At 74.4% G+C, this 104,249-nt stretch carries 73 protein-coding genes and 1 pseudogene (1 of these 74 cut by a window edge); 44 read left to right on the plus strand and 30 right to left on the minus strand.

The features are described from left to right. Both AC07D6_RS24060 and AC07D6_RS24065 read left to right on the plus strand, forming a co-directional pair. Positions 1-35, plus strand: partial view of a hypothetical protein gene (locus tag AC07D6_RS24060; RefSeq protein ID WP_479047536.1) — the 3' end only. 211 nt of this gene lie to the left of the window's left edge; 35 of the gene's 246 nt are visible here — the last part of the coding sequence; the start codon falls outside the window, past its left edge; the stop codon is at positions 33-35. A gap of 96 nt (positions 36-131) precedes the next feature. Beyond that, on the plus strand, positions 132-3,041 hold the full coding sequence (locus AC07D6_RS24065) for a helix-turn-helix transcriptional regulator (RefSeq protein WP_479047538.1): 2,910 nt from the start codon (positions 132-134) through the stop codon (positions 3,039-3,041). 57 nt (positions 3,042-3,098) lie between these two features. Here the strand turns inward: AC07D6_RS24065 and AC07D6_RS24070 are convergent, their stop codons facing one another. The 9 genes from AC07D6_RS24070 to AC07D6_RS24110 form a co-directional block, all read right to left on the minus strand. Next, positions 3,099-4,355, minus strand: coding sequence for an MFS transporter (locus AC07D6_RS24070; RefSeq protein ID WP_315881018.1), 1,257 nt, complete (start codon positions 4,353-4,355; stop codon positions 3,099-3,101). Between the two features lie 40 nt (positions 4,356-4,395). Next, complete coding sequence (locus AC07D6_RS24075) at positions 4,396-5,619, minus strand: cytochrome P450 (protein WP_479047541.1); 1,224 nt, start codon at positions 5,617-5,619, stop codon at positions 4,396-4,398. A gap of 152 nt (positions 5,620-5,771) precedes the next feature. Beyond that, entirely contained in the window at positions 5,772-13,073 is a 7,302-nt protein-coding gene (locus tag AC07D6_RS24080) for an amino acid adenylation domain-containing protein (protein WP_479047543.1), read from the minus strand. Between the two features lie 206 nt (positions 13,074-13,279). Then, positions 13,280-19,600 (minus strand): amino acid adenylation domain-containing protein, encoded by a 6,321-nt coding sequence (locus tag AC07D6_RS24085; RefSeq protein ID WP_479047545.1) that lies wholly within the window; start codon positions 19,598-19,600, stop codon positions 13,280-13,282. 243 nt (positions 19,601-19,843) lie between these two features. Then, on the minus strand, positions 19,844-22,219 hold the full coding sequence (locus tag AC07D6_RS24090; protein WP_479047548.1) for a lantibiotic dehydratase: 2,376 nt from the start codon (positions 22,217-22,219) through the stop codon (positions 19,844-19,846). Positions 22,220-22,224: 5 nt separating this feature from the next. Further along, positions 22,225-22,494: an acyl carrier protein gene (locus tag AC07D6_RS24095; RefSeq protein ID WP_479047550.1), complete on the minus strand. Its 270-nt coding sequence runs from the start codon at positions 22,492-22,494 to the stop codon at positions 22,225-22,227. Next, positions 22,491-23,519, minus strand: coding sequence for a threonine ammonia-lyase (locus AC07D6_RS24100; RefSeq protein ID WP_479047552.1), 1,029 nt, complete (start codon positions 23,517-23,519; stop codon positions 22,491-22,493). Before AC07D6_RS24100 ends, AC07D6_RS24095 begins: the two co-directional genes overlap by 4 nt. A 20-nt stretch (positions 23,520-23,539) precedes the next feature. Beyond that, a complete protein-coding gene (locus AC07D6_RS24105; RefSeq protein ID WP_479047554.1) occupies positions 23,540-25,042 on the minus strand; it encodes an amino acid adenylation domain-containing protein in 1,503 nt (500 codons plus the stop codon). After that, entirely contained in the window at positions 25,042-27,426 is a 2,385-nt protein-coding gene (locus AC07D6_RS24110) for a lantibiotic dehydratase (RefSeq protein WP_479047655.1), read from the minus strand. Before AC07D6_RS24110 ends, AC07D6_RS24105 begins: the two co-directional genes overlap by 1 nt. Before the next feature lie 209 nt (positions 27,427-27,635). Here AC07D6_RS24110 and AC07D6_RS24115 point away from each other — a divergent pair, with 209 nt between their 5' ends. Continuing rightward, positions 27,636-27,839, plus strand: coding sequence for an MbtH family protein (locus tag AC07D6_RS24115; protein ID WP_479047556.1), 204 nt, complete (start codon positions 27,636-27,638; stop codon positions 27,837-27,839). Between the two features lie 138 nt (positions 27,840-27,977). On the opposite strand, the gene AC07D6_RS24120 is transcribed toward AC07D6_RS24115, so the two are convergent. The 4 genes from AC07D6_RS24120 to AC07D6_RS24135 all read right to left on the minus strand — a co-directional run bounded on the left by AC07D6_RS24120 (position 27,978) and on the right by AC07D6_RS24135 (position 29,939). Beyond that, positions 27,978-28,358, minus strand: a complete 381-nt coding sequence (locus tag AC07D6_RS24120) for a VOC family protein (RefSeq protein ID WP_479047558.1) — start codon at positions 28,356-28,358, stop codon at positions 27,978-27,980. Between the two features lie 183 nt (positions 28,359-28,541). Continuing rightward, a complete protein-coding gene (locus AC07D6_RS24125) occupies positions 28,542-28,691 on the minus strand; it encodes a hypothetical protein (protein WP_315880273.1) in 150 nt (49 codons plus the stop codon). Positions 28,692-28,725: 34 nt separating this feature from the next. Next, positions 28,726-29,076 carry a PRC-barrel domain containing protein gene (locus AC07D6_RS24130; protein WP_315880274.1) on the minus strand — a complete coding sequence of 117 codons (351 nt, stop codon included), beginning with the start codon at positions 29,074-29,076 and terminating at the stop codon, positions 28,726-28,728. 218 nt (positions 29,077-29,294) lie between these two features. After that, the gene (locus tag AC07D6_RS24135; RefSeq protein ID WP_479047561.1) at positions 29,295-29,939 is read right to left on the minus strand and encodes a tryptophan 2,3-dioxygenase family protein; all 645 of its coding nucleotides are present in this window, start codon (positions 29,937-29,939) and stop codon (positions 29,295-29,297) included. Between the two features lie 522 nt (positions 29,940-30,461). Here AC07D6_RS24135 and AC07D6_RS24140 point away from each other — a divergent pair. The 4 genes from AC07D6_RS24140 to AC07D6_RS24155 are packed head-to-tail and all read left to right on the plus strand — an operon-like array spanning position 30,462 to position 35,155. Next, a complete protein-coding gene (locus AC07D6_RS24140) occupies positions 30,462-31,613 on the plus strand; it encodes a polyprenyl synthetase family protein (protein ID WP_479047564.1) in 1,152 nt (383 codons plus the stop codon). Beyond that, the gene (gene crtI, locus AC07D6_RS24145) at positions 31,610-33,178 is read left to right on the plus strand and encodes a phytoene desaturase family protein (protein ID WP_315880277.1); all 1,569 of its coding nucleotides are present in this window, start codon (positions 31,610-31,612) and stop codon (positions 33,176-33,178) included. The genes AC07D6_RS24140 and crtI overlap by 4 nt, the downstream gene beginning before the upstream one ends. Further along, complete coding sequence (locus AC07D6_RS24150; protein WP_479047567.1) at positions 33,165-34,154, plus strand: phytoene/squalene synthase family protein; 990 nt, start codon at positions 33,165-33,167, stop codon at positions 34,152-34,154. Before crtI ends, AC07D6_RS24150 begins: the two co-directional genes overlap by 14 nt. Continuing rightward, positions 34,151-35,155 carry a DUF5914 domain-containing protein gene (locus AC07D6_RS24155; RefSeq protein ID WP_479047570.1) on the plus strand — a complete coding sequence of 335 codons (1,005 nt, stop codon included), beginning with the start codon at positions 34,151-34,153 and terminating at the stop codon, positions 35,153-35,155. The genes AC07D6_RS24150 and AC07D6_RS24155 overlap by 4 nt, the downstream gene beginning before the upstream one ends. A gap of 115 nt (positions 35,156-35,270) precedes the next feature. Here AC07D6_RS24155 and AC07D6_RS24160 read toward each other — a convergent pair whose 3' ends face one another. The 3 genes from AC07D6_RS24160 to AC07D6_RS24170 are packed head-to-tail and all read right to left on the minus strand — an operon-like array spanning position 35,271 to position 38,778. Continuing rightward, positions 35,271-36,830, minus strand: coding sequence for an FAD-dependent oxidoreductase (locus AC07D6_RS24160; protein ID WP_479047572.1), 1,560 nt, complete (start codon positions 36,828-36,830; stop codon positions 35,271-35,273). Then, on the minus strand, positions 36,827-37,561 hold the full coding sequence (locus AC07D6_RS24165; RefSeq protein ID WP_479047575.1) for a class I SAM-dependent methyltransferase: 735 nt from the start codon (positions 37,559-37,561) through the stop codon (positions 36,827-36,829). Before AC07D6_RS24165 ends, AC07D6_RS24160 begins: the two co-directional genes overlap by 4 nt. Continuing rightward, positions 37,558-38,778 carry an FAD-dependent oxidoreductase gene (locus tag AC07D6_RS24170; protein ID WP_479047578.1) on the minus strand — a complete coding sequence of 407 codons (1,221 nt, stop codon included), beginning with the start codon at positions 38,776-38,778 and terminating at the stop codon, positions 37,558-37,560. Before AC07D6_RS24170 ends, AC07D6_RS24165 begins: the two co-directional genes overlap by 4 nt. A gap of 419 nt (positions 38,779-39,197) precedes the next feature. On the opposite strand from AC07D6_RS24170, the gene AC07D6_RS24175 reads away from it, so the two are divergent. Together AC07D6_RS24175 and AC07D6_RS24180 are read left to right on the plus strand one after the other, a co-directional pair. Beyond that, complete coding sequence (locus AC07D6_RS24175; protein WP_479047581.1) at positions 39,198-41,612, plus strand: ATP-binding cassette domain-containing protein; 2,415 nt, start codon at positions 39,198-39,200, stop codon at positions 41,610-41,612. Between the two features lie 119 nt (positions 41,613-41,731). Then, the gene (locus tag AC07D6_RS24180) at positions 41,732-41,902 is read left to right on the plus strand and encodes a hydrophobic protein (protein WP_315880284.1); all 171 of its coding nucleotides are present in this window, start codon (positions 41,732-41,734) and stop codon (positions 41,900-41,902) included. Between the two features lie 267 nt (positions 41,903-42,169). On the opposite strand, the gene AC07D6_RS24185 is transcribed toward AC07D6_RS24180, so the two are convergent. Genes AC07D6_RS24185 through AC07D6_RS24195 form a run of 3 tightly spaced genes read right to left on the minus strand, consistent with a single transcriptional unit; the run spans position 42,170 to position 44,069 of the window. Continuing rightward, positions 42,170-43,183, minus strand: a complete 1,014-nt coding sequence (locus AC07D6_RS24185) for an iron-containing redox enzyme family protein (RefSeq protein WP_315880285.1) — start codon at positions 43,181-43,183, stop codon at positions 42,170-42,172. A 3-nt stretch (positions 43,184-43,186) separates the two neighbouring features. Further along, complete coding sequence (locus AC07D6_RS24190; RefSeq protein ID WP_315880286.1) at positions 43,187-43,402, minus strand: CDGSH iron-sulfur domain-containing protein; 216 nt, start codon at positions 43,400-43,402, stop codon at positions 43,187-43,189. Further along, positions 43,386-44,069, minus strand: coding sequence for a HemK2/MTQ2 family protein methyltransferase (locus tag AC07D6_RS24195; protein ID WP_479047583.1), 684 nt, complete (start codon positions 44,067-44,069; stop codon positions 43,386-43,388). The genes AC07D6_RS24190 and AC07D6_RS24195 overlap by 17 nt, the downstream gene beginning before the upstream one ends. Positions 44,070-44,272: 203 nt before the next feature. On the opposite strand from AC07D6_RS24195, the gene AC07D6_RS24200 reads away from it, so the two are divergent. The 5 genes from AC07D6_RS24200 to AC07D6_RS24220 all read left to right on the plus strand — a co-directional run bounded on the left by AC07D6_RS24200 (position 44,273) and on the right by AC07D6_RS24220 (position 49,126). Continuing rightward, entirely contained in the window at positions 44,273-44,668 is a 396-nt protein-coding gene (locus AC07D6_RS24200; RefSeq protein ID WP_315880288.1) for a VOC family protein, read from the plus strand. 235 nt (positions 44,669-44,903) lie between these two features. Further along, positions 44,904-45,188, plus strand: coding sequence for a hypothetical protein (locus AC07D6_RS24205; RefSeq protein WP_479047585.1), 285 nt, complete (start codon positions 44,904-44,906; stop codon positions 45,186-45,188). After that, positions 45,185-46,105 carry a hypothetical protein gene (locus AC07D6_RS24210; RefSeq protein ID WP_479047587.1) on the plus strand — a complete coding sequence of 307 codons (921 nt, stop codon included), beginning with the start codon at positions 45,185-45,187 and terminating at the stop codon, positions 46,103-46,105. Before AC07D6_RS24205 ends, AC07D6_RS24210 begins: the two co-directional genes overlap by 4 nt. A 634-nt stretch (positions 46,106-46,739) precedes the next feature. Continuing rightward, positions 46,740-48,104, plus strand: coding sequence for a hemolysin family protein (locus AC07D6_RS24215; protein WP_479047589.1), 1,365 nt, complete (start codon positions 46,740-46,742; stop codon positions 48,102-48,104). Further along, on the plus strand, positions 48,101-49,126 hold the full coding sequence (locus tag AC07D6_RS24220) for a hemolysin family protein (protein ID WP_315880292.1): 1,026 nt from the start codon (positions 48,101-48,103) through the stop codon (positions 49,124-49,126). Before AC07D6_RS24215 ends, AC07D6_RS24220 begins: the two co-directional genes overlap by 4 nt. Positions 49,127-49,216: 90 nt before the next feature. Here the strand turns inward: AC07D6_RS24220 and AC07D6_RS24225 are convergent, their stop codons facing one another. Further along, complete coding sequence (locus tag AC07D6_RS24225) at positions 49,217-49,741, minus strand: hypothetical protein (RefSeq protein ID WP_315880293.1); 525 nt, start codon at positions 49,739-49,741, stop codon at positions 49,217-49,219. 577 nt (positions 49,742-50,318) lie between these two features. On the opposite strand from AC07D6_RS24225, the gene AC07D6_RS24230 reads away from it, so the two are divergent. Further along, entirely contained in the window at positions 50,319-56,420 is a 6,102-nt protein-coding gene (locus tag AC07D6_RS24230; RefSeq protein WP_479047593.1) for a DNRLRE domain-containing protein, read from the plus strand. Beyond that, positions 56,417-56,899 (plus strand): hypothetical protein, encoded by a 483-nt coding sequence (locus tag AC07D6_RS24235; protein ID WP_315880295.1) that lies wholly within the window; start codon positions 56,417-56,419, stop codon positions 56,897-56,899. The genes AC07D6_RS24230 and AC07D6_RS24235 overlap by 4 nt, the downstream gene beginning before the upstream one ends. Before the next feature lie 153 nt (positions 56,900-57,052). Here the strand turns inward: AC07D6_RS24235 and AC07D6_RS24240 are convergent, their stop codons facing one another. Both AC07D6_RS24240 and AC07D6_RS24245 read right to left on the minus strand, forming a co-directional pair. Then, complete coding sequence (locus tag AC07D6_RS24240; RefSeq protein ID WP_315880296.1) at positions 57,053-57,808, minus strand: AfsR/SARP family transcriptional regulator; 756 nt, start codon at positions 57,806-57,808, stop codon at positions 57,053-57,055. A 146-nt stretch (positions 57,809-57,954) separates the two neighbouring features. Then, positions 57,955-58,152 carry a hypothetical protein gene (locus AC07D6_RS24245; RefSeq protein ID WP_315880297.1) on the minus strand — a complete coding sequence of 66 codons (198 nt, stop codon included), beginning with the start codon at positions 58,150-58,152 and terminating at the stop codon, positions 57,955-57,957. 186 nt (positions 58,153-58,338) lie between these two features. Here AC07D6_RS24245 and AC07D6_RS24250 point away from each other — a divergent pair, with 186 nt between their 5' ends. From AC07D6_RS24250 to AC07D6_RS24350, 21 genes are read left to right on the plus strand one after another with little or no spacing between them, the layout of a single operon-like run. Continuing rightward, positions 58,339-58,917, plus strand: coding sequence for a Pvc16 family protein (locus AC07D6_RS24250; protein WP_479047597.1), 579 nt, complete (start codon positions 58,339-58,341; stop codon positions 58,915-58,917). Further along, positions 58,914-59,645 (plus strand): peptidase associated/transthyretin-like domain-containing protein, encoded by a 732-nt coding sequence (locus AC07D6_RS24255; protein ID WP_479047599.1) that lies wholly within the window; start codon positions 58,914-58,916, stop codon positions 59,643-59,645. The genes AC07D6_RS24250 and AC07D6_RS24255 overlap by 4 nt, the downstream gene beginning before the upstream one ends. Before the next feature lie 11 nt (positions 59,646-59,656). Next, positions 59,657-61,921: a phage tail sheath C-terminal domain-containing protein gene (locus AC07D6_RS24260; RefSeq protein WP_479047600.1), complete on the plus strand. Its 2,265-nt coding sequence runs from the start codon at positions 59,657-59,659 to the stop codon at positions 61,919-61,921. A 31-nt stretch (positions 61,922-61,952) separates the two neighbouring features. Continuing rightward, entirely contained in the window at positions 61,953-62,408 is a 456-nt protein-coding gene (locus AC07D6_RS24265) for a phage tail protein (protein ID WP_225830072.1), read from the plus strand. Between the two features lies 1 nt (position 62,409). Continuing rightward, a complete protein-coding gene (locus AC07D6_RS24270; RefSeq protein ID WP_479047604.1) occupies positions 62,410-63,933 on the plus strand; it encodes a phage tail sheath family protein in 1,524 nt (507 codons plus the stop codon). Further along, positions 63,930-64,448 carry a phage tail protein gene (locus tag AC07D6_RS24275; protein ID WP_315880302.1) on the plus strand — a complete coding sequence of 173 codons (519 nt, stop codon included), beginning with the start codon at positions 63,930-63,932 and terminating at the stop codon, positions 64,446-64,448. The genes AC07D6_RS24270 and AC07D6_RS24275 overlap by 4 nt, the downstream gene beginning before the upstream one ends. A gap of 5 nt (positions 64,449-64,453) precedes the next feature. Beyond that, entirely contained in the window at positions 64,454-64,639 is a 186-nt protein-coding gene (locus tag AC07D6_RS24280) for a putative phage tail protein (protein WP_403487362.1), read from the plus strand. Continuing rightward, the gene (locus tag AC07D6_RS24285; RefSeq protein ID WP_315880304.1) at positions 64,636-65,307 is read left to right on the plus strand and encodes a CIS tube protein; all 672 of its coding nucleotides are present in this window, start codon (positions 64,636-64,638) and stop codon (positions 65,305-65,307) included. Before AC07D6_RS24280 ends, AC07D6_RS24285 begins: the two co-directional genes overlap by 4 nt. 10 nt (positions 65,308-65,317) lie before the next feature. Further along, entirely contained in the window at positions 65,318-66,499 is a 1,182-nt protein-coding gene (locus tag AC07D6_RS24290) for a phage late control D family protein (protein ID WP_315880305.1), read from the plus strand. Continuing rightward, positions 66,496-67,197 carry a phage baseplate assembly protein V gene (locus AC07D6_RS24295; protein WP_315880306.1) on the plus strand — a complete coding sequence of 234 codons (702 nt, stop codon included), beginning with the start codon at positions 66,496-66,498 and terminating at the stop codon, positions 67,195-67,197. The genes AC07D6_RS24290 and AC07D6_RS24295 overlap by 4 nt, the downstream gene beginning before the upstream one ends. Continuing rightward, a complete protein-coding gene (locus tag AC07D6_RS24300; RefSeq protein ID WP_315880307.1) occupies positions 67,194-67,616 on the plus strand; it encodes a GPW/gp25 family protein in 423 nt (140 codons plus the stop codon). The genes AC07D6_RS24295 and AC07D6_RS24300 overlap by 4 nt, the downstream gene beginning before the upstream one ends. Further along, positions 67,613-69,553: a putative baseplate assembly protein gene (locus AC07D6_RS24305; RefSeq protein ID WP_479047610.1), complete on the plus strand. Its 1,941-nt coding sequence runs from the start codon at positions 67,613-67,615 to the stop codon at positions 69,551-69,553. The genes AC07D6_RS24300 and AC07D6_RS24305 overlap by 4 nt, the downstream gene beginning before the upstream one ends. Beyond that, entirely contained in the window at positions 69,550-71,589 is a 2,040-nt protein-coding gene (locus tag AC07D6_RS24310; protein ID WP_479047612.1) for a putative baseplate assembly protein, read from the plus strand. The genes AC07D6_RS24305 and AC07D6_RS24310 overlap by 4 nt, the downstream gene beginning before the upstream one ends. Then, positions 71,586-73,562 (plus strand): phage tail protein, encoded by a 1,977-nt coding sequence (locus AC07D6_RS24315; protein WP_479047614.1) that lies wholly within the window; start codon positions 71,586-71,588, stop codon positions 73,560-73,562. Before AC07D6_RS24310 ends, AC07D6_RS24315 begins: the two co-directional genes overlap by 4 nt. A 12-nt stretch (positions 73,563-73,574) precedes the next feature. Further along, positions 73,575-74,840, plus strand: a complete 1,266-nt coding sequence (locus tag AC07D6_RS24320) for a hypothetical protein (protein ID WP_479047616.1) — start codon at positions 73,575-73,577, stop codon at positions 74,838-74,840. 2 nt (positions 74,841-74,842) lie between these two features. Further along, on the plus strand, positions 74,843-76,831 hold the full coding sequence (locus AC07D6_RS24325) for a hypothetical protein (protein WP_479047618.1): 1,989 nt from the start codon (positions 74,843-74,845) through the stop codon (positions 76,829-76,831). Then, positions 76,828-77,967, plus strand: a complete 1,140-nt coding sequence (locus tag AC07D6_RS24330) for a hypothetical protein (RefSeq protein WP_479047620.1) — start codon at positions 76,828-76,830, stop codon at positions 77,965-77,967. Before AC07D6_RS24325 ends, AC07D6_RS24330 begins: the two co-directional genes overlap by 4 nt. Before the next feature lie 2 nt (positions 77,968-77,969). Further along, positions 77,970-78,506, plus strand: a complete 537-nt coding sequence (locus tag AC07D6_RS24335) for a hypothetical protein (RefSeq protein ID WP_479047622.1) — start codon at positions 77,970-77,972, stop codon at positions 78,504-78,506. Then, a complete protein-coding gene (locus AC07D6_RS24340; protein WP_479047624.1) occupies positions 78,503-80,218 on the plus strand; it encodes a hypothetical protein in 1,716 nt (571 codons plus the stop codon). Before AC07D6_RS24335 ends, AC07D6_RS24340 begins: the two co-directional genes overlap by 4 nt. Before the next feature lie 5 nt (positions 80,219-80,223). After that, a complete protein-coding gene (locus tag AC07D6_RS24345; protein ID WP_479047626.1) occupies positions 80,224-82,437 on the plus strand; it encodes an ATP-binding protein in 2,214 nt (737 codons plus the stop codon). A 5-nt stretch (positions 82,438-82,442) separates the two neighbouring features. Next, the gene (locus AC07D6_RS24350; RefSeq protein WP_479047628.1) at positions 82,443-82,721 is read left to right on the plus strand and encodes a hypothetical protein; all 279 of its coding nucleotides are present in this window, start codon (positions 82,443-82,445) and stop codon (positions 82,719-82,721) included. 212 nt (positions 82,722-82,933) lie between these two features. Here AC07D6_RS24350 and AC07D6_RS24355 read toward each other — a convergent pair whose 3' ends face one another. The 3 genes from AC07D6_RS24355 to AC07D6_RS24365 all read right to left on the minus strand — a co-directional run bounded on the left by AC07D6_RS24355 (position 82,934) and on the right by AC07D6_RS24365 (position 89,108). After that, positions 82,934-83,626: a hypothetical protein gene (locus AC07D6_RS24355; protein WP_479047630.1), complete on the minus strand. Its 693-nt coding sequence runs from the start codon at positions 83,624-83,626 to the stop codon at positions 82,934-82,936. 3 nt (positions 83,627-83,629) lie between these two features. After that, positions 83,630-87,385, minus strand: a complete 3,756-nt coding sequence (locus AC07D6_RS24360) for an HPC2 multi-domain protein (protein ID WP_479047632.1) — start codon at positions 87,383-87,385, stop codon at positions 83,630-83,632. A gap of 298 nt (positions 87,386-87,683) precedes the next feature. Continuing rightward, positions 87,684-89,108: a family 43 glycosylhydrolase gene (locus AC07D6_RS24365; RefSeq protein ID WP_479047657.1), complete on the minus strand. Its 1,425-nt coding sequence runs from the start codon at positions 89,106-89,108 to the stop codon at positions 87,684-87,686. Positions 89,109-89,468: 360 nt separating this feature from the next. On the opposite strand from AC07D6_RS24365, the gene AC07D6_RS24370 reads away from it, so the two are divergent. The 6 genes from AC07D6_RS24370 (at position 89,469) to AC07D6_RS24395 (ending at position 97,226) form a co-directional block, all read left to right on the plus strand. Next, positions 89,469-90,539, plus strand: a complete 1,071-nt coding sequence (locus AC07D6_RS24370; protein ID WP_479047634.1) for a LacI family DNA-binding transcriptional regulator — start codon at positions 89,469-89,471, stop codon at positions 90,537-90,539. Between the two features lie 115 nt (positions 90,540-90,654). Next, positions 90,655-91,983: an extracellular solute-binding protein gene (locus tag AC07D6_RS24375; RefSeq protein WP_479047636.1), complete on the plus strand. Its 1,329-nt coding sequence runs from the start codon at positions 90,655-90,657 to the stop codon at positions 91,981-91,983. 5 nt (positions 91,984-91,988) lie between these two features. Beyond that, a complete protein-coding gene (locus AC07D6_RS24380) occupies positions 91,989-92,978 on the plus strand; it encodes a carbohydrate ABC transporter permease (RefSeq protein ID WP_315880322.1) in 990 nt (329 codons plus the stop codon). After that, complete coding sequence (locus AC07D6_RS24385) at positions 92,975-93,811, plus strand: carbohydrate ABC transporter permease (RefSeq protein WP_315880323.1); 837 nt, start codon at positions 92,975-92,977, stop codon at positions 93,809-93,811. Before AC07D6_RS24380 ends, AC07D6_RS24385 begins: the two co-directional genes overlap by 4 nt. Positions 93,812-93,859: 48 nt before the next feature. Then, a complete protein-coding gene (locus AC07D6_RS24390; protein ID WP_315880324.1) occupies positions 93,860-96,082 on the plus strand; it encodes a beta-xylosidase/alpha-l-arabinosidase in 2,223 nt (740 codons plus the stop codon). A gap of 64 nt (positions 96,083-96,146) precedes the next feature. After that, positions 96,147-97,226: an endo-1,4-beta-xylanase gene (locus AC07D6_RS24395; RefSeq protein WP_479047640.1), complete on the plus strand. Its 1,080-nt coding sequence runs from the start codon at positions 96,147-96,149 to the stop codon at positions 97,224-97,226. A gap of 657 nt (positions 97,227-97,883) precedes the next feature. On the opposite strand, the gene AC07D6_RS24400 is transcribed toward AC07D6_RS24395, so the two are convergent. After that, the gene (locus tag AC07D6_RS24400; RefSeq protein WP_479047642.1) at positions 97,884-100,232 is read right to left on the minus strand and encodes a glycoside hydrolase family 9 protein; all 2,349 of its coding nucleotides are present in this window, start codon (positions 100,230-100,232) and stop codon (positions 97,884-97,886) included. 329 nt (positions 100,233-100,561) lie between these two features. Here AC07D6_RS24400 and AC07D6_RS24405 point away from each other — a divergent pair. Beyond that, a pseudogene (locus tag AC07D6_RS24405) lies at positions 100,562-100,930 on the plus strand (transposase); the annotation flags it as partial. Between the two features lie 310 nt (positions 100,931-101,240). Here AC07D6_RS24405 and AC07D6_RS24410 read toward each other — a convergent pair. The 4 genes from AC07D6_RS24410 to AC07D6_RS24425 all read right to left on the minus strand — a co-directional run. Then, positions 101,241-102,425 carry a zinc-dependent alcohol dehydrogenase gene (locus AC07D6_RS24410; protein ID WP_479047644.1) on the minus strand — a complete coding sequence of 395 codons (1,185 nt, stop codon included), beginning with the start codon at positions 102,423-102,425 and terminating at the stop codon, positions 101,241-101,243. Further along, on the minus strand, positions 102,422-102,892 hold the full coding sequence (locus tag AC07D6_RS24415) for an SRPBCC family protein (protein WP_315880329.1): 471 nt from the start codon (positions 102,890-102,892) through the stop codon (positions 102,422-102,424). Before AC07D6_RS24415 ends, AC07D6_RS24410 begins: the two co-directional genes overlap by 4 nt. 300 nt (positions 102,893-103,192) lie before the next feature. Then, positions 103,193-103,546, minus strand: a complete 354-nt coding sequence (locus AC07D6_RS24420; RefSeq protein WP_479047647.1) for a hypothetical protein — start codon at positions 103,544-103,546, stop codon at positions 103,193-103,195. Next, the coding region (locus AC07D6_RS24425) for a cytochrome c oxidase subunit I (protein ID WP_479047650.1) at positions 103,546-104,249 on the minus strand (704 nt) is incomplete at its 5' end. The genes AC07D6_RS24420 and AC07D6_RS24425, both read right to left, overlap by 1 nt.

The following is a 104,249-nucleotide window of genomic DNA, read 5'->3' on the forward strand; positions in this document are numbered from 1 at the left end:
ACACGAGCGTCTCCCTGCCCAACGTGCACGGCTGACCCGGGCGCCGCCCCGCCGCCGGGACGGTGCGGCGGGGATCGGGCGGCTTCCGTACCCGTTGACCGGTTCGCAGTGGTGAGCACTAGCATGCGTTCATGCGTTCACATGTTCCGCACATCGTCGGGCGTGACCCCCAATTACGGGAACTCGCGCGTACGTTGGGCGACGCGTGCGCACAGCGCGGGCGGGGCGTGTTCCTGGTCGGCGAGGCGGGCATCGGCAAGACCCGGCTCGCCGCCGAAGCGGTCGGCATGGCCGTCGACAACGGGATGCGCGTCCTGCGGGGCCGGAGCACCACCACCGGCCCCGCCGTCCCGTTCCGGCCGCTCACCGAGGCCCTGATGTCGCTGTTCCGCGGCGGCGAACCCCTGGACGACCTGCCGCTGGGGCCCTACCGGCCGGTCCTCGGGCGGCTCATCCCCGACTGGGGAGGCGAGGTCCAGGCCGGCAGCTCCATGATCGTCCTCGGGGAGGCGGTGCTCCGCCTGCTCATCGCCACCGGCAGGGACCGCGGCACCCTGCTCCTCCTGGAGGACCTGCACGACGCGGACCCCGAGACGCTGGCCGTGGTCGAGTACCTGGTGGACAACCTCGACCAGGCCCCCGTCGTCCTGCTGGCCACCATCCGCACCGAGCCCTGCGACGCCCTCGACCTGGCCGAGTCGGCCCGCTGGCGGCGCGTGGGCACCGTCCTCGACCTGGCCTCCCTCACCCGCGCCGAGGTGTCCGCCCTCGCCGCCTCCCAGCTCGGCACCGACGTCGGACGGGTCCCGGAGGCCGCCCTGGAGCGGCTGTGGGAGGACAGCGCGGGCAGCCCCCTCCTCGTCGAGGAACGGCTCCAGTCCATGATCACCAGCGGGTCCCTGGTCAACGGGGACGACGGCTGGAAAGTGGTGGGCGACCTCCGCGGCGACGTCTCCACCTCCCTGGCCAAGGGCCTCCTCCAGCGGATCGACCGGCTCGGCCCCCAGGGGAGGAACCTGTTCTCCGCGGCCGCCGTGATCGGCCGCCGCTTCCCCCTCACCGTGCTCCAGGACGTGACCGGCGTCGACGACCGGGAGCTCCTCAGCCACCTCCACGCCGGGGTCGCCTCCCGGCTCGTCGTCCCCGACGAACCCGCCCCCGACTGGTACGCCTTCCGCCACCCGCTCACCGTCGAGGCGCTGTTCACCCAGCTCACCCCGGGCCGGCGCGCGGAACTCGCGGGCCGGGCGGCCACCGCGGTGCAGGCGCTCCACCCGGAGCTGGAGGGCGACTGGTGCCAGTTGGCCGCCGGGCTGCGCTGTGAGGAGGGCGACGTCACCGAGGCCGGGCGCCTCTTCGGGGAGGCCGGCCGGCGCGCCCTGACGGCCGGCGCGATCAGCTCCGCCGTCACCCTGCTGTCCCGCGCCGAGCGGCTGCTGGCCGACAGCGGTGACGCCACCCGCCGCGCCGAGGTGCTGGAGACGCTGCTGCCGGCGCTCGCCGAGACCGGCGACTTCGACCGGGCCTTCAGTCTCGCCCGCGAGCTGAACGCCCTCGCCGGGACCGACCTGACCGTCCACCGCCTCGCCGCCCTGCACACCCGCCTCGCCAAGGTCGCCCACACCGCCGGCCGCTGGGAGGACGGCAACCGCGCCATCACCCACGCCCGCGCGCTGCTGCGGCGCAGCCCCGACGAGCGGGTCACCGCCCTCGTCGACGTCGCCGCCGCCTACCTGGCCCTCGACACCCCCGGCCCCGACTGCACCCAGAAGGCGGAGAAACTGGCCCGCTCCGCCCTCCAGGCCGCCGAACGCCACGCGCTGCCCTCCGCCGTCTGCCAGGCGTGGGAACTGCTCGCCACCCTCGCCCGGGAGCGGGACTTCGACGAGTCGACCGCCCTGCTGGAGGCCGCCCTGCTCACCGCCGAGCAGCACCGCCTGCCGCTCCAGAGGATGTACGCGCTCACCCGGATCGGCGGCAACAACTGGCTCACCGACGGCAGTACGGGCCCCCTCCTCGCCGCCCGCGAGGAGGCGCTGCGGGTCGGCTCGGCCACCATCGTTCACACGATCGACGGTATCCTCGTCCTCGACGCCGTCCTGCGCGGCGACTTCGACACCGCCCGGCGCGCCGGCGACGAGTGCCTCGCCGTCGTCCAGCGGCTCCGCCTCGCCCCGGCCAGCCGGTACGTGCTGATGGCCCAGGCCACCCTGGCCGCCCACCGGGGCGACCGGCCCGCCATGGAGCGGGCGCTGGTCGCGTTCGCCGAGTGGGAGGGCGCCGGCTCGCAGGAGGAGCCGCTGACCCTCGGGCTCGCCCGGGCCTTCTGCGCCCTCATGGAGGAGGACCGCCCCGGCGCCGTGCGGGCGCTGCGCGAGGTGGCCGAGCTGGAGCACGCCAACCCCAGCACGTACTACCTGAGCGGCCGGTACGGCGTCGGCGTCCTCCTCGACGTGCTGTCCGGGGACGCCGGGCGGCCCGACCAGGAGGAGATCGCCGCGACCGCCCCCGGCCGCATGCGGTGGAACCGGCAGTTCGTGCTGTTCGCCGACGCCGTGCTGCTCGGCCGGGAGGGTCGGCCCGCCGAGGCCGGCGAGGCCGCCGCCGAGGCGCTGCGCGCCGCGGAGCCGTACCCGACCGCCCTCCACCTCGCGCTGCGGCTGCTGTCCGAGGAGGCCCACGCCAACGGCTGGGGCGAACCCGTCGCCTGGCTCCGCCGCGCCGAGCACCACTTCCACCAGACCTCCGTCCCCGCCGTCACCAACGCCTGCCGCGCCGCCCTGCGCCGCCTGGGCGCCCCCGTCCACCAGCACCGCACCGGCAGCAGCCGCATCCCCGAGGAGCTGCGCGCCCTCGGTGTCACGGTCCGCGAGTACGAGGTGTTCCAACTGCTCCCGGAGCGGCTGGGCAACAAGGAGATCGCGGACCGCCTGTACATCTCGCCCCGCACGGTCGAGAAGCACATCGCCAGCCTGGGCACGAAGACCGGCCGGACCAACCGGGCGGCGCTGTGCGAGTTCTCCGTCTCCTTCGCATCCTGACCGAGCGGCCCGCACGGCCCCCGCGGGGCTCGTACGGGCCGCCCGGCCGCGGCGCCGTCAGCGCATCTCCCGCACCGTCCGCGAGGTGAGCACCCCCAGCGCCGTCACGGTCAGGACCACCGCCGCCAGCGCGAACATCGGCCCCGTACCGGACCGGGCCAGCGCCCCGCAGACGACCAGTGACAGGGGGGCGACGGCGTAGCCGAGGACCATGTCCACGGAGATCACCCGACTCAGCACCGAGCCGTCGATGTTCCGCTGGATCCAACTGGCGCCGAACACGCCCTGGAAGCCGATGCCGAACCCCATCATCAGGACCGTGCCGAGCGCCGCCGCCGTGTTCCCGACCGTTCCGAGCAGACCCATGCCCAGGGCGAGCCAGCCGGCCAGGGCCGCGATCAGCAGCCCGACCCGCGGCCGGCCGCCCACCATCCCGCCGGCCAGGGCGCCCAGCACGGCCCCGCCCGCCAGGGCCCCGTTGAGGAGCCCCAGCGTCGTCGAACCGCCCGCGAGGTCGATCTTGGCGAGCGACGCGAAGCCCACCGTGAACGGTCCGGAGTGGCAGAACGTCACCGCCATGTCGACGACCAGCACGGTACGGATGCGGGGGTCCTCCCAGGCGTAGCGCAGCCCCTCCCTGATGCGGGCCGCCAGCGGGACGGCGGGAGCGGCCGTCCCCGCCGCGGGCCCCCCGCCCCCCGGGGCCGCGGGCAGCGTCCTGATGCTCGCCACGCACAGCCCGCACAGCGCGAAGCACACGCCGTCCACGAGGAACGCGACCGGGGCGTCCGCCACCGCTACCACCAGGCCGCCCACGGCGGGGCCGAGCACGGCCGACACCTTGGCGCCCGCTCCCAGCAGGGCGTTGGCGGGCGCCAGCGCCTCCTTCCCGACCACCGTCGGCAGGATGGACGCCCTGGCCGGCTGGAAGAACGCGTCCACCGCGCCGAACAGCGCGGCGGCCACGCACAGCATCCACACCGTCAGCGTGCCTGCCAGTCCCAGGATCCCCACCGTCACCATCAGGACGGCCCGCGCCCAGCTGGAGAACGCCATCAGCCTCCGGCTCGACCACATGTCGCTCAGCGACCCGCCGACCAGCGTCAGCACCGCGCGCGGCACCGCCTGGAACGCCAGCACGTAGCCGAGGCTCAGCGTCGAACCGGTGAGGCTCAGGGTGATCCACGAGAACGCGATGTAGCTGAAGCCGTCACCGAGCAGGGACAGGGACTGACCCGCCCAGAGCAGCCGGAACGACCGCTGCCGGGCCGGGGACCACAGCCGGGCCCCCGCGCTCGTCAGAGTGTTCGCCATGTCGAACCCTTCGTCGCGCCGCCGCTCGGGCGGCGGGTGGTCAGTAGCGGACGGGCAGGGCCGTCAGCGCGCGGTTGAGCAGCGACGGCTGCCAGGACAGGGGCTCGTCGACCAGCTCCAGGCCGGGGCGTTCCCGTACGAGCACGTCGACCGCGCTCACGGCGACCATCCGGGCGAGCGCCGCGCCGATGCAGAAGTGCGCGCCGAACCCGAAGCCCAGGTGCATCGGCCCGCCGCCGCCGCGCCGGACGTCGAACCGGTCCGGGTCGGGGAAGCGGTCCGGGTCCCGGTTGGCGGCGGCCGTGACCAGGAACAGCCGGTCCCCGGCCCGTACCGCCCGGCCGTCGAGGTCGAGGTCGTCCGCCGCGATGCGGATCGACATCTTCGACGGCCCGTCGAAGCGCATCGTCTCCTCCACCGCCGCCGGCACGAGCGCCGCGGGGTCCTCGCGGACCGCCGCGAGCTGGTCGGGCCGGCTCAGCAGCGCCAGCAACGTGTTCGCGATGAGGTTGCTCGTCGTCTCGCCGCCGGCGAACGCCATCTGCGTCAGCATCCCGACGAACTCCTCCTCGCTGACGGACGTCCCGATGCGCCCACCCGCCAGCACGGCGCTGATCAGGTCGTCCTTCGGCTCCGCCCGGCGCTGCCGCACCAGGTCGGCGAGGTAGTCCTCCAGGTTGACCAGCGACTGGAGGGACGTGCGGTACTCGCGTTCCTCCTGGGCGGCGCCCAGGACCAGGTCGCCGACCCGGGCGTTCCAGTACCAGAAGGACGGGGCCTGTGCCTGCGGCACGCCCAGCCAACGGGCGAACACCAGGGCCGGCAGCGGCCGGGCGAGGTCCGCGACCAGGTCCCCGACCCGGCCGGGCGCGGCCCGCCGGCCGGCCATCGCCCGCGTGGCGCGCTCGACGAGCCCCCGGTACCGGTTGACCGCCCGGGCGGCGAACTGGTCCTGGAACACCTGGCGCAGGCGCCGGTGCTCCGGCGGGTCGTTGAACACCATCCAGCGGGACAGGATCCCGAACGCCCGCTCCGCGTCGTCGCGGGCGCCCTCCGGCACGGCGTCCATCAGCGGGCGCACCCGGTCCGCCGAGACGGCGGGGTCGCGCAGGCAGTGCATCAGGTGCTCGTGGCCGGTGACCAGCCACGCCCGGTGCATCGCGCTCCAGTACACGGGGTCGTGGTCGCGCAGCGCGTTGAGGTAGCCGTACGGGTCGGCGTTCACCGCCGGGGAGAGCAGGTAGCGCTCGGTGAAGCCCGGCACCCGCGTTCCGGCGGGGCCCGACACCGCGGGGGTCGTCACGGCGGTGGCGGCGGCCGTCGTCGGAGTCGGAACCGTCGTCGGAGTCGGAGTCGGAGTCGGAGTCGGAGCCGTCGTCGGAGTCGGCGTCGTGGCCGGTGCCGTGGTGGTCGTGGTCATCGGACGACCCCCGTCCCGATCTTCGCCAGTACCGCGGCGGTGGCGGGCATCAGCCGCTCGGACATCATCGACATGTGGTCCCCCTCCGTGACGTGGACGGTCACTCCGCCCAGGGCGAGTTCGCGCCACCGCGCGACGTAGGTCCGGTATCCGACGTCCAGGCCGGGCATCGGCTCGTCCTCGGGCAGCCCGGCCGCCGTGCTGCCCACGACCAGGTGGACGTGGCCCGGGTACGGGCGCACCCGGTAGCCGGCCAGCGCGACCAGCAGCGAGTGCCACACCTCGATCGGCGCGTTCTCCACCAGCTCCGCCTCGCTCGGGCTCATCCCCGCGCCCAGCAGCAGCGCCGTCAGCTCCGCGACGGCGGCCTCCCGCTCCGGGGACGGCGCGAGCGCGCGGATCCGGTCGCGCATGCCCAGCGCCGCCACCATGTCGCGGCCCACGCCGGCGAGCCGCTCGGCCGCCACCGGGTTGGGCAGGTACGGCTCGATCAGCACCAGCGGCTCCACCGTGTGCCCGGCCTCGTGCAACTGCGTCGCCATCTCCAGGGCCAGGTTGGCGCCCATGGACCAGCCCAGCAGGTCGTGCGGGCCCCGCCCGCCGTGCGCGGTGATCTCGGCGACGTAGTTGGCGGCGATCCCGGCCACCGTCGTCGGGTCCACCCCGCCCAGCAGGCCGCGCGCCTGGAACGCCCGCACGGGCCGCCCCGGCGGCAGTTCGCGGGCGAGCGGCACGTACCACGCGGCGCTGCCGCCCGTCGGGTGCACGCACCACAGGGGCGCGCCCTCCCCGTCGCGCAGCCGCACCTCCGACCGGACCTCCGCCGTGGCCGCCGCCCCGGCGCGGGACGCCAGTTGGGCGATCGTCGGCGCCTCGATGAGGTCCCGCACGGTCACCCGCAGCCCCCGGGCCGCCGCCTGCGCCGCCACGCGGACGGTCGACAGGGAGCTGCCGCCCAGCCGGAAGAAGTCGTCGTGCACCCCGACCTCGTCGACGCCGAGGACCCCGCGCCACACCTCGGCGAGCACCAGCTCGGCGGGGGTGCGGGGGGCGGCGTACGGGGCGCCGCCCCGCCCCCGTCCGGCGGGCGGCAGCGGGAGCGCCCGCTTGTCGATCTTGCCGCTGGTGTTGACCGGCAGGGAGTCGAGGACGACGAAGAACGACGGCACCATGTACGCGGGCATCCGCGCCCGCAGCCCCCGCCGCAGCTCCTCCTCGCCCGCCCCGGTGCCCTCGCGGGGCACCACGTAGGCGACCAGGGCCGGCTCGCCGCCCGGCAGGTCGCGGCGGAGCAGGACCACCGCCTGCCGCACCTCGGGCAGCTCCCGCAGGGCGTGCTCCACCTCGCCCAGCTCGATCCGGAACCCGCGCAGCTTGACCTGGCCGTCCCGCCGGCCCAGCCACTCCACGCTGCCGTCCGGCCGCTGGACGCCGATGTCACCGGTGCGGCACAGCCGGTCGCCGGGGGCGCCGTACGGGTCGGGGACGAACGTCGCCGCGGTCAGCTCCGGGCGGTTGAGGTAGCCCCGGCCGACGGCGTGCCCGCCCAGGTGGATCTCGCCGGGCACCCCGACCGGCACCGGCTGGAAGTCGTCGTCCAGGACGTAGATCTGTGTGTTGCGGATCGGCCGGCCGACGGGCGCGCGCCGGCAGTCGGGGGTGAGGCGGGCGGCGACCGACCACGACGAGGTCTCGGTCAGCCCGTACACGTTGTAGAACCGCCGACCGCGCGACCACGTCCTGGCCAGCTCGGCCGGGCACGCCTCACCGGCGACCTGGAGCACCTCCAGGGCGGGGAAGCGGTCTTCGCCGAGCACCGCCAGCGCACTCGGCGGCAGCATCGTGCCGGTGATCCCGTGCTCCCGCAGCGTCGCCGCCAGGTCGGGGCCGGGCCGCAGCGCCTCCTTCGGGGCGGTGCACAGGCGCCCGCCGTTCGCCAGGGCCCAGGTCATCTCCAGGATCGACGCGTCGAAGCTGAACGAGGCGAACTGCAGCACCCGGTCGGCCGGCGTCGGGTCCACCAGGTCGCGCTGGCCCTCCAGCATGTTGGTCAGCCCCCGGTGTGGGACCGCCGCGCCCTTGGGGGTGCCCGTCGAGCCGGACGTGTAGATGACGTACGCCGTGTTGTCGGGGCGCAGCGCTGGTGCCGGGGCCTGCGCCCGGGCCGCGGGCGCCGCCCACGTCGCCGGGTCGTCCAGGCGCAGCACCGGGCCGTCGAACGGCACCGCGCCCAGGAGCGGCGACTGGGTGAGCAGCACCCGCATGCCGCTGTCCCGCGCCGTGAAGCCGAGCCGCTCGGTGGGGTGCTGCGGGTCCAGCGGCAGGAACGCCCCGCCCGCCTTGAGGACGCCCAGCACCGCCCGCAGCATGTCCGGACCGCGGTCCACGCAGATGCCGACCACCGTCTCCGGGCCCACCCCGAGCGCCCGCAGCCGCGCCGCCAGTCGCCCGGCCGCGCCGTCCAGTTCGGCGTACGTCACCTCCTGCCCGCCGTGCGCGACGGCGACCGCGTCCGGTGTCCGCGCCGCGTGCCCCGCCACGCACTCGTGGAACATCAGCCCCTCACCGGGCAGGGCGGGGCCGCGCGCCCACTCGCCCAGCGCCCGCTCGCGCGCCGCACCGCGCAGCGCGGGCCGCGACACGGGGGCGTCGGGCGCGGCCACCATGGTCTCCAGCACCCCGCACAGCAGGTCCGCGAGCTGGTCCGCGGTCGCCGGGGAGACGTACTGCGGGTCCGCGTCGAGCTGGAAGCCGTCCACGCTCGCGTTGACCAGCAGCGGGAACATGGTCCGGGCGATCTCCGCCGACTCGTCCCACGTGTCGCCGGACAGCCGGTGGAAGTTGACGAAGTTGAAGACCGCCTGCACGGGGCTCGGCTCACCCGGCCGCATCCGCCCCAGCCGCACCAGCGGCACCCTGCGGTGCGGCAGCATCTCCTGCTCCGCCGCGAACACCGCCCGCACGTACTCCAGCCAGCTGCCCCGCGGGCGCCGCACCCCGAACGGCACGGTGTTGAGGAACAGCCCGCGCATGCGGTCCGCGCCGGGCAGCTCCGGCCGGCCGTTGGTGACCAGGCCGATCGCGTGCCCGTCCGTGCCGTCCCGCTCGGCGAACAGGCCCATCAGGTGGTGGAAGGCGGTCAGGAGGACGGTGCGCCGGGGCACCCCCGCCTGCCGGGCGAGCCGCCCGACGGGCCCGGCGAGCCTCGCGTACGAGCGCTTCGTCTCGTACACGCTCTGCGCGCCCCCGCCCTCGGCGGGCTCCGCGCCGCGCCGCGTGAACCGGACCGGGTCCAGCGCGTCCAGCGCCGTACGCCAGTACTCCAGGCTCTCCTCGTCCCGCGCCGCCGCCCGCTCCAGCGCCACGTACTCGGCGAACCGGGGCGCGGCGGGCAGCTCCGGCGCGCGGCCGTGCGCCACCGCCCGGCGGTGCAGGTCGAGCAGGTCGGCGATGAGGGACGTGAGGCTCCAGCCGTCCAGGACGACGTGGCAGTCCGTCAGGGTCAGCCGCAGCTCGTGGTCGGTGAGGCGGTGCAGGTGGATCCGTACCAGCGGCGCCGCCGCCAGGTCGAACCGCCGGCCGAACTCCTCGTCCACGTACCGCCGCAGGGCCGCGCGCTGCTCCTCGCGGGACAGGCCCCGCAGGTCCGTGCAGCCGACCGGGAGCGCCGCCTCGCGGTGCACCAACTGCAGCGGCTCGGAGTACGACACGAGGTCGACGGAGGTCCGCAGGATGCCGTGCTCGCGCACCACCGCGTCCACCGCGGCCTGGAACGCCGCCGGGTCGAACCCCTCCGGCATCGTGACCTTCAGGTCGGTCACGTTGTGGTACGCGCCGCGCCGTTCGTCGGCGAGCATCTCGTGCAGCATGCCCGCCTGGAGCATCGTCAGCGGGTACGCGTCCTCCAGCCCCTCCGGGAGCCGGGCCCGGTCCGCCGGGTCGAGCTGCGAGAACGGCTCCACCGCCGGGGGCGCCGCCCCGTCGGCCGCGGTCGCCCGCTGCGCCAGGTCGCCCAGCGTGGGCGCCCGGAACAGGTCCGGCACGGTCAGCGCCAGCCCGGCCGACCGGGCCAGGCCGATCACCCGCAGCGCCAGGATCGAGTCGCCGCCCAGGTCGAAGAAGTTCGCCGTGCGGCCGACCCGCTCCACGCCCAGCACCTCCGCCCAGACCCGGGCGAGCGCCTCCTCCGTACCGCCCCGCGGCGGCACGTGGCCCGCGGGCGCGGCGGCCGCGTCCCCCGCCACCGCCCGCAGCGCGGCCCGGTCGACCTTGCCGTTCGCGGTGAGCGGCAGCCGGTCGTGCTTCACGAACAGCGCGGGCACCATGTACGACGGCAGGGTCAGGCGCAGCCGGTCCCGCAGGTCGGGGGCGTCCAGCGGCCGGCCCTCGGTCAGGACCACGTGGGCGACGAGCCGGGCGCCGCCCTGCGGGTCGGGGCGGGCCACCACGGCGGCGTCCGCCACGCCGGGCAGGGCGCGCAGGGCCGTCTCGATCTCGCCCGGCTCGATGCGGAAGCCCCGCACCTTCACCTGGTGGTCGGCCCGTCCCACGTACGCGAGCTGCCCGTCGGGCAGCACCCGCACCAGGTCGCCCGTGCGGTACATGCGGGTCCCGCCGGGGCCGAACGGGTCGGCGGGGAAGCGTTCGGCGGACAGCTCCGGGCGGTTGCGGTAGCCGCGCGCCACCCCGCCGCCGGCCACGTACAGCTCGCCGACCGTGCCGCGAGGCACCAGCCGCCGGAACTGGTCGAGCACGTAGCCGTGCTGCCCGGCCAGCGGACGCCCGATCGGCGACGTGACCGGCGACCCGGTGTCCGCCTCGGTGATCAGCCGGTACGTGACGTGCACGGTCGTCTCGGTGATGCCGTACATGTTGACCAGCGCGGGCCGCTCGTCCTCCGGGACGGCGAACCAGTCGCGGTAGTCACGCGCGTCGAAGGCGTCACCGCCGAAGACCACCGTGCGCAGCGCGAGATCGCCGAAGGCCGCGCCGCACTGCGCCATGTGGGCCCGCAGCCCCTTGAACGCGGCGGGCGTCTGGTTCAGCACCGTCACCCGCTCCTCGCGCAGCACCCGCAGCACCGCCGCCGGGTCGCGGACCTCGTCGTCGGTGAGCACCACCACCCGCCCGCCGGACGTCAGCGGCCCCCACAGCTCCCAGACGGAGAAGTCGAACGCGGGGGAGTGCACCAGCGTCCACACGTCGTCCGCGCCGAAGGAGAAGTGCCGGTCGGCGGCGTCCAGCAACCAGGCGAGGTTGCCGTGGGTGAGCTCCACGCCCTTGGGCCGGCCCGTCGAGCCGGAGGTGTAGATGACGTACGCGAGGCGGTCCGCGCCCGGCACGGCCTCCGCCCCGGCGCCCTCCCCGGTCTCCCCGGCCTCTCCGGCCGCCACGGCGTCCTCCAGCGCCACCACCTCCACCGGCAGGCCCTCCGCGGCCGCCCGCCCCGCGCCGTCCGCGACCACCAGGGACACGCCCGCGTCGGTGACGGTGAACTCCCGCCGCGCCCGCGGGTGCGACGGGTCCAGCGGCAGGTACGCCGCCCCCGCCCGCCACACGCCGAGCAGCGCCACGGCCAGGCCGGGCCCGCGCCCGGCGCAGACCCCGACCAGTTGCTCGGGCCCCGCGCCCGCCTCCTGCAGCCGCCGGGCCAGCGCCCGCGACGCGGCGTCCAGTTCCGCGTACGTCAGGCTGCGCCCGCCCCCCGAGACGGCGACCGCGCCGGGGGAGCGGCGCACGTGCTCGGCGAACCGCTCCAGGGCGGTGCGCGGCGCGGCGGCGTCCCGTACGCCCGGCTCCGGCAGCGCGGGCCGGTTCGCGGGCCCGTCCGGGCCCAGCAGCTCGCCGATCTCCTCGTCCGTGAGCAGCGCCATCTCGCTGAGCGGCACGCTGGGCACCCGGACGAAGGCCCGCAGGACCGCCACGGTGTGCGCCGCGAACCGGGACACCGACTCCTCGGTGAACAGGTCGGGGCGGTACACGAACCGCAGGGTGATCCGGCCGTCGCCCTCCAGGACGTCCAGGGTCAGGTCGAACTTCGCGGTGGTCAGGTCGATCGGGAACGCCGCACCCGGGACGTCTCCCAGCCGGAACGCACCGGACGGGGCCCGGGTGTGCGTGAACAGCACCTGGAACAGCGGGTTGCGGCCCAGGTCCCGCTCGGGGCTCAGCTCGTCCACGACCTTCTCGAAGGGCAGGCCCTGGTGCGACAGCGCCCCCAGCACGCTCTCCCGCGTGCGGCCCAGCAGCTCGTCGGAGGTCGGGTCGCCCGACAGGTCGGTGCGCACCACCAGGGTGTTCACGAAGAACCCGGCCAGTTGTTCCGTCTCCGGCCGCTCCCGGTTGGCCACGACGGTGCCGATCGCGATGTCGTCCTGCCCGCTGTGGAACGCCAGCGTCGCCTGGAACGCCGACATCAGCGTCATGTACGGGGTCGTGTCGGTGCGTTCGCCGAGCGCGCGCAGCCGGGCCGTCAGCTCCTCGGGGAGCTCCACGGAGTGCAGGGCCCCGGCGTAGGACCGCTCGGCGGGCCGGGGGTGGTCGGTGGGCAGCTCCAGCGGGGTCAGCCCGGCGAGCGCGGTCCGCCAGTAGGCGAGGTCGGCGCCGTGGTCGGCGCCGCGCTGCCACACCGCGTAGTCCGTGTAGTCGATGGGCAGGGCGGGCAGGCCGGCGTCCGTGCCCTCGGTCCTGGCCCGGTAGAACGCGGCGAGGTCGCGCAGCAGGACGTCGAGGGACCAGCCGTCCACCACGATGTGGTGCAGGGCGAGCACCAGGACGTGGTCGTCGTCCGCGACCTTCAGCAGCACGGCCCGGAAGCCGGGCTCGGAGGCGAGGTCGAAGGGGTGCGCCGCCACGTCCCGGACGGCGGCGGCGAGCGCGTCGGCGCCCCCGTCCCGTACCCGCGCGGGCAGCTCCACCACGTCCAGGCCGGCGGGCTCCGCGCCGAGGACGCGCTGCGCGGGGACGCCCTCCTCCTCGGTGAAGACGACCCGCAGCTGCTCGTGGCGTCCGACCAGGTCGCGGACGGCCCCGTCGAGCGCGGCCGTGTCCAGCGGGCCGGTGAACCGCCAGGCCGTGGGCATCAGGTACTCGACGCCGTCCGGGTCGAGCCGGTGCAGGAAGTACAGGCGCTGCTGCGCCGCCGACAGTGGGACGCGCTCCGGGCGCGGGTCGAGGCGGGGGATCCCGGCCGGCGCGGCACCGGCGCGGCCACGGAGCCGGCGCTCCAGCAGGCGGCGCGCGGCGGGGGAGAGGCCGGCGGCGGGCGCGGTGGCGGGTTCGGTCTGCACGGTGGTCATGAGGGGTTCCGTCCCATCGGAGAGTCAGTGGTCAGCGATCAGGGGGCAGCGCCCGGGGCGCGTGCGGGAGCGCTCGGCGCCCGGGGGCGCGGTGCGCGGGGAGGGCGCGGTGCCCGGCGGGGCGAACCCGCGCGGCGCGCGGCGGGGCGGGGCCGCCGCCGGGCCCGGCGCCCCGGCGGCGGGTGGGCCGCCGCCGGGGAGGGGCGTCAGAGGTCCGCCGTCAGCGACAGGTCGATCTCGTCCTCGCTCATCGCCGAGATCTGCTCGACGAGCCGCCGTTCCACCTCGACGGCCAGCCGCTCGACCGTCGGGTGCTCGAACAGGTCGCGCACCTGGACCGGGCAGTCGAACGCCGCCCGCAGCCGGGACGCCACGGCGACGGCGCGCAGCGAGTGCCCGCCCAGCACGAAGAAGTCGTCGTGCACCCCGATCCGGGAGAGGCCCAGCACCTCGGCCCAGACCTGGGCCGTCACCACCTCGGTCGGTGTGCGCGGGGCCACCGCCCCGGCCGTCGCGGGCGGCTCGGGGTCGGGCAGGGCGGCGGTGTCGAGCTTGCCCTGCACCGTGCGCGGCAACGCGTCCAGCAGGACGAACGCGGCCGGCACCATGTAGCCGGGCAACTGGGCGCGGCACCACTCGGCGAGCCTCCCGGCGTCCAGGCCGTCCCCGGCCGCGTACCCGACGAGGGCCCGGTCGCCGCGCAGTTCGCGGACGAGGACGGCGGCGGCGTGCACCCCGGGGTGCGCTTCGAGCACCGCCTCGACCTCGCCCAGCTCGATGCGGAAGCCCCGGATCTTCACCTGGTGGTCGGTCCGGCCGAGGAAGTCCAGCTCCCCGTCCGGCAGGCGCCGCACGATGTCGCCGGTCCGGTAGAGCCGGCCGCCCGTGCCCCCGAAGGGGTCCGGTACGAACCGCTCCGCGGTGAGCGCGGGCTGGCCGAGGTAGCCGCGCGCCAGCTCGGGCCCGCCGACGAGGAGTTCGCCCGGCACGCCCACCGGCGCCAGCTCGCCCCGCTGGTCCACCACGTACGTGCGGCGCGCCCCCCAGGCCGTGCCGATCGGCACGCGCCCCTCGACCGGTCCGGTGACCAGCCGGGACGTCGCGGAGATGACCGACTCGGTCGGACCGTACGTGTTCTGGATCGGCACGTGCGGCAGGTGCGCGAACCACCGGGCCAGCGGCGCCGACGGCAGCGTCTCCCCGCCCGTCACGACCAGCCGCAGCCCCTTCAGGTCGTCGGCGACCGCGTCGAGCCGGGCGGCGATCTCCTCCCAGTACGACGGCGTCACCTCCATCACGGTGACCCGTTCGGCGCGGACCCGCTCGGCCAGCTCCTCCACCGTCCACACCTCGTCCGGGCGGATCACCACCGCCGCGCCGGCGCCCAGGGCGGGCAGGACCTGCTCCAGCGACGCGTCGAAGGAGAACGACGCGAAGTTCATCACCCGGTCCCCGGCGGTGATCCCGAACCGCTCCCGCGCGGCCAGCGCGTGCGCCGCCAGGGCGTGGTGCTCGACACCGACCGCCTTGGGCCGGCCCGTGGACCCCGAGGTGAAGATGACGCACGCCAGTTCGCGGGGCGAGGGCACGTGCCGCGGCCCGTCCGGGTCCGGGCGGACCGACTCCACGGCCAGGACCGGCGCGCCCAGCCCGGCGGCCAGCGGGGCCGTGGCGCCGTCGGTGACGACGTACCGCACCCCGGCGCGGTCGACCATGTACCGCAGGCGCTCCTCGGGCAGCCGGGGATCGAGCGGTACGTACACCCCGCCCGCCCGCCAGATCGCGGCCATGGCGACGACGGACCACAGCCCCCGGCCCAGGCACACGCCCACCGCCGTCTCCGGTCCGGCCCCGGCTGCGGCGAGCGCCCCCGCCAGGCCGCCGGCCAGGGAGTCCAGCCCGCCGTACGTCAGGCTCTCCTCCCCGCACACCAGGGCGACCGCCTCCGGCGCGCCCGCCACCGCGTACGGCGCCACCCGCGCCACCGTCCCGGAGGCCGGGTCCACGGGGCCGACCAGCTCCACGTACTCCTCGTCGGACAGCATCTCCAGCCGCCCCACCGGCCGGTCCGGATCGGCGAGCACCGACTCCAGCACCCGCCCCACGTGCCCGGCGAAACGGGTGACCGTCGCCGCGTCGAAGAGGTCCGTCGCGTACTCGACGTTCAGCGCGAACCGGTCGGGGTACAGCAGGAACGTCGCCGTCAGGTCGAACTTCGCCGACCGCCACGGCAGCGCGAACGGCTCCACCTCCAGGCCCTCGGCGCGCGGCCCGCCGACCGGGCTCTCCTGCACGTCGAACATCACCTGGAACAGCGGGTTGCGGGACGCGTCGCGCTCCGGCCGCAGCCGCTCCACCAGCCGCTCGAACGGCACGTCCTGGTGGTCGAACGCGCCCAGCACGGTCTCGCGGACCCGGCCGAGGAACTCCCCGAAGTCCGGGTCGCCCGACAGGTCGCCCCTGAGCACCACCGTGTTGACGAACAGCCCGACCAGCCGCTCCAGTTCGAGCTGGCAGCGCCCCGCCACCGGCGTGCCCACCGCCACGTCGAGCTGCCCCGACCAGCGGGACAGCACGATCTGCACCACGGCCAGCAGCACCACGAACCGGGTCACCCCGTGCCGGCGGGCCAGCTCGTCCAGCCCCGCCGCCAGGGACGGCGCCAGATCCACCTCGACCGCCGCCCCCCGCCCCGACCAGACGGCGGGCCGGGGCCGGTCCGTCGGCAGCTCCAGCGGGGCCAGCCCGGACAGCGCCGACTCCCAGTACTCCAGCCGCCCGTCCAGCGCGCCGCCCTCCGCGGCGTCGCGCTGCCACACCGCGAAGTCGCCGTACTGGAGCGCGAGTTCCGGCAGCCGCGCCCGCTGCCCGGCGAGACGGGCCGTGTAGCAGGCGGTCAACTCCCCGACCAGGACGTCCTTGGACCAGCCGTCCGTGGCCGCGTGGTGGAAGGCGATGACCGCGACGTGGTCGTCGGGTGCCAACTCCCACACGGCCGAGCGCAGCAGCGGCGGCGCGGCGAGGTCGAACCGGCGGGTCGCGAAGGCCGCGGCACGCTCCCGCACCAGCTCCGGCAGCCCGGCACCGTCGTCGTCGGCCGCGACCGCGTGCCACTCCAGCGGCACCGCCACCGTGCCGCGCACCCGCTGCGCGGGCCGCCCGTCCACCTCGACCAGGGCCGTCCGCAGCACCTCGTGCCGCGCCACCACGTCGTCGAGGGCGCCCTGCCAGGCCGTGCGGTCGAGCCCGCCGCGCACCCGCCAGGAGTACCACAACACGTACTCCTCGCCCCGCTCCGACATCCGGTCCAGGAACCACATGCGTTCCTGCGCGAACGACATCGGCAGCGGCCCCGACCGGTCCACCGGCACCACCCCGCCGCCCGCGGACGCCCGCCGCGCCGCGCCGACCAGCGGGCCGAACTCCCGTATCCGGGGGTTCTCGAACAGCGTGCGCAGCTCCACCTCGCGGCCCAGCCGCTCCGCGATCCGGGACACCGCCATCGTCGCGAGCAGCGAGTGCCCGCCCAGGTCGAAGAACCCGTCGTCGATGCCGACGCGCTCCACGCCCAGCACCTCGGCCCAGATCTCCGCGACCACCCGCTCGGTCGTGTCGCGCGGCGCCGCGTAGGCCGTGCCGCCCGCCGAGCGGTCCGTCTCCACGGCGGGCAGGGCCGACCGGTCGAGCTTGCCGGAGGCGTTCACCGGCAGCGCGTCCAGCACCGCGAAGTCCGACGGCACCGCGTAGTGCGGCAGCCGGTCGGCGCACCACGCCCGCAGCGCCGCCGTCCCGACCCCGCCCTCCGGGCCCGCCACCACGTAGCCGACCAGGCCCAGGGCACCGCTCGCGTCGGGCCGGGCCGCCGCGGCGGCCGCCGCCACCCCCGGGCACTCCCGCAGCACGGCCTCGACCTCGCCCAGCTCCACCCGGAAGCCCCGCACCTTCACCTGGTCGTCGACGCGCCCCAGGAACTCCAGCTCCCCGTCCGGGCGCAGCCGCACCAGGTCACCGGTCCGGTAGAGCCGCCCGCCCGCGCCGCCGTACGGATCCGGTACGAACCGCTCCGCAGTCAGCGCGGGCCGCCCCAGGTAGCCGCGCGCCAGTTCGGGCCCGCCCACGAGGAGCTCGCCCGTCTCGCCGACGGCCGCGAGCCCGCCCCGGGCGTCCACCACGTACGCCCGGCGCGCCCCGAGGGGCCTGCCGATCGGAACCCGGTCCGGGTCCTTCGCACCGGGCGGCACGTCGTACGCGGTGGCCGTGACGGTCGTCTCCGTCGGCCCGTACGCGTTGCACACCCGCGCGTGCGGGACGCGGGCCCGCCACGCGGCGAGCGGGCCGGGCGGAACGGCCTCGCCGCCGAGGATCAGCAGCCGCAGCGACGCCAGGGCGGCTGCCGCGTCCCCGGTGAGCGACCGCGCCAGCTCCGCCCAGTAGGTGGGCGGCAGGTTGACCACGGTGATCCCGTGCCGGCGGACCTCCTCGACGAGCCGCGCCGGGTGCCACTGCTCGTCGGGGCGGATCACCACCGCCGCGCCCCGGGACAGGGCGGGCAGGAGCTGGTCGAGGGAGGCGTCGAAGGAGAAGGACGAGAAGGCCAGCACCCGGTCGCCGGCGGTGACGCCGAACGCCTCGCGGGCGGCGGCCACGTGCGCGGACAGCGCCCGGTGCTCGACGCCCACGGCCTTGGGCCGGCCCGTGGAACCCGAGGTGAAGATCACGTACGCCAGCTCCCGGGGGTCCGGGACGTGGCGCGGCGCGCCGGCGGCGGGCCGCACGGACTCCACGGGCCGTACCGGCACGCCCAGCGTGGCCGCCGTCCCGGCGGTCGACGCGTCGCCCACGACGCACCGCACCCCGGCCTCGGCCACCATGAACCGCAGTCGCTCCTCGGGCAGTCGGGGATCGAGCGGTACGTACACCCCGCCCGCCCGCCAGATCCCGGCCATCGCGACGACCGCCCCGGTGCCGCGCCGCACCAGCACCCCGACGCGGTCGCCGGGCCGCACCCCGTCCTCGGCGAGCGCGGCGGCCATCCCGCCCGTGAGGGCGTCCAGTTCGCCGTACCGGACCGTTTCGTCCCCGCACACCAGGGCCACCGCCCCGGCGTCACCCGCCACCGCGAACGGCGCCGCGTCGGCCGGTGCCGCCCGCCCGGCCGCCACCGCGACCGCGGGCTCCGCCGCCGCGGACCGCTCGGGGGCGGGGCCCGCGGGGGCCGCCCGCCCGGGGCCGGTCAACGGCTCCAACCGGTCCAGCGCCCCGCTCAGCGGCGCGTCCGGCGCCGCCACCACGGCGCGCAGCAGCTCCGTGTAGCCGTCGCGGAAGCGGTGCATCGTCCCGGCGTCGAACAGGGCCGTGGAGTACTGGAGCCGCGCCGCGACCGTCCCGTCCGGCCGCGCCCCCAGGTCCAGGAAGACGTCCAGCGGCGTGCCCCGCAGCGGCGGGGCCACCAGCTCCACCTCCAGCCCGTCCAGCACGGGCGGGCGCTGCGTGTTGAGCAGCGTGAACGACGCCTGGGCCAGCGGGTGGCGCGACAGGTCGCGCGCCCCGCCCACGGCCTGCACGACCCGGTCGAACGGCGCCTCGGCGTGCGAGAAGTCCCGCAGCGCCCCCGCGCGGACCCGGTCCAGCAGCGCCGCGAACGACGGGTCGCCGGCCAGGTCGGTACGCAGCACGATCGTGTTGACGAACGGCCCGATCACGTCCGCCACCCGGGGGTCGCCCCGGTCGGCGAGGGTGGTGCACACGGCGATGTCCGACCGGCCGGAGTACCGCCCCAGCAGCGCCTGGTACGCGGCGAGCAGCACCATGTACCGCGTCGCCCGCCGGGCGCGCGCCAGCCGGTCCGCCCCGGCCACCAGGTCGGCCGGCAGGTCGAAGCGGACCACGTCGCCCGCACCGTCCCAGAAGCGGGGGCGGGGGCGGTCCGTGGGCAGCTCCAGCGGGGCGGTCCCGGCCAGCCGCTCGCGCCAGTACCCCAGCAGGCGCTCCGTGCGCGGCCCGTCCAGCCGCTCCGACCGGATCCGCGCGAAGTCCGCGTACTGCAGCGGCGGCGGCGCCACCTCCTCGCCCCGGTACCCGGCGGACAGCTCGCGCAGCAGGACGTCCCAGGACCAGCCGTCCACCGCGATGTGGTGGACCACGACCAGCAGCACGTGCTCGTCCGGGCCGGTCCGGGCGAGCACGGCCCGCAGCGGCGGCTCCTCCGCCAGATCGAGCGGACGGGTCAGTTCCGTGGCGAACAGCTCGTCGGCGCCGCCCGCCTCGACCCGTTCGACGGTGAGGCCGCCGGGCGGGTCGACCTGCGGGACGGGCTCCCCGTCCACGGTGGCGAACCGGGTCCGCAGCACCTCGTGGCGGGCCACGACGCCCGCCAGCGCCCGTTCCAGGGCGGGTACGTCGAGGGCGCCGCGGATCCGGAGCGCCAGGGGGAGCAGGGAGTCGGCGGAACCTCGGGTGAGCTGGTCCAGGAACCACAGCCTCCGCTGTGCGGACGATACGGTGCGAACAGCTGCGCCAACCTTCACTGCGGGCCTCCAAGCGGTGGTTTTCCTCCACCCTCCCGGCTGCGGCACGGGCCCAGTAGGGAAGAAGACGCAGCCGCACGCGCAGAAGCCCCCCGTCCCGCGCGGCCCGCCCCGCCGGCACGCGTCCCGCGCGGCCCGCCCCGCCGGCACGCGCCCCGCGCCGCCGCCCGGACGCGCGCGGCGGCGCGCCCCGCCGGGACCCGGCCGGACGCGCCGCCGTGCGCGCAACCGCGCGGAACCTCCTCAGCCCTCCTGGCCCTCCCGGCTCTCCCGGCCTTCCCGGGTCTCGTCGACCGCCACGAACCGCAGCTCGGAGGTGTACGCCCGCCCCTGGTCGTCGACCAGCCACGCCTGTTCGGGCGTCGGCAGCATCTCCGTCACGACCACCCGCCCGTCCGGCTCCCGGCGGGCCATCCTGCGCACCGCCTTCGCGAGGATGTTGACGTAGACGGGACTGTCGAAGTCCACGTAGAACGGCCTCGGTTCGGTCGGCAGCACCACGAAGACGAACCGGGGCAGCCCGTGTCGCGCGCGCCACCGGCGGGCCCGTACGAACCGCCGCGCCTCGTCCTTCTCCTCCGCGAAGTCCAGGTCGGGCCCCGGCAGCCGCCACGTCTCCCGCGCCACGACGAGGCGGTCCACCGTCACGCGCGGCGTGTGGTCCTCCTCCGGCAGGATCTGGAACAGGTCCATCGCCAGCGTGGTCAGCACGTGGGCGAACACGTCCACGGCGGCGAACACGGCGCCGTCCGGCAGGACCACCACCAGCTCCCCGTCCCGCTCGGTCACCGCCACGTCCGCGCTGAGGACCGTACGGGGCCGGCCGGCCCCGCTCGTGAGGTCCACCAGCGCCACGTGGTAGTCGTCCGGGCGGACCAGGGCGTGCCGGGTGCGGGCGGACAGCCGCGACCGGTGCTCCTTCGGCAGCAGGGGCATCAGCCGGGGCCGGGGGTGGTCGCGGTCGGTGAGCCGTACCAGCTCCCCGGGGTCGGGGTGCTGGTGGACGAAGAGGGAGGCGCCCAGCGTGTTGGCCGCCAGGTGCAGCTCTCCCAGCACCAGGTGGAAGTCGCCCCGCGCGACGGCGTCGGCGCCGGTCGCGGCGACCATGACGTCCGGGCTGGCGTAGCGGGCCGCCGTCCAGCCCGCGCCCGTGCCCGGCGCGGTGCCGAACCGTTCCTCCACCGGCCCCGCGATGTCCTCCAGCGACCTGTGGACGCGGCGGGCGCCGGGCGGCACGGCCAGGACGGAGGCCCACCGGTCGCGGAACTCCCGCTGGAGCGCGTCCGCCCGCGCCCGCGCCGTACCGTGCAGGACCGGCATGCAGGCGAACCAGAACGACGCCAGGTCCACCGGCCCTTCGGCCGCCAGTCGTGCGTACACCGTCCGCGCCTCGGCCATCACCGCCCCGGCGAGGTGCGAGGTGAGCCACCGCGCGCCGGTGAGCAGCGGCTCCAGCGGTGCCAGCGCCTCCCGTACGGCCCGTCCCGCGCGGACCGTGGCCGCCCGCCGGCAGTCGGCGTACACCACGGCCCGGCACGGCGCCGTCCCGGCCGCCTTCTCCCGCACGGCGGCCGTCCGGGTGAGCGCGGCGAACTCCCCTTCCAGTTCGGTCAGGGCGGCCACCACCCGGTCGGCGCCGACGGCGGCCCGCACCCGGTCGCGGCCGTGCTCCAGCGCGTCGAGCGCGGCCGTCCAGCGCCGCCGCGCCGGCGCGTCCCCGACCCGTTCGAGCCAGGCCCGCAGTGCCCGCTCCGGGTGCGCGCCGGCCGGGACCTCCAGCCGCCACACGACCCAGCGGCGGGCCACCAGGTCCGCGAGGACGGCCGGTACGTCCACGCCGGGCAGCGCGGCGCGGATGTCCCGCACGGACCGCACCCCGTCGCACAGGCCGAGCACCGCCGCCGCCTCCGGGGCGAGGGTCCGCGCGGGGCGGCCCGGCACGGTCACCTCGGTGCCCGAGACCCGTACGAACGGCACCCGGCGGGGCGCCACCCACTCCCGCAGCGCCGGGTCGGCGTCGATCCGCGCGGCGAGGGCGTCGATCGCCCACCCGGCGAAGTACACCTCCGACGAGGCGGTCAGGCCCTTCCCGGGGTCGACCTCGACACCGGCCTCACCGAGGTCCCAGCGGCCCCAGCCGACGGGGCCGAAGAAGCCGATCGTGTCGTTCTTCACGCAGAACCGCTGCCAGTAGTGGGCGACCAGTTCCTCGCGCTGCCGGGGCATGCTGGTGCGTCCGGCCGCCGTCGGCGTCCACGCCAGGAACGGCGCCACCCCGGAGGCGAGGACCGGGCGGTTCTGCCACGCCACGGCCTCCCGGAACGCCGGTGTCCGCGCGATGTCCTGGAGCGCGTGCGCGGTCTCCACGGCCGCCTCGGCGAACAGCCCGGCGAACCCGGCCCACTCCCGGCCGTCCGGCTCCCTGTCAAGCCCCCCGCCCGGCTCCCCGTCCGGTGCGTCCCCCAGCGCGAACTTGTCGGCTGCCTCCGCCAGCCCCCGCGGGGCCAGCCGCAGCACGCCCCCGGCCGGGAAGCCGGGCCCGCGCAGGGCGAACTGCTCCCACAGCCGCCAGCGCCCGCCGGGCAGCCGCACGCCGCCCCCGCCGTCCGCCTCCTCCACGGCCCTCACCCCTGGAGGAGGTCGGTGCGGACGACGTCGGCGAGGTCCGCCGGCGTGGGGTACGCGAAGACCAGCGACACCGGCACCTCGACGTCCAGGGCGTCCTGCAGCCGGGCGGTCACCTGGAACGCGGACAGCGAGTCCCCGCCGTTCTCGTAGAAGTCGCTCTGCTCGTCCAGGTCGGGCACGCCCAGGGCGTCCCGGTAGATGCCGACGAGCAGCTCGGTGACGGCGGCGGTCGTCGGGGCGGCGGTCAGGGTGGTGGTCTCGCTCATCGGGTCTCCTCCAGTTCGGGACGGGTACGGGGCGGTGCGGTCCGGTGAGCCGGACGGTCCGCGGCGTTCGGGTTGTTCGGGTTGTTCGGGTTGTTCGGGTCGTTCGGGGCGGCCCGGGCGGTGAGGGCCGCCAGGGTGTTGCCGCCGGAGACGACGGCGACGGCCCGCTCGCGGCGGGTCCCCGCGCGAAGGGCCCCCGCGAAGGCGACGGCGCCGCTGGGCTCCGCCTCGACGCCCAGGCGGCGCAGCCGGTCGGTGGCGGTGAGGATCTCGGCGTCGGACACGGCGACCAGGTCGTCGACCCGGCCTTGGACCACGGCGAACGGCACCTCCCCGGGCGCCTGCGCCCGCAGCCCGTCCGCGACGGTGTCGCAGGGCGGCAGCCGCAGCGGCCGGCCCACGGCCAGGGACCGGGCGTAGCGGGGCGTCCCCGCCGGTTCGACGCCCACGATCCGCACCGGGTGGTCGCGGGCGGCCAGGCACACCCCGGCCAGCAGCCCGCCGCCGCCGACCGGCACGTACAGGGTCCGCACGTCGGGGACGTCGGCGAGGATCTCGCGGGCGACCGTGCCCTGTCCCGCGACGACGAGTTCGTGGTCCGACGACGGCACGAGGACCGCGCCGGTCTCCTCGGCCAGCGCCCGGGCCCGCTCCTCGCGCTCCGCGACGCCGCCCCGCACGCTCACCGTCCGCCCGCCCAGGGCGCGGATACGGGCGGCCTTGGCCGGACTCGTCCCGGCGGCCAGCACCACGGTCACCCGCACCCCCATCGGCGCGGCCAGCCGCGCCAGGGCGATCCCGTGGTTGCCCGACGAACCGGTGACGATGCCGCGCGCCCCCAGCGCCAGCACCGCGTTGGCGGCCCCGCGCAGCTTGAACGACCCGCTGCGCTGGAGGTGCTCGGCCTTCAGCAGCAGCCCCCAGCCGCTCCGCCGCCGCCCCTGGGCCGGCAGCCCCGGAAGCAGCGGGGTGCGCCGGGCGTACGGGGCGATGCGGCGGGCCGCGCGTTCCACGTCGGCGGGCACCGGCCCGCCTCCGGCCGCCCTCATGACCGGCCCGCCGCGTCCGCGAGGGCCCGCCGGTCGGCCTTGCCGCTCCGCGTCGTGGGCAGTTCGGCCAACCGGACGAACCGGCGCGGCATCAGGTGCGGCGGCAGGGTCGCCGCGAGGTGCGCGCGCAGCGCCCCGTCACCGGTGCCCTCCAGCTCGCCGGTGACGTGCGCGACGAGGAACACCCGTCCCAGGTCGTCCTCGGCGGGGGTGACGACCGCCCCGGTGACGCCGGGGTGCGCCAGCAGCGCGCCCTCGACCTCGGCGGGGTCGACCCGGTGGCCGCGGATCTTCACCTGCCGGTCGCGCCGCCCCAGCAGGTGCAACCCGCCGGGACCGCTCCTGGCCAGGTCGCCGGTCCGGTACAGCCGCGCCCCCGGCGGCCCCGACGGGTCCGGTACGAAGCACTCCGCCGTACGGGCGGGAAGGCCCCGGTACCCGCGGGCGACCCCGGCCCCGCCGATGCACACCTCGCCCGTCCCGCCCTCCGGCACGGGCCGCAGGTCCTCGTCGAGGAGCCGGACCACCACCCCGTCGATCGGCGTCCCGACGACGTCGGCGTCGGTCACCGGATCGGCCGGCACGTCGTACCGGGTCGAGGTCATCGTGCACTCCGTCGGCCCGTACTGGTTGACGAGACGGCCCCCGACCAGCGACCGGCCGCCCGCGGCCAGGAACGGGCGCAGCGACTCCCCGCTGCTCACCACCAGCTCCACCCCCTCCGTCAGCCGCGCCCCCTCCGGCCGGCCCGCCAGGAACGCCAGGAACGACGGCGTCACGCTCAGCAGCGCGTTCACCCCGTACTTGCGCACGACCGCGCCGAACTCCTCGGGCCGCAGCACCGCGGACCGGTCCACCACGACCAGCCGCCCGCCCGCGAGCAGCGGCGCGAACGTGTCCCGCACCGACGCGTCGTACCCGAGCGGCGCCACCTGGAGCGCCACCGTCCCGGGGCCCAGGCCGAAGTCCCGCACGACGAACCGCAGGTAGGAGTCGAGTCCGCGGTGCTCCACCAGCACCGGGCTCGGCTCGCCGGTCGAGCCGGACGTGTGGCTGACGTACGCCAGGGCCCGCCCGTCCGGCGGCCCCGCCGGCGGCGTCCCGCCCGCACCGGCCTCCGGGCGGTCCAGGAGCACGGGCCGACCGGGCACCGGCAGTTGGAGGCGGTCGGCGAGGGCCGCGGTGGTGACCAGCAGGTCCGCGCCGCCGCTGCGGACGAGCGCGGCCAGCCGCCGGGGCGGCTGCTCCACGTCGAGGGTCAGGAAGGCCGCCCCGCACCGCACGGCCGCGGCCACGGCGACCACCGCGTCCACGCCGCGCGCCACGGCCACCGCGCACACGGTCTCGGCGCGGGCGCCGCGGGCGGCGAGCACCCCGGCCAGGGCGTCGACGCGGGCGATCAGTTCGGCGTAGGTCAGCTCACCGCCCGGGGTCGTCACCGCGACCCGGCCCGGCTCGCGCGCGGCGTGCGCGGCGATCTCGTCGACGAAGGTCCGCATCACACGTCCCCTTCCGTGCGACCGTCCGCCGCCCGGTCGTCCGCCGCCGGGTCGTCCGCCGCCCGGTCGTCCGCCGCCCGGCCGGCGGCCGTCTGGTCGACCGCGACGAACCGCAGCTCGGAGGTGTACGTACGGCCCTCGTCGTCCGTCAGCCACGCCTGCTCGGGGGTGGGCAGCATCTCGCTGACCACCAGCCGCGCCCCGGCGTCCTGCCGGGCGAGCCTGCGCGCGGCCTTGGCGAGGATGTTGACGTAGACGGGACTGTCGAAGTCCACGTAGAACGGCCTCGGCTCGGTCGGCGACACGACGAACACGAACCGCGGGAGGTCCCGCTCCCGCGCCCACGCGCGGGCCCGCACGAACCGCTTCGCCTCCGACTTCTCCTCGCGGAAGCCCATGTCCGCCACCGGCAGCGTCCACGTCTCGCGCGCCACGACCATCCGGTCGAGGGTGATGCGCGGCGTGTGGTCGCCCTCGGGCCGCAGCGTGAAGCGGTCCATCACCCGCTGCGTGAGGGTGTTGGCGTACACGTCGAGCAGGTCGAACACGGCACCGTCCGGCAGGACCGCGACCAGCTCGCCGCCCCGGTCCTCCACCGCCACGTCCGCGGCGAGCACCGTGCGCTGCCGAAGCGGGTCGCCGGTGTGGTCCACGAGCGCCACGTGGTAGTCCTCCGGCCGCTCCAGGGAGGGCCTGCTGCGGGTGGACCACTTGAGCGGCAGCTCCTTGGGCAGCACGGGCAGCAGCCGGGGCCCGGGGAAGTCGCGGGACGTCTCGGCCACGAGGGCGTCCCGGTCGGGGTGCTGGTGGACGAAGAGCGACGCGCCCATCGTGTTCAGCGCGCAGTGCATCTCGCCCAGCAGCAGCTCGAAGTCGCCGCGGGCCACCGCGTCCGCGTCCTCGGCGAGGACGAGCACGTCCGGGCTGAAGTACCGGGCCAGCGACCAGCCCGAGCCCGGCTCGTCGAACGCGGCCATGACCCGCCCGGCGAGGGCGTCCGACGACAGCCGCACCCGGCGCGCCCCCTCCGGCACGTCGAGGATCCGCGCCCACTTCGCCCGCAGCTCCGCCTGTACGGCGGCGATGTCCTCCTCCGCCTTCGGGTGCGGCGACGGCAGGCACGCCAGCCACAGGGCCGCCAGGTCCACCCGGCCCCCGTCCGCCTCCGCGGCGAGCCGTTCGTACAGCGGGCGGAGACGGCCCCGGATCCGCTCGGCGACCCTGTTCGTCATCCACCGGGCCGCCGTCAGGCACAGGGCGAGCGGGGTGAGTTCGCCGAGCAGGGACCTGCCGAGCACGGCCGTCGCCGACCGCCGGCAGTCGGAGTACACCAGCCCCCGGCACGGCGCCGTCCTCGCGCCCTTCGCGCGCTGCGCCTCCGTGGCGGTGAGCGCCGCGAAGTCCGCCTCCAGCTCGCCGAGCGCCCAGGTCAGGGCCTCGGCGTCGGTCCCGGCCGCCCGGACCGCGTCGCGGCCCCGCTCCAGCACGGCCAGCCGCTCCAGGGCCGGTTCGCGGACCGCCGGGTCACCGATCCGTTCGAGGATCGACCGCAGTTCCCGCTCCGGGTACGTGCTGGAGGGGACCTCCAGCCTCCAGTGCACCCACCGCGCGGCCACCAGCGCCCGTACGGACCGTTCCGCTTCCTCCGCGGCCAGTCCCGCCGCCGCGGCGATCTCCGCGACCGTCCGCGTCCCGTCGCACAGCCCCAGCACCACCCGGTCGGGCTCCGCCACCGGCTGCGGCCGACGGCCCGGCACGCGCACCGCGCCGTCCTCGACCCGTACGAACGGGACGCGGCGCGGCGGTATCCACGCCCGCAGCGCCGGGTCGGCGTCGAGCGTGCGGGCGAGGGCGTCGATCGCCCAACTGGAGAAGTACACCCGCGAGTCGGCGAGGAACCCGGTACCGGGGTCGACGGCCACGTCGTCGCGGGCGAGGTCCCAGCGGCCCCAGCCGACGGGGCCGAAGAAGCCGATCGTGTCGTTCTTCACGCAGAACCGCTGCCAGTAGTGGGCGACCAGTTCCTCGCGCTGCCGGGGCATGCTGGTGCGTCCGGCCACCGTCGGCGTCCACGCCAGGAACGGCGCCACTCCGGTGCGCAGCACGGCCGGGTTCTGCCACGCGACCGCCGCCCGGAAGCGGGGGCTCGCGGCGATCTCCTGGAGCAGCCGCGCCGTGCGTACGGCGCCCTCGTCGAAGTCCTCCGTGAACGCCTGCCACTCGGGGCCGGCCGGCTGGCCGCCCGCCGCGAACTTGTCCGCCGCCTCGGCGAGGCCCGGCGGCGCCAGCCGCAGCACGCCCTCGGCCGGGAAGCCGGGCCCCCGCAGTGCGAAGTGCTCCCACAGGCGCCACCCCCCGACGGGCAGGTGAACGGTCTCCGGCATGTCCGGCATGGCGGAACTCCTTCCGAGGGAGGGACGGCTGGGCCTGACTCGTGGCCCCGCAGACACTGCCGCGCCACCGCACGCGCCCACCAGGGAAGGAGCCGCACGGCACACCGCCGGAGCTGCTGCGCGTTTGTCCCTGTCGGCCGGCCGCCGCCGGCACCACGCTGGGGTCCGTCGACCGACCGAGCCGAGGAGGACCGAGCGAGATGAGCGACAGCGAGGAGTACCGGGTCGTGCTCAACGACGAGGAGCAGTACTCCATCTGGAGGGCGGACCGCCCGCTGCCCGCCGGCTGGCACGCCGAGGGCACGACCGGATCGCGTCAGGAGTGCCTGGACCACATCGGCCGCGTCTGGACGGACATGCGCCCGCTGAGCCTCCGCCGCCACCTGGCGTCCGCGGGCGCCTGACCCCGCAGGCGGCCGGCGTCCACGCCCGCGACAGCGCCCCCGTACCCGGCCGGGTACGGGGGCGCTGTCGCGGGTCCGCGCGCGGCGGGCCCGCCCGCGGGGCGCACCGGACGGCTCGGCCGGCCGCCGCGCGGCCCCTCAGTCGGTGACGTACGTGTGCGTGAGGAACTCGATCGAGTGGCCGTCGGGGTCCTCGACGTACACGCCGCGGCCTTGGTGTTCGTGGTTGATCCGCTGGGGCTGCCGGTGGTGCGGGTCGGCCCAGTACGGCAGGTTCCGCTCCTTGACGCGGGCGAGGATCTCGTCGAACTCGTCCTCGGAGACGAGGAAGGCCAGGTGCTGGGGGACGATCGCGCCGGAGTCGTCGAGGTAGTCGAGGGTGACTCCGCCGTCGAGCGGAACACTGGCGAAGGGACCGAACGGCTCGGGGTCCGGTGCGGCCAGCAGCCCGGTCAGGAAGCGGGCGCCGGCGAAGCGGTCCCGGCTGCGGACGATGGTGTGGTCGAGACGTGCGGGCACGGTGTTCCCTCCTTGACCTCGTCGGGTGCCTCCACGCTATGCCGGGGGGCCGGCACGGGGGATCGGGCACGAGGACCAGATCGGGGGTCCCGAAAGACGTAGGGAAACCGTCGGGGGCCCGAAGACGGGATCACCCGCACGGACGCCGCCGTCCGTGCGGGTGAGGGCCGTGGGCCGTCGCTCTCAGTGGCGGCCGCCGCGCAGCTTGCCGAGCAGCCGGCGGGCCTGCTCCCGCTTGCGCGGGTCGGCGGCGGCCCGCCGCGCCTGGTCCGTCAGCTTCCGCCCCTGCGGGCTGCGGCCGAACTCCTTGAGCCGATTCATCAGACCGGACATGACCTCTCCTCTTCGTACGGACGGGAACGGACGCTCAGCGGAAGAACGCCAGGTAGTAGTCGGCGAACTCCATGCGGTGTCCACCGTCGTGGTCGTGCTTGTCCGGAACGTACTCCGGAGCGTTCTTGATCTCCTCCTTGGCGCGGGAGACGTGGACCAGCCGCTGCTCGCTGTCCACGGAGGTGATGATCCCGGCGGGGAGGAGGACCTGCTTGCCGAAGATCCACGGCCCCGTGTCCACGACGAGGTAGCACGCGCCGACCTCGGCCGAGTGCTTGTCGACCTTGCCGACGGTGCCGTCCGTCGCCTCGACCTTGTACCCGGTCAGGTCGGTGCCGGGCACGTAGTTCGCCGCCTCGGGGCAGGCCCAGATGTCCGTGTGCACGTCACACTCCTCCTCACACCCCGCTGAGGGGTCGATGTGTGAAACCCGTCTGCCCCGCGGACCGGTGTCCATACCTGCCCGGCACGGCCACCGGCAACCCCTCCGCCAAGCCGTTCCACCGCGGTGGCGGCTCCGCACGCGGGTTTGCGCTTCCGCTCCGCCCTCCCCTTCCCGCACCCGGTCCTGACCCCTCGTCAGCGCCGTGGGCAAAGGCCGGGTCAGGGCGAGGGGGAGGACCGGGGCAGATCCGGGAGGGCGGGACGCTGCCGTCCCCGCAACCAGGCCACACCGGTTGTTCCACCGGTCCCGGGCGCGTCCGCGATGAACCGCTCCGCGACGCGGATGTGCCCGCGCTGCCACTCCTCCACGGTCGACGCCAACGCGCCCAGGCTCCGCACGACACGCTCGGAGCCGTCCGAGGCGGCCCCCTCCCGCCGCACGGCGGAGCGCAGGGCCGCGGTGAGCGGACTGGGACGTCCGTCGATCCCCATCAGGGAGAGGAAGGAGGAGAACTGGTGCGACTGGGCGGCGCTGGCGCCTCCCAGCCCCGGACGGAAAGCCGCGAACTCCTCCACGGGAAGGTGGTCGAACAGCCGGAGGAGGTCCCTCAACGCCGCCACCAGGGCGTCGGCGCGTTCCAGGTCCTCGTGGACCCGCGGCCAGTCGACCCGCGGACTCCGCAGCCCCTCGATCGCGGCGTGGGTGTCCGCCAGGAGCTGCTTCAGGAGCAGTTCGGAAGCCTGGTGCACCACGATGAAGAAGTGCTCGCTGCTGCGCCTGCGGGCGAACTCGGGGCCGGTCACCGGCTGCTGCAGTTCCAGCAGCCGGTCGAGCCGCAGGTAGCGACCGTATTCAGTGCCCATGTGCCTTCCGCTCCCGTAGGCGCTGGGTGCGGGCCGGCGCGGTGCGCCTTCCCCGGCCCGGCGTCCGGGCCGCTCGGCGGCCCTCCTGCGGAACCGTCCGGCGGGCGTCCCCCGCAGGGGCCGGGCCGTGGCCCGGGCGCCTCGTCGTCCGGAGGGGAGGAGACCCGGACGGCGGCACGCGGAGCCGCTTCCCATGCTAGGCGCGGCTCCGGCCGGCGGCGACTCGGTCCCGACGGCGACCGGGTCCCGGAAGCCGGCCGCCCTCCCCCGGCCGGGCGGGGCGCCGAGGCGGTCCCGTCGGAGTGCGGGGAGGAGACCCCCGCCCCAGGAGGGCGGCGGCGACCGGGACCCGTTCGCCCGACCGGAAGGCCCGCGGTGGGCCGCCCGGGCGCCTCCCCTGTGGGCCGTACCGGTGAGCCGGCCCTCGACAGGGTGCCGTACGGGGCAGGAATGAGCGCATCCGTGCCGGGGCCCGGGACGGAAGCACGGACGACGGGGGGCGGAAGACCGAAGGGAACGCGCATGCCCGGTACGCGCACGACCAGGGCCCGCGGCGACGGCCGGGCCGGGCGGGGCGGCACGCCGCGCACGGCGCGCGACGCCACCGCGGCCGTCGAGGCGGTCCTCGCCGAGCACCTCGACGCCCGGCTGCACGAGGCGCGCGAGGTGGACCGGGTGTACGCCCGGGACGTCGCGGACCGCGTCGCCGCCTTCACCCGGCGCCGCGGGAAGCGCCTGCGCGCGGCCTTCGTGTGGTGCGGCTGGCGCGCGGCCGGCGGGACCGGCGACCCGGGGACCGTGCTGAGGGTCGGCGCGGCCCTCGAACTCCTCCAGGCGTGCGCCCTCGTGCACGACGACGTCATGGACGAGTCGCCGATGCGCCGCGGGGCGCCGTCCGTGCAGGCGGACTTCGCCCGCATGCACGGCACGGCCCGCATGAGGGGCGCCCCGGAGCGCTTCTCGACCGCCGCCGCCGTCCTCGCCGGCGACCTGGCCCTGGTGTGGGCGGACGACCTGCTCGCCGAGACGGCGTTCGGCACGCCCCACGCGGCACCGCTCCTGGCCGAGTGGCGGGCCATGCGCGGCGAGATGGTCGCGGGACAGTACCGCGACGTCCACGCCCAGGCGACCGGCGCGTCCGGCGTGGACGAGGCCGTCACCATCGCCGCGCTCAAGAGCGCGCTGTACACCGTCGAACGGCCCCTCGCCCTGGGGGCGGTCCTCGCCGGGGCCGACGCGGCCGTCCTGGACGCGCTCCACTCCGCCGGGCGGTGCGCGGGGCTGGCCTTCCAGCTCCGCGACGACCTGCTCGGGGCCTTCGGGGAGTCGGCGGTGACGGGCAAACCGGCCGGTGAGGACCTGCGCGGCCGCAGGCTCACCTACCTCTTCGCCGTCGCCTCCTCCCTGGCGGAGGAGGCCGGTGACGAGGAGGCGGTCGAGGCCCTGCGGCCCGAGGGGCCGGTCGTCACGGACGAGGAGGTCGCCCGGATGCGCGCCGTGATGGAGCGGACGGGCGCGCGCGCCGCCGTCGAGGCGAAGATCGGGGACCTCGCGGCCATGAGCGTCCGCCACTTCGCGGCGACCGGCGCGGACCGCGCCGCCCGGGAGGAGTTCGCCGCCTCGGTGGAGATGGCGGCCGGCACCGCGCCGGACCGTGCCGGGGAGGACGCGTGAGGACCGTGCCCGGACCGGTCGGCCACGTCGTCGTGGTCGGCGCGGGGCTCTCCGGCCTCGCCGCCGCCCTCCACCTGCTCGGCGCGGGCCGGCGGGTGACCGTCGTCGAGCGGGAGGCCGGGCCGGGCGGCCGGGCGGGCAGACGGGACCTCGGCGGGTACCGCGTGGACACCGGCCCCACCGTGCTCACCATGCCGGAACTGGCCGACGAGGCGTTCGCCGCCGTCGGCGACAGCCTGTACCGGCGGCTGGAGCTGGTGGCGCTGCACCCGGCGTACCGGGCGTGCTTCGCGGACGGCTCGACCCTCGACGTCCACACCGACGCCGACGCCATGGAGGCGGAGGTCCGGCGGTTCGCCGGGCCCGCCGAGGCCGCGGGGTACCGCAGGCTCAGGAACTGGCTGGAACGCCTGTACCAGGTGCAGATGGGCCGGTTCATCGACACGAACTTCGACTCCCCGTTCCAACTGCTCCACCCGGACCTCGCCCGGCTCGCGGCGCTGGGCGGCTTCGGGCGGCTGGCGCCGCGCATCGGCGCGTTCCTGTCGGACGCGCGCCTCCGGCGGGTCTTCTCGTTCCAGTCCCTGTACGCGGGGGTGGCCCCCGCCCGGGCGCTCGCCGCGTACGCGGTCATCGCCTACATGGACACCGTGGCGGGCGTGTACTTCCCGCGCGGCGGCGTGCACGCCCTCCCGCGGGCCATGGCGGACGCGGCGGGCGGGGCGGGGGCGCGGTTCCACTGGTCGGCGGAGGTGACGCGGCTGGAGCGCGGAGCGGGCCGGGCCCGCGCGGTCCACCTGTCGACGGGGGAGCGGATCGCCTGCGACGCGGTCGTGCTCACCCCGGACCTGCCCGTCGCCCACCGCCTGCTGGGGCGGGCGCCCCGGCGGCCGGTGCGGTTGCGGCACTCCCCGTCCGCCGTCGTCCTCCACGCCGGCACCCGCCGCACGTGGCCGGAGCTCGCCCACCACACGATCTCCTTCGGCGCGGCCTGGGAGGACACCTTCGACGAACTGACGCGGCGGGGGAGACTGATGAGCGACCCGTCGCTGCTGATCACCCGGCCCACGACGCACGACCCGTCCCTCGCCCCCGAGGGACGCCACCTCCACTACGTCCTGGCCCCCTGCCCCAACACCACGACCGGCCCGCCGTCCGCGTCGTGGCACGACCTCGGCCCCCGCTACCGGGACAGCCTGGTGGCCGAACTCGAACGCCGGGGACTGGACGGGTTCGACGCCTCCGTCGACCGGGAACTGCTCGTCACCCCCCGCGACTGGACGGCGCAGGGCCACGCGGCGGGCACCCCGTTCTCCGTGTCCCACACCTTCGCGCAGACGGGCCCGTTCCGGCCGCGCAACCTCGTGCGCGGCTGGGACAACGTCGTCCTCGCCGGATGCGGGACGACCCCCGGCGTGGGGGTCCCCACGGTCCTCGTCAGCGGCAAGCTCGCCGCCGCCCGGATCACCGGCGCCCCCCGCCGCGGCCGGCGGCCGGCCACGGCCGGCCCGTCCGCCCGTACCGTCGCGCCCTCCCGGAAAGGCAGCGCCGATGACCCGCCGTGAACTGGACGCCGCGGGGATCACCGACCCCCGCCTGCGCGCGGCGTACGCGCGGTGCCGGCAGCTCAACGCCCGGCACGGCAGGACGTACTTCCTCGCCACCCGGCTGCTCCCCGTCGAGCGCCGGCCCGCCGTGCACGCCCTCTACGGGTTCGCCCGCTGGGCGGACGACATCGTCGACGACCTGACCCGCCGGTGGACGCCCCCGGAACGCGACCGGCTGCTGCGCGCCCTGGAGGACGACCTCGCGGACGGGCTGCGCGGAGCCGGCGGCGGGCCCGTGGTGCGGGCGGTGGCGGACACCGCCGACCGGTACGGGATCGACCACCGGCTGTTCGCCGACTTCATGGCCTCCATGCGCAGCGACCTGAGCGTCACGGACTACCCGACGTACGCGGACCTGCGCGCGTACACGCACGGTTCGGCGGCCGTGATCGGGCTGCAGATGCTGCCGGTGCTCGGCACGGTCGCGCCCCGCGAGGAGGCGGCCCCCCACGCGGCGGCCCTCGGCGTGGCGTTCCAGCTCACCAACTTCCTCCGGGACGTGGGGGAGGACCTGGACCGCGGCCGGGTCTACCTCCCGGCGGACCTGCTCGCCGCCCACGGCGTGGACCGCCCCCTGCTGGAGTGGAGCCGGCGCACCGGGCGCCGCGACCCCCGCATCCGCGCCGCGCTCGTCGCCGCGGAGCACCTCACCCGGGGCGTGTACCGGGAGGCGGAGCCGGGCATCGCCCTCCTCGACCCCCGCGCGCGGCCCTGCATCCGCACGGCCCGCATCCTCTACGGCGGCATCCTCGACGCGATCGCCGCCGACGACTACGCCGTGTTGCACCGCCGTTCGGTGGTGCCGCGCCGGCGCCGGGCCGCCACCGCCGCGGTGGGCCTCGCGCACGTCCTGGGCGCCCGGGTGCGCGCCCGGACGGCGCCGCCGCCCCCGGTGGCGCCCGCCCCGGCGGAACGGGAGCGGTGCGCCCGATGAGCGAAGCCACCGGCAGGACCGGCTGGACCCCTCCGCTGAGGATCCGCCGGGGTCCGCGCTGGGAGGATCAGCGGCCCACGTGGCGGGAGGCGGGGCCGGCCCTGATCGCCGACGCGCTCGAACGGGCCGCCGCGAGGCCGTCGGGCAACTGGTTCGTCGTCGGCGCCTCGCGGGACATCGCGGACGGCCGCCCGTACGGGCGGACGGTCGCCGGGACGGAGGTCGTCCTGTGGCGGGGCGGATCGGGCGCGCTGCGGGCGGGGCCGGGGGCCTGCCCGCACCTGGGCGCCCCGCTGCGCGACAGCCGGGTCGTCTGCGGGACGCTGCGCTGCCACTGGCACGGACTGGCCCTGGACGGCCGGCCCTTCGCCGGGTGGGAGCCGTTCCCCGTCCACGACGACGGGGTGCTGGTGTGGGTGCGCCTCGACGGGGCGGGCGGGGAGGAGCCGCTGGAGCGCCCCGCGGTCCCGGCGCGCCCGGGGCCCGGCGGTGCGGTGGACGCCGTGTTCACGGCGGTGGGGCGGTGCGAACCGGAGGACGTGGTCGCCAACCGGCTGGACCCGTGGCACGGTGCGTGGTTCCACCCGTACTCCTTCGTCGACCTGCGCGTCGTGGAGGCGCCGCGGGGGGAGGCGCGGGACGCGTTCGCGGTGGAGGTGTCGTTCCGCGTGGCGGGACGGCTCGTCGTCCCCGTGCGCGCCGAGTTCACCGCACCCGGGCCGCGCACGGTCGTCATGCGCGTCACCGAGGGGGAGGGGGCGGGCTCGGTGGTGGAGACGCACGCCACCCCGCTCACCGCTCCGGCGTCGCCCCGCCCGCGGACCGCCGTCGTGGAGGCGGTCGTCGCCTCCTCCGACCGGCGCGGCTTCGCGCTGGCGCGGGCCGCCGCCCCGCTGCTGCGTCCCCTGGTGCGCCGGGCGGCCGGCCGGTTGTGGCGCGACGACCTGGCCTACGCCGAGCGGCGCTGGGAACTGCGCGGCAGCGGCCGCTTCCCCGGCTGACCGCCCGCCGATCCCGGCCGCCCGCCCCGTCGCCCCGGCCGTCCCCACGGCTCCTCGGCCGGCCCGCCCCGCCGCGGCCGGGGGACGCCCGTACGCGGCCCGGCGCCGCCCGCGGTCAGCCGCTCCCCGCCAGGGCGGCGAGGGCCCGCAGCGCGGCGGACCGTCCCGCGCGCGGGACGGTCCACAGGACCTGCCCCCGTACGCCCCAGCCGGCCAGGAGCGCGTTGGCGGCGAGGAAACCCGTGGTCGCGGCGCGCTCCATCAGGGCGACCGGCAGGTCGCAGCGGACCGCGTCACCGGCCGTGACGACACGCGGGTGCCCCGTGCGGACCGCCGGGCGCCGGTGGTGGGTCCCGACGGGGAACATCGGGCAGTCCGCCCGCCACTCGTGCCGCGCGTCGACGGCCCGCGCGTCACGCGTCTCGGGGTAGACCTCGTGCAGCCGGTCGACGAGCCGGTCCCGCACCTCCTCCGGCTCGGCGCCGGGGTCGACGGCGTACGCGTGCAGTTCCACCACCGACCCGCCGGTGCGCGCGGCCCAGCGCGCCGCCTCGCCCTCCCAGCGCTCCAGGACGCTGACGTTGTCCAGGCCGCCGTAGCCGCTGGTGCCGAGGAACCCGGGCCTGTCCCGGCGCACCGGCCGGTCCAGCCACAGCCGCGACACGAGGAACGGCGGCGCGTCGCGCAGGGACGCCACGTCGTCGCGCCACGCGGCGCCGCCGAGCCCCGGGGACGCCGCCACGAGGGCGCGCAGCCCGCCGGCGTCCAGCGCGAGCACCACCGCCTGGTGCCGGTCGCGCCCCCCGTCCGTCTCCACCAGCAGGTCCTCGCCGTCCGGGCGGACGCCGCGCACCGGCGTCCCGGCGCGCACGTCGGCCCCGAGCCCCTCCAGGTACCCGCCCAGGGGCTCCCACAGCGCCTGCGGGTAGGGCTCGCGCACCACGTCGAACAGCAGGCCCTCGGAGGAGCCGAGGAAGTAGATGTGGAACATCACCATCAGCTCGGCGGCCGACAGGTGGCGCGGGTCGGCGAAGAAGCTGCGGGAGAAGACCTCGAACGCCAGGTGGCGGGCGGCTTCCGGGAACCGGACCCGCCGCAGGAAGTCGGAGGCGCTCACCCCGTCGAACCGTTGGTACACCTCGGGCACGCGCACGTCGAACAGCGGCAGCGCGGCCCGCGGGGCCATGTCCGCGAGGTCCCGCCAGCCGAAGGTCGGGCTGAGCGCGGCGAACCCGAGCGCGCTCCACGGGGGCGTGCGGGGCACCTTCGCGAACCCGTCGGTCAGCCCGCGGCGGTGCCGCAGCGGGTAGTCGGGCAGCGGCACGAGCCGGTCCAGTCCCGGGTCCGTCCGCCGGAGCAGGCCGCGCAGGTTGTAGTACTGGCGGAAGAAGGCGTGGAAGCCGCGGCTCATGGTCGCCTCCGAGCCGTCCGCCAGGCGCGTGCGCCACCCCCTGACGCGCCCGCCGAGCGTCTCCTCCCGCTCGTAGAGGGTGACGCGCGCGCCGCGTTCGGCGAGCGCCGTCGCCGCGGCGAGACCGGCGATGCCGCCGCCGACCACGGCGGCGCTCGGCCGGTCGCCGGTGAAGCGCTCCCGGCCGGGGGCGGGCAGGACCACCTCCGCCCGCCGGTCCCGGCCCCGGCGGGCGGCGCCGGAACGCCGCGGGGCCGCGCTCACCGGCCGTCCTCCCGGCCGCTCCGGCGGCCGCTTTCGGCGAGGAACGTGTGCACCACCCCGGTCTGCCATCCGGCGACCGGCAGCGTGCGCACGTCGCTGAACCCCGCGCGCGCGAGCCGGGCCGCGAAGGCGGGCGCGGAGTCGAAGGCGAGGACGCTGCGCCACAGGTGGCGGTAGAGGTCCCGGTCCCCGGTGAGCGTCCCCGCCGGGACGATCACCGTCCGGCAGACCGCGGTCCACAGCGCGCGGTGGAGCGGGGACCCGCTGAGGCTGTACTCGTGCACCGCCAGGCGCCCGCCGGGCCGCAGCAGGGCGCGCACCGCGGTGAGGACGGCGTCGGGGTCGGTGACGTTGCGCAGGAGGTACGCGGCGAACACGGCGTCGTACGGCTCCCCGGCGCGGCCCGCGGCCAGTTCTTCGACGGTCAGGTGCCGGAAGCGCACGTTCTCCGGCCACGGCTTGGCGAGGGCGCGGCGCAGCATGCCGGCCGACGCGTCGACGGCCGTGACGTGTGCGCGGGGGGCGGCTTCCAGCAGTGCCCGCGTCGAGGCGCCGGTGCCGCACCCGAGGTCCAGCAGGCGGAGCCCCGCCCCCTGCTCCGGGAGCCGCAGGCGCCGCGCGGAGCGCCGCAGGCCGGCGTGGTGGCCGGGGTTGGCCGCCGTCAGGCGGTCGTAGGCGGGGGCGGCGCGGTTGAAGGCGGCGGTCAGGTCGTGGTCCCGCAGGAGCGTCATGGGGGGTTCTCTCCGGTTCCGTGGGGGGCGCGGCGGCGCAGGAAGGGGACTTCGGCGGCGGTGCGGAGCATGGGGCCGACCGGGGTGCGCAGGCCGATGCCGAACTCCTCCCACGGGGAGGTGGCCCCGTCGAGGAAGCGCAACAGGCGCTCGGCCGGGACGCGGCGGAAGAGGCCGGTGAAGAAGTCCGGTCCGTCCACGCGGCCGGTGTCCAGCGCCCGGAGCAGCACCGCGTCCATGGCGAGGGCCCGACGGCCGTGCGGGGGCGGCACCACCTCGCCCCCCTCGCTCAGCGCGCGGGCCACCCTCCGGCTCTGCCGCTGAACGGCGGCGAAGGTGTAGCCGGTCGCCGGGCGGGTCGCGCCGCCCGCCGCGCCGATGCGGAACACGGCCCGCCCGACACGGCGGGGGAAACGCGCGTCCGTCATGGGGATGACCCCCTGCTCGGCCGCCTCCACCGACAGGGCGCCGAGCCGGAGCACCTCGCCGGTGTAGTGGCGGAGCGCCGCCTCGTACGCGGCCGTGCCGAGCGGGGCGCGGGAGAACTCCGTGTACTCGACGAGCGCCCGGTCGGGGGCGAGGGGCAGCACGTAGCCGAACGCGAGGCCGTGGCGCGGCTGCGGCACGCGGAAGTCCATCAGGTCCGCGACGCACGGGTCGAAACGCGGGGCGGCGGTGCGCACGAACCAGCCGCGGAAGTGCTGCAGGAGCGTCGTGCGGGCGGGCGGCAGCCGGCGCGGCGGCCGGGAGTCGAAGACGTACCCGGCCCGCAGGGTCAGCCCGCGGCCGTCGGGCGCGGTGCAGCGGACCTCGGCCCCGTGGGCCCCGTCGCGCACGTCGTGCGCCGTCGCGCGCAGGACCCGCGCCCGCGGGTGGCGGGCCAGACGGGAGTGGACCAGCGACTCGAAGGACGTCGAGCGCAGCATCCGGTAGCGCAGCGGCGCCGGGTCCGCAGTGATCGCGTCGCCGTCCCGGCCGTGGACCCGCAGCCGGGTCCAGGAGGCGGCGACCGCCTCGTCGAACTCGCCCGGCCCCTCCTCCCAGTAGCACCAGGTGCGCTCCGCGGGGCGCAGCGGGCCGTTTGGCGCCTCCACCACGGTCACGGCGGTGCGGCCGGTCCGGGCCAGGTGGTGGGCCAGGCTCAGCCCCGAGGCGCCGCCCCCCACGATCACGACGTCCGTCTCCGCCCCGCTCCGCCCGGCCGGGCCGCCGCTCACCGGCGGTGCCCCTCGGCGGGCGGCGCGCCCCCGCGGGGCCCGGGGCCGGTGCCGTCCGCGCCGGCGACCGGCACGGGCGTCCTGTCGATGTCCATGCCCCGCTCCCTGCCGCGGTCCCGTTGACGTACGCGCTTCGGCCGCCCGCCCGCGGACGCCGTGAGCGGTGTCCAGCGGACCACGTCGCGGGCGCCGATGCCAGGCGCCGCCACGGCCGTAGCCCCATCGGGCGACCCCCGGGCGGCCGGTCGCCGCGCGACGGCCGCTCCGAGGGCGGTGAGCGCCTCCGCGAGGGCCCCGCCGCCCCGCCCCGGCAGGGCCCCGGCCGCCGCTCGGCCCGGCGATCACGGGCCGGGACCCGAGCACCCTCAATCGCACAAAGTTTCGGTTCGAGCCGGTAAACTGCGTACACTGTACAGATCATGTGGGTCCCCGGTTCGTCCCGGCCGCCGGGGCCGCCGTCGTGCCGCGTCCGCCCCGACCGGCGCGCCGCGGCTCCTCGACGCCCTCGAACCCCCGGCCCACCCCGGCGCAACGGAGGCCATCCGGTGAACACGACGACGCACCCCGCCGACAGCCACGACCTGATCCGCGTCCTGGGAGCCCGGGTGAACAACCTGCGCGACGTCTCGGTGACCCTTCCCAAACGCCGCCTCACCGTGTTCACCGGGGTCTCCGGATCGGGCAAGAGCTCCCTGGTCTTCGGCACGATCGCCGCGGAGTCCCGGCGGCTGATCAACGAGACGTACTCGGCCTTCGTCCAGGGCTTCATGCCGCAGGCCGCCCGCCCCGACATCGACGTCCTGGAGGGGCTGACCCCGGCCATCGTGGTCGACCAGGAGCGCATGACGCCGCAGTCCCGGTCCACCGTGGGCACCGCGACCGACGCCCACGCCATGCTGCGCATCGTGTTCTCCCGCCTCGGAGTGCCGAGCGCGGGACCCGCGTTCCACTACAGCTTCAACCAGCCCGCCGGCGCCTGCCCGGGCTGCGAGGGCACCGGCCAGGTCTCCGACATCGACGTCGACGCGCTCGTCGACCGGGACCGGAGCCTGGCCGGGGGAGCCATCCGGGTGCCGGGCTACACCCCCGGCGGCTGGCTCGTGGGCGTGTACACCGGCTCGGGCTTCCTGGACCCCGACAAGAGGATCCGCGACTACACGGAGACCGAACTGCACGACCTGCTCCACCGCGAGCAGACCAAGGTCAGGATCGGCGGATCCACCCTCACGTACGAGGGACTGGTCCACCGGGTGCGCAAGTCCCTCCTCTCCAAAGACAAGGACGCCCTGCAACCGCACCTGCGCGCCTTCGTCGAACGCGCCGTCGCGTTCGCCCCCTGCCCCGAGTGCGGCGGGGCGCGCCTGAACGAGGCCGCGCTGGCCTCCCGCATCGGCGGCGTGAACATCGCCGAGTGCTGCGCCATGCAGATCAGCGACCTGGCCGACTGGGTCCGCGACCTCGACGAACCGTCGGTGGCCCCGCTGCTGGAGAACCTGCGCCGCACCCTCGACTCGTTCGTGGAGGTCGGCCTGGGATACCTGTCGCTGGACCGCCCCTCCGGGACGCTGTCGGGCGGCGAGGCGCAGCGCGTCAAGATGATCCGCCACCTCGGCTCCAGCCTGACGGACGTCACCTACGTGTTCGACGAGCCCACCGTGGGCCTCCACCCGCACGACATCCGCCGCATGAACGACCTGCTGCTGCGCCTGCGCGACAAGGGCAACACCGTCCTGGTGGTCGAGCACAAGCCCGAGACGATCCTGATCGCCGACCACGTCGTCGACCTCGGCCCCGCCGCGGGCACCGCCGGCGGCCGGGTCTGCTACGAGGGCGACGTCGACGGGCTGCGCGCCTCCGGCACCCTCACCGGCGAGCACCTCGGCTACAAGGCCGCCCTCAAGGACCGGGTCCGCACCCCCACCGGCGTGCTGCCGGTGCGCGGCGCCGACCGGAACAACCTGCGGCACGTCGACGTCGACGTGCCGCTGGGCGTCCTCACCGTGGTCACCGGCGTCGCCGGGTCGGGCAAGAGCTCCCTGGTCCACGGGGCCGTCTCCCGCGCCGACGGCGTGGTCGTCGTCGACCAGACGGCCATCAAGGGCTCGCGCCGCTCCAACCCGGCCACCTACACCGGGCTGCTCGACCCGATCCGCACCGCGTTCGCCAAGGCCAACGGGGTCAAGGCGGCCCTGTTCAGCCCCAACTCCGCGGGGGCCTGCCCCGCCTGCAAGGGCGCCGGCGTCGTCTACACCGACCTGGCCCTCATGGCCGGCGTGGCGACCGTGTGCGAGGAGTGCGAGGGCCACCGCTTCCAGGGGGAGGTGCTCAAGCACACCCTGGGCGGCAGGAACATCGCCGAGGTGCTGGCCATGCCCGTGGCCGAGGCCACCGACTTCTTCGCCCGGGACGGCGCGGCGAGCGTCCCGGCCGCGCACAGGATCCTGGTGCGCCTGCGGGAGGTCGGCCTCGGCTACCTCACGCTGGGCCAGCCCCTGACCGCCCTGTCCGGCGGGGAGCGGCAGCGCCTCAAGCTCGCCGTGCGGATGGCGTCCGACGGCGGCGTCTACGCCCTGGACGAGCCGACCACCGGCCTGCACCTGGCCGACGTCGCCCGCCTCCTGGCGCTCCTGGACCGGCTCGTGGACTCGGGCCGCTCGGTGGTGGTCATCGAGCACCACCTGGCCGTCATGGCGCACGCCGACCACATCATCGACATGGGGCCGGGGGCCGGACACGACGGTGGCCGCGTCGTCTTCCAGGGCACCCCCGCGGAACTCGTCGCCGACCGGTCCACCCTGACCGGCGAGTACCTGGCCCGGTACGTCGGGGCGTGACGGGAGGGCCGCCGCGCGCGCTCTTCCCGCCCGGCGCGGCGGCCCGCGGCCCGCGGTCGAACACACGGACGTGTGTGCGTGTCCTGACGGGGCACACGAGGGAGCGGAGGCTGATAATCATGGTTCCCCTGCTACTCGTTCTTCTGCTCGTCCTGATCCTGTTCGGTGCGGGCTTCGCACTGGAAGCGCTCTGGTGGGTCGCGGTCATCGTGTTGGTGGTGTGGCTGCTGGGCTTCGTCATGCGCTCGGCGGGCACCGGAGGCAAGCGCGGACGCTGGTACCGCTGGTAGGCGGGCCTTGGACGCCCTGCGACACGGCCCCGCCCTCGAATCCGTCGAGGGCGGGGCCGCGGCGTTGTGGCCGCCCCGCCCCGCCCCGCGACCCGCCGTCCGCACCCGACGGTACGGCCCGACGCGCGCCGGTGGCGGCGGAGCGGGGGAGCGGGTACCGCCCGGCCGGGCGGGCGCCGCGGCGGGCGGTCGCGTCCAGGACCACCGGCGCCCGGCGGGGGCACGGCCGCCACCGGCGCGCCGCGCCCCCGCCTCGCAGCGGCTTCCTCACAGCGGCTTTCGCAGACTCGTGGCGCCTTCGCGCCAGGCGCCCAGCAGGTGGTCCCCGAGACGGTCCTCCAGGAGGACGGTGGCCGCGATCCCGAAGGCCACGTCCGGAGCGAGCGCGGGCTCGTCGGACAGCAGCCCGCCGATGACGTCCCTGCGGACGATCTGCTCGTGCACCGCGTCGGCGGTCACGTGCTCAGCGTAGAAGTGCTCGGCCGCCGGGCCCGCGCCGGTGCGGCGCATGGCCTCGGCGAGCCGGCGGGACCCGGGCGACGACGTCACCTCGACGGTGGCGAAGTGCCCGACGAGGGCGCCCCGCAGGGCCCGGTGCAGCCCGAGGAGGGACATGAGGGTGACGTTCGCCAGCATCTCGGCGGGGGCGTGGTCGAGGTACCGCCCGTAGCGGGTGTCGAGCCCCAGGTCGGTCATCAGGTCGGCGAAGAGCCGCGCGTGGACCCGTTCGGGGCGACCCCCTCCGAACTCGTCGTACTCGACGGCCACGAACGCCGCCTTGGCCCTGCCGTGCAGCCGGGGGATGACCCAGGCGTGCGGATCGGCCTCCTTGAGGTGGTAGAGGGACCGCTGGGCGGCGTACTCCCGCAGGTGCCACAGCTCCCCCTTGTCCCGGAGGAAGTGCGAGACGCCGTCGCCGTCGACGGGCTCCACGAGCAGCTCGTCGAGCGCGTCGTACACGTCGGCCCGGTCATCGGTCCGGGCGCGCAGCTCGTCGAGGAAACGGCCCTCCATCGCCCGGCGCAGCGCGAGCAGACCCGGGTCCCACTCCCAGGCCGGGTCGACGCCGTGGAAGCCCCGGTAGTGCAGCTCGTAGCAGACGTAGAGGGCCAACTGGAGATCGTCGCCCAGGGGGTCGGCGGCCCGTACGGCGCCGGGGCCGGGCACCGGTCCGCCCGCCGGGCCGCGCAGGGACTCCAGCACCCCCTCGGACACCTCTCCGCGCGCGGGGGGCAGCTCGCCTTCGCGGGCGTCGTCCGCCCGCGGGGTCCGGTCCTGCATGGATCACCTCTTCGTACGTCGGCGGTGGCTCGTGTCGCACCACGGGTAGGTGCGGCTGCGGCGGCAGGTGCACAGCGCCACGGCGAACCGGTCGGACCGCACGACGGTCCCGTCGTCGAGGGCGACCTCGACCGGGCCGTCGAGCAGCAGGGGTCCTTCCTTGGTCACCGTGACGCGGCAGGGCGGGGCGGGCGGGCGTTCCTCAGGGCCGGTGGGCACGGATGATCACCAGTTCTTCCTTGTCCTGGCCGGGAGCGATCAGGCCCCGGCGCTCCAGCCAGTCGGAGCGCGAGCGCAGCACGGGGCCGAAGGGCACGGTGCTGCGCCGGGCGACGGCCGCCACCAGGCCCGCCCGCTCCAGCCGCTCGATGGTGGGCGTGACGCCGCTCAGCGCCGAGTGCACCAGCAGCAGGACGCCCGAGGGGCGCAGCAGGTCGGCCGCGCCGTCGCAGACCCGGTCGAGCACCGCCCGGCCGTCGGGGCCCGCGTCCCAGGCGACGGCGGCGCCCCGCCGGGGTGGCCGCTTCCGCGGGGAGGGGACGTACGGCGGATTACACACGATCAGGTCGAAGCGGCGGCCGGCGGCGGGCGCCAACAGGTCGCCGTGGAGGACGCGGATCCGCTGCCGGGCGAGGAGCGCGTGCAAGCGGGTCGTGATCACCGCGCGCCACGAGCGGTCGACCGCGGTCACCCGGGCGCCGCGCCGTGCGGCGGCGAGGGCGAGCGCCCCGCTGCCGGTGCCCACGTCGAGCACCTCCGCGCCGGCCGGCAGCTCCTCGCGTTCGATGGCGTCCCTGAGGAGGAACGTGTCGGACTGCGGCGCGTACACCCCCGGGGTGAGCAGCAGTGTCCCACCGACCCGGCCGGTGTCCAGCAGACTCGGCATACGGCTCCCTCGAAAGGTCGTGCCGGCGGCCCGGTGCCGCCCGGCTTTCTTGATCCTCGGGTGCCCGCTGGTGCCGTTTTCATCCGTTGGGGGGACGGCCGGGGCCACGGCCCCACGCGGAGGCGACCCCCGGTGCGTCCCGCACGCCCCGGCGCGCGGCTCTGCGGGGCGTGTGGGGGGAGGACAGGGGGCAGAAGGGAGCCATGACGGTAGCGAAGAGTAGTGTCCTGGTCCTCGACTGTTCCGAACCCGAGGCGCTGGCGGAGTTCTACGCCGGCCTGCTCGGTGCCGACGTGCGGCGCTGCGCCGACCCCGACTTCGTGGAGGTCGTCGGCCACGACGGCGTCCACCTGGCGATCCGGCGGGATCACGGGTACGCGCCGCCGAGCTGGCCGCGCCCGGACGACTCGCAGCAGGCGCACCTCCACATCCTGGTCGCCGAGGCCGACATGGACGAGGCGGAGCGGGAGGCGGTCGGCCTGGGAGCGCGGCCGGTGGAGACCCGGGAGAACTCGGGGCCCCGTGACGTGCGGACGTACGCCGACCCGGCGGGGCACTCCTTCACCCTCGTGGCGCGGGAGGGCCGCTCTCCCGCCTGAGGGCGGCGCGCCGCCCCGCCTCCGGAGAACGGGTGAACCGGCGGGCACCGGCACGCGTGTACGGAACGGCGTCCCGGCGCGCCGCCGCCGTTCGTGCCATATTCCGCGCCGTGGAGACGACCGAACGAAGAGCGGGGGTTCCCTTCGGCCGGGCCGAGGCGGCCCTCCCGCCCGCCGAGCCGCCGGTGCCGGTCGCGGCGCCGCCCTGACCGTGCGGACCGGCAGCCCGTCGCCGGTGTCCGTGCGGCGCCCGGCGCCCGCGGCCGTCCACCGGGTGCGCGTCGTCGTCGGCGCGGGCCGGACCGACGTCTTCGTGGACGGGAGGCAGCAGGCCGCCGTACCGGTCGGCGCGTCCCCGGCCCCGGGGCAGACCTGCGGCGGATCCACCCTCGGCCCGCGCGACACGGGCGCCGCGCGCCGGCCCGCCTTCGCCCGGCTCGCGGTCGCGCCGCTGCCGGACCGATCGACCACCGCGACCGGCCCCGCCCGGCCGGCGCGGAGACCGGGAGCCGTCCGATGACCCGCCGCGTACGACCGTCGCTGCCCCCCGCGGCCACCGCGCCGCTCGCCAGGCGCGCCGTGCTCGCCGCCGCCCTCACCGCGACGGCGTGCGGTACGGCCGCGCCCGCCGCCGCCACGCCCCTGCCCGTGCCGCCCGGGGACGGCCCGTGGCCCGACCCCGCCGGGCCCGGCGGGGACGCGTTCACGGCGGACTTCCCGACGGACGGCCTCGTCACCAACGAGTACGCCCACCGCCACCCCGCCGACCCGGCGTCGCGCACCCACCCCGACTGGACCGTCACGAGCGGTTCGCTGTTCGGCCGGTGGACCTTCGGCTGGACCGGTGTCCCCGACGACACGTCCCCGGGCCCGGACTCCGCGACCGGCACCGGCTCGTGCGTCTTCCGGTTGGCGACCCGGCGCCGGGACTTCGCCGACACCTGGATGCGCCTGCGCGCCCTGGTCGAACCGCCCGTCACCACCGCGCGCACCCCGGCGCGGGACTGGGACGGCGCCCACCTCTGGCTGCGCTACCACGGCCCGCAGGAGCTGTACGCGCTCAGCTTCCGCCGCCGCGACGGGACGGTCGCCGTCAAACGCAAGGCGCCGCCCCCGCACGATCCGGCGGGCGAGGGCGTGTACACCACCCTCGCCTCCGTGCCGCACCCCCTGGAGTACGGCCGGTGGCACCGGGTCGCCGCGCTGGTCCGCGACACGGCGGACGGCGGCGTCCACATCAGCCTCCACCTGAACGGCCTCCACGTGATCGACGTGGAGGACCCCGCGCCCGGTCGACTCCGCGAAGCGGGCGGGATCGGCCTGCGCGCCGACAACACCTCGCTCGTCTTCGACGCCCTCACCGCGTACCACCCCGCACGCCCGCCGGCCGCCGGAGGACCCGACACCACCGAGCCCGACCGCCGCGAGGGCCCGTGACGGCGGGGCTGCGACCGGCCGCGACCCCGCCCCGGCGGCCCCGGCAGTCCCGGCGGCCTCGGTGGCCTCGGTGGCCCCGGTGGCGGAGGGGCGGCAGGGCGCCGGCCTGACCCGGAGCGCGCCCCCACCTCCGGGCGCCCGGTGACGGACCCCCGAGCCCGGGGCAGCGGCACGAGCGACGCCCACCGGCACCCCGGCGGTCCCTGCGCGGGGCACGGGGCACGAGCCACGGCTACGGCACCGCGGACGACGCGGAGCCGACCGCCGCCCCTGCCGGACCGGTACCGACGGGCGCCGTGCCCGTGCCGGCCCGTGGAGGGGGGCGGGGGACCGGCGGGACGCCGCCCGCCGAAGACGGGGAGAGGAGCGGGGGTGGGGGAGGGCCGGGAACACGCCGGTGGGCGCGGTCGTTGACCTCGCGGGCGGAGATTCCCGAGCCGGTGGACCTTCCCGGGGACTTTGCCCTTCCTTTACCATTGGGGGGCGGGGCGCCCGCCCCGCCGCAAGCCCGCCAGAGGCCGCAGACCCCGGCCTCAAGAACCAGAAGGAACAGCAGACCCGCAATGGGTGAACCTCCCAGTACCAGCCGTGCCGCCTTCCACACGCCCGTGACCAGGGGACGGGGGGTGGCACGGTGACCGAAGTCCTCCTGCTGCTCCTCGCGCTCGCCCTCACCCTGGCCTGCGCCGTCTTCGTGGCGGCCGAGTTCTCGCTCACCACGGTCGAGCGCGGTCAACTGGAGCGCGCCGCCGAAGCCGGTGAGCGCGGCGCCGACAGCGCGCTGAAGGCGGTCAAACGCCTCACCCTCCAGCTTTCGGGCGCCCAGCTCGGCATCACCGTGACCTCCCTGGTCATCGGCATGCTGGCCGAGCCGTCGGCCTCGGCGCTGCTCCGCGGTCCGCTGGAGTCCGCCGGCCTGCCCGCCGGCGTGGTGCCGCCCGTGTCCACGTTCCTCGGGGTGGCCGCCTCCACCGTGGTGCTCATGGTGGTCGGCGAGCTCGTCCCGAAGAACTGGGCGATCTCCCGCCCGCTGGCGGTGGCCAAGGTCGTCGCGGCGCCGCAGCGCGCCTTCACCACCGCGTTCGGCCCGCTGATCCACCACCTGAACAACACCGCGAACCGGCTCGTCCACCGCTTCGGCCTGGAGCCGGCCGAGGAGCTGGCCTCCGCCCGCACCCCGGAGGAGCTCGTCGCCCTCGCCCGGCACTCCGCGCGCGAAGGGGCGATCGAGGAGGACTCCGCGGAGCTGTTCGTGCGCACCCTGCACCTGGGCGAGCTGACCGCGGAGAACGTGATGACCCCGCGCGTCGACGTCAAGGCACTGGAGGTCCACGCCACGGCCGCCGACGCCGCGAACCTCACCCTGGCCACCGGCCTGTCCCGCTTCCCCGTCTACCGCGACTCCCTCGACGAGGTCGTCGGCACCGTCCACATCCGCGACGTGCTCGCCCTCGACGAGGAGAAGCGCCCCTTCGTCCCCGTCGCCGACCTCGCCACCGAACCGCTGCTCGTCCCGCACTCCCTGCCCGTGGACAAGCTGCTGGGCCGCCTGCGCGCCGCCCGCACCATGGCCGTGGTCATCGACGAGTACGGCGGTACGGCGGGTGTCGCCACCGTCGAGGACATCGTCGAGGAGGTCGTCGGCGAGGTCCGCGACGAGCACGACCCGCACGAGGTGCCCGTCCTCGTCGAGGACGCCCCGGCGCCCGACGGCCGCCGGGTCTGGCAGGCCGACGGCAGCGTTCGCCTCGACCAACTCGCCGAGATCGGCATGACCGCCCCCGACGGCCCGTACGAAACCCTCGCCGGCCTCATCGCCACCCGCCTGGAGCGCATCCCCACCGTGATCGACCGACTCGACGTCGACGGCTGGCAGCTCGCGGTGCTCCACGTCGAGCACCACCGCGCCGACCGCGTCCGCCTCATCGCCCCCGCGCCGAACAACGCCGGAGACGGCACCGGCACGATCGCCGCGACCCGTCAGGAGGCGGTCCGATGACCACCCTCCAGCTCCTCGTCGGCGCGCTGACCCTGCTGACCAACGCGTTCTTCGTCGGCGCCGAGTTCGCCCTGATCTCGGTACGCCGCAGCCAGATCGAACCGGCCGCCCTCGCCGGGAACCGGCGTGCGAAGACCACCCTGTGGGGTCTGGAGCACCTCTCGGCGATGATGGCCACCGCCCAGCTCGGCATCACCGTCTCCTCGCTGGTGCTGGGCGCCGTCGCCGAACCGGCCATCGCCCACCTGCTGGAACCGCCGTTCCACGCGGTCGGCGTCCCCGAGGGCCTGATCCACCCCATCGCCTTCGTCATCGCCCTGACCCTGGCGACGTACCTCCACATGCTGGTCGGCGAGATGGTCCCCAAGAACATCGCCCTGGCCGCCCCCGCGCCCACCGCCCTGCTCCTGGGGCCCCCGCTCGTCGCGCTGACCCGGGCCCTGCGCCCGGCCGTCTTCGGGATCAACGCGTTCGCCAACGCGATCCTGCGGCTGCTGAAGGTCGAGCCGAAGGACGAGGTGGCCTCCGTCTACACCGACGACGAACTCGTACGCCTGGTCAAGGACTCCAGCGAGGCCGGGCTCCTCGACCCCGAGGACGGCGACCGGCTGCGCGACGCCCTGGAGCTGGGCACCCGCCCCGCGGGCGAGGTCATGGTCCCCCTCAACCGCATGACCACCGTCCCGCACACCATCACCCCGCAGGACCTGGAACGCGCCGCCGCGGCCCACGGCTTCTCCCGCCTGCCCGTCACCGGCCCCGGCGGAACGCTCCTGGGCTACCTCCACATCAAGGACGCCCTGGGCGCCGCCGACCGCACCGCGCCGTTCCCCCGGACCGCCCTGCACCCGATGACGCGGGTCGCCCTCGACACGCCGCTCGACGACACGATGACCGCCATGCGCGCCGCCGGCACCCACCTGGCGGCCGTCACCGGCAACAAGGGCACCGTCATCGGCTTCGTCACCATGGAGGACGTCCTGGGGGAACTCGTCGGCCCCACCACCGAGCCCGCGCTCTGAGCGGTCCGCCGCGCGCCCCCGGAACCACGGGTGTGCCGGGGCCGCCCCCCCCGGTACCGCTGGCCACCGCCCGGCGGCCGGCGGCCGGGGTCACACCGCGACGACGGCCCAGCGGCGCCGCGCGCCGTCGTCGCGGCTGTTCTCCGTGCCGGCCGACACGACGCCCAGGCCCGCGAGCTCCTGCAGCAGCCGGTCGTCCTCCGGGGCGCCGGACGGCTCGTGGGACAGTACGAGGACGACGACCTGGCCGTCGCGCTCCTGGTCGGCGAGGTGGACACTGGCGCGGCGGCCGCCGTCGGCGACCGCGGCCCGCACCAGCCGCACGGTCACGCCGACGACGGGGTGCTGCTCGGGAAGGGGGTGGCCCCAGGAGCGCAGGCGGTCCAGGACGGCGCGCCCCGCGCGTGCCGGCGCCGAGGCCGCCGCCCACGGCGCCGTGTCGAACGTCCAGTTCCCGGCGCGCCGGTTCGCGATCCGCATCCGCACCCGCGGCCGCAGCGCGACCTGCCTGTCCCGCGGTTCCGGGCGGGGCGGCTCCACGGGGCGCTTGGGTGGGGGCGGTGTCCTCGGCGGGTAGCTCGGCGGCCACTTCTCGGCGTCCAGCGGCAGTGTCACAGGCCATCGCCCCTTCCGCGCGCGGTGCGTCCGGGTCCGGCGCCGGATCCGCACGGCCATCGTACGGCCTGTGAGGGACCGTCAGGCCGGCCTGACGGTCCCTCGACCCGAGCGGGTGAACGCGGCAGGGGCCCGGCTGGGGCCGCGGGCTGCTCGCGCGTGCCCGCCGGCTCGACCGGCCGGGTGCGCGGGGCGAACGAGGCGGGCAGCACGGTGGCCGGTGCGGTGCCGGCCGCGACGACGGCGCCGACGGCCGGGTGCGGGTCAGCCGGCCGGGCCCGGGGGTGCGACGGGACGGGAGGCTCGGTCACCCGTCGAGCCGCCCGGCTCGCGGAGCGGCTGGCTCCCGAGAAGCGGAATGCATGATTCCCCCATGGGGGCAACACGGTTGCATCACAATCGGATTCGAACAGTCCAACTGTCGCGAAAATGGCGAAGGGCCGCGGTGACCTGCCAGTACGTTCCTCTGGTTCATTTCTTGCACTTCTGAGGAGCCCCGAACCAGATGAGAGAACGTGCGCCCGCCCTGGCGGGTCGACGACTCTGGTCCTCTCCCGCGTGGATACGCCGGACCGCGATGGCGGTTTCCGTCGTCACCACCGTGACCATGCTGGAGGGCGCGGCCGTCGTCGTTCCCGCAGCCGCCGCACCTGCCGCTTCCGAGCGGGCCGCCGCCGAGCCGGAGCGCGGCCCTGCCGAGGCCCGCGACGCGGCGTCCGCCTTCCTGATGGCCCGTCTCCAGAACCGCCGGATCGAGATCACCGGCGAGCGGACCGCGTCCACGACCACGTACGCCCTGCCCAACGGCACGTCCTCGGTGGAGACCTTCACCGGACCCGTACGCGCCAAGGACGCCGGTGGCCACTGGCGGCCCATCGACACGAGCCTGGTCGATGCCGGTGACACCGTCCGTCCCCAGCAGGCCGCGGCGGACATCGCCCTCTCCGACGGTGGTTCCGGCGAGCCCCTCGTGGAGGTCGAGCGCGGTCCGCACGCGCTGGGCATCGGCTGGACCGGCAACCTCCCCAAGCCCGTGCTCAAGGGCTCGACGGCCACGTACGAAAACGCCGTCGAAGGGGGCGACCTCGTGGTCACCGCCCTGAAGGAAGGTTTCTCCCACTCGGTCGTCCTCCACGAGCGCCCCGACGGCCCCGTCGAGTACCGCATCCCCGTCGAGGCCGACGGCCTCACGCTCTCGGAGACCGCCGACAAGCGGATGCACTGGTCCGACGCGAAGAACCGGGCCAAGGCCACCGCGCCGGCCCCGGTCATGTGGGACTCCTCCTACGACCGCGCCTCCGGCGATTCCGCGCACATCGCGCCCGTCGAGGTCGACATCGAGGAGGGCAAGGACGGAAAGGGCCAGGTACTGGTCCTCAAGCCGAGCCGGGCGTTCCTCGACGACCCCGCCCTCACCTACCCGGTGACGATCGACCCCACGGACTCCCTCATGGGCCCGGTCACCGACACCTGGATCCAGTACGACGACTACCTGACCTCTCAGCGCGGCTCCACCGAGCTGAAGTCGGGCACGTACAACGGTGCCGAGAAGGCCCGTTCGTTCCTGCAGTTCAACGTCGACAAGTACAAGGGCAAGCAGATCCTCGACACGGACCTGCGCCTGTACTCGTCCTACTCGTCGACCTGTTCGACGGCGAACTCCGGCAACCAGGTGCGCCGGATCACCGCTGCCTGGGACCCCTCGGCCATCACCTGGTCGAACCAGCCGGCCACCACCGCCACCGGCGCGGTGACCTCCACCGCCGCCAAGGGCTACAACTCCACCTGCCCGGCCGGCCACGTCTCCTGGGACGTCGACGCCATCGTGCAGGCGTGGGCCGACGGCCAGCCCAACTACGGCCTGCGGATCGCCGCCGTGGACGAGACCGACGCCCTGACGTGGCGCCGCTACCACTCGGCCAACCAGACCGACGGTTCCCACAACGCGGCCTACGAGCCCTCGCTGACCGTCACCTACAACACCAAGCCCGGCGCCGCCACCCAGGTCTCCCCGCTGTCGGGCTCGTCCACGAACGACACCACCCCGACCCTGACGGGCAAGGCCACCGACCCCGACGGCAACACCGTTCAGCTGACCTACGAGATCTGGGCGGCGAGCGGTACCGCCGCACTCCAGACCGGCAAGTCCGCGTACACGGCCTCCGGCGTCAACGCGCCCTGGACACCCACCACGGCGCTCGCGCCGGGCAGCTACAAGTGGCGCGCGTCCGTCCACGACGGCACGACGTGGAACGGCGCCTGGTCCGCGTGGCAGACCTTCACCGTCGACACGACCAAGCCCGCCAACACCGCGATCTCCTCGACGGCCTTCCCGGCCGGCCAGTGGTCCGGCACGCCGGACGCGAACGGTGACTTCACGGGTGGCTTCACCTTCACCCCGCCGGCCGGCGACGTGAAGGACATCCAGTACAAGCTCGACGCGGGCGCCTGGACCACCACCGCCACCACCGGCACGGCCGTGACCAGGACCCTCAGCTTCAAAGCGGGAGCCCACACCGTCACCGCGCACACCCGCGACGCGGCCGGCAACGTCTCCGCCAACACCACCTACGCGTTCAACGCCGGCAAGGGCGCGGCCCTGACCGCTCCCGGCGGCGGCGAGCGTCCGGCGCGCCGCACCAGCCTGATGGCCCAGGGCGACCCGTCGTACACCGGCGTGCGCTACCAGTTCCGCCGCGGCGAGACCGACCCCTGGCACGACGTGCCCGCGGCCCACGTGCGGGTCGACTCCTCGGGAGCCGTGCTGCCGGCCTGGCCGGTCGCCGTCAGCGGCGGCAAGCCCGCACAGCTCACCTGGGAGATCACCACCACGCTGCCCGAGGACGGGCCGGTCGACGTCCGAGCCCTCTTCAGCAGCGGTACCGTCACGGAACCGTCCCCCGAGGTCTCCGTCACCGTCGACCGCGCGGCAGGCGCCGCGCCCCTGCTCCCCGTGGGACCGGGCGAGGTCAACAGCCTGACCGGCGACTTCACCGTCCGCGCCACCGACGCGAACGGGGCGGGTACCGCGGTGACCCGTACCGCCTACTCGCGCGACGACCACCCCGATGACGACGGCCAGGTCAAGATCTTCGGCCCGGAGTGGGTCTCCGGCGTCTACGCCGAGATCACCGACACCTCGTACACCGGCCTGCGCAAGACCTCCGGCACCTCGGTCGAGGTCCTCATGGAGGACGGCGCGATCGGCTTCACCGCCACCACCGGCGGCGGCTGGAAGCCCGAAGAGGGAGCCGAGGGCCTCACCCTGACCGGCGCGCTCACCGACGCGTTCACGCTCACGGACGACGACGGCACGGTCACGGTCTTCAAGAAGGTCGACTCGGCCGCCGACACCTGGCAGGTGGAGTCCACCCGCCTGCCCACCGACAACACCACCACCCGGATCGTCTCGGAACGGGTCCCGGCCGGCACCAAGGTGCTCGCCCGCCCGAAGTACGTCATCGCCCCGAGCACCGCCGTCACCTCCGCCGTCTGCGAGTCGACCCCCGCCACCGCGGGCTGCGAGCGCCTGGACTTCGTCTACGCGACGGCCACCACGGCCACCGGGCACACCACCGCGGCCGACTTCGGCGACTTCGCCGGCCAGGTCAAGGAGATCCGCCTGTGGTCCACGGCCCCCGGTGCCACCGCGGCCACGGCCCAGACCGTCTCCACGTACCGCTACGACAAGGACGGCCGACTGCGCCAGCAGTGGGACCCCCGCCTGTCGCAGGCCACCCAGGTGCAGTACTCGTACGACTCGGCCAACCGCATCTACTGGATGATGCCGGGCACCGAACTGCCCTGGACCTTCACCTACGGCAAGGCCGGCAACTCGGCCGCCGCCGGTGAGGGCATGCTGCTCAAGGCGTCCCGCCCGTCCCTCAAGCAGGGTTCGAAGACGGAGACCGACGGCGGTACCGTCACCAACTCCGTCGTCTACGACGTTCCGCTGACCGGCGCCGGCGCCCCCTACCCGATGGGCGCCGCCGACGTCGCCGACTGGGGCCAGAGGGACGCCCCGACCGACGCCACCGCCGTCTTCCCGCCCGACGCCGTCCCCGCCGGGCACGACGGAACGGCCCTGACGGCCGCCGCGTACGAGCGGGCCGCGATCACCTACGTCAACGCCTCCGGGCGCGAGGTCAACACCGCCGTCCCCGGCGGCCGCATCTCCACCACCGGTTACAACGCCGGCGGCGCGGTCGTCTTCACCCTGTCCGCCGCCAACCGCGAACTGGCCCTGGCCACCTCCGGCCCGGCCCTCGACCGGCTCACCCGCCTCGGCATCCACGACGCCGGGTCCGCCGAGCGCGCCGCGCTGCTCGCCGAAACCAAGGAGTACGGCGCGGACGGGTTCCGGCTGCTGCACTCGTACGGACCGCTGCACCTGGTGGAGCTCCAGCAGGGCGCGGCGGACCTGCCCGCGGGGACCGAGGTCCCGGCGCGGCTGCACACCGCCACCGTCTACGACCAGGGCCGGCCCGCCTCCGCCGCGGTCAGCGGCCAGCCCACCACCGTGACCGCCGGTGCGTTCGTGCCCGGCCGTGCGGGCGGTGACCTCGACACCCGTACCACCGTCACCACGTACGACTGGTCCAAGGGCCTGCCGCTGACGACGGCCGAGGACCCGTCGGGCCTGAACCTCGTCACCAGCACCGCCTACGACGCCCAGGGGCGCGTGGTCTCCACGACGCTGCCCAAGGGCGGAGCCGCCGGCACGCGCGTGACCTCCTACTACACGGCGGACGGCACCGGCACCTGCGGCGGCCGTCCCGAATGGGCGGACAAGATCTGCTCCACCGGTCCGGCCGACCCGGCCTCCGGCGTCACCTCCGTCCACGAGTACGACGTGCACGGCGAGATCGCGAAGACCACCGCGACCGCCGACGGTTCGACGCGCGTCACCCGGGTCGTCCGCGACGGCGCGGGACGCGTCACCCGCACCTCGGTCACCGGCGGCCTCGGCACCGCGGTCCCGGAGACGATCCGCACGTACGACCCGGTCGGCGGCCGGCTGACCAGTGTGGCCTCCGGCGGCAAGACGGCCGTCTACGGCTACGACGCCCTGGGCCGCTCCGTCTCCTACGACGACGGCGCCGGCAACGTCACCACCACCGAATACGACCGGTTCGGCCGCGTGGTGAAGGTCTCCGACTCCGCCCCCTCGACGGTCACGTACGCCTACGACACCGCCGAGGACCCGCGCGGTCTGCCCACCTCCATGACGGACTCCGTGGCCGGCACCTTCGGTGCCGCGTACGACGCGTCGGGCCTCGTCGCGAGCGAGACCCTGTCGGGCGGCCACACGCTCAGCACCGTCTCGGACGAGACCGGGTTCACCACCTCGCGGGTCTACACCCGTGACGCGGACGGCGCGGCGCTGCTCACCGACGTGGCCGTCCCGACGGTCCACGGCCAGGTGAGCTCCGGCACCCGCAGCGCGGGCACCGGGAACGGCCAGAGCTTCCGCTACGACCGCACCGGCCGCCTCACCGACGTCGACGAGTCCGGCGCGTACGGGCAGCAGCACCGCACGTACGGCTTCGACGCCAACTCCAACCGGACCCGCCTGGTCACCACCCACGACCAGGACGGCACGCCCGCGTCCACGACCACGGACCACACCTACGACGCGGCCGACCGCCTGATCGGCCCCGGCCTCACGTACGACGCCTTCGGCCGCACGCTGACCAAGCCGGGCACCGTCTTCGGCTACTACGCCAACGACCTCGTGCGGCAGCAGACGTCCGGTGACAGCCGCCGGACGTGGGACCTCGACGCCCAGGGCCGTTTGGCCTCGTGGACCAGCGAGACCCTCGACGCACAGGGCGCGGTCACCGCTTCGGTGAGTTCGGTGAACCACTACCGCAGCGGGGCGGACACCCCCTCCTGGACGGTGGAGGACGTGGCCGCGAACCTGCGCAGCCGCAACGTCACCAGCCTGTCGGGCCAGCTGGCCGCCGTCACCGGAACCTCCGGCGGCACCGTGCTCCAGCTCACCGACCTGCACGGCGACGCGGGTGTCGCGCTGCCGCTCGACCCGGCCCAGCCGCCGGCGGTGGCCGACACGGACGAGTACGGCAACGTTCGCGAGGGCACGGCCTCGGCCCGCTACAACTGGCTGGCCGCCCACATGCGCGCCTCGGACACGCCGTCCGGCGTCATCCTCATGGGCGTGCGCCAGTACGACCCGACGACCGGCCGCTTCCTGTCCGTCGACCCCGTCTACGGCGGCAACGCCAACCCGTACGAGTACTGCTCCGGTGACGGCAACAACTGCACCGACCTCGGCGGCGACTGCAGCTCCGGCAAGCTGTGCTGCACCTTCTCGGTGGACAACCCGCACCCGTCCCACACGGCCAAGGGCCGCATCAACGTGCACGCCGACATCAAGAAGTGCAAGAAGAAGGTGGGCAGCTACTCCATCAAGGTCTCGCTGTACCGGTCACGCTGGTACGGCTGGGAGAAGATGGACAGCAACTACAAGTCGGGGAACAACGTGTACAAGGCCCGTGAGGTGGCCAACTGGGCGCCGCGGGGCACGTGCTACTACTACAAGGGCGTGGGCGAGTTCATGATCTCGACCGGTCCGAACGGTTCCGGGAACAAGGGCTACGCGACCGTCGTGAACTACGACAAGAACTACATCAACGACAGGGACGAGATGTGCCTGTGACGCACCCTCCGCGGACCGCGTGCCTGCTGGACTGGCACGCCGACGCCCCGTACGGCCTGACCGTGCTGGGCGTCCCCGCGGACCGCTTGACCGAGGCGGAGGAGAAGGCCGCGTCGGCACTGGCCGGCCGGCCCCTCCCCGCCTCGTGGCAGGGCGCGGACCCGGCGCTGCGGCGCCGTCTCGTCGCCGCGTGCCGGCCGGTCCCGACGACGGGTCTCTGGCACGTCTCGGACGACCGGCCGGTCACCGACGAGCGCCTCGCCCGTCGGGACTGCCTGCGGGCACTCGCCGCCGAGTGGCCCGGCGCGGAGCCGCTGCCGGCCGACCGGACCGCCCGCCTGCCGGGGCTGACCGCCCTGGTCCGCCTGGCCGCCCTGGTCTGCCGCATGCCACCGGAAGCGGAGCTGGACCCGGACGAGGACCTCCTCGACGTGTTCGACACCTACACGGTGGGAGGCATCCCGGACGACCGCGTCTGACCCGGCGATCGCACGCCGATCGCCGACCCGACCGCTCCCGGCCGCACCTCGCGGCCGGGAGCGGCCGTGCTTCTCGCGCGGGGACGGCAACCGCGCACCGGGTGGCCCTCGCCGCCGTGGGAGCCGCAGCCGCAACGCCCCACCGCGCGGCCGTCAGGCGCCGGAGGCATGGAGCCGCGACCGCCCGCCGTGCTCGGCGCGCAGGGGCACGAGGTCCCTCAGCGAGGAGGAGGGCTCCAGTCCCAGTTCCTCCCGCAGGATGCGGCGGCACTGTTCGTACTGGTGCAACGCCGCCCCTCTGTTGCCGGCGGCCAGATGCGCCTTCACGAGTACGCGGTGGGCGCTTTCCTGCAAGGGCTCGGCGCGTACGGCGGCGAGTCCGGCGGCGACGGCTTCGCCGTAGCGCTGCGCCGACGTCAATCGCTCGGTCATCGCTTCCAGGGCGTAAAGCCGGAGCTGGTGGTACTGCTCCTGTTCTATCAACATCCAGTCGTTCTCCGGCCACTCCGGCAGGAGGTCCGCCGACAGGTCCGCCAGCGTCTGCATGGTGAGGATGTCGTCGCAGGGGCGCGAGTTGTCGAGCAGCCGGTGCGCGCGTGCGACCGCGTCGTGCAGGTCCACGGTGATGTGGGGGGACAGGGCCAATTCACGGGCGGACACGTCGATGACGGGGTGGCCCATCTGCGCCGTTCGCCAGAGGGACGACCTCAGGTTCGCGTTGGCGCGTGACGTCGTGACGTCCGGCCAGAGGGTTCCGGCCACGTAGGCGCGGGAGCGCGGCATGTCCTGCAGGGCGAGGAACGCCAGAAGTCGTTGAATGCTGGAGCAGACTGGAATGCTTGTATGATTAACCGCGAGAGCGAAGCCCTTGAGTAGCCGTAAAGTAATAAAATGGGATTGTCCGTTCATCGACCCCCCATTACCGATGTCGGCTTGGTGATCTTCGGTTCGGCTCATCGGCTTTTCGAAGCCATGCTACGGGAAAGACGCGACCGTGGGATCGACCATTAGCGGGTCGACCGTCAAAAAGGAATCACCGGAACGTCGCGAAAACGTCACCCGTTCTGTTCCAGCAGCTCATCGAGCCAGGCCCGCACGGCCAAGAGGACGTCGGCGGTCTCGCTCGCCGCGGTGGGACGTTCCCGCTCCCCGTCGACGATCCGGATGATGCGCGCGCGGAAGCCGTCCGGGCTGCCGTCTTCCCACCACACCCGGAGCACGAGGACGCCGGAACGCGTCGAGGGGGTCTCCATGAGAGACCGAGTCTCCTCCGGCGGTGTCACCCGGGCGTCGTCGATCCGTGACCGGTGACGCCGCCGCACGCCGCGAAGACGTGGGGGTGACGCCGGTACGACGGGTGAGTCGCGGACGGATCACAGGGGAGTCTGCACCCTCTCGACATACGTGGTCAGCACACGCCGGACCGAGGGGGGCTTCGCATGGGTGACTTCGGTGTGATCGCCGACGTCTCGTCGGTCGTCGTGAACACGCTGACGCAGGCCCTGCGCGGGCTGAGCCAGGTGGAACCGCCGATCGCGGAACTGAACGACCTCTCCGAGACGGTCCAGACACCGCCGCCCAAACTCACGGTGTTCCTCTACGAGATCGCGGAGGACCCCACCTCGCGCAACCGGCCCCCGGTGCGCTCCCAGCCCCCCGAACCACCGACCATCCGCAAGCCGCCGATGGCCCTGCTGCTGCGGTACCTGATCACCCCCTGGGGCGGCGACCAGGCGACCCAGCACCGGATGCTCGGGCGCGCCCTCCAGACCTTCTACGACGACGCGGTCCTGGACGGCGGGCGCCTGTCCGGCAGCCTGGCGGCCAGCACCGACTCGCTGCACGTCACCCTGACGCCGCTGACCCTCGACCAGAAGTCCTGGGTCTGGTACGCGATCCAGAAGCCGTACCGGCTCTCGCTGAACTACGAGATCCGCGTCGTCGACCTGGACTCGGCCGTGGAGACGGCGGTGCGGCCGGTGCGCAGCCGGACCATCGAGGGGACGGCGACGCCGTGAGCGCCTTCCTGCCCCTGGCCCGCTCGACGCTCTACAGCCCCGTGTGGCTGGTGCCGTTCGACGACTACGCGCGGCGGGTGCGCACGGCTGGTGTGGAGGTCCGACTCGAACGGTTCGACGACGCGGGCGGCGGCTGGCTGCCCCTGGACGACAGGGCGGTGCGCACCCCCGGCGGGGCCATCGCCTTCCCGGGCCTCGGCAGGCGGGCGGAGCCGTGGACGGTCGGGCCGGAGCGCCACCGGGTCCGTTTCGCGGCCGCCGGCTACCAGCCGCTGTACCCGGCCGACGGCCGGCCGTTCTCGGCCGACCTCGCCGGCGTGGAGTTCCTGGTGCACCCGTACGACGACACGCACCCGCCCTCCGCCGAAGCGTCCCCGCGGCTGGTCCGGCTGCTGCCGGGGACCGCCTTCCCCTACCCGCCGGGCGTGCGCACGGTCCGCGGTGCCGTACGGGACGCCACCACCGGGGCGCCCGTCGCGAACGCGCTCGTCGAGGCCAAGGGGCGCACGAGCCAGGACCTGGCGCCGTGGCACGAACGCACGCTCTCCGACCTCCGGGGGGCCTTCCGGCTCGCCCTGCGGTGGGAGGGGGAGAAGGCCGCCGAGCAGGCGGGCGAGGAGACCTTCCTCCTGGAGGCCACCGAGCGGCCGGGCCGGACCGGGTCGCTGACCGTGCGCCTGCCCCGGGACGCGGAGCACCGGCACGTCATCGAGATCCGTGAGCAGTGAGGAGCCCATTCATGGCCGAGTACCTGAGCCCCGGGGTCTACGTGGAGGAGATCGACGCGGGGCCGCGGCCGATCGCGGGAGTGAGCACGAGCACCGCCGGGATGGTCGGAGTCACCGCTCGCGGCCCGTACACCGGCAAGCCCAAACTGGTCACGAACTTCCTGGAGTTCCAGAACGCCTTCGGCGGTTTCCTGCCCGAGCCCGAGGCGTCCGTACGGGACACGTGGGCGAACGACCCCTCCGAAGGCGGCCGCTGGTGGCTGTTCCCCCTGGCCGTCAAGGGGTTCTTCGACAACGGCGGCCGGCGCCTGTACGTCAAGCGGGTCGTCGGCGGGGGAGCCAAGGCGGCCTCCGGCACCCTAGGCCAGGGCCTGGTCAGCCAGATCACCGCCGACGCCGCACGGGGCGCCACCCGCCTCCAACTGGGCCACCTGATCGGCTTCACCGGGGCCGGACAGGAGATCCAGGTCTTCCGCGGCGACGACCAGCGGGCGATCCACACCGTGACCGTCTCCGGCTACGACATGACCACCCGCCGCATCACCCTCGACCAACCGCTGCCCGCCGAGGTCAGGACCTCCCGCGGCGACTACGTCCAGGTCGGGCGGCGCGGCGACGAACCGACGCTGCGGTTCTCCGCGGTGAGCCCCGGCGCGTGGGGCGCGGGCGTCCAGGTCCGGGTCCAGCCGATGGTCGGCGCCGCGCTGCCGGTGCTGCCCGAGCCGCAGGAGGGCGGGCTGTTCGTCACCCGCCTGGTCGCGGACGCGCCCGAGGACAGCGGGACGGTCGAGGTGGCCGCGGTGACCGGGCTCGACCCCGACGCCCTTCCCGACGACGTCTGGGTGCAGATCGGCCCCGACCGGTTCAAGGTCCAGGTCGGCCGGCCGGCCGACGGCAAGGTCACGCTCACCTTCCCGGCGGGCACCGCGCACGCCGCCTGGGAGACCGGTCTGACGACGCGCCGGGTGCGCCGGGGCAGCACCGCGGCGGGACGGACCCTGCGGATCGGTGGCGCGAGCAGGCTGTACCAGGGCGCGGTCGTCCAGCTCGACGACGGCACCACCCTGACCGCGGCGACCGTCGAGGCGGTCACCGGGGACGCCGTCGCCTTCGACCGCGACGTGCCGGGGACGTTCTTCGAGACCGACCGGATCCACCTGATCGAGGCCGAGGTCAGCACCCGCTTCACCGACGCGGGCGGCGCCGCGGTCACCGAGACCTTCGGCAACCTGCGGTTCTCCGGCGACACCCCGGCGAACCTGACGGCCGTCCTGGAGAGCCGGTCCCAGCTGGTGCGGGCCACCGCGCTGCCCGGCCTGTCCGCCGACCCCACCAGGTTCCCCGTGCCCGCGACCGGTGCCTGGCTGACGCTGGCGGACGGCGACGACGCGTACGAGTCCCTGAGCGTGGCCGACTTCGTCGGCACCGACGGCGGCAGCGGGCGGCGCACCGGAATCGTCGCGCTGGAGGACATCGACGAGATCGCCGTCTGCGCGGTGCCCGGCGTGTGGTCCGGCACGGTCGAGTCGAGCCTGGTCGCCCACTGCGAACTGCTCAAGGACCGGTTCGCGATCCTCGACCCCCGCGACGGCCTCGACATCGAGGGGATCCAGGCGTTCCGCGAGCCCTTCGACACCAAGTACGCCGCGCTCTACTACCCGTGGCTGGTCGCCCGCGACCCGTCGACCAACCGCGACGTCGAGGTGCCGCCGTCGGGCCACATGGCCGGGATCTACGCCCGGGTGGACGTGGAGAGGGGCGTGCACAAGGCACCCGCCAACGTGGTCGTCCGGGGCGTCCGGCAGACCGACGGGTTCGCCCAGGACATCACCAGGCGCCACCAGGACCTGCTGAACCCGAGGGGCGTCAACGCGCTGCGGTACTTCCCCGGCCTCGGCCACCGGGTGTGGGGCGCGCGGACGCTCTCCTCGGACAGCTCGTGGAAGTACGTCAACGTCCGGCGGCTCTTCCTCTTCCTGGAGGAGTCGATCGACGAAGGCACCCAGTGGGTGGTCTTCGAACCCAACGACGAGTCGCTGTGGGCCCTGGTCCGCCAGACGGTCACCAACTTCCTCACCACGGTCTGGCGCAGCGGCGCACTCGCCGGCACCACTGCCGACGAGGCGTTCTTCGTCGCCTGCGACCGCACCACGATGACCGAGGACGACCTGGCCAACGGCCGTCTCATCTGCGTCGTCGGCGTCGCGCCGGTCTTCCCCGCCGAGTTCGTGATCTTCCGGATCCAGCAGAAGACCCGCGAGACCCAGCTCGCCTGAGCACCCGACCGAGGAACGAGGAGGGGCCGCCATGCCGCCCGTGACCAGGGACGACCCGTACGCGTCCTACAACTTCCAGATCATCGTGACCAACGTCAGCGACGACGGCGTCGCGGTGAGCGGCTCCTTCACCGAGGCCAGCGGCCTCGAACTGGAGATCCCGCCGATCGAGTACCGCAACGGGAGCGAGGACATCACCGTCCGCAAGATCCCCGGGCTCAAGAAGTACACCAACCTCACCTTCAAGCGCGGCATCACCGGTCACGTCGGCTTCTGGAACTGGGTGGTCGAGGCGCTCAACGGCAAGGTGCGGCGCACCTCCGGCTCGATCGTGCTCCTCGACGAGAACCGCCAGGAGGCCATGCGCTGGAACTTCGACCGCGGCTGGCCGACCAAGTACACCGGCCCGACCCTGAGCGCCACCAAGAACGAGATCGCCATGGAGACGCTCGTCCTCGCGGTCGAGAAGCTGGAGATCGACGTCTGACATGACCAGTGAAGCGCTTCCCGGCGTGTCCCTGACGTCCGCGCCGCGCGGCTTCGAGGAGCAACCGCTGCGCACGGACGTGGCGGCCTTCCTCGGTCGGCTCCGCCGGGGCCCGGTCGGCGCCCCGGTGCGGGTGGAGAGCTGGAACGACGTCGTGGACGCCTTCGGGCCTCCCCCCGGCCCCCCGGGCGGGAGGAACCCCCGGGACGGCGCCTTCGCCACCCCGTACGCCCTGCGCGGCTTCTTCGAGAACGGCGGCCGCACGGCCTGGGTGGTGCGCGTGTCGGGCCCGGCCGCCACCGCCCGGACCCGGTGGACGGTCGGCCCGCTGAGCGGGTTCCCCGCCACGCGCTACCAGGTGGTCGCCACCAGCCCGGGAACCTGGGCCAACGGCGGGCGGATCGCCGTCCGCTACCGGGCCAGCACGGTCGCCGGACCGCCGAGGGTGAGCATCCGGATCGACGTGCCCGGCGAGCCGCCCGAGTCCTTCCCCGGCCTGCCGCCCTCCGAAGCGGCGCACCGGCTGACCGCGTCCCGCCTCGTCCGGCTCGTCCCGGACGGACCCCCGCCGCCACCCGGGCGGCCCGGCCCGATCTCGATGTCCTGGGACCTGACGCTCACGGGCGGCACCGACTCCGCGCCCACCCGCGGCGCGTACGAGGACGCCGTGGCCGTCCAGGCCGAACTGCCGGAACCGGCGCTGGTGGCGCTGCCGGACCTCGGCACGGACCTGGCCGGGGGCGCGCACACGGACGTGGTGCTCGCCCTCCTGCGGAGCATCGCCCCGCTGCACGACCGGCTGGCCGTCCTCGACGTACCGCCCCGGCTGTCCTCCGTGGACGAGACGGTCGACTGGGTGCGGTCGCTCACGGCGACGGGCGACAGCCGGCTCCTCGGCTGCGCGGCCGTCTACCACCCGGCGCTGCGCACCCCCGACGGGCACGGGCTGCGCACCGTCCCCGCCTCCGGGCACGTCCTGGGCGTCATCGCCCGCCTCGACGCCGAGCGCGGAGCGCACCACACGCCCGCCAACGCCGTCGTGCTGGAGGCGGTCGACCTGGCGACCGAGTTCCCCGAGCCACAGCAGGTGCGGCTGTTCGACGCGGGCGTCGACCTGGTGCGGTGCACCCGCGGGCGGGGGCTGGTGGTGTGGGGCGGGCGCACCCTCTCCGCGGACCCCCGCACCCGCCACGTCGCGCACCGCCGCCTGGTGCACCTCCTGGTGCGCGCCCTGCGCAGGGTGGCCGGCCCGCTGGTGTTCGACGTCAACTCGCCCGAGCTGCGGCTGGCGCTGGTGAGGGCGATCACCTCGGTGCTGCTCTCCGCCTTCCGGGCCGGAGCGCTCGCCGGCGCGCGGCCCGAACAGGCGTTCCGGGTGGTGTGCGACGACACCAACAACCCGCCCGAGCAGGACCCGGGGCAACTCGTCTGCGAGGTCGAGGTCGCCCCGGCCGCCCCCATGGAGTTCATCCGGATGCGCCTCGTCCTCGGCCAGGACCGGGGCCTGGAGGTGATCGAGGCATGAACCAGGACCCGCTGCCGAAGTACCGCTTCCTGGTCACCCTCGACCCCGGCGACGCCTACCTGCCGCCCGCGCAGGCGCTGCTGCTGCCGCTGGTCGCGTCCGGCGCGTTCCAGGAAGTCGCCGGCCTCGGCGCACAGTTGGAGGTGACGAGCTATCCGGAGGGCGGCCGCAACGACTCGGTGCACCAACTGCCGCTGCGCCACTCGTGGAACCGGATCACCCTCAAGCGCGGCGTGGCGCGCGACCCGGGCCTGTGGGCCTGGTACCAGGCGGGGCTCGCCGACTCGCTGGGCGCCCGTCGCGACGGAGCGGTGATCGTGCTCGGCCCGGACGGGGTGCCCGGCGCGGCCTGGGCGTTCCACGGCGGGCTGGCCGCCAAGTGGACCGGACCGGACCTGCACGCCGAGCAGAACGCGATCGCCATCGAGTCGCTGGAGATCGCCCACGAGGGACTGACCAAGGTCCTCCAGGACACCGCGGCGGGTCTGTCGCCGCGACCGAACCGAGGGAGGTGACCGACGTGCCGAAGGTGACCATTCACCATCTCGAAGTGCGGTTCCAGGTGGACGGCGACGACGGTGCCGTGTTCACCCGCCTGTTCAACCGGCACATCCAGGCGTGGTCGAAACTGTACGAGGACGCGTGCGCCCGCGCCAGGCGGACCGAGGCCGAACGCTCCTTCGGCGACGGGGAGGACCGGCCGTGAGCGTGACGCCCGTGTCCTTCGCCCGCCAGGGCGCGGCCCAGGCCCGCCTGGAGATCGTCCGGCCGGTGATCGCCGACGAGCGGCGGCGACGGATCCCGCTGCGGTTCAACCCGACCGACTACAAGCTGAGCAAGAGCAACACCTTCGCCGAGATCACCATCCCGGGCCTGGAGACCCCGCCCCTGCAGTACGTGCGCGGCGGCACGGAGACCCTCACCGTCCAGGCGCTCGTCGACACCTCCGACACCCTGGAGAACGTACGGAGCGCCTACGTCGACGCCCTGCGCGACCTGTTGCGGCCCGACAGCCGCGAACACGCGCCGCCGGTCGTGCGGTTCGTGTGGGACGAAGAGGTCTTCACCGGCGTCGTGGAGAAGCTGGACGTCAACTACCAGTTGTTCCGGCCCGACGGCGTACCGCTGCGGGCCGTGCTGGACCTCACGCTCAAGGAGTTCCGCCCGGCCGCCGTGCAGGTCGCCGGCAGGCCGCGCTCCTCACCCACGGTGGAGAAGAGCTACGTGGTGCGCCGCGGCGACACGCTCAGCTCCATCTCGAACGCGCTGTACCGGCGGCCCGACGCCTGGCGCGAGCTGGCGCGCGCCAACGGCATCACCGATCCACGGGACCTGCGGCCGGGCCGGGTGCTGACCGTGCCCCGGCTGCCGTGAGGAGCGCGCGATGACCACCCCCACCCCCGAGGTGGCCCCACCCGACCGGTACGCGCCCGAGTTCGAGGTGCGCATCGAGGGACTGGAGATGGACCCCTCCACCAAGAACGACATCATCGACATCAAGGTGAACCGGGACATCGACGAGATGTCGGGCTTCGACCTCACCCTCAACAACTGGGACGACGCCCACCTGCGGTTCAAGCACAGCGACTCGCCGAGCTTCCGGCTCGGCGGCCGGGTCTCGGTACGGCTCGGCTACGCCGACAAGCTGCTCACCGTCGCCACCGGGACCATCTCCACGCTCAGCCCGAAGTTCACCGAGAGCGCGTCCCCCACCGTCCAGGTCAGCGGAGTGGACGGGCTGCTGCGGCTCAAGGACCGCAAACCCACCGGGGAGGAGACCAAGATCTACCGCCACCTGCCCGACTGGCGGATCGCCGAGCAGATCGCCCAGCGCAACCACCTCCGGGTCGAGGTCACCCGCGAGGGGCCGACCCACGACCGGGTGGTGCAGAAGAACCAGGACGACGCGACGTTCCTGCTGGAGCGGGCCAAGCGGCTGGACTTCGACTGCTACATCCTGCCCGACCCCGGGACCGGCGAGGACACGCTCTACTTCATCAAGCCGACCGACGGCCGCGACGGCCGCCCCATCCGGGTGTACCGGCTGGCCTACGCGCCGGGGCTGTCCACCGGCCCCACCGCCCAACCCGAGGGGCTGGTCCCCAACCTGCTGGAGTTCACCCCGACCCTGACCGTGTCGCAGCAGGTCAGCAAGGTCACGGTGCGCGGCTGGGACCCCCGTACCAAACAGCCCATCGCGTTCACCGCGACCGCGGAGAACCTGCCGGCCGGACAGAACACCGCCGACGGGCAGAGCGGGCCGCAGGTCGCCGAGTCCGCGCTGCAGGGCCGCCAGGAGGTCCTGGTCGACGCGCCGGTCGGCAGCGACCAGGAGGCCCGCGAACTGGCGATCAGCCTGCTGAGGGAGCGCGCCTACGAGTTCATCACCGCCACCGGCAAGGTGGCGGGCCTGCCCGAACTGCGGCCCGGCGACAACCTGGAGATCCACGGCCTCGGGCGCCGGTTCTCCGGCATGTACTTCGTCAAACGGGTCGAGCACACGCTCAACACCAGCGGGTTCTTCACCCAGTTCACCGGACGGCGGATCCACCAGGGGGACCAGTGACCACCAGGACCACACCGCGGGCCCGCAGCACCGACAAGCGGTACTACGGCGTCGTCGAAGCGCTCGTCGTGGAGAACGAGGGCGACGACGAGGGCCGGGTCAAACTGAGGTTCCCGTGGTTCGACGACGTCACGGTCACCGACTGGATCCGCGTCAGCCAGCCGTACGCCGGGGACGGCTACGGCACCGTGTTCGTGCCCGAGAAGGGCGACGAGGTCCTCGTCGCCTTCGTCCACGGGGACATGCGGTTCCCGATCGTGCTCGGCGGCCTCTACAACGGCAAGGACAAGCCGCCGACCGCCCGTACCGGGGGCCGCGACCAGAAGGCGATCCGGACCAGGCACGGGCACGAGGTGCTGCTCGACGACACGCGGTCCGACGCCGCCGTCCGGATCACGTCGGCCGCCGGACACGTGGTGGAGCTGGACGACCGGGGGAAGGCGATCCGGATCACCGCCGCCGAGGGCGGCAGCGTGACCGTGACCGCGCAGGGGGAGATCACGCTCAAGGCGCCGAAGGTGACGGTCGACTCCCCCTCCATCGACCTTGGCGGCGGCAGCACCGAGCCCCTCGTGCTCGGCAACGCGCTGCTCCAGGCGTTCAACGCGCACACCCACCCGACCGCCGCCGGGCCCACCGGCCCGCCGGCCCCGCCGCTCACCCCCGCCGTACTGGCCAAGAAGTCGAGGACGGCATGAGCGAGGAGTTCCTCGGGACCGGCTGGCGGTTCCCGATCCTGCCCGACGCGTCCGGGCGGCTGGGGTACGCCGTCGGCGAGGAGAGCATCGAGCACTGTCTGAGGGCGCTGCTGCTCACCGGCACGGGCGAGCGGGTCATGCGACCCGAACTCGGCACGCGGGCCCACGAGTTGCTCTTCGCGCCCGGCAGCGTACAGAACCTGCGCGACCTGGAGAACTCGATCGCCGCCGCCGTCCGCGACCACGAGCCCAGGGTGGAGCTCGACGAGGTCCGCGCGGAGGCCGACCCGGCCGACGAGTCGCGGATCACCGTCTCCGTCGTCTACCGCGTCCGGCGCAGCAACACCAAGGCGAACCTCGTGTTCCCGTTCTACGCCGGGCTCACCGGGCCCACCGCCCCCACGGGGAGGACGCCGTGACCCTGCCCGCGCCCAAGCTGGACGACCTCACCTGGGCCGACATGATGGCGGCCATCCGCCACCGGATCCCCGCCGAGTCGGACGGCGCCTGGACGCTGCACGCGCCCGTCGACCCCGGCGTCACCCTCCTCGAACTCTTCGCCTACCTCCTCGAACAGCGGCTGTACTGGCTCGACCAGGTGCCGGACGCGCTCGTGGTCGCCGTGCTGGGGCTGCTCGGCCTCGAACCCCCGCGCCCGGCCCGGCCCGCGGCCACCGTGCTGCGCCTCGAAGCCCGGCAGGAGGGCACCGCGGTCCCGGTCGTCCCCGCCGGGACGGCGCTCACCCGCGACCCGGCGGGGCAGGTCGTCTTCACCCTCGACGACGACGTGGCCGTCTTCCCGCTCGCCGAGGGCGCGCAGGTCACCGTGTGGACCGACCGCGACCGCACGGCGGACCTGCCGGCCCGCCGGGGCGTCCCGCTCCTGGCCGCCGACGGGGCCCCCGCGCACGTCCGGTTCACCCTGCCGCTCACCGGGGCGCACCCCGCGCCCGGCCCGCTCAGCCTGCTGTTCGAGCTGGACGCGCCCGCCGCGTCCGCGCCGTCGTGGCTGCCCGGGGCGGTCGCCGACGTGCCGCCCCCCGCCGAGCTGACCTGGTCCTGGTTCCGCCCGGGCACCGACGCCCACGGACCGTTCGAGAAGGTCGAGGACGGCACGGCCGGGCTCAGGCGCTCCGGAGTCGTACGGCTCCACCCGCCCTCCGGCTGGACCACCCGGGACAGCGGCGTCCTCGTGTCGACCCCGGCCGCGACCCACGCCGCCCCGCCGCGCCTGCTCCAACTCGCCCTCAACGTGTCCGCCGCGCGCCACCTGCGGCGGCGCACCGCGGGCGGCGCCGAACTGCGGGAGCAGATCGACGCCTGGCTCAAGCTGCCCGGCCAGCGCCTCGTGCTGCCGGAGGCCGCCGAACGGCTCGTCGAGGCGGACCTGCGGCTCGCGGGGGAGGAGTGGCGGCCCGTGCCGGACCTCACCTTCGGCGGGCCGGCCGACCGGATCTTCGTGCTCGACCGGACCGAGGGCGCGGTGGTGTTCGGCGACGGGCTCACCGGCCGCATCCCCCGGCCGGGCCGCGACGCGGACGTCGCGTACGCCGTCGGCGGCGGCCGGGACGGCAACGGCGGCATGACCGCCAACTGGGTCCCGGCCGAGGAGACCCCGGCGGCGGTCACGGCCGCCAACCCCGTACGCGCCGAAGGCGGCGCCGACCCGGAGACCGTCGCCGAGGCGCGGCGGCGCGCCGCCGCCTCCCTGGGCGAGGTGACCCGCGCGGTCACCGCCGACGACTTCGTCACCCTCGCCCGTACGACGCCGGGCGTCGCCGTCGCCCGCGCCCACGCCGCCCTGGGCGAGCACCCCGGCTTCCCGTGCTCCCGGGTGCCCGGGGCGGTCACCGTGCACCTCGTGCCGGCGGTGCCGCGCGACGACCTGGCCCGCGAGGACTTCGTCGCCGCGCCCCGTCCCGACCCGGGCATGCTGTGCGCGGTCGCCGCCCGGCTGGAGCGGGCCCGGCTGCTCACCTCCGAGGTCTTCGTCCGCGCGCCCCGCTACCGCGACGTGGCGGTGCGCGCCGACCTGTCGGGCGACCCCGCCGACCGCGCCCGGGTGTCCGCCGTGCTCACCGGGGCGCTGCGCCGCTTCCTCGACCCGCTGGTGGGGGGCGACGACCGGGACGGCTGGCCGTTCGGGCAGCCGCTGCGGCCCGCGGCCCTGCTGCGGGCCGCGCAGCGCGCGCTGGGCGACCTCGCGGACGTCTCCGCCGTGGCGATCGGCCTCGACGGGGCGGCCCCGGACGAGGACTGCCGGGAAGTCCCGCTCGGCCCCGGTGAACTCCCCGTCCTGCGGGCGGTCCGCACCCGGATCGTGCCCGCCGCCGAACCGGGGGAGGGGCTCGTATGACCGGCGACGTGTGGTGGGAGAAGGCCGCCCGGGAGAAGGAGGGGCGGATCGTACCGGGCCCCGGGCCGTCCGGCGTCCAGCCCGAGCTGACCGACGCGACCCGCGAGGCGGTCCGGTCCGGGGTACGCGGCCGGATCGCGGGCCACACCCCGGACTGGACCGACCCCGACCGCCGGGACGCCGGGGTCGCGCTCGTCCGCCTCTTCGGCACCCAGGCCGAACCCGTGCTCGCGCGGGTCAACCGGCTGCCCGAGAAGGTGCTGGCCGAGCACCTGGCGACGGCGGGGGTGCGACGGCGCCCGGCGGGGGTGGCGACGGCCCTCCTGGAGTTCACCGTGAACCCGCCGGACGGCGCCTCCGTCCTCGTACCGGCCGGGTTCCAGAGCGCGGCGTCCGGCCCGGCCGGGCGGGTGGTGTACGAGACGGACCAGGACCTGTACGCCACTCCGGCCGTCCTCGCCGCCCTCGCCGTGCAGGAGGGCGGCACGCTGGAGTCCCTGCCGCTGGGCCCGGCCGGGCCCGGCCGCCCGTTCGCGCCGTTCGGCCGGGACCCGGAGCCCGGCAACGGCCTGTGGATCGGACTCGCCGGGACGGCCGCCCCCCACCCCCGCCTCTCGCTGGGCTTCGTCGTGGCCGCCGCCCCGCCCGCGCCCGTGGACTCCGGCGGCCCGGCGCCCTTGCCGCAGGCCCCCGCGCCGCTGCTGCGCTGGGACGTACTGGACGGCACCCGGCTCGTCCCCGCCGAGCTGGTGCGCGACTCCACGGCCGGGTTCCGGGCGAGCGGGACCGTCGAACTGCGCGTCCCGCGCGCGTGGGCGCCGGGCAGCCCGCCCGGCACCCGCCCGGGGCCCCCGCTGCGCTGGCTGCGCCTGCGGATGGCGCACGGCGCCTTCGACGGACCCGCGCCGGTGCTGACCGGACTGCGGCTGAACACGGTCACCGCCACGGCCGCCCGCACGATCAGGGACGAACCGCTCCAGCCGATCCAGGAGACCGGGGGGAGCGGTCTTCGCCGCATGAGGCTCAGCCAGGTGCCCGTCCTCACCGGGTCCGTGGTCATCGAGGTCGACGACGACCCCGGCGCCGACGTGTTCGGCACCACGGCAGGTTCCGCCTCCCGCTGGCGGGAGGTGGAGAGCCTGGCCGCCCACGGCGCGGACGACCGCGTCTTCACCGTCGACCACGAGAGCGGCGAGGTGACGTTCGGGGACGGCGTCCACGGCGCGGCCGTGCCGCCCGGCTTCCGCAACGTCCGCGCCGTCCGCTACCGCGTGGGCGGAGGCGCCGCCGGTGCCGTGCGCGCCGGCGCCGTCAACGCCGTGGTGACCGCCCTGCCGCACGTCGTCGGCGTCACCAACCCCTTCCCGTCCTCGGGCGGTGCGGACGCCGAGCCCGACGCCGACACGATGCGCCGGGGCGTCGGCCAACTGCGCGCCCGCGGACGGGCCGTGGCCCCGGCCGACTACGGACTGCTGGCCACCCGTGCGCCCGGCGCGTCCGTGGCCCGCGCCCGGGGCGTGCCCGGCCTCCACCCCGACTTCGCCGGAGCGCCGATCCCCGGCGTCGTGGGGGTCCTCGTCGTGCCCCCGGGCGACGACACCGGAGAACCCCCGGTCCCCACCGCCGCGACGCTGCGGGCCGTCGCCGACTTCCTGACCCGCGAGGCCGCCCCCGCCGGGGTCACCGTGGTCGCGGCCCCCGCGCCGTACCGCCGCGTCGCCGTCGAGTCGTGGGTCGCCCTCGACCCGGACCACGACCGCGCCGCGGTCCTGGCGAGGGCGGGCGACGCGGTGCGCGCCTACCTGGACCCGCTGCGCGGCGGGGAGGACGGCGCGGGCTGGCCGTTCGGCGGCACGCTGCGGCACGTCCCCCTGGTCCGGCGCCTCCTCGCGGTCGACGGGGTCCTGGCCGTCCCCCGGCTCTCGCTCACCGTCGACGGGGTGCGGCTGCCGTCCTGCGCCGACCACGCGATCGGGCCCCACGACCTGGTCTGGCCGGAGCGCCCGCTGCTGATCCCCGTAGGAGACCGGCCATGACGTGCACACCCCACCCCGCGACCTACCGCCTCCTCGACGCGTACGTCGGCTGGGACGAGGCCCCCGCCGGGAGCGAACCGGGCACGGGCGGCATCGTCGGCTTCGACGACCCGGCGGGGATCCGGCTCGCCCACCGCGGCTCCCTGCCGGAAGGCCCCACGAGGGCCCGGTTGCTGCCGTGGTTCCCCGACCCGCGGCTCGCGCCCGGCTGCGCGCCGCGCGCCTGGTACCTGCTGGTCCCCGGGGAGCGGCTGCTGCTGCGCCGCGGCGCCTGCGGCGGCGCCTTCACCCCCGTGTGGCCGCCCGCCCTCGACCCCGGCACGCTGCGCGAGCCGGTCTCGGTCGCCGCGCGCGGGCACCGGCTGGCCGTGGTGGAGTCCGACCGGGTGCTCGTATGGCGCCGTGAGGGCGCCCAGCTCGCCGGGGTGATCCCGGTGCGGCGGCCCCGGTGGGCCGCGCCCGCGCCGGACGACGAGGTCCTGGTCGCCTGCCGGGGCAGCGCGGACCTGCGCCGGTTCGACTCGGCGGGCGGCTTCCGCGGGGTGCTGCGCACCGGTGTCCGGGGCGAGATCGTCGGCCTGCGCACCGGACCGGAGCGGACGGTGTGGCTGCTCACCGACGACGGCACCCGACTGGGGATCCACCGGGGCGGCCCCGGCCGGCCCTTCCGCACCGCCACCGCCGACGAACTGGCCGCGGCGCTGCCGCCGTCCGCGCTCGTCTCGGCGACCGAGGACGGCTTCTGCCTGGACGAGAAGGGCCCGGACGGGCCCGAGACCCACTGCCACACCTGGCGGGGTCTGCCCCGCGAGCCCGTGCCGCCGGCGACCGACGCGTACGTGACCAGCGGCTCGTACGTCACCACCCTGGTCGACAGCGGTGTCTCGCGCTGCCGCTGGCACCGCGTGCGCGTCGACGCCGACGTGCCCGCCGGCACGGCGGTCCGCACCGAGATCGTGGTGACCGAGGACGGCCACCACGAGGAGGGCGACTGGCAGGCCGCGGCGCCGGGGGCCGGGGACTTCCTCGTCGACCAGCCGCCCGGCCGCTTCCTGCGGCTGAGGCTCCGGCTGTCGGGCGACGGCGGCGCGACTCCGGTCGTCCACCGGATCCGGCTGGACTTCCCCCGGGCCACCAGCGCCGACCTGCTGCCGCCCGCCTTCCGCCAGGACCCCGAGGCCGACGACTTCACCGAGCGCTTCCTGTCGCTGTTCGACGCCGCCTTCGCCGAGCTCGACCGGGCCATCGAGCGGTACCCGGCCCTGCTCGACCCGGCGGGCGTCCCCGACCGCGTGCTGCCGTGGCTGGCCGGACTGCTGGGCCTGTCGTTCGAGGCGGGCTGGGACGCGCGGACCCGGCGCGCGCTGCTGGCCGCGGCCCCGGAGCTGTACCGGCGCCGTGGCACGCCGTGGGCGCTGCGGGAGGCCGTCCGCATCGTGTTCGGGGTGACCCCGGTCGTCGACGAGCTGGCGGCCGACCGCCGCTGGGCGTGGCTGCGGGCGGCCCTCGACGACCCCGGACCGGGGGAGTCGGGCCGGGGACTCGGTTCCGTACGGCTGTTCGGCCGGTCGGCGAGCCGCTTCCGGGTCGGCGGATCGGCCCTGGGCGCGGCACCGCTGCGCGCCTTCGGAGATCCGGACGGCGACCCCCTCGCCGCGCACGCCCACCGGTTCCGGGTGCTCCTGCCCGCCGGGTCGGCGGACGTACGGGCGCTGCGGCGGCTGGTGGAGCGCCAGGCACCCGCGCACACGGTGGGGACGGTACGGACCGGTGGCGCCGGCTTCGTCGTCGGCTCCCGGTCCGCGGTCGGCGTGGACACGGCGTTCGTCCCGCTGCCGCCCCCCGTGCTCGGCGGAGGTGCCCCGCTGCGGCTGAACCACGACGGGGTGCTCAGGCCGGGACCCGCAGGACCGCGCCGGGGGATGGGCCTGGGGGTCGTCTCCGCCGTCGGTGTGCATACACAAGTGTCGTGAGAGGACGGGAAGATGACGGAGACAGGAGCGCCGGCGGCAGCGGAGCCCGACGTGCCGCCGCTGCGCAGGTTGCGCTATTTCCACGGCCAGATGCTGGGCGCCCGCGACTTCCAGCGCGAACAGGACTACCACCGCGAGAAGTCGCGGCTGCGCCTGCGCAGCCTGCTCGGCTACGGCGTGGTGTGCGGCCTGTTCGTCGAGCCGGTGCCGCCGCCGGACGGCGGCTGCCCGCCCGGTGGCGGGCCCGCGGCGGAGGCCGACGCGTCCGTGCCGGCCGGGGAGGACGGCGCGGAGCCGGAGCACGCCCGGCGCGGGGCCAGGGTGAGGATCACCCCCGGCCTCGCCGTGGACTGCGAGGGCAACGAGGTCGTGGTGCGGGGCGGCTGCGTGGTCGACCTGTGGAAGGCGCTGCCCCGCGACGAGCGGGACACCGACACGGTCTGGGTCGGCGTCCGGTACGCCGAGCGGCCCGTGGAGCCCACCCGCGCCGTCTACGACGACGCCTGCGCGGACACCTCCGACTGCGAGTTCGGCTGGACCGAGGAGTGCTACAGGATCTGCGTCACCGGCTGTGAGCCCCCGGTGGACGAGCGCTGCGACACCTGCTGCTCGCGGTGCGAGCACAAGGTGCTGTGGCTGGCGCGGATCGACCGCGTGGACTGGCACGAGCCGGTGCGCCGCAGCCGGATCCACATGAACGTGCGCCGCCCGTTCGGCCGCCACCTGCCCACGGTGATCACCGGGATCAACTGGATCCACGGACACACCTACACCGTCGACGAGGCCAGGGCGCTGCTCGGCACCCAGGACGAGGGCGCCGGGCTGGTGGTGCGGTTCTCCGCCGACGTGCGCACCGACTCGCTGCGACCCGGCGTGGTCGAGCTCCAGGTGATCGAGGGCGGCAGCGGCCGCAACGCCTCCACCTGGTACATGGGCGGCACGTTCGCCGAACCGGACTCCGGGTGCGGCGAGTTCACGCGGCGGTTCCGCTACCGCCAGACCACGCGCGAGACGCTGCAGGACGGCGACCGCGTGATGATCACCGTCCGCTCCGCGTTCGTCCTGGACCGCTGCTGCCGCCCGGTCGACGGCACCCACGTCGGCGGTCGCGTACCGACCATCGGCACCCGTGCGGACGCCGAAGCCGATGCCGGCGCGGACGGGCCCGCGGCCCGCGGGGGATGCGGCCTCCCGCCGTCGGGCGTCGGTCCCTGGACGTCCGGCACCGGCGCGGGCGGGGACGTCTTCGAGAGCTGGTTCTTCGTGAAGGAGCGCTGATCATGCGAACAGACTGCGGATGCGGCTGCGGGGGTGACACCGCCCGGACCTCCGCCTTCGTACGCCCCCGCTTCTTCGCGGGCCAGCTGCTGACCGAGGACGACCTCAGCCTCCTGATCGACTACACGACCGCGAAGGGCAGACTGCGCAACCGCTCCCTGTACGGGCCCGGCGTCGTCCGCGGCCTCGGCGTCACCTGCGCCCCCTGCGGTGGCGGAACCGTGGCGGTGCACCCCGGCCACGCGCTCGACTGCGCCGGGAACGACATCGTGGTGCCCTGCACCGAACAGGTCGACGTGCAGGCCCTGGTCCGGGAGCAGCGGATCGGCGCCCTCGGCGCGGACTGCGCGGAGGACTGCGACGACGGCGGGCGCCGCTACGGGCTCTACGTGCGCTACCAGGAGCTCCCCGTCGAGCCGGTGGCGCCGTACGCCACGGAGGAGCCCTGCCCCTCGCCGGGCTGCGTGCCCTCCCGGATCCAGGAGGGGTTCCGCTTCGTCGTCAAGTGCGGCGACGTCGAGGACCACCGCCACAACCCCGGCACCCGGCTGCTCGCCGCCATCGGCGACCTCGCGCGGGCCGACCGGGCGCGCACCCGGGACCGGCGGCTCGGCCACCACCTCGACGCGCTGTCCACGGCCTCGGCCGGCACGGGCCGGGCGTTCCGCTTCGACGCCGCCGACGCCAGGCGCTACGCCACCTCCCTGGCGTGGCTGCGCGAGAACGCGGCCGGCGAGGGCCCCCCGCCCCCGCCGGCGGCCCGCGAGATGACCGAGCACGTCCGCGCGCTCGCCAGCGGCGTGGCCCGGTTCGACACCCACGACCCGGCCGGGCAGGACCGGCTCAGGAGGGAGTACCCGGACCTCGCCACGGTCGCGGAGGCCCGCCGTGTCCTGGGCACGGCGTGCGACCGGCTCGGCGGCACCGACACGGAGGCGGCGTGGCCCGACCCGCTGCGCCGCACGCTCGCCCGCGCGGTCGTCACCGAGACGGCGGCCCGGGTCGTACCGGAGCGGGGTGACGCCGACGCGCCGCTGGAGGTGCGCATGCTGGCCCAGGGCACCCCGTTGAGCCACGCGCTGCGGGTGGACTTCCGGGCGGACCTCGCCCTGATCCGGGAGTGGCTGCTGTGCCGCCTGGACCAGTCGGGCGGGACCGGCGACTGCCGGCTGCGCGCGGAGGTCGCCGCCGTCGACGTACCGCCGCCGCTGCCGGCCCCGCCCCAAGACAGCGTGGAGAGGGCGACCGTCGCCGAGGTGCAGCAGATCGCCGAGGCGGTGGCGGCACTGACCGTCGCGCTGCGGCGCTTCCTGACCGACGCGGCGTGCGCCACGCTCAACCCGCCGTACGGCGACTGCGCGGACACCGACGTCCTGCTCGCCCACCTGGAACTGGACGGCTGCGACGTCGTACGGGTCTGCTCGGCCACCCGGGAACAGGTGCTGCCGGGCGGATCGGCGTACGGCGAGTGGCTGCCCAAGCTCTACCGGCTGCGCGAACTGGCCGAACGGGTGTGCTGCCGTCCGGTGCCGCCGCACCGGAGGCCGACGCTCCCGCCGGAGGGCGAAGTGGCACGGCCGTACGTCGAGGGGCTGCTCGGCGACTGGCCGCGCACGGGGGACCTGGAGGAGATGCTGTCCCTGCTGCTCACCCCCGCACCGGGGGAGACCCCGCCCAAGGCGCTGCACGAACAGGTCTACACGACCCCGAGCGAGGTGACCGACAGCATGCACGAACTGGCCGTGCTGCGCGTGCAGGTCGCCGACCTGACCTCCGCGCTGGAGGGCCTGCGCACCCGACTGGGCAGCGCGCAGACCGAAGTGGCCCGGCTCCGGGAGCGGGTCGAGGCACCGGACCGGGGGTCGGGCTCAGGAGCGGCCGGTACCTCCGAGGAGGCGCCGGGCGGGCCGCCGGACCAGGACGAACCCGCCAGGCCGCCGGCCAAGCGCACCCGTTCCTCCCGTGGCCAGAAGCCCGGGGGCACGCCATGACCGGCCCGCTGCGCCCCGCCTTCCACGAGGGTCAGGTACTGGCCGCCGCGGACCTGACGGCCACGGTGGAGTACGCGCGCGGCCTGGCCGCCCGGCACGCGCGCCACCTGCACGAGTGGGGCGTCGCCGAAGGGCTCGGCCTGGTCACCGAGCCCCGTACCGACCCGCTGACCAACACCCGCCACCTCGAAGTGGCCGTGGCGCCGGGGATCGCCGTCGACGGCACCGGCCGCGAAGTGGTCGTCCCCGAGCCGGTCGTGCTGCGCGAGAGCGACTTCGAGGAGGTCAACGGCGCGGACCAGCCCACGGACGAGCCCTACCCGGTGTTCCTCACCGCGGCCGACCGGAAACCGGGCGGACCCCCGGGCCCCGTCCCCTGCGCCGGCGGCGCCACCGGGACGCGGGTGGAGGAGTCGTACCAGATCCTCTTCGGGCGCCTCGGCGACGAGCGGCTGGCCGAGGAGCAGCGACCGCCCGCCATCGGCGCCCCGCCGGCCGATCCGCCCGGCCGCTGGCTCGTCCTGCTCGGCTACGTCCGCTGGACGGACGGCCACTTCAGCGGCGTGGAGACCCGGGCGCGCGGCGTGGGGGTGCGCTTCACGGGCGTGCGCGCGGACACCGTCGCGGCCCGGTCGGACTCGCTGACCCTGCGGACGGGCACGGCGGCCCAGGAGGGCCGGCCCGCGCTCGTGCTGTCCGGCGGCGACCAGCCGAGCCTGGTCTTCGGCCTGTACCGGGGCGGCGGCACGATCGCCCCGCTGATGACCGTCGCGGCCAACGGCAACCTCACCGTCGAGGGCGGCTTCAGCGGCCGGATGTCGACCGGCAGCACACTGGTGGCCTCCGGTACCGCCACCGACGGGACGCTGCTGCCGCTGCCCCCCGGCATCACCCCGGACCAGGTCGCCGACGGCCGGGTCGTGGTCCATGTGCGGCTGACCCCGCGCACCCCGCCGCCCCCGACGGACTCCACGCTGGTCAGCACGGTGGAGGCCGCCGTGGACGGCGAGCGCAGGGTCAGGTGCCGGACACGTCTGTACGACCCGCTGGCCGTCCCGGCCGCGGTCGTCGAACGGCCCGGGGCCGTCGACTTCCTCGTCCTGGCGACGGTCGCGCCGACGAACGGCGGTGGCTGACGATGGCCCTCACCGTGGTGTACGCGGCCGACACCGGCCACGTCGTGGGCGCCGTGGCCCTGACCGGCGCCGACGCACCGGCCGACGCGGCCGCGCTCGTCGGGCGCGCGCTGCCGCTGCGCGTCCTTCTCGGCGGCGGCCGCACCGCCACCCTCCCGCTGAACGCCGGGGAGCTCGCCGTGGCGACCGTGGACGACGAACCGGCCGTCTTCGCCGACCCGCTGGCCTTCGGGGTCGAACTGACCCCCGAGGGCAGGCCCAAACCCACGCTGCTGCGCCTGGCCGCGTGGAGCGGCGGCGAGGGCGTCGCGCTGGCGCCGGACGGACTCACCGTCACCGTACGGGTCGCGGTGGCCCGGCCCACCAGGGTGGTCGCCCTGGTCTCCGACGACCAGGACACCCGCGTACTGGCCGGGGAGATCCCCGCCCAGCAGAACCGGGTGACCCTGCCCCTGACCCTCGACCCGGGCGGTACGCACGGCGTGCTGGTGCTCGTGGTGGGCTGGGCGGGCCGCCTGGAGAAGGCGGGGGTGACGTGACCGGGCCGCCCGCGCGGACCGCCGAGGAAACCGGCGGGATCACCGTGCACCGGTGCACGGTGACGGTGGTCCGGCGCGGCGGGTGGAGCTGGGGACCCGATCCGCGCGCCCTGGTGCAGAACGTGATCGACACCCTCCCGGAGCTGCTGGTGGACCACTTCGCGCAGCAACTGGCCGGCGACGGCCCGGACGTGGAGATCACCGAACCGGTGACCGTCACCGTCCGGCCGGGCGGGCCCGGATGGCCCGGCCGGACCCGCGCGCCCACCGAGGTCCGCTTCGCACCGGTCCCGCTGGCGGAGGCCCTTGGTGAGGAGCCCCCCGGCGCGGTGTCGTTCGAGGAGTCCTTCGCCGCGACGGCGGGCCCGCGGGCCGAGCCCGTGGCCGCCGCCCTCTTCGGCGAACTCGCCGAACGGGGCGAACTGGACGCGCTGATCGCGCTGCTGCCCGAGGAGTCGCTCCGGGCGTACGCGCTCGCCCTGCTCGGCGCCGACGACGCGGCGGCGGCCCACCTGCTCGCGGAGCTCGTCCGGCGCGCCCGCACCGGCGGGCCGGTCGAGCCGCAGCCCGGGCACCTCGCCGCGTACCTGGGATCGGCCGGCCGCGAGGAGGCGGCACGGCTGGTGCGGTCCCTGACCGGCCCGCACGACCGGGCGGCAGGGGAACCGGCCCCGCGGGAGGGGGGCGCCGTCGCGGCGCGCGCCGGCGGAGAGGTCCGCGTGCGGTCCGCGCTGCCGTTCCTGCTCGCCGGGCCCCTGGCGCGCATCGGGTACCTCGACGCGATCGGCCCCGCCCTGGCCGGAGTGGAACTGGCCGAGGAAGCGCCGCTGTTCGCCGCCGCCCTGGCGTACAAGGTGCTGGGCGCGACCGCGCGCGGCTGGCGCCGCGGGGAACAGGACAGCGAGGCGGCCGCCGCCTTCGCCGGGCTCGAACCGCCCGTCCCCGAGGAGCGGCTGACCGCGTTCGCGCGCGCCGTACGCCCCGCGCTCCCGGTGCTCGACGGCGTCCTCGCGCTCTCCGTGTGCCGCGGCCACGACCCCGCCGACCCGCTTCTGCTCACCGGCACCGACACCGGTGACGGGCTGCTCCTCGTCGACGCCCAGGGCGTGTTCCCGATCGCCTGGGCGGCGGACACCGCGGCGCTGCTGCCGTACTGGCGGGAGTGCGGACGGCCGCCCGTGCTGGTCTGCGACGGCCCCCTGCCCCCCGGCTCCCTGCGCGAGTTGGCCTCGGTGGACGTGCCGTTCCTGACGGGCGTACGGCCGCTGCGCGGTGACCCGGTCGCGCGGCTGCCCTGGCGCACGCCGCTGTGGACGGGCACCACGCGGCGACGGCCCGACCCGCGCCTCGCCGCCGAACTGCCCGGCCACGCCGACCGGCTGGCGGGCCTGGTCACCGCTCTGGTCACCGAGCGCCGGGCGGTGCCGCTCGCGCGGGACGCCGCGCTGGAGCGCACCGTCACCCTGGCCGCGGCCCTGGGCCTGTCCACGATCGCCTGGACGCTCTGGCGCGACCGCGAGATCCCCGACCCGCTGCCGGCCCTGAACCGCTTCGCCGACCTGGAGGCCACCGTCCGGTTCGAGCCCGCCGCCGTCCGGGTGCGCGTCCCGATGGGACGGCGCCACGCGGACCTGCTGCGCGGCGGGCTGCTCGCCGACGTGCCCGACGTGGTCTGGCTGGGCGGGCGGACCCTGACGTTCTCGGGAGGGTGAGCCACATGGGCGAACCGGCGCTGGAACACCTGCGGATCCGCCTGGCGGACGTCCACCGGGCGCTGCGCGCCGCCGTCGAGCGGCAGGCGCGGATCGCGGCCCGGCTCACCCGGCCGGACCTCACGCCGTACTGCGTGACCGACGAGCAGGTCGACGTGCTGCTCGGTGAGGTGTCCGCCTTCACCGACGCGATGGCCGCGCCGCACGCGCCCCGACGGCCCGAGCCGGAGGCCGAACGAGACCTGAGGCGGCGCGCGTCCGCCGACGGCAGGACCCTGCCGCTGGACGCGCTCGCCACCAGGTTCGGCCTGACCCGCGCCGAACAGGACGCGCTGCTGCTGGTGGCCGCGCCCGAACTGGACCGCGGCTACGAGCGGATCTACGCGTACATCGTGGACAACCTGAACCGGCGGCTGCCGAGCGTGGAGCTGCTGGTCACGGTCGGGGCGCTGAGCGCGGTCCCGGACGGGCCCGGGAGGGCGGCGGGCCAGGGCGGCGGCGAAGGGGACGGCTCCGGCGGGCCCGGGAGCGCTGCGGGCCCCTCCAGCACCGACCGGGACGGCAGCGCGGCCGCCCGTCTCGCCCTGCGCCGTGCGCTCGGACCGGCCGGGCCGCTGCGCCGGTACGGCCTGCTGCGGCCCTACGGCGAAGCCGCGGTCGAGCTCGCGCAGGAACTCCTCCTGGGCCCCGGCGTGCTGGACTTCCTGCTCGGCTGGGGCACCGACGTCGGCCTGCTCGGCCACGACCCCGGCGAGGTCGCACCGCCGGACCCGCGCCTCCTCGCCCCGCATCTGTCCTCGGACCGGCTCGCCCGCCTCGGCCGGGCGCTGGGCGCGGGCGGCATCGACCTCGCGGGGCTGTGGGGCTGCCCGCCCGACGGCCAGCTCGACGCCGTACAGGCCCTGGCCCGGGCGGCCGGGGCACCGCTGCGGACGCTGACCGGTGACCCCGAGGCCGATCTGCGGACGGCCGCCGCGCTGGGCGCGGTGTTGTGGATCCCCACCGACGACCTGCACGGCGAACCGCGGCGGGAGCACATCGACACCGTCTCCGCCGCGCTGCTCCGCTCACGCGTGCCGGTGTGCCTGACCGGCCTCCGGCCGTGGCGCCCGGCGGCCCTGCTCGCTGTACGCGCGTACGCGGAACTCACCGTCCCCGCACCGGGTCTCACCGACCGGCGCGCCATGTGGTCGGCGGCGCTCCCGGACCTGAACGGTCCCCTCCTGGAGGACCTCGCCGCGCGGTACCGGATGAGCGGGGGCGAACTGCGCGCCGTGGCGTCGGTCGCGGACGCCGGGGCGCGCCTGGCGGGCAACGGCCGCCCCGAACCGGTCGCCGACCACGTCGAACCCGCCATCGCCACCGTCACCCGGGGCCGCAGCGGCAGCACCGTGCGCTCGATCGTGCCCCGGCGGACCGTGGACGACCTGGTCCTGCCCGACGTCCAGTTCCAGCAGATCCTGGAGATCGCCTCGGCGTTCCGCGCCTGGCCCCGGATCTCCGAGACGTGGGGCTTCGCCCGCCGCTCGGCACACGGCGGGGTCAAGGCGCTGTTCACCGGGGAGCCGGGCACCGGCAAGACCATGTCCGCCGAGATCGTCACCGGCATGCTCGGCCTGGAACTCCTCAAGGTGGACCTCGCCCAGGTCGTCTCCAAGTGGGTGGGCGAGACGGAGAAGAACATGGAGACCGCGTTCCGGCAGGCGGAGGAGAGCCACGCGGTGCTCCTCTTCGACGAGGCCGACGCCCTGTTCGGCAAGCGCGGCGAGGTGAAGCACGGCACCGACCGCTACGCCAACATGGAGGTCGGCTACCTGCTGCAGCGCCTGGAGGCCAGCGACGGACTGGTGATCCTCACCAGCAACCTGAAGGACAACATCGACCCGGCGTTCACCCGGCGCTTCCACTTCGTGGTCCACTTCCCCCGCCCCGGCGCGGCCGAGCGGCGCAGGCTGTGGCGGCTGGCCTTCCCCCAGGAGGCCCCCCTCGCCCCCGACGTCGACCTGGACGCGCTGGCCCGCCTCGACATGACCGGCGCCGGCATCACCGCGGCGGCCCGCACCGCCGCCCTGGCCGCGGCGGACGGCGGCGGCGACGCGATCGCCATGCGGCACGTCGTACGCGGAGTGGCGCGCCAGTTCCAGCGCGAGGCCCGCCTGCTGCGCCCGTCCGAACTCGGTCCCCACGCCCACCTGCTCGGCGACACGTCCCAGGGGTGACACCCATGCTGCCCACCGAACCCCCGCTCTCCCTGCACCGCCTGGTGGCGCCGGTCCCGCCGGCGCGCCCCCAGGAGACCGCGACGGCGGCCCGCCAGACCCCACCGGCCCCGGCGCCTGCGCCGGTGAAGCTGCCGACCGCCTTCGAGCGCCTCCTGGTGGCGAGCCAGAACCAGGTGGGCAACGCGGCGGTGGCGGGCGCGGCGGCCCAGACAAACCCTGGCGTGCCGGTGCCGATGGCACTGTTGCCGGCGTCGACGCGGAAGGACACTCAGGCCCCCTGACGCTCTTCCGCTGTCCGCCGTGGTTCCTCGACCCGTTCCAGTGGCCCAGCCCGCTCCCGTACAGGCCCCGTGGCAGCCGCGCCATGGAGGCGTAGCCGTCGCACGGCGCCCGGGCACGCCGGCCCTCAGGCGCGTCCTCGGCCGCTTCGGCCCCCCTTCGGTCCGCGCGGCACTCCACCCTTCGCCGTTTCCCCTGCAGCGGAGGACGCGATTTACAACTTGATCAACCGGAGCTTGTCGGTGGCACGAATTCCGCCGCCAGGGATTTCCGTCGCCATCCGCCACGTGGTCAGGAACCCGAGCATGTCATCGAGCCCACGCCGGCGAACGAGTTCGGCGTCGTCGATGCGAGCGCGTACTGTCTCCGGGTCCTCACTGCGCACTTTCATCTCCTCCAACCTCTGGAACAGACGCTCCCGGAGGTCGTCTCTGCTCACCGGCCCGGGCTCACGACACAGCAGCCACGCGAGCGTGCGGGTGGCACGAGGCCAGTCGGGCACGATCAGGACGTGAAGGGAGCGGCCGGATCCGCACACTTCCTGGAGGGCGACCACCAGGTCGTTCGTCCTGGACAGGGCGAGATCGTCATCCGTACGGAGATCGAGCGTCAGCCGCTCACCGAGGACAGTGACCTGGACGGCGCCGATCGCCATGCGCGGGGGGCCGGTCCTGGCTCTGCCCCGGGCCAGGGCGTGATTCAGTTCATCGCGCAGCGCCGACTCCAGCCCTGACAAAGCCGCCTGGATCTGGTCCGGTCGTATCTCCAGATCGTCATCGAGCTCCGCTTCGTGGAAGGGCAGCAGAGCCGCGTCGTGCAGCGAGCGGTGGAACGTCCACCACAGCGGCTCGCCACGAAGGATGCGAAACCAGGCCGTGCCGTTGCTGTCGACGATCTGCAATTCCACGTGTTACCTCGGTCTGATGATTGCCCGGACGGCGAGACGATCCGGTGGTGGGTTGAGGATGTCGGGAACCAATTCCTCCACCTGGACCCTCAGTTCGACACCGCCATAGATCTCGCGAGCTCGACGGTACGTCCATGTGGCCCGCACGGCATCCTCCGGTGCTTCTTCCCTCCTGCGGGCATCGATATAGGCTTTGAGGTTGACGGACAACTCGTCCCGTTCACCCTGTTTGTACCAGTGGAACCTGCCCCACTCTCCCACGATTGCCTCATGGTCCGTGCGGAAGTGCTGGGCCGCCATGCGGAACATGTCCGAGCCGACGCCACGGATGTTGGCCTTCTCGATCGAGGGATGGACGAAGAGGTCGAATGCCAGTGCCGATACCGGCGGTGCGGTGGGAGGGACAGCGACGGCCTTCACGTACGCCTCGCCGAGAGCACCCCCGCTCTTTCCGCCCCGCTGTACGCCCCCGACCTTCGCGATCGGATCGAAGTGCAGGCCGAAATAGTGCATGTCCAGCGTCCGGCCATAACCCATCTTGTTGACCTGCTTGACGTCGATCCGGTAGCCGTTCTTGAGGGAGGCCAGCTTCCGGAAGATGACGATGGCCTTCTTGCGCCCTGGCTGGTTCTGCCTGATTCGGTCGAAGATCGCGGATATCGCCGTCTCGTTCTGAGTGCTGGCGCGGGCGGCTGCCAGTACTGCACGTCGCTCATCGATCGAGGTATTGCCGTCGTCAATCAGCCGCAGCTCTTCGTCGGTGGCATCCGGGACGTCCCGTTCCTCCTGCGGGTTGATCGCACCGCGTAGACGCCAGTTGTCCTCGTGGTGGGTACCTTCCAGCGTCTGGAGACCGTAGCGCGTCCTGACCTTGTCCAGCGCAGCCTTGACCGACTCGGACGTCGCCCCTTCCCCCAGCCGTTTCACGGCGGCCACAGCGGCGTCCATGGCCTTGCGCAGGCGTCGCTTGAGATCCTTCTCGTTCCTCTTCTGGGGCCGCTTCTTCTTGGGGTCTTGCTTCTCGGGGCGTTTTTCGGGTCGATCGGGACGGCGGCGACGGTCCGGCCGGCGGGACCTGGTTCGTCCGGCGGGGCGGTGCCTCTTCGGCCCCGACTTGGGCTTCTTCCTCCGGTCGGGTCTGGCTTTGAGTTTGCTCCACAGCTTCTTGACCAGGCCGACGATCTTGTCGATGACCCAGTCCACCGCCCTGTTGACCGGGGCGGAGAGCCGCTGGACGATCTGCCGGACCCGCGCGGCGATGCCGCCCACGCCCAGGATCGCCGCCAGGACGCCCAGCAGGACGGGGATCGAGCGGGCCAGGGCGCGTTCGATCAGGGCCGGTACGCCGCCGCTGCCGCCGCGCGCGATGGCGATGACCGCGTCGAGGACCGCGTTGACGAAGTCGAAGATCTGGCGGGTCTGGGTGACGATGAACCGGATGAAGTCGATGATCAGCTTTACGGCCCGGACGAACGCGGACGCCGGGTTGAGCAGCGAGATCACCCACATGATGCCGGCGACCACGATCGTCGGGGTGACGTACTTGATGACGTCGTCGAGCAGCTTCCTCTTCAGGTCGCCGACGCGTGGCCGCACGTCCTCCCACATCGCCGTGACGCCCCGTTTGCGTACGTCGGCGAGGAGAGGTACGGCCGTCTCGGCCGCGGCGACCACCGGTTCCGGGACCTTGCGGGTGATCCGCCCCCGGATGTTCTGCCACGTCAGGCCGAGCAGCCCGGCGACCATCCTCACCACGCCCTGGGTGTCGAACTTCGCCGGCACCTCGATGCCCGCCTCGGCCGTCCTGCCCAGCAGCCAGGAGAGGATGCCCTGCTGGAGGTGGCGGCCGATGTTCTGGAGGAACCGCCGCAGACCGGCGCCGACGGCGGAGACCAGGTTGCGCAGGAAGCCGATCGGGTCCTTGAGGATCAGCATGACCGCCTGGGCGGCCTTGGCGAGGACCGCCAGCAGCAGCCGCTTCAGTTCCAGGATCGTGTTGATCACGGCCTTGACCGCGTTCACGGCCTTGGCCACCAGCCCCTTGTTCTTCTCCTTCTCCGCGGCGATTTCGTCGTCGACGGACTTGAGCGCCTCGGTGTACTTCGTCGCCAGGGTGTCGACGAGCTGGGTGCCCTTGTCGTCCACGGCCTGCGTGAGCTCGTCGAACTTGCCGGCGAACTCGGCCGCCGCCCGCTGCCCCACGGCCCGCAGGTCGGCCGGGAGCCTGCGCACCGCGTCCCGCATCTCGGCCCGCCCCTGGGCGATGCGCCGCTTGGCCCGGTTCAGCTCCGCGCCGATCGTGTCGGCGACGTCGGTGATCACCTGTCGCATCCGGCGCACGTACGTGTCGCGGGCTTCCTCGAAGATCTTGTCGGCCTCGGCGGGCAGCCCCGCGAACAGGTCCCGCACCCAGCGCAGTTTGCCCGTCGCACCCGAGTACCGGCGGTCCTTGTACTCGTCCATCTTCCGCCTGTGCTCGGCGGTGAACGCCTCCCGGGCCGCCTTCTCGCCCCGGCCGAACTGGTCGTCGACCAGCTTGTCCAGCCCTTCGAGGATCGCCTCGACGTCCTTCTTCATCGTGTCGAAGACGCCCTGCAGGACCGTCGTGACCTGGGCCCGCTTCTCCTCGTCCCGGCTCTTCGCCCCGGCCTTGCCCGTGTCGACCTGCTGCCCGGTACGCACGCGCTGGGCGCCCATCGCGCTCATGGCGGCGGTGCCGAGCCGCTTCGCCTGCGCGGTGGAGGCGCGCAGTTCGGCGGCCTCGTGCTTGCGCAGCCGCCCGGGGGCGGTGTCGGAGTGCCGTTCGGCGGCCTTCTTCTCGCCCAGCGCCCTGGTGAACCCGGGCTCGTTGGACTTTCGCAGTTGGGCCTCGGTGACCTGGGCGTCCGCCATCCGGCGGTCGATCTCGGCGGGCCCCGCCGACATGTCGGTGGCCGACGCCGGCAGCCGGTCCGGTACGGCCTGCGCGGGGTCCGGCGCGCCCGGAGTGCCGGGGGGCCGGTCCGCGCTCATCGGCACGACCTTCTTGGGCACGGCCGCCGACGTGTCCGGCGGGGCGGCGGTCGTCGTGGCGATCTGCTCGGCCGAGTCCGCCTTGCCGTCGCCGACCCTGCCGTGCACCTCCGCGCGGATCTCGTCGGCCTTGCCGGAACCGGCGAACTTGTCCGCCTCGTCGAGGTTCTTCGGCGCCCTGTCCGCGATCGCCTTCTCGACGGCCCTGATGAACGCGTCCTTGTCGAACTCCTTGGGCCGGGCCTCGTTCATCTTCTCGGCGTTGGCGGCCTTGCCCTGCGCCTCCTCGTCGTCCTTGGGAGGCAGCGCCGCGTCCTGCGCCGCCGCCGCCTCGGCGCGTGGCGGCGGATGCGAGGCGGCGAGCGAACGCTTCTTGTGCCGTACGTCCTTCTTCAGCGCCGCGAACTTCGGGTCCGCGTGGGGGCCCGGCCGGGCCTTCGCCTCCTTGGCGCCGGGAGCCGTCGGGGCCTCCGCTTCTTTCGGGCCGGGGGCTGCCGGGGTCTCTGCTTCTTTGGGGCCGGGAGGTGACGGTGCCTCCGCCTCCTTGGCCTGCGCCGGTGGGGCGACGGCCTTCCCGGCCGGGGCGGTGGGGGCCTGCGCCACCCTGCCGCGGCCGGCCGCCGCGACGGCGCCGTTGCCGACCATGTCCTGGACGGCGGGCGCAGGCCGTCCGGGGAAGGGCGGGGCCGTCGCCGTTCCGCCCGCGCCGGTGAGGGCGGCGGTCACCGCCGCGTTGGACGGGGCCATCGGGGTCCGTGCGGAACGGTCGGCCTCCGGCCGCTGTTTCGCCGGCGCGGACACCGCGGTCGACACCGTGGGCCGCACCGCGAGAGCCTTCGGCGCTGGCATCGGGCGGAATCCCCCCCCACGGCATGTCGGTGCGACCGGAACCCCGCGCCCCGGGGCACCCCGAGGCAGTGTGCCGACCCGGGCGTGACGGGTCCGTCACCTCCGTGTCCCCGAAGCGTCCCCGTACGCGCACGCGGGCCGGGGCCGCCGTCCCCTCCGTGGGTTCGGCGGCCCCGGCGTCGGCGGCCCCGGCGTTCTACGCCGGGTTCAGCCGCCACTGCTGGCAGGCGTTGTTCAGCCACGACCACTGCCGTACGTCGGCGGAGTCGGCGGTGGAGCAGTTCGCGACGTCGGCGACCTTGCCGGTGGCCTGGTTGACGATCCGGACGTGGCCGCCGTCCGTGGCCAGGAACCGGAACCGCTGGCACGTGTTGTTCAGCCAGGACCACTGGCGCAGGTCGGCGCCGTCGGCGGCCGAGCAGTCGGCGGTGTCGAGCACCTTGCCGGTGGCCACGTTGACCAGCCGGTGGGTGTCGTCCCCGAGGTCCTCGACGCGCCACCGCTGGTTGGCGCCGCCGGTGCAGGCGTACTGCCTCACGTCGGCCCCGTCGGCGGTCGAACCCCCCGAGACGTCCAGGCACTTGCCGCTGTTGCGGTTGGTGACCGTGTAGGTCGTCGACGTGGACGCGGGCTCGCCCGACGGCCCGGCCGCGCTCGTCCCCAGCCGGACGGGGGTGCCGAAGCGCGGCGTGCCGTCGGCGTTCCAGGTGAACTTCTGCGCCCGTGCCGTCCGCCCGTTGTCGCAGCCCTCCGAGGCCGAGTCGTTGGCGTGGTAGACGATCCAGCTCTCGGTGCCGTCCGGTGAGGTGAAGAAGCCGTTGTGGCCCGGCCCGTACACGCCGTTCGCGTCACTGCGCTGGAAGACGGGTGCGGACTTCTTGGTCCAGGAGGACGCGGACGCCGGATCGGGGCCGGTCAGTTCCAGTTGGCCCAGCTTGTAGTCGGGTGTCCAGCAGCCGCTCGCCGAGTAGACCAGGAAGGTCCTCCCGCCCCTCTGGAGGACCTCCGGCCCCTCGTTGACCGCGCCGCCGGAGCGTTCCCAGTCGTACGTGGGCGTGGAGACGGTGGAGAAGGGGGAGCTCACCGTGTACGGGTTCGACATCCGCGCGGCGACGATGTTCTGCGTCCCGTTGTGCACGCTGCCGAAGAGGTACAGCTGCCCGTTGATGGTGGCCACCGTGGGGTCCAGCATCCATGCGGGGTTCAGCTGCCCGCGGTAGGTGTACGGCCCCATGGGGTCGGAGCCGGCGCTCTCCAGGACGTGGCTGCGTTGCGTCGGGTTGTAGTCGGTGACGTTCTGCCCGGCGACGTAGTAGAGGTACCAGCGCCCGTTGAGGAAGTGCAGCTCGGGCGCCCAGATGTTGCAGCACCGCGAGGCGGCGTCGCCCTGCCACACCTGCACGCTCGGCGCGGTGGCGAGGCCGGCGAGGGTGGGTGCCTTGCGGACGGTGATGACGTCGGTCCAGCTCGTGGACACCAGGTAGTAGTGGCCGTTGTGGAAGGCGATCCAGGGGTCGGCGCCCTTCTGGGCCTTGACGGGGTTGCCGAAGGAGGCCGCGTGCGCCGGGGGCTGCCCGAGGAGGGGCAGGGCGAGCAGCAGCGCGGCCAGGAGGGTCAGCATGCGGCGGGGGAGTGGGAGGCGAGTGGTCCTCTTGCGGCTCACGGGGGCACTCCTGTTCTCTATTTCGAACAATGGTCGCCACTTCGGACGGAAACGTAGGAGCGAACCCTTCACGCGTCAACGGTCCTCACAGCGACGGCGCCCGACGGCCGGAAAACGCCCCTCGCTCGCAGCCCGCCGCGGCGGCCCTCCGCGACGCGGCGGTCCTCCACGAGGGGGTGCGCCCCGCGTCACGGAGCGCACGGGCTGTTCGAGTGGTCGGACGGAAGGGCGGGGTGACCGGTGGGCGATCGGTGGCATGTCCTACGGTTTCCGGAAGGTGTCCGGAATTTTTCCGAGTGGTCAGCCAGGGAGGTGGGGATGGTGGCCGGGGAAGGCGCTCAGCGCGAGACAGGCACGCGGAGCCCGGGGGAGACGCCGAAGGTGACGATCACCGAGATCGCGCGGGAGGCCGGGGTGTCCGTGCCGACCGTCTCACGGGTCGTCAACGGGCGCTGGGACGTTTCGCCCGCCACCCGTGCCCGGGTCGAGGAGCTGTTGCACCGGCACGGCTACCGTCGCCGCCCGGCCGTGTCCGGCGGCAAGGCGGTCCTGCTCGATCTGGTCTTCAACGATCTGGACGGTCCCTGGGCCGTCGAGATCATCCGCGGTGTCGAGGAGATCGCGCACGAGACCGGTGTGGGCACGGTGGTCTCCGCCGTCCACGACCGGGCAGGGGCCGCGCGGCAGTGGATGGCCAACCTGCGGGCCCGCCCGTCCGACGGCGTGGTCCTCGTGACCTCGGTGCTCGAACCGGGAATTCACGACGAACTGCGCCGACTGGGTGTGCCGTTGGTGGTGATCGACCCGGCCGGTTCGCCAATCACCGGGGCGCCGACCGTGGGCGCCACCAACTGGACGGGCGGGATGGCCGCGACCGAGCACCTGCTCCGGCTCGGACACCGCAGGATCGGGTTCGTCGAGGGCCCGCCCGGGCTGCTGTGCTCGCGCGCCCGGCTCGACGGCTATCGCGCGGCGCTCGACGTGGCCGGAGTGGCGGCCGACAGCGCCCTGACCGTGCCCGGTGACTTCTACCACGAATCCGGATTCACCGGCGCAGCAAGGCTGTTGGACCTCGACGAACCGCCGACCGCGATCTTCGCGGCGAGCGACCAGATGGCGCTCGGAGCGATCGAGGCGCTGCGGCGGCGCGGGCTGCGGGTGCCGGAGGACATGAGCGTCGTCGGCTTCGACGACTTGCCGGAGGTGCGCTGGTGCGCGCCTCCGCTGACGACCGTACGCCAACCCCTGTCCGAGATGGGCAAGGTGGCCACCAGGATGCTCCTCGACCTCGCGCTCGGCATCGCGCCGGCCTCGCCGGGAGTGGAGCTGGCGACGGAGCTGGTGGTCCGCGCGAGCACCGCACCACCCGCCCCGCATAACGGAAGGTAACGCTCCGGGGGTGCCAACGGTCTTTTCTGTCAAGGTCGTTGACACCCCCCTTGCATGCCCGTAGCTTCCATGGCCATCTCCGCATAGTTATCGGAAATTTTCCGGAAGGTGCGCCATGTCAGCCTCCGTTCGAGCCGTCACTTCCGCATTCGGTGCCTCCTCCCTCTCCCGCCGCCGGTTCCTCGGGACCGCCTCGGCGGTGGGCCTGGGGGCGGCCGGCCTGTCCGCCTGTTCGGACTCGGGGTCCTCCACCACCGACAGCCAGGGCCGGACCGTCGTGGAATGGTGGAACATCCAGACCACGGAGCCGTCGAAGAGCGTCTGGCCCGAGCGGGCGAAGGCGTTCGAGGCCGCGCACCCCGATGTGCGCATCAAGCTCGTGACGATGGAGAACGACGCCTACAAGTCGAAGATGACGGCGCTGACCAGTTCCGGAAAGCTGCCGGACATCTACCACACGTGGGGCGGCGGCGTTCTCAAGCAGCAGATCGACGCAGGTCTGGTGGAGGACCTCACGCCTTCCATCAGCTCCGTGACCGACATCCTCGTGCCGGCGTCGGTTAAGGCGTATCAGTTCGACGGGAAGACGTACGCCGTGCCCTTCGACATCGGCGCCGTCGGGTTCTGGTACAACAAGGCCCTGTTCGCCGAGGCCGGCATCCAGGCACCTCCCGCCACCTGGGCCGACTACCTCGACACGGTCAAGAAGCTGAAGAGCGCCGGGATCACCCCCATCGCCCTCGCGGGCAAGGAGAAGTGGCCCGGCATGTACTACTGGGCGTACCTGGCGATGCGGATCGCCGGGATCGGCGGGATGGAGGTGGCCGCCGACGCCAAGGACTTCACCGGCGACGCCTTCGTCAAGGCGGGCGAGCACCTCAAGGAACTCGTTGCGCTCCAGCCGTTCCAGAAGGGCTTCCTCGGCGCCGCGTACTCCACGCCCACCGGCGAGGCGGCCACGATGGGCAACGGCAAGGCGGCGATGGAGCTGATGGGCCAGTGGGCGCCCGTCGTCCAGGCCGACGCGGGCAAGGGCATCGGCAAGGACCTCGGTTTCTTCCCGTTCCCCGCCGTCGCCGGCGGCAAGGGGGCGCACACCGACGTACTCGGCGGAGGCGGCGGCTATGCGGTGCGCAAGGGCGCACCGAAGGCTGCCCTGGACTTCCTGAAGTTCTTCATGTCGGTCGAGTCCGACCGCATCCTCGTGTCGAAGGGCTCGATGATGCCCGTCGTCGAGGGCGCCGCGAGCGCGCTGACCGATCCCCACCTCAAGCTCGTCTCCGAAGCCCTCGGCAAGGCGACCGGTTTCCAGCTCTACCTCGACCAGGCGTACCCGTCCGCCGTCGGCCAGGAGATCAACGACTCGGTGGCCGCCCTGATCGCCGGGTCGAAGTCGCCCGAGCAGGTGGCCCGTTCGGTCACCCAGGTCGCGAAGAGCCAGTGACCACCATGGCTTCCACGTACGTGAAGGAACCCGTGACCGCCCCCGCTCCACCGAAGCAGCCGGACACCGGGGGAGGCCGGTCGCGGGTCCGTCGGTTCGCCGACTGGCTGACCGCCTTCGGCTTCGCCCTGCCCGCCCTGGTGCTGTTCGGCGTGCTGGTGCTCGCTCCGATCCTGTACGCCCTGTACGTCAGCCTGTTCAACTGGGGCGGCTTCGGTTCCCCTTCGGACTACGTGGGGCTCGACAACTACAGCCGACTCCTGCGTGATCCGGTCTTCCTGGGCGACCTGTGGCGCGGGCTGCTGCTCGTGCTGTTCTCGGTGGGCGTGCAGCTGCCGTTCGCGCTCGGCATGGCCGTGCTGCTCAACCAGAAGCTGCGCGGGCGCGCCCTGTACCGGACCCTGTTCTTCGCCCCGTACGTCCTGTCCGAGGTGATCACCGGCGTCCTGTTCTCGATGATCTTCGCGCCGGAGGACGGGCTCGCCGACAGCGTGCTCGGCTCGGTCGGGCTCGACGGCCTGGGCGGACTGTGGTTCGCCGACCAGGACCACGTACTGCCGACCCTGTTCCTCGTCATGACGTGGAAGTACTTCGGCTTCCACATGATGCTGTACCTGGCCGGGCTGCAGGGCATCCCCGCCGAACTGCACGAAGCGGCCCGCATCGACGGCGCGGGACCCTGGCAGCGCTTCCGCCACATCACCCTGCCGCTGCTCGGACCGACGATCCGCATCAGCGTCTTCCTCTCCGTGATCGGCGCCATCCAGCTCTTCGACCTGGTGTGGGTGATCACACAGGGCGGCCCCGACCACCACTCCGAGACCATGGCCGTGACCATGTTCCAGTACGGCTTCCAGCGCTTCGAGATCGGCTACGCCAGTGCGATCAGCATCGGCATGTTCCTCATCAGCCTCGTCTTCGCCCTCGTCTACCAGCGCTCCGTGCTGCGTCGCGACACCGAAGGAGCCCTCACCACCATGCGAGCCTCCCGATGAGCGCGGGTACGCGCAGAAGGCTGCGCTCCGCGCCGCTGTACGTGATCGTCTGGCTGGTCGGCGTCGTCATGGTCACACCGCTGCTGTACGCGTTCGTGTCCGGGTTCAAGTCCACCGATCAGCTCTCCCGCAACGCCTTCGGCCTGCCCTCGCCGTGGGTGACGTCCAACTACACCGATGTGCTCGCCTCCGGCTCGTTCTGGCGCATGCTGGGTTCGTCGACGCTGATCGCGGTCGGCACGGCCGTGCTGACCGTCGGCACGGCGGCCCTCGCCGCCTTCGCGCTGGCCCGGTTCGCCTTCCGCGGACGCGAGGTGCTCTTCACCCTGTTCACCGCGGGGCTGATGTTCCCGTTCGCCGTGGCGATCCTGCCGCTGTTCGTCCTGCTGCGCACCTTCGGGCTGCTCGACAACCCGTGGGGCGTGATCCTGCCGCAGGCGGCGTTCGGCCTGCCCATGACCATCGTCATCCTGCGCGGCTTCTTCAGGGAGATCCCCGGAGAGCTCGAGGAGGCGGCCACCCTCGACGGCTGCTCGGCGTTCGGCTTCTTCTGGCGGATCCTGCTGCCCATGGCGCGGCCCGCCCTCGGTACCGTCTCGATCCTCGCCATCGTCGGAAGTTGGAACAACTTCCTGCTTCCCCTGCTGGTGTTCAGTGAACAGACCTGGTGGACGATTCCCGTCGGCGTCCAGCAGTTCCAGGGCCAGTACGCCACCGACATCGCCCGCGTCTTCGCCTATCTCGTCCTCGCCATGGTGCCGGCCCTCGCTTTCTACGCCGTCGCCGAACGGCAGTTGATCGGCGGCATCACGATGGGCGCCACCAAGGGCTGAGAACAGGCGCAGGCCAATCCCTTACCGCTACCGCATGTGAGGAGTTCCATGGTCGAGCCATGGCAGGACACCACCCTGCCCGCCCACGTCCGGGCGGCGGACCTGCTCGCCCGGATGACCACAGAGGAGAAGACCGCCCAACTGTCCAGCGTCTGGATCGGCGCCGACACCGAAGGGGCCGACGTCGCGCCCGGCCAGCACACCTACGCGGCCCGCAGCGCCGCCCTCGACGCGCTCCTTCCCCACGGCCTGGGCCAGCTCACCCGCCCCTTCGGCACCGTTCCCGTCGACCCCTCCGAGGGCGCCGCCCGCCTCGCCGGACTGCAACGCCTGATCCGCTCCGGCAACCGGTTCGGGTTGCCCGCGATCGCCCACGACGAGTGCCTGACCGGGCTCACCGCCTGGCAGGCCACCGTCTTCCCCACCCCGCTCGCCTGGGGCGCCACCTTCGACCCCGAGCTGATCACCGAGATGGCCCGGGCGATCGGCACGTCGATGCGTGCCGTCGGCGTTCACCAGGGCCTCGCTCCGGTCCTGGACGTCGTGCGGGACCCGCGGTGGGGTCGCACCGAGGAGTGCATCGGCGAGGACCCGTACCTCGTCGGCACCATCGGCACCGCCTACGTGCGCGGTCTGGAGACCGCCGGGATCGTCGCCACGCTCAAGCACTTCGCCGGGTACTCGGCCTCGCGCGCCGCCCGCAACCACGCGCCCGCCTCGCTCGGCCCGCGCGAACTCGCCGACGTGATCCTTCCGCCGTTCGAGATGGCGTTGCGCGACGGCGGCGCCCGGTCCGTGATGCCCGCCTACAACGACATCGACGGCCTTCCCGCCCACGCCCACACCCGGTTGCTCACCGGGATCCTGCGCGAGCGGTGGGGGTTCACCGGCACCGTGGTCTCGGACTACTACGGCGTCTCGCTCCTGGAGGAAGCGCACCGGGTCGCCGACGGAGAGCAGCAGGCCGCACGGCTGGCGCTCGCGGCCGGGGTCGACGTGGAACTGCCGGCGGCCCGCTGCTTCAGCCCCGCGGACCCGCTCCCCGAGGACCTGCTCGACCGGGCCGCGCTGCGCGTCCTCACCCAGAAGTGCGAACTGGGGCTGCTCGACCCCGACTGGGAGCCCGTCGCGGACGGGGAGCCGGTCGACCTCAACCCCCCGCACCTGCGGGACCTGGCACGGAAGGTCGCCGAGGAGTCGGTCGTCCTGCTCGCCAACGACTCCGGTGTGCTGCCGCTGCGCGACGGCCTGCGCATCGCGCTGCTCGGTCCGCTCGCCGACGAGCAGGCCGCGATGCTGGGTTGCTACACGTTCCCCCGGCACGTGGGTGTGCACCATCCCGAGCTGCCGACCGGGGTCGAGGTGCCGACCCTGGCCGAGGCGCTGCGTGCCGAGCTGCCGGGCGCCGTGTTCACCGACGACCCGGCGGCGGCCGACGTCTGCCTCGCCGTGGTCGGGGACCGGTCGGGTCTGTTCGGGCGCGGCTCATCAGGCGAGGGATGCGACGCGGAGGACCTGCAACTGCCATGGAACCAAGGAGAGTTGTTGGACGAGGCGCTCGGCTCCGGCGTGCCGGTCGTCATCGTCGTCCTCAGCGGAAGGCCATACGCGCTCGGCCGCTGGGCCGACCGGGCCGCCGCCGTGGTCCAGGCGTTCTTCCCCGGGCAGGAAGGCGGCGGCGCCGTCGCGGGCGTCCTGTCCGGGCGCGTCGACCCCTCCGGACGGCTGCCGCTCGGCGTGCCGCGCACCCCCGGCGGCCAACCCGCGCCCTACCTCGCCCCGCCGCTCGGCCGGCACGGCTTCCCCAGCACCGTGGATCCGACGCCCCTCTACCCCTTCGGGTACGGCCTGTCCTACACGACGTTCGCCTGGGACACCCCCCGGTGCGACGCCCTCGAACTGCCCACCGACGGCGAGACCACCCTGCGCCTCACCGTCCGCAACACCGGCGGGCGGCCCGGCACCGAGGTCGTCCAGCTCTACCTCCACGACCCCGTCGGCACCGTCGCCCGCCCCGAAGTCCGGCTCGTCGGCTACGTCCGCGTCACGCTCGACGCCGGCGCGTCCGCCGAGGTCCACGCCACATTCCCCGCCGACCTCGCCGCGTACACCGGCGCCGACGGCCACCGCGTCGTCGAACCGGGCGCCCTCGAACTGCGCGTCGCGGCCTCCAGCGAACACGTCCACCACACCGTGCGGCTCACTCTGACCGGCCCCGTACGCGAGGTCGGGCACGAGCGCCGGATGCGTTGCGAACTTCGGGTGAAGTGACCCCACGGAACAGCTCCACGGACGGCAACCACACATCACGACCACCCCATGGAGGAGATGCACCATGCGCGCACCTGCACGCCGTGTCCGCGCCGGAACCACCGCTCTCGCCGTGTCCGCGGCCCTCCTGCTCGGCTTCGTCGCCGCGCCCACCGCCCAGGCCGGCACCGACGGCGCGGGCACGACGAAGACGCTGCACGAGTTGGCCCGCGAGTCCGGCCGCTACTTCGGTGCCGCCGTCGACAACCCGGAGCTCGCCGACACCGAGTTCGCCGACCTGCTCGGCACCGAGTTCGGCCAGACCACTCCCGGCAACGGCATGAAGTGGTACGCCACCGAACCCCAGCGCGGGGTCTTCGACTTCACCGCGGGCGACGAGATCGTGCGCTACGCCCGCGCGAACGGCCTGAAGGTCCGCGGCCACACCCTGCTGTGGCACTCCCAGCTCCCCGACTGGCTCACCTCCGGCACCTGGACGCCCGACGAACTGCGCTCCATCCTGAAGAACCACATCACGAAGGTGGTGAAGCACTACAGGGGCAAGGTCTTCGCGTGGGACGTCGCCAACGAGATCATGAACGAGGACGGCACCTACCGCGAGAACATCTTCTACAAGACCCTCGGACCCGGCTACGTCGCCGACGCCCTGCGCTGGGCCCGCGCCGCCGACCCCAAGGTCAAGCTCTACCTCAACGACTACAACGTCGAGGCCCTCGGCCCGAAGTCGGATGCGTACTACACCCTGATCAAGCAGCTCAAGAAGGAGCGCGTCCCGATCGACGGGTTCGGACTGCAGGGCCATCTCGCCCTCCAGTACGGTTTCCCCGGCGGTCTGAAGGAGAACCTGCAGCGCTTCGCCGACCTCGGCGTCGACGTGGCCATCACCGAACTCGACATCCGCATGATCCTGCCCGCCGACGAGACCAAGCTCGCCGAACAGGCCGACTGGTACGGGCAGGTGACCGGCGCCTGCCTGGCCGTACGGCGCTGTGTGGGCATCACCCTGTGGGGCTACACGGACCGGCACTCGTGGATCCCCGCGGTCTTCCCCGGTGAGGGGGCGGCCCTGCCCTGGGACGAGGACCTGAGGCACAAGCCCGCCTACTCCGCGATCAGCAGGGCGCTCGCGGCGGCCGGGTCGTAACCCCGGCGCCGCACCGCCGAGCCTGCCCGGGCACCTCGGCGCGGCGCCACGGGACGGCCCGGTCCTCGGCGGCCGGGCCGGTGGGCGAGTCCGCGCACCGGCCCGGCCCCGAGCTCCGCCAGGAGGAGAGCGGGCCGCTCTCCCTTGTATTTGTCTGACGTCGTGTCAGGAACCCCGGCAAGTGGTCATCGCGGGTCCTGAAGAAACCGGGGCGCGCCGCCCGGGCACGCGACTCGCCGTGGGGCGGAAAACCGCATTTGACCTGCGTAAACGCAGGTCAGTCGGCGTGACTCGGGCCGGTGAAGACGGCGCGGACGCATCCGTCGGTCAGGAGTACCTCCCCGCTGGAGATCGCGGGCTGTTGGCAGACCAGGAGCATCAAACGGGATGGGCGGGAGAGGCTGGAGCGTTCGGTGTGCGCGAGGAGTTCCCCGGAGCCCAGCCCAGCCCAGCCCGGCCCAGCCCGGCCCCGCCAGCTCGCCTCACCGCCGAGGCCGGCGAAGCCTTCACCGGCCTGGCGCGAGGGCCTGCCCGACCTCGGGGGAGAGCTGGCCGACGTCTCCCTCTACCTGACGGCCCGGGAGGAGGTGAACAGCGTGGACCTCGCCTCCGAAGTGGAGCGGAAGATCGAAGAGAACGCACGCCGCACACCACCGGTCAGCCGCAGTCCTTCCCGTTCAGTGTGAATGCCGCGGGCGTCCCGGCGGGGGTGCCCGTGCCCTGGAATCCGAAGCTCGTGCTGGAACCCGGCGGGATCGTGGCGTTGTGCGCGACGTTCGCGACGGTGACGTCGGGTCCGGTCTGCGAGACGGTGGCGTTCCAGGCGTTCGTCACCTTCTCGGCGCCCTTGAACGAGAAGCCGAGCCGCCAACCGTTGACCGCCGCCGCGCCGGTGTTCCGCACACCGACATCGGCGGTGAAGCCGCCGTTCCAGGTGCTGGTGACGGTGTAGGTCACGGCGCACTGGGCGGAGGGGGACGTCGGCGTGGGGGTGGGCGTGGGAGTAGGGGTAGGTGTGGGCGTAGGAGTAGGAGTAGGAGTAGGGGTAGGAGTAGGGGTAGGAGTAGGCGTGGGCGTCGGCGTGGTGCCGTCGGGCTCCGCGCCCCATTGCGTGTCCGCACCCTCGGCCAGCACGATGCGCGGCGCGTCCACCGGCGTACTGCCCGGCGTCGTCGGGATGGCCTGGTAGGACCAGTCGTTCGCAGGGTTCCACGCCCCGGCCGAGGTGATGCGGAACTGCACCTCCTTCCGGTATGCCGACTGGCCCGCCGGAGCGATCACCGCGTTGGAGCAGTCCACGGTGACGAAGTAGACGTCGCCCTCGAAGTGCGTCGGACCGGTCACCTTGCCGCACTGGTTGTAGTTGGTGGTGGTGCTGATCCGGTCGGGCGTGACCCCGCCGTCGAGGGTGAAGTAGTAGCGCAGGGAAGCGCGTGTCAGCGCGCGTGCGGGCCACGCCGACTTGTTGATCAGGTACGCCTTGATCTCGGTGAAGCCGGGACCCGAGGCGTTCACGGACGCCTGGACCGAGATCTCGGGCCCGTCCGGTTTCTCGGCCTGGGGGAAGTCGGCGAGCGGGCTGCCGCCGTACTCGGCGTACAAACGGGCCAGGGCACCCGTGAAGGCCGCGTTGTAGTCGGTGGCCACCTCGTTGTTCACGTAGTTGGACCGGTCGTCGGTGTACGCGTCGTCCGCCGCGCTCGGCCCGCCGACCAGCGCGCCGTACAGGACGTGCCGGTTGTCCACCGGGTTGGTGAGCTGGTCGGTCCACGAGCCGTGACTGGTTCGGTGGTGCGGCTTCGTCGGCGGGTTCGCGCCGAAGCCGACGACGTAACTGGACTTGCGCGGGTTGTCGCCGAGCGCGTAGTTGATCTGCCGGACCGCGAAGTCGTGGTAGCGGGCCTTGCGCACCGGGTCGCCGGTCAGCCAGTCGGAGTACGACAGCGCGGCGAACGCGGTGTTGGCGGCGTACCGCAGCGACCCCCAACTGTCGAGGACCGCCTGCCCGCCGGGCGAGTAGCGCACCTTGGTCCCGTTGACACCGACCGTCCACCAGTCCAGCCACCGGTTGGCGTCATCGACGTACCGCTGCTTGCCGGTGAGTTGGGCGAGGAGCACGTACGAGCCGTAGGAGGTGTCGTCCCAGGAGAGGGTCCAGCGGTAGGAGCGGGTGGTCGTCTGGGGCTCGGTCGACAGCTTGTCGTAGGCCGATTCGGCCTTCGCCAGGTACGCGGCGTCACCGGTCGCCTTGTACAGCCAGACGGCGCCCCAGACCAGCTCGTCGTTGTAGCCGCTCCAGGAGTTGTAGTACGCCTGGGCGTCGGTGATGCAGGCGCTGTACTTGCCGCGGTAGGCGTCGGCGAATGCGTACAACTGCTTGGCGTGGGTGAGCAGTTTGCTCGCGTATGCCGGGTCGCTGTCCGCGAACACCATGGAGGACGACGCCATGGCCGCGGCGGTCTGGCCCGCCAGGTCGGAGCCCGGGCACGAAGCGTCGATCTTGTACGCGGGCCGTGCCATCGGCATGACTTCGGCAGGCCCCCACCACTTGTGGTCGTCGGCGCCGTTGCCGACCTGGCCGTACAGCACGTTCGCGGACGGGTGCGCCTTGATGAAGTAGTCGTTGACGAAGCGCAGGTTGTCCTGGAGGTACTGGAGCTGGCCGGATGCGGCGTAGGCGGACTTCTGCTCGACGCCGCCCCAGGCGAGCAGGGTTGCGGAAAAGGCCATGGGCAGGCCGAACTTGACGTGGTCTCCGGCGTCGTACCATCCGCCGGTCAGGTCAAGACCGACGTCCTTGCCGTCGTCGAGGGCGGAGTCACCGCGCCAGGAGACGCGGTTGTCGTCCGGGAGCTTCCCCGACCGCTGCGCGTCGTAGAACCAGAGCGACTTCTGGAGCGCCTCGCCGTAGTTGAAGGCGGCCGACGCGGCGGAGGAGGGGCTGGAGGCGGCCGACGGCAGCACCAGGCCGGCGATGACGGCGACCGCGGCTCCCCACGCACTCACCAGTCGGGAGCGTCGGACACCGGCCGGGACGGCCGGGCAGGTCTGGGGAGCCGCTGCGGGGGGCGCGGAGCGTCTTCGGGGGGTGAGGAAGGAGAGCGGGCGCAACGGACGTTCCTTCCGTGCGGGGGGCGGGGGGAGTTCGTGCTGCGGCGCGGTGGTTCGGGGTGTGGAGACAGGCATGCATGGGAGCGCTCCCAATTACTGGTTCATGAAGCCAGCGCGTACAGCACGTGTCAATATCCCGCGCACACTTCGTCTGGACGCGGCGTCGGCCGAACCGTGGGACTGGGCCTGTCGGAAGACGACTCGACCGGCCGTCGACCGGCGCCCGGGCCGGCTCCAAGCACCACCTGATCGTCGACCGGAACGGAACCCCACTCGTCATCGGGCTCACCGGCGGCAACCGACACGACGTCACCCAGCTCCTGCCCCTGCTCGACGCGGTCCCGCCGATTCGGGAAGCTCGGGTACGCCCCCGCCGCAAGCCCCGGCGTTCGTATGCGGACCGGGGCCACGACTTCGACGAGTACCGCCGCCTGCTGTGGACGCGGGGCATCAAGCCGTTGATCGCCCGACGCGGCGTCACCCACGGCTCCGGACCGGGCAAGGTGCGCTGGGTTATCGAGCGCGCCTTCGCCCGGCTCCACCAGTGCAAACGGCTCCGCACCCGCTACGAGCGACGCTCCGACCCCCATCAGGGCCGCTCGAACTGGAGCGGCTTCCACGGGGAAGGCGGCCTGGCTGTCGGTCGGGCCGCCTTCACCCTTGGCTGCCGGGCGGAGCGTCGGGGTGGTGGTCGTGGACACCCTTTCGGGGACGCTGCGTGAGCTGGTGCTGTCGTCACGGCAGGGGTGGGGAGAGCGGATCGAGCCCTCTCGAACCGGGCTCACGGAGCGTCGGCGAACTCGACACGTGGCCGGCATGAGTCCTGAAAAACCTGGGGCGTGCTGCCCGAACACGCGACTCGCCGTGAGGAGGGAAGCCGCATCTGACCTGCGTGAGCGCAGTTCAGCCGGTGTAACCCGGGCCGGTGAAGACGGCGCGGACGCATCCGTCGGTCTTTTCCTTGAACATGTCGTAGCCTTCCACGGCCTGGTCGAGGGGCATGGTGTGGGTGGCCAGGTGTGCGGTGGTGAGTTCTCCTTTGGCCATGCGGTCCAGGAGCATGGGGATGTACCGCTGGCCGTGCTGCTGTGAGGCGTGCAGGGTGAGGCCCTTGTTGAGGACCGCGCCGAGGGGGAACTTGTCCACCATCCCGGCGAACACCCCCAGGACGAACACGGTGCCGCCCTTGCGGCAGGCGTGGATGGCCTGGCGCACGGCGGTGGGCCGGTCGGTCTGGAGGCGCAGTTGCTGTTTGACCTGGTCGTACAGGTACATCGGTCCGTGGCTGTGGGCTTCCATCCCGACCGCTTCGATGCACACGTCGGGCCCGCGGCCACCGGTGCGTTCGCGTAGTTCCGCGGCGATGTCGGTGGTGGTGTAGTTCAGCGTCTCGGCGCCGACGTACCGCTCGGTCATCGCCAGCCGCTCCGGAAGGCGGTCGATGGAGATCACCCGTTCGGCGCCCAGCAGGATCGCGGCCCGTGCCGCCATCTGGCCCACGGCGCCGCAACCCCAGACCGCGACGACGTCGCCCGGCTTGACGCCGCCGAGGTCGGCGCCCATCCAGCCGGTCGGCACGGCGTCCGAGGCGAACAGGGCGCTGGTGTCGTCGACCCCGTCGGGCACGGGGAAGGCCCCGTAGTCGGCGAAGGGGACGCGCACGTATTCCGCGTGGCTGCCGCGCAGAGCACCCGTGACGCGGGAGTAGCCGAAGGCGCCGGCGGTCTCGTAGCCGAACAGGGCCTGGCCGATGCCGGGGTAGGGGTTGCTGTTGTCGCACAGCGACCACAGGTCGTTGGCGCAGTACCAGCAGCGCCCGCAGCCGATGAAGGAGGCGACGACGACCCGGTCGCCGACCTTGTGGCGCCGTACCGCGCTCCCGGTCTCCACGACCTCGCCGAGGAACTCGTGGCCGATGACGTCACCGGCCCGCATCGCGGGGATGTACCCGCCGATCAGGTGCAGGTCGGATCCGCACGTCGTGCCGGCGACGAGCCGGACGATGACGTCCTGGTCGTTGAGGAGTTCCGGGTCGGGCACCTGCTCGACGGACAGCTTGTTCACCCCTTGCCAGCACAGCGCCTTCACAGCACTCCCTCCCCGCCCGAGCGCCGGGTGACCAGGTCGATGGCCTTGCCGGCCGGGGTGTCCCTCGTGGTGGGGGAAGCGTCCGGCAGCATGACCTCGCCCGTCTCCAAGAGCGCCTTCGCCTCGCGCAGGGCGGTCCGCACCTCCTGACGGGGGTCCTTGCCGGCCAGGCGCCCCGGAAGGGAGGCCGCCACGGGGGACGGGGCGTCCTTCAGCCGTACCGCCAGTTCCGTGCCCCGGTCTCCCGGCGCGGGCCGCACCCGCGCCTCCAGCCGGTCGGCCATCCGGTCCAGGGGCTCGGGCAGCGTGCCGCCGGGCATGACGTCCGTCGGCGCGCGGTTGACCGTGACGGTCAACCACCGGGCGGCGGACTTCTCGCCGGGAGCCGTTCGCGACCGGGCCCGGCGGGCGGCGACCCTCGTGCAGACGACGGCAGCCGCCACGAGCGCAGGCTTGACGTATTTCACCGAGCGCCTCCTTCGGAGGAACGTGTGGCTCTGGTGGGTCCCCTCATCAGTGCCCCTCACATGCGGAGGAAAACGATGACGCGCCGGAGAGAGCACCCCCAAAGGTGGCAGAGCGGGCGTTCCCCGTACTGGCCCGTGCGCGCCGGGAGGGGCGTGTCTCCCCGCGCGCGGAGTGCCACTGTGGGGCGTACGACACGCGGGAGCGCGCCGAGCGTGCCGATGCCCGCCGGTACGGTCCCGTCGGTCGTTCGCGCAGGGGACGGGTCGGGTGCGCCTGCCCCCGGGGTGGCGCGCCCCGGGTCACCTGGCGATGGTCCAGGCGCTCGCGCACAGCGCCGCCGCGGTGAGGAGCGAGGCGACGCCCGCGCGCAGGAGGCGCTGTCGCAGCCGCGTGTAGCGCGCGGTGTACTCGCCGCGCAGTTCGACGCAGCGGTCGGCGATCGTCCGCAGGACCTTCTTCGACAGCTCGATGCGGTCCTCGGCGTAGAGGCGGGCGACCTCCTCGTGCTGGGCGGTGGTCAGCCACGGCATGCGGCGTGCGAAGGCTTCGCCCTGCTCGCGGGCGTTGAGCAGCTCCGCCTGGGCCAGGAGGTAGCCCTCGACGCGGTTGATGCCCTCGGCCGTCTCGCGGCGCGTCGCCGAGGTGGCCCTCATCACCGCTCCTCCTCGCCGCCCCGCGCGGCGGTCCCCTTCTCGGGCTCGAACACGTCGCGGCGACCGCCCGTCTCCTTCGCCCTGAGGGCGGTGACTTCGGGGTGGTGGAGGTCGAAGGCGGGGGATTCGGAGCGGATTTTGGGCAGGGTGAGGAAGTTGTGGCGGGGTGGGGGGCAGGAGGTGGCCCATTCGAGGGAGCGGCCGTGGCCCCAGGGGTCGTCGGTGGTGATGCGTTTGCCGATTTTGGCGGTTTTCCACACGTTGTAGAGGAAGGGGAGGGTGGATAGGCCCAGGAGGAAGGCGCCGATGGTGGAGAGCATGTTGAGGCCGGTGAAGCCGTCGGCGGCGAGGTAGTCGGCGTAGCGGCGGGGCATGCCTTCGGCGCCGAGCCAGTGTTGGACGAGGAAGGTGAGGTGGAAGCCGATGAAGAGGGTCCAGAAGTGGATTTTGCCTAGGCGTTCGTCGAGCATGGTGCCGGTCATTTTGGGCCACCAGAAGTGGAAGCCGGCGAACATGGCGAAGACGATGGTGCCGAACAGGACGTAGTGGAAGTGGGCGACGACGAAGTAGGTGTCGGTGACGTGCCAGTCCAGGGGGGGTGAGCCCAAGATGACGCCGGTCAGGCCGCCGAAGAGGAAGGTGACCAGGAAGCCGATGGACCACAGCATGGGGGTTTCGAAGGTGAGGGAGCCTTTCCATAGGG

It is taken from the genome of Streptomyces sp. NPDC045287, from assembly GCF_056432325.1.

Bases quoted from the DNA above. Each gene is read 5' to 3' on its own strand.
- AC07D6_RS24065 (WP_479047538.1), top strand. From the start codon at position 132: ATGCGTTCACATGTTCCGCACATCGTCGGGCGTGACCCCCAATTACGG.
- AC07D6_RS24070 (WP_315881018.1), bottom strand. From the start codon at position 4,355: ATGGCGAACACTCTGACGAGCGCGGGGGCCCGGCTGTGGTCCCCGGCC.
- AC07D6_RS24080 (WP_479047543.1), bottom strand. From the start codon at position 13,073: ATGACCACCGTGCAGACCGAACCCGCCACCGCGCCCGCCGCCGGCCTC.
- AC07D6_RS24095 (WP_479047550.1), bottom strand. From the start codon at position 22,494: ATGAGCGAGACCACCACCCTGACCGCCGCCCCGACGACCGCCGCCGTC.
- AC07D6_RS24105 (WP_479047554.1), bottom strand. From the start codon at position 25,042: ATGCGGACCTTCGTCGACGAGATCGCCGCGCACGCCGCGCGCGAGCCG.
- AC07D6_RS24110 (WP_479047655.1), bottom strand. From the start codon at position 27,426: ATGCCGGAGACCGTTCACCTGCCCGTCGGGGGGTGGCGCCTGTGGGAG.
- AC07D6_RS24115 (WP_479047556.1), top strand. From the start codon at position 27,636: ATGAGCGACAGCGAGGAGTACCGGGTCGTGCTCAACGACGAGGAGCAG.
- AC07D6_RS24125 (WP_315880273.1), bottom strand. From the start codon at position 28,691: ATGTCCGGTCTGATGAATCGGCTCAAGGAGTTCGGCCGCAGCCCGCAG.
- AC07D6_RS24135 (WP_479047561.1), bottom strand. From the start codon at position 29,939: ATGGGCACTGAATACGGTCGCTACCTGCGGCTCGACCGGCTGCTGGAA.
- AC07D6_RS24140 (WP_479047564.1), top strand. From the start codon at position 30,462: ATGCCCGGTACGCGCACGACCAGGGCCCGCGGCGACGGCCGGGCCGGG.
- AC07D6_RS24150 (WP_479047567.1), top strand. From the start codon at position 33,165: ATGACCCGCCGTGAACTGGACGCCGCGGGGATCACCGACCCCCGCCTG.
- AC07D6_RS24155 (WP_479047570.1), top strand. From the start codon at position 34,151: ATGAGCGAAGCCACCGGCAGGACCGGCTGGACCCCTCCGCTGAGGATC.
- AC07D6_RS24165 (WP_479047575.1), bottom strand. From the start codon at position 37,561: ATGACGCTCCTGCGGGACCACGACCTGACCGCCGCCTTCAACCGCGCC.
- AC07D6_RS24175 (WP_479047581.1), top strand. From the start codon at position 39,198: ATGTGGGTCCCCGGTTCGTCCCGGCCGCCGGGGCCGCCGTCGTGCCGC.
- AC07D6_RS24180 (WP_315880284.1), top strand. From the start codon at position 41,732: ATGGTTCCCCTGCTACTCGTTCTTCTGCTCGTCCTGATCCTGTTCGGT.
- AC07D6_RS24185 (WP_315880285.1), bottom strand. From the start codon at position 43,183: ATGCAGGACCGGACCCCGCGGGCGGACGACGCCCGCGAAGGCGAGCTG.
- AC07D6_RS24195 (WP_479047583.1), bottom strand. From the start codon at position 44,069: ATGCCGAGTCTGCTGGACACCGGCCGGGTCGGTGGGACACTGCTGCTC.
- AC07D6_RS24200 (WP_315880288.1), top strand. From the start codon at position 44,273: ATGACGGTAGCGAAGAGTAGTGTCCTGGTCCTCGACTGTTCCGAACCC.
- AC07D6_RS24210 (WP_479047587.1), top strand. From the start codon at position 45,185: ATGACCCGCCGCGTACGACCGTCGCTGCCCCCCGCGGCCACCGCGCCG.
- AC07D6_RS24220 (WP_315880292.1), top strand. From the start codon at position 48,101: ATGACCACCCTCCAGCTCCTCGTCGGCGCGCTGACCCTGCTGACCAAC.
- AC07D6_RS24230 (WP_479047593.1), top strand. From the start codon at position 50,319: ATGGCGGTTTCCGTCGTCACCACCGTGACCATGCTGGAGGGCGCGGCC.
- AC07D6_RS24240 (WP_315880296.1), bottom strand. From the start codon at position 57,808: ATGAACGGACAATCCCATTTTATTACTTTACGGCTACTCAAGGGCTTC.
- AC07D6_RS24245 (WP_315880297.1), bottom strand. From the start codon at position 58,152: ATGGAGACCCCCTCGACGCGTTCCGGCGTCCTCGTGCTCCGGGTGTGG.
- AC07D6_RS24250 (WP_479047597.1), top strand. From the start codon at position 58,339: ATGGGTGACTTCGGTGTGATCGCCGACGTCTCGTCGGTCGTCGTGAAC.
- AC07D6_RS24260 (WP_479047600.1), top strand. From the start codon at position 59,657: ATGGCCGAGTACCTGAGCCCCGGGGTCTACGTGGAGGAGATCGACGCG.
- AC07D6_RS24265 (WP_225830072.1), top strand. From the start codon at position 61,953: ATGCCGCCCGTGACCAGGGACGACCCGTACGCGTCCTACAACTTCCAG.
- AC07D6_RS24270 (WP_479047604.1), top strand. From the start codon at position 62,410: ATGACCAGTGAAGCGCTTCCCGGCGTGTCCCTGACGTCCGCGCCGCGC.
- AC07D6_RS24275 (WP_315880302.1), top strand. From the start codon at position 63,930: ATGAACCAGGACCCGCTGCCGAAGTACCGCTTCCTGGTCACCCTCGAC.
- AC07D6_RS24290 (WP_315880305.1), top strand. From the start codon at position 65,318: ATGACCACCCCCACCCCCGAGGTGGCCCCACCCGACCGGTACGCGCCC.
- AC07D6_RS24300 (WP_315880307.1), top strand. From the start codon at position 67,194: ATGAGCGAGGAGTTCCTCGGGACCGGCTGGCGGTTCCCGATCCTGCCC.
- AC07D6_RS24310 (WP_479047612.1), top strand. From the start codon at position 69,550: ATGACCGGCGACGTGTGGTGGGAGAAGGCCGCCCGGGAGAAGGAGGGG.
- AC07D6_RS24315 (WP_479047614.1), top strand. From the start codon at position 71,586: ATGACGTGCACACCCCACCCCGCGACCTACCGCCTCCTCGACGCGTAC.
- AC07D6_RS24320 (WP_479047616.1), top strand. From the start codon at position 73,575: ATGACGGAGACAGGAGCGCCGGCGGCAGCGGAGCCCGACGTGCCGCCG.
- AC07D6_RS24325 (WP_479047618.1), top strand. From the start codon at position 74,843: ATGCGAACAGACTGCGGATGCGGCTGCGGGGGTGACACCGCCCGGACC.
- AC07D6_RS24330 (WP_479047620.1), top strand. From the start codon at position 76,828: ATGACCGGCCCGCTGCGCCCCGCCTTCCACGAGGGTCAGGTACTGGCC.
- AC07D6_RS24335 (WP_479047622.1), top strand. From the start codon at position 77,970: ATGGCCCTCACCGTGGTGTACGCGGCCGACACCGGCCACGTCGTGGGC.
- AC07D6_RS24345 (WP_479047626.1), top strand. From the start codon at position 80,224: ATGGGCGAACCGGCGCTGGAACACCTGCGGATCCGCCTGGCGGACGTC.
- AC07D6_RS24350 (WP_479047628.1), top strand. From the start codon at position 82,443: ATGCTGCCCACCGAACCCCCGCTCTCCCTGCACCGCCTGGTGGCGCCG.
- AC07D6_RS24360 (WP_479047632.1), bottom strand. From the start codon at position 87,385: ATGGCCCCGTCCAACGCGGCGGTGACCGCCGCCCTCACCGGCGCGGGC.
- AC07D6_RS24365 (WP_479047657.1), bottom strand. From the start codon at position 89,108: ATGCTGACCCTCCTGGCCGCGCTGCTGCTCGCCCTGCCCCTCCTCGGG.
- AC07D6_RS24370 (WP_479047634.1), top strand. From the start codon at position 89,469: ATGGTGGCCGGGGAAGGCGCTCAGCGCGAGACAGGCACGCGGAGCCCG.
- AC07D6_RS24375 (WP_479047636.1), top strand. From the start codon at position 90,655: ATGTCAGCCTCCGTTCGAGCCGTCACTTCCGCATTCGGTGCCTCCTCC.
- AC07D6_RS24380 (WP_315880322.1), top strand. From the start codon at position 91,989: ATGGCTTCCACGTACGTGAAGGAACCCGTGACCGCCCCCGCTCCACCG.
- AC07D6_RS24385 (WP_315880323.1), top strand. From the start codon at position 92,975: ATGAGCGCGGGTACGCGCAGAAGGCTGCGCTCCGCGCCGCTGTACGTG.
- AC07D6_RS24390 (WP_315880324.1), top strand. From the start codon at position 93,860: ATGGTCGAGCCATGGCAGGACACCACCCTGCCCGCCCACGTCCGGGCG.
- AC07D6_RS24395 (WP_479047640.1), top strand. From the start codon at position 96,147: ATGCGCGCACCTGCACGCCGTGTCCGCGCCGGAACCACCGCTCTCGCC.
- AC07D6_RS24420 (WP_479047647.1), bottom strand. From the start codon at position 103,546: ATGAGGGCCACCTCGGCGACGCGCCGCGAGACGGCCGAGGGCATCAAC.